Annotated in this window: 107 protein-coding genes, 1 other RNA gene, 1 pseudogene and 1 riboswitch (2 of these 110 cut by a window edge); of the genes and pseudogenes, 52 read left to right on the top strand and 57 right to left on the bottom strand. The window is 60.9% G+C overall.

Translation table 11 applies throughout. From position 1 onward, the window contains the following. The 6 genes from moaE to MHH62_RS10905 all read right to left on the bottom strand — a co-directional run. On the bottom strand, positions 1-225 hold the start of the coding sequence (gene moaE / locus MHH62_RS10880) for a molybdopterin synthase catalytic subunit MoaE (protein WP_014717017.1). Its footprint begins 225 nt before the window's first position; 225 of the gene's 450 nt are visible here — the first part of the coding sequence; the start codon lies at positions 223-225; its stop codon lies off the left edge, out of view. 2 nt (positions 226-227) lie between these two features. Then, the gene (gene moaD / locus MHH62_RS10885; RefSeq protein ID WP_014717016.1) at positions 228-470 is read right to left on the bottom strand and encodes a molybdopterin converting factor subunit 1; all 243 of its coding nucleotides are present in this window, start codon (positions 468-470) and stop codon (positions 228-230) included. Next, positions 467-940, bottom strand: coding sequence for a cyclic pyranopterin monophosphate synthase MoaC (moaC, locus tag MHH62_RS10890; RefSeq protein ID WP_014717015.1), 474 nt, complete (start codon positions 938-940; stop codon positions 467-469). Before moaC ends, moaD begins: the two co-directional genes overlap by 4 nt. 109 nt (positions 941-1,049) lie before the next feature. Continuing rightward, positions 1,050-4,778 carry an autotransporter domain-containing protein gene (locus MHH62_RS10895; RefSeq protein WP_339232940.1) on the bottom strand — a complete coding sequence of 1,243 codons (3,729 nt, stop codon included), beginning with the start codon at positions 4,776-4,778 and terminating at the stop codon, positions 1,050-1,052. A 295-nt stretch (positions 4,779-5,073) separates the two neighbouring features. Then, complete coding sequence (locus MHH62_RS10900) at positions 5,074-6,468, bottom strand: PhoH family protein (RefSeq protein WP_003188745.1); 1,395 nt, start codon at positions 6,466-6,468, stop codon at positions 5,074-5,076. Positions 6,469-6,808: 340 nt separating this feature from the next. Continuing rightward, a complete protein-coding gene (locus tag MHH62_RS10905; RefSeq protein WP_014717012.1) occupies positions 6,809-7,933 on the bottom strand; it encodes a polysaccharide deacetylase family protein in 1,125 nt (374 codons plus the stop codon). A 120-nt stretch (positions 7,934-8,053) separates the two neighbouring features. Here MHH62_RS10905 and yaaA point away from each other — a divergent pair, with 120 nt between their 5' ends. The 15 genes from yaaA to MHH62_RS10980 all read left to right on the top strand — a co-directional run bounded on the left by yaaA (position 8,054) and on the right by MHH62_RS10980 (position 27,750). Continuing rightward, the gene (yaaA, locus tag MHH62_RS10910; protein ID WP_019817626.1) at positions 8,054-8,833 is read left to right on the top strand and encodes a peroxide stress protein YaaA; all 780 of its coding nucleotides are present in this window, start codon (positions 8,054-8,056) and stop codon (positions 8,831-8,833) included. Positions 8,834-9,711: 878 nt separating this feature from the next. Next, positions 9,712-11,028, top strand: a complete 1,317-nt coding sequence (locus MHH62_RS10915; protein WP_014717010.1) for a nucleotide sugar dehydrogenase — start codon at positions 9,712-9,714, stop codon at positions 11,026-11,028. 83 nt (positions 11,029-11,111) lie between these two features. Then, positions 11,112-12,593: a mannuronan synthase gene (gene alg8, locus MHH62_RS10920; protein WP_003188740.1), complete on the top strand. Its 1,482-nt coding sequence runs from the start codon at positions 11,112-11,114 to the stop codon at positions 12,591-12,593. A 37-nt stretch (positions 12,594-12,630) separates the two neighbouring features. Then, a complete protein-coding gene (locus MHH62_RS10925; protein WP_014717008.1) occupies positions 12,631-13,797 on the top strand; it encodes an alginate biosynthesis protein Alg44 in 1,167 nt (388 codons plus the stop codon). 83 nt (positions 13,798-13,880) lie between these two features. Continuing rightward, entirely contained in the window at positions 13,881-15,335 is a 1,455-nt protein-coding gene (gene algK / locus MHH62_RS10930) for an alginate biosynthesis TPR repeat lipoprotein AlgK (protein ID WP_339233033.1), read from the top strand. Further along, the gene (locus MHH62_RS10935; RefSeq protein ID WP_038448984.1) at positions 15,332-16,822 is read left to right on the top strand and encodes an alginate export family protein; all 1,491 of its coding nucleotides are present in this window, start codon (positions 15,332-15,334) and stop codon (positions 16,820-16,822) included. Before algK ends, MHH62_RS10935 begins: the two co-directional genes overlap by 4 nt. Next, positions 16,822-18,390 (top strand): mannuronan 5-epimerase AlgG, encoded by a 1,569-nt coding sequence (gene algG, locus MHH62_RS10940; RefSeq protein ID WP_014717005.1) that lies wholly within the window; start codon positions 16,822-16,824, stop codon positions 18,388-18,390. The genes MHH62_RS10935 and algG overlap by 1 nt, the downstream gene beginning before the upstream one ends. Positions 18,391-18,401: 11 nt before the next feature. Then, positions 18,402-19,850, top strand: a complete 1,449-nt coding sequence (locus MHH62_RS10945) for an alginate O-acetyltransferase (RefSeq protein WP_014717004.1) — start codon at positions 18,402-18,404, stop codon at positions 19,848-19,850. A gap of 8 nt (positions 19,851-19,858) precedes the next feature. Further along, complete coding sequence (locus MHH62_RS10950; protein WP_014717003.1) at positions 19,859-20,968, top strand: mannuronate-specific alginate lyase; 1,110 nt, start codon at positions 19,859-19,861, stop codon at positions 20,966-20,968. 188 nt (positions 20,969-21,156) lie between these two features. After that, complete coding sequence (locus tag MHH62_RS10955; RefSeq protein WP_014717002.1) at positions 21,157-22,689, top strand: MBOAT family protein; 1,533 nt, start codon at positions 21,157-21,159, stop codon at positions 22,687-22,689. Positions 22,690-22,700: 11 nt separating this feature from the next. Then, the gene (locus MHH62_RS10960) at positions 22,701-23,873 is read left to right on the top strand and encodes an alginate O-acetyltransferase (protein WP_014717001.1); all 1,173 of its coding nucleotides are present in this window, start codon (positions 22,701-22,703) and stop codon (positions 23,871-23,873) included. Positions 23,874-23,889: 16 nt separating this feature from the next. Further along, positions 23,890-24,546: an alginate O-acetyltransferase AlgF gene (locus tag MHH62_RS10965; protein WP_014717000.1), complete on the top strand. Its 657-nt coding sequence runs from the start codon at positions 23,890-23,892 to the stop codon at positions 24,544-24,546. A gap of 186 nt (positions 24,547-24,732) precedes the next feature. Next, positions 24,733-26,184: a mannose-1-phosphate guanylyltransferase/mannose-6-phosphate isomerase gene (locus MHH62_RS10970; RefSeq protein WP_339232946.1), complete on the top strand. Its 1,452-nt coding sequence runs from the start codon at positions 24,733-24,735 to the stop codon at positions 26,182-26,184. 274 nt (positions 26,185-26,458) lie between these two features. Then, entirely contained in the window at positions 26,459-26,923 is a 465-nt protein-coding gene (locus MHH62_RS10975) for a hypothetical protein (RefSeq protein WP_014716998.1), read from the top strand. A gap of 14 nt (positions 26,924-26,937) precedes the next feature. After that, the gene (locus tag MHH62_RS10980) at positions 26,938-27,750 is read left to right on the top strand and encodes an SDR family oxidoreductase (protein WP_020301243.1); all 813 of its coding nucleotides are present in this window, start codon (positions 26,938-26,940) and stop codon (positions 27,748-27,750) included. Here the strand turns inward: MHH62_RS10980 and MHH62_RS10985 are convergent. After that, positions 27,747-28,604, bottom strand: a complete 858-nt coding sequence (locus MHH62_RS10985) for a LysR family transcriptional regulator (protein WP_339232949.1) — start codon at positions 28,602-28,604, stop codon at positions 27,747-27,749. The two genes, MHH62_RS10980 and MHH62_RS10985, sit on opposite strands and share 4 nt — an antisense overlap. Positions 28,605-28,715: 111 nt before the next feature. Between MHH62_RS10985 and MHH62_RS10990 the strand changes: the two genes are divergently transcribed. Together MHH62_RS10990 and MHH62_RS10995 are read left to right on the top strand one after the other, a co-directional pair. Then, a complete protein-coding gene (locus MHH62_RS10990) occupies positions 28,716-29,903 on the top strand; it encodes an MFS transporter (protein ID WP_020301245.1) in 1,188 nt (395 codons plus the stop codon). Further along, positions 29,896-30,297, top strand: a complete 402-nt coding sequence (locus MHH62_RS10995) for a nuclear transport factor 2 family protein (RefSeq protein ID WP_014716994.1) — start codon at positions 29,896-29,898, stop codon at positions 30,295-30,297. Before MHH62_RS10990 ends, MHH62_RS10995 begins: the two co-directional genes overlap by 8 nt. 38 nt (positions 30,298-30,335) lie before the next feature. Here MHH62_RS10995 and MHH62_RS11000 read toward each other — a convergent pair whose 3' ends face one another. The 4 genes from MHH62_RS11000 to MHH62_RS11015 are packed head-to-tail and all read right to left on the bottom strand — an operon-like array spanning position 30,336 to position 35,096. After that, the gene (locus MHH62_RS11000; protein WP_020301246.1) at positions 30,336-31,196 is read right to left on the bottom strand and encodes an HlyD family secretion protein; all 861 of its coding nucleotides are present in this window, start codon (positions 31,194-31,196) and stop codon (positions 30,336-30,338) included. Between the two features lie 10 nt (positions 31,197-31,206). Continuing rightward, a complete protein-coding gene (locus MHH62_RS11005) occupies positions 31,207-31,407 on the bottom strand; it encodes a DUF1656 domain-containing protein (RefSeq protein ID WP_003188711.1) in 201 nt (66 codons plus the stop codon). Continuing rightward, positions 31,397-33,574 (bottom strand): FUSC family protein, encoded by a 2,178-nt coding sequence (locus tag MHH62_RS11010; RefSeq protein WP_339232951.1) that lies wholly within the window; start codon positions 33,572-33,574, stop codon positions 31,397-31,399. Before MHH62_RS11010 ends, MHH62_RS11005 begins: the two co-directional genes overlap by 11 nt. 10 nt (positions 33,575-33,584) lie before the next feature. Continuing rightward, positions 33,585-35,096, bottom strand: a complete 1,512-nt coding sequence (locus tag MHH62_RS11015) for an efflux transporter outer membrane subunit (RefSeq protein WP_014716991.1) — start codon at positions 35,094-35,096, stop codon at positions 33,585-33,587. 181 nt (positions 35,097-35,277) lie between these two features. Here MHH62_RS11015 and MHH62_RS11020 point away from each other — a divergent pair, with 181 nt between their 5' ends. From MHH62_RS11020 to MHH62_RS11040, 5 genes are all read left to right on the top strand, one after another. Then, the gene (locus MHH62_RS11020) at positions 35,278-36,246 is read left to right on the top strand and encodes a LysR family transcriptional regulator (RefSeq protein ID WP_014716990.1); all 969 of its coding nucleotides are present in this window, start codon (positions 35,278-35,280) and stop codon (positions 36,244-36,246) included. A gap of 84 nt (positions 36,247-36,330) precedes the next feature. Beyond that, positions 36,331-37,305 carry a D-glycerate dehydrogenase gene (locus MHH62_RS11025; RefSeq protein ID WP_014716989.1) on the top strand — a complete coding sequence of 325 codons (975 nt, stop codon included), beginning with the start codon at positions 36,331-36,333 and terminating at the stop codon, positions 37,303-37,305. Between the two features lie 135 nt (positions 37,306-37,440). Beyond that, positions 37,441-38,343: a chemotaxis protein gene (locus MHH62_RS11030; RefSeq protein WP_014716988.1), complete on the top strand. Its 903-nt coding sequence runs from the start codon at positions 37,441-37,443 to the stop codon at positions 38,341-38,343. 3 nt (positions 38,344-38,346) lie between these two features. After that, positions 38,347-38,829, top strand: coding sequence for a GNAT family N-acetyltransferase (locus MHH62_RS11035; RefSeq protein WP_339232953.1), 483 nt, complete (start codon positions 38,347-38,349; stop codon positions 38,827-38,829). A 108-nt stretch (positions 38,830-38,937) separates the two neighbouring features. Beyond that, complete coding sequence (locus MHH62_RS11040) at positions 38,938-39,681, top strand: YkgJ family cysteine cluster protein (RefSeq protein ID WP_014716986.1); 744 nt, start codon at positions 38,938-38,940, stop codon at positions 39,679-39,681. A gap of 71 nt (positions 39,682-39,752) precedes the next feature. On the opposite strand, the gene MHH62_RS11045 is transcribed toward MHH62_RS11040, so the two are convergent. Both MHH62_RS11045 and MHH62_RS11050 read right to left on the bottom strand, forming a co-directional pair. After that, a complete protein-coding gene (locus MHH62_RS11045) occupies positions 39,753-40,535 on the bottom strand; it encodes a transporter substrate-binding domain-containing protein (RefSeq protein WP_072434195.1) in 783 nt (260 codons plus the stop codon). A 162-nt stretch (positions 40,536-40,697) separates the two neighbouring features. Next, positions 40,698-40,931, bottom strand: a complete 234-nt coding sequence (locus tag MHH62_RS11050; protein ID WP_014716984.1) for a hypothetical protein — start codon at positions 40,929-40,931, stop codon at positions 40,698-40,700. Positions 40,932-41,144: 213 nt separating this feature from the next. Between MHH62_RS11050 and MHH62_RS11055 the strand changes: the two genes are divergently transcribed. From MHH62_RS11055 to MHH62_RS11080, 6 genes and pseudogenes are all read left to right on the top strand, one after another. Beyond that, the gene (locus tag MHH62_RS11055) at positions 41,145-42,311 is read left to right on the top strand and encodes an efflux RND transporter periplasmic adaptor subunit (protein ID WP_032872214.1); all 1,167 of its coding nucleotides are present in this window, start codon (positions 41,145-41,147) and stop codon (positions 42,309-42,311) included. Continuing rightward, entirely contained in the window at positions 42,308-45,403 is a 3,096-nt protein-coding gene (locus MHH62_RS11060; protein WP_032903357.1) for a multidrug efflux RND transporter permease subunit, read from the top strand. Before MHH62_RS11055 ends, MHH62_RS11060 begins: the two co-directional genes overlap by 4 nt. Positions 45,404-45,410: 7 nt before the next feature. Continuing rightward, positions 45,411-46,102: pseudogene (locus MHH62_RS11065) on the top strand (heavy metal response regulator transcription factor). Then, the gene (locus MHH62_RS11070) at positions 46,092-47,456 is read left to right on the top strand and encodes a heavy metal sensor histidine kinase (protein ID WP_019816941.1); all 1,365 of its coding nucleotides are present in this window, start codon (positions 46,092-46,094) and stop codon (positions 47,454-47,456) included. Before MHH62_RS11065 ends, MHH62_RS11070 begins: the two are co-directional and overlap by 11 nt. Positions 47,457-47,836: 380 nt before the next feature. After that, positions 47,837-49,159 carry an OprD family porin gene (locus tag MHH62_RS11075; protein WP_336827003.1) on the top strand — a complete coding sequence of 441 codons (1,323 nt, stop codon included), beginning with the start codon at positions 47,837-47,839 and terminating at the stop codon, positions 49,157-49,159. 103 nt (positions 49,160-49,262) lie between these two features. Next, positions 49,263-50,759, top strand: coding sequence for a diguanylate cyclase (locus tag MHH62_RS11080; protein WP_014716978.1), 1,497 nt, complete (start codon positions 49,263-49,265; stop codon positions 50,757-50,759). A 173-nt stretch (positions 50,760-50,932) separates the two neighbouring features. Here MHH62_RS11080 and lpxC read toward each other — a convergent pair whose 3' ends face one another. The 18 genes from lpxC to rsmI form a co-directional block, all read right to left on the bottom strand. After that, positions 50,933-51,844 (bottom strand): UDP-3-O-acyl-N-acetylglucosamine deacetylase, encoded by a 912-nt coding sequence (gene lpxC / locus MHH62_RS11085; RefSeq protein ID WP_003171886.1) that lies wholly within the window; start codon positions 51,842-51,844, stop codon positions 50,933-50,935. A 112-nt stretch (positions 51,845-51,956) separates the two neighbouring features. Further along, positions 51,957-53,153 carry a cell division protein FtsZ gene (ftsZ, locus tag MHH62_RS11090; RefSeq protein WP_014716977.1) on the bottom strand — a complete coding sequence of 399 codons (1,197 nt, stop codon included), beginning with the start codon at positions 53,151-53,153 and terminating at the stop codon, positions 51,957-51,959. Between the two features lie 75 nt (positions 53,154-53,228). Next, a complete protein-coding gene (gene ftsA, locus MHH62_RS11095) occupies positions 53,229-54,491 on the bottom strand; it encodes a cell division protein FtsA (protein WP_014716976.1) in 1,263 nt (420 codons plus the stop codon). A gap of 15 nt (positions 54,492-54,506) precedes the next feature. Then, positions 54,507-55,376: a cell division protein FtsQ/DivIB gene (locus tag MHH62_RS11100; RefSeq protein WP_032893516.1), complete on the bottom strand. Its 870-nt coding sequence runs from the start codon at positions 55,374-55,376 to the stop codon at positions 54,507-54,509. A 4-nt stretch (positions 55,377-55,380) separates the two neighbouring features. Next, complete coding sequence (locus MHH62_RS11105) at positions 55,381-56,337, bottom strand: D-alanine--D-alanine ligase (protein ID WP_014716974.1); 957 nt, start codon at positions 56,335-56,337, stop codon at positions 55,381-55,383. After that, the gene (gene murC, locus MHH62_RS11110) at positions 56,334-57,782 is read right to left on the bottom strand and encodes a UDP-N-acetylmuramate--L-alanine ligase (protein ID WP_003188677.1); all 1,449 of its coding nucleotides are present in this window, start codon (positions 57,780-57,782) and stop codon (positions 56,334-56,336) included. The genes MHH62_RS11105 and murC overlap by 4 nt, the downstream gene beginning before the upstream one ends. Continuing rightward, complete coding sequence (gene murG, locus MHH62_RS11115) at positions 57,775-58,845, bottom strand: undecaprenyldiphospho-muramoylpentapeptide beta-N-acetylglucosaminyltransferase (protein WP_019816945.1); 1,071 nt, start codon at positions 58,843-58,845, stop codon at positions 57,775-57,777. The genes murC and murG overlap by 8 nt, the downstream gene beginning before the upstream one ends. Then, positions 58,835-60,046, bottom strand: a complete 1,212-nt coding sequence (ftsW, locus tag MHH62_RS11120; RefSeq protein WP_161793210.1) for a putative lipid II flippase FtsW — start codon at positions 60,044-60,046, stop codon at positions 58,835-58,837. The genes murG and ftsW overlap by 11 nt, the downstream gene beginning before the upstream one ends. Positions 60,047-60,054: 8 nt before the next feature. Next, a complete protein-coding gene (gene murD / locus MHH62_RS11125) occupies positions 60,055-61,401 on the bottom strand; it encodes a UDP-N-acetylmuramoyl-L-alanine--D-glutamate ligase (RefSeq protein ID WP_019816946.1) in 1,347 nt (448 codons plus the stop codon). 6 nt (positions 61,402-61,407) lie between these two features. After that, positions 61,408-62,490, bottom strand: coding sequence for a phospho-N-acetylmuramoyl-pentapeptide-transferase (gene mraY, locus MHH62_RS11130; protein ID WP_003188670.1), 1,083 nt, complete (start codon positions 62,488-62,490; stop codon positions 61,408-61,410). Continuing rightward, positions 62,490-63,860 carry a UDP-N-acetylmuramoyl-tripeptide--D-alanyl-D-alanine ligase gene (gene murF / locus MHH62_RS11135; protein ID WP_032903362.1) on the bottom strand — a complete coding sequence of 457 codons (1,371 nt, stop codon included), beginning with the start codon at positions 63,858-63,860 and terminating at the stop codon, positions 62,490-62,492. The genes mraY and murF overlap by 1 nt, the downstream gene beginning before the upstream one ends. Further along, complete coding sequence (locus MHH62_RS11140; RefSeq protein WP_339232958.1) at positions 63,853-65,316, bottom strand: UDP-N-acetylmuramoyl-L-alanyl-D-glutamate--2,6-diaminopimelate ligase; 1,464 nt, start codon at positions 65,314-65,316, stop codon at positions 63,853-63,855. Before MHH62_RS11140 ends, murF begins: the two co-directional genes overlap by 8 nt. Further along, positions 65,316-67,058 (bottom strand): penicillin-binding protein 2, encoded by a 1,743-nt coding sequence (locus MHH62_RS11145; RefSeq protein ID WP_019816949.1) that lies wholly within the window; start codon positions 67,056-67,058, stop codon positions 65,316-65,318. Before MHH62_RS11145 ends, MHH62_RS11140 begins: the two co-directional genes overlap by 1 nt. Beyond that, positions 67,058-67,351, bottom strand: a complete 294-nt coding sequence (gene ftsL, locus MHH62_RS11150; protein WP_003188663.1) for a cell division protein FtsL — start codon at positions 67,349-67,351, stop codon at positions 67,058-67,060. The genes MHH62_RS11145 and ftsL overlap by 1 nt, the downstream gene beginning before the upstream one ends. Then, a complete protein-coding gene (rsmH, locus tag MHH62_RS11155) occupies positions 67,348-68,289 on the bottom strand; it encodes a 16S rRNA (cytosine(1402)-N(4))-methyltransferase RsmH (RefSeq protein ID WP_087149552.1) in 942 nt (313 codons plus the stop codon). The genes ftsL and rsmH overlap by 4 nt, the downstream gene beginning before the upstream one ends. Before the next feature lie 2 nt (positions 68,290-68,291). After that, positions 68,292-68,747 (bottom strand): division/cell wall cluster transcriptional repressor MraZ, encoded by a 456-nt coding sequence (gene mraZ / locus MHH62_RS11160; protein WP_003171868.1) that lies wholly within the window; start codon positions 68,745-68,747, stop codon positions 68,292-68,294. Positions 68,748-69,102: 355 nt separating this feature from the next. After that, an RNA gene (gene rnpB / locus MHH62_RS11165) (RNase P RNA component class A) lies at positions 69,103-69,456 on the bottom strand. Positions 69,457-69,552: 96 nt separating this feature from the next. After that, positions 69,553-70,458, bottom strand: a complete 906-nt coding sequence (gene rsmI / locus MHH62_RS11170; protein ID WP_020301255.1) for a 16S rRNA (cytidine(1402)-2'-O)-methyltransferase — start codon at positions 70,456-70,458, stop codon at positions 69,553-69,555. Between the two features lie 176 nt (positions 70,459-70,634). On the opposite strand from rsmI, the gene MHH62_RS11175 reads away from it, so the two are divergent. The 4 genes from MHH62_RS11175 to MHH62_RS11190 all read left to right on the top strand — a co-directional run bounded on the left by MHH62_RS11175 (position 70,635) and on the right by MHH62_RS11190 (position 74,082). Then, positions 70,635-72,446 (top strand): penicillin-binding protein activator, encoded by a 1,812-nt coding sequence (locus MHH62_RS11175; RefSeq protein WP_014716968.1) that lies wholly within the window; start codon positions 70,635-70,637, stop codon positions 72,444-72,446. After that, positions 72,446-72,817: a YraN family protein gene (locus tag MHH62_RS11180; RefSeq protein ID WP_014716967.1), complete on the top strand. Its 372-nt coding sequence runs from the start codon at positions 72,446-72,448 to the stop codon at positions 72,815-72,817. The genes MHH62_RS11175 and MHH62_RS11180 overlap by 1 nt, the downstream gene beginning before the upstream one ends. Positions 72,818-72,910: 93 nt before the next feature. Beyond that, positions 72,911-73,504 carry a phosphoheptose isomerase gene (locus tag MHH62_RS11185; RefSeq protein WP_007904374.1) on the top strand — a complete coding sequence of 198 codons (594 nt, stop codon included), beginning with the start codon at positions 72,911-72,913 and terminating at the stop codon, positions 73,502-73,504. Beyond that, positions 73,501-74,082: a BON domain-containing protein gene (locus MHH62_RS11190; protein ID WP_003188655.1), complete on the top strand. Its 582-nt coding sequence runs from the start codon at positions 73,501-73,503 to the stop codon at positions 74,080-74,082. The genes MHH62_RS11185 and MHH62_RS11190 overlap by 4 nt, the downstream gene beginning before the upstream one ends. 222 nt (positions 74,083-74,304) lie before the next feature. Here MHH62_RS11190 and MHH62_RS11195 read toward each other — a convergent pair whose 3' ends face one another. Both MHH62_RS11195 and MHH62_RS11200 read right to left on the bottom strand, forming a co-directional pair. Then, complete coding sequence (locus MHH62_RS11195) at positions 74,305-75,075, bottom strand: OmpA family lipoprotein (RefSeq protein ID WP_019816951.1); 771 nt, start codon at positions 75,073-75,075, stop codon at positions 74,305-74,307. Positions 75,076-75,253: 178 nt separating this feature from the next. Further along, the gene (locus MHH62_RS11200; protein ID WP_014716965.1) at positions 75,254-75,898 is read right to left on the bottom strand and encodes an MBL fold metallo-hydrolase; all 645 of its coding nucleotides are present in this window, start codon (positions 75,896-75,898) and stop codon (positions 75,254-75,256) included. Positions 75,899-76,053: 155 nt separating this feature from the next. Between MHH62_RS11200 and MHH62_RS11205 the strand changes: the two genes are divergently transcribed. The 4 genes from MHH62_RS11205 to MHH62_RS11220 are packed head-to-tail and all read left to right on the top strand — an operon-like array spanning position 76,054 to position 79,487. Next, positions 76,054-76,644: a paraquat-inducible protein A gene (locus MHH62_RS11205; RefSeq protein ID WP_014716964.1), complete on the top strand. Its 591-nt coding sequence runs from the start codon at positions 76,054-76,056 to the stop codon at positions 76,642-76,644. Then, on the top strand, positions 76,641-77,285 hold the full coding sequence (locus MHH62_RS11210; RefSeq protein WP_014716963.1) for a paraquat-inducible protein A: 645 nt from the start codon (positions 76,641-76,643) through the stop codon (positions 77,283-77,285). The genes MHH62_RS11205 and MHH62_RS11210 overlap by 4 nt, the downstream gene beginning before the upstream one ends. After that, positions 77,266-78,915 carry an MlaD family protein gene (locus tag MHH62_RS11215; RefSeq protein ID WP_339232962.1) on the top strand — a complete coding sequence of 550 codons (1,650 nt, stop codon included), beginning with the start codon at positions 77,266-77,268 and terminating at the stop codon, positions 78,913-78,915. Before MHH62_RS11210 ends, MHH62_RS11215 begins: the two co-directional genes overlap by 20 nt. Positions 78,916-78,929: 14 nt before the next feature. Then, positions 78,930-79,487 carry a PqiC family protein gene (locus MHH62_RS11220; RefSeq protein WP_339232964.1) on the top strand — a complete coding sequence of 186 codons (558 nt, stop codon included), beginning with the start codon at positions 78,930-78,932 and terminating at the stop codon, positions 79,485-79,487. 9 nt (positions 79,488-79,496) lie between these two features. On the opposite strand, the gene MHH62_RS11225 is transcribed toward MHH62_RS11220, so the two are convergent. After that, entirely contained in the window at positions 79,497-82,226 is a 2,730-nt protein-coding gene (locus MHH62_RS11225) for a LuxR C-terminal-related transcriptional regulator (RefSeq protein ID WP_339232966.1), read from the bottom strand. 89 nt (positions 82,227-82,315) lie between these two features. Between MHH62_RS11225 and MHH62_RS11230 the strand changes: the two genes are divergently transcribed. After that, positions 82,316-82,480: a hypothetical protein gene (locus tag MHH62_RS11230; protein WP_153649474.1), complete on the top strand. Its 165-nt coding sequence runs from the start codon at positions 82,316-82,318 to the stop codon at positions 82,478-82,480. 76 nt (positions 82,481-82,556) lie between these two features. Here the strand turns inward: MHH62_RS11230 and MHH62_RS11235 are convergent, their stop codons facing one another. From MHH62_RS11235 to MHH62_RS11250, 4 genes are all read right to left on the bottom strand, one after another. Next, positions 82,557-83,921, bottom strand: a complete 1,365-nt coding sequence (locus MHH62_RS11235) for a DUF1329 domain-containing protein (protein ID WP_014716959.1) — start codon at positions 83,919-83,921, stop codon at positions 82,557-82,559. A 42-nt stretch (positions 83,922-83,963) separates the two neighbouring features. Beyond that, positions 83,964-85,823, bottom strand: coding sequence for a DUF1302 domain-containing protein (locus MHH62_RS11240; protein WP_003188640.1), 1,860 nt, complete (start codon positions 85,821-85,823; stop codon positions 83,964-83,966). A gap of 332 nt (positions 85,824-86,155) precedes the next feature. Next, positions 86,156-87,838 (bottom strand): fatty acid--CoA ligase, encoded by a 1,683-nt coding sequence (locus MHH62_RS11245; RefSeq protein WP_014716958.1) that lies wholly within the window; start codon positions 87,836-87,838, stop codon positions 86,156-86,158. Positions 87,839-88,011: 173 nt separating this feature from the next. Then, entirely contained in the window at positions 88,012-88,644 is a 633-nt protein-coding gene (locus tag MHH62_RS11250; protein WP_058409869.1) for a LysE family transporter, read from the bottom strand. An 84-nt stretch (positions 88,645-88,728) separates the two neighbouring features. On the opposite strand from MHH62_RS11250, the gene MHH62_RS11255 reads away from it, so the two are divergent. From MHH62_RS11255 to MHH62_RS11265, 3 genes are all read left to right on the top strand, one after another. After that, a complete protein-coding gene (locus tag MHH62_RS11255; protein WP_058409900.1) occupies positions 88,729-89,694 on the top strand; it encodes a 2-hydroxyacid dehydrogenase in 966 nt (321 codons plus the stop codon). A gap of 30 nt (positions 89,695-89,724) precedes the next feature. Further along, a complete protein-coding gene (locus MHH62_RS11260; RefSeq protein ID WP_014716955.1) occupies positions 89,725-90,723 on the top strand; it encodes a class I SAM-dependent methyltransferase in 999 nt (332 codons plus the stop codon). Between the two features lie 51 nt (positions 90,724-90,774). Next, positions 90,775-90,894, top strand: a riboswitch (yybP-ykoY riboswitch). An 88-nt stretch (positions 90,895-90,982) separates the two neighbouring features. Continuing rightward, complete coding sequence (locus MHH62_RS11265) at positions 90,983-91,567, top strand: TMEM165/GDT1 family protein (protein WP_014716954.1); 585 nt, start codon at positions 90,983-90,985, stop codon at positions 91,565-91,567. Between the two features lie 231 nt (positions 91,568-91,798). Here the strand turns inward: MHH62_RS11265 and MHH62_RS11270 are convergent, their stop codons facing one another. The 4 genes from MHH62_RS11270 to MHH62_RS11285 form a co-directional block, all read right to left on the bottom strand. Further along, positions 91,799-92,617 carry a M48 family metallopeptidase gene (locus MHH62_RS11270; protein ID WP_014716953.1) on the bottom strand — a complete coding sequence of 273 codons (819 nt, stop codon included), beginning with the start codon at positions 92,615-92,617 and terminating at the stop codon, positions 91,799-91,801. A 120-nt stretch (positions 92,618-92,737) separates the two neighbouring features. After that, positions 92,738-93,358: an SOS response-associated peptidase gene (locus MHH62_RS11275; RefSeq protein ID WP_014716952.1), complete on the bottom strand. Its 621-nt coding sequence runs from the start codon at positions 93,356-93,358 to the stop codon at positions 92,738-92,740. Between the two features lie 37 nt (positions 93,359-93,395). Continuing rightward, a complete protein-coding gene (locus MHH62_RS11280) occupies positions 93,396-93,656 on the bottom strand; it encodes a DUF2007 domain-containing protein (protein ID WP_014716951.1) in 261 nt (86 codons plus the stop codon). Positions 93,657-93,688: 32 nt separating this feature from the next. Beyond that, positions 93,689-93,871: a CPXCG motif-containing cysteine-rich protein gene (locus MHH62_RS11285; RefSeq protein WP_014716950.1), complete on the bottom strand. Its 183-nt coding sequence runs from the start codon at positions 93,869-93,871 to the stop codon at positions 93,689-93,691. A gap of 132 nt (positions 93,872-94,003) precedes the next feature. Here MHH62_RS11285 and MHH62_RS11290 point away from each other — a divergent pair, with 132 nt between their 5' ends. Continuing rightward, positions 94,004-95,167: a 1-acyl-sn-glycerol-3-phosphate acyltransferase gene (locus MHH62_RS11290; protein ID WP_014716949.1), complete on the top strand. Its 1,164-nt coding sequence runs from the start codon at positions 94,004-94,006 to the stop codon at positions 95,165-95,167. A gap of 180 nt (positions 95,168-95,347) precedes the next feature. On the opposite strand, the gene MHH62_RS11295 is transcribed toward MHH62_RS11290, so the two are convergent. Beyond that, a complete protein-coding gene (locus tag MHH62_RS11295) occupies positions 95,348-95,605 on the bottom strand; it encodes a hypothetical protein (protein ID WP_014716948.1) in 258 nt (85 codons plus the stop codon). A gap of 182 nt (positions 95,606-95,787) precedes the next feature. On the opposite strand from MHH62_RS11295, the gene MHH62_RS11300 reads away from it, so the two are divergent. Further along, positions 95,788-95,997, top strand: a complete 210-nt coding sequence (locus MHH62_RS11300; protein WP_014716947.1) for a hypothetical protein — start codon at positions 95,788-95,790, stop codon at positions 95,995-95,997. Between the two features lie 60 nt (positions 95,998-96,057). Here the strand turns inward: MHH62_RS11300 and MHH62_RS11305 are convergent, their stop codons facing one another. Then, positions 96,058-96,642 carry a YajG family lipoprotein gene (locus MHH62_RS11305; RefSeq protein WP_014716946.1) on the bottom strand — a complete coding sequence of 195 codons (585 nt, stop codon included), beginning with the start codon at positions 96,640-96,642 and terminating at the stop codon, positions 96,058-96,060. 182 nt (positions 96,643-96,824) lie between these two features. Between MHH62_RS11305 and MHH62_RS11310 the strand changes: the two genes are divergently transcribed. Together MHH62_RS11310 and mqo are read left to right on the top strand one after the other, a co-directional pair. Continuing rightward, positions 96,825-97,058, top strand: coding sequence for a hypothetical protein (locus MHH62_RS11310; RefSeq protein ID WP_014716945.1), 234 nt, complete (start codon positions 96,825-96,827; stop codon positions 97,056-97,058). A 728-nt stretch (positions 97,059-97,786) separates the two neighbouring features. Further along, complete coding sequence (gene mqo, locus MHH62_RS11315; protein ID WP_014716944.1) at positions 97,787-99,295, top strand: malate dehydrogenase (quinone); 1,509 nt, start codon at positions 97,787-97,789, stop codon at positions 99,293-99,295. Positions 99,296-99,404: 109 nt separating this feature from the next. On the opposite strand, the gene MHH62_RS11320 is transcribed toward mqo, so the two are convergent. The 3 genes from MHH62_RS11320 to MHH62_RS11330 all read right to left on the bottom strand — a co-directional run bounded on the left by MHH62_RS11320 (position 99,405) and on the right by MHH62_RS11330 (position 100,820). Beyond that, a complete protein-coding gene (locus MHH62_RS11320) occupies positions 99,405-99,692 on the bottom strand; it encodes a PA4642 family protein (protein WP_003188614.1) in 288 nt (95 codons plus the stop codon). 99 nt (positions 99,693-99,791) lie between these two features. Next, positions 99,792-100,259 (bottom strand): WbuC family cupin fold metalloprotein, encoded by a 468-nt coding sequence (locus MHH62_RS11325; protein ID WP_020301262.1) that lies wholly within the window; start codon positions 100,257-100,259, stop codon positions 99,792-99,794. A gap of 3 nt (positions 100,260-100,262) precedes the next feature. Then, positions 100,263-100,820 (bottom strand): hypoxanthine-guanine phosphoribosyltransferase, encoded by a 558-nt coding sequence (locus tag MHH62_RS11330; protein WP_003188610.1) that lies wholly within the window; start codon positions 100,818-100,820, stop codon positions 100,263-100,265. Positions 100,821-100,984: 164 nt separating this feature from the next. On the opposite strand from MHH62_RS11330, the gene upp reads away from it, so the two are divergent. Beyond that, positions 100,985-101,623, top strand: a complete 639-nt coding sequence (gene upp, locus MHH62_RS11335; protein ID WP_003188608.1) for a uracil phosphoribosyltransferase — start codon at positions 100,985-100,987, stop codon at positions 101,621-101,623. A gap of 2 nt (positions 101,624-101,625) precedes the next feature. Then, the gene (locus MHH62_RS11340) at positions 101,626-102,900 is read left to right on the top strand and encodes a uracil-xanthine permease family protein (RefSeq protein ID WP_032903371.1); all 1,275 of its coding nucleotides are present in this window, start codon (positions 101,626-101,628) and stop codon (positions 102,898-102,900) included. Positions 102,901-103,027: 127 nt separating this feature from the next. Here the strand turns inward: MHH62_RS11340 and hisC are convergent, their stop codons facing one another. The 10 genes from hisC to MHH62_RS11390 all read right to left on the bottom strand — a co-directional run bounded on the left by hisC (position 103,028) and on the right by MHH62_RS11390 (position 111,053). After that, complete coding sequence (hisC, locus tag MHH62_RS11345; protein ID WP_014716942.1) at positions 103,028-104,080, bottom strand: histidinol-phosphate transaminase; 1,053 nt, start codon at positions 104,078-104,080, stop codon at positions 103,028-103,030. Between the two features lie 3 nt (positions 104,081-104,083). Next, a complete protein-coding gene (hisD, locus tag MHH62_RS11350) occupies positions 104,084-105,400 on the bottom strand; it encodes a histidinol dehydrogenase (protein WP_020301263.1) in 1,317 nt (438 codons plus the stop codon). A gap of 128 nt (positions 105,401-105,528) precedes the next feature. After that, positions 105,529-106,164, bottom strand: a complete 636-nt coding sequence (gene hisG / locus MHH62_RS11355) for an ATP phosphoribosyltransferase (RefSeq protein ID WP_003188599.1) — start codon at positions 106,162-106,164, stop codon at positions 105,529-105,531. Positions 106,165-106,375: 211 nt separating this feature from the next. Beyond that, on the bottom strand, positions 106,376-107,641 hold the full coding sequence (gene murA, locus MHH62_RS11360; protein WP_339232969.1) for a UDP-N-acetylglucosamine 1-carboxyvinyltransferase: 1,266 nt from the start codon (positions 107,639-107,641) through the stop codon (positions 106,376-106,378). A gap of 23 nt (positions 107,642-107,664) precedes the next feature. Beyond that, positions 107,665-107,904 carry a BolA family protein gene (locus MHH62_RS11365; protein ID WP_003188597.1) on the bottom strand — a complete coding sequence of 80 codons (240 nt, stop codon included), beginning with the start codon at positions 107,902-107,904 and terminating at the stop codon, positions 107,665-107,667. Positions 107,905-108,018: 114 nt separating this feature from the next. Beyond that, positions 108,019-108,324 (bottom strand): STAS domain-containing protein, encoded by a 306-nt coding sequence (locus MHH62_RS11370; protein WP_003188596.1) that lies wholly within the window; start codon positions 108,322-108,324, stop codon positions 108,019-108,021. Continuing rightward, positions 108,321-108,968 (bottom strand): ABC transporter substrate-binding protein, encoded by a 648-nt coding sequence (locus MHH62_RS11375; protein ID WP_014716940.1) that lies wholly within the window; start codon positions 108,966-108,968, stop codon positions 108,321-108,323. Before MHH62_RS11375 ends, MHH62_RS11370 begins: the two co-directional genes overlap by 4 nt. 11 nt (positions 108,969-108,979) lie before the next feature. Beyond that, positions 108,980-109,447, bottom strand: coding sequence for an outer membrane lipid asymmetry maintenance protein MlaD (gene mlaD, locus MHH62_RS11380; RefSeq protein WP_003188593.1), 468 nt, complete (start codon positions 109,445-109,447; stop codon positions 108,980-108,982). Continuing rightward, positions 109,447-110,244 (bottom strand): lipid asymmetry maintenance ABC transporter permease subunit MlaE, encoded by a 798-nt coding sequence (gene mlaE / locus MHH62_RS11385; RefSeq protein WP_003188592.1) that lies wholly within the window; start codon positions 110,242-110,244, stop codon positions 109,447-109,449. Before mlaE ends, mlaD begins: the two co-directional genes overlap by 1 nt. Continuing rightward, positions 110,244-111,053, bottom strand: coding sequence for an ATP-binding cassette domain-containing protein (locus tag MHH62_RS11390; protein WP_003188590.1), 810 nt, complete (start codon positions 111,051-111,053; stop codon positions 110,244-110,246). The genes mlaE and MHH62_RS11390 overlap by 1 nt, the downstream gene beginning before the upstream one ends. Before the next feature lie 310 nt (positions 111,054-111,363). On the opposite strand from MHH62_RS11390, the gene MHH62_RS11395 reads away from it, so the two are divergent. The 6 genes from MHH62_RS11395 to MHH62_RS11420 all read left to right on the top strand — a co-directional run. Next, positions 111,364-112,338 carry a KpsF/GutQ family sugar-phosphate isomerase gene (locus tag MHH62_RS11395; RefSeq protein ID WP_014716939.1) on the top strand — a complete coding sequence of 325 codons (975 nt, stop codon included), beginning with the start codon at positions 111,364-111,366 and terminating at the stop codon, positions 112,336-112,338. Next, on the top strand, positions 112,339-112,863 hold the full coding sequence (locus MHH62_RS11400) for an HAD family hydrolase (protein ID WP_014716938.1): 525 nt from the start codon (positions 112,339-112,341) through the stop codon (positions 112,861-112,863). Positions 112,864-112,871: 8 nt separating this feature from the next. Further along, positions 112,872-113,444 carry an LPS export ABC transporter periplasmic protein LptC gene (gene lptC, locus MHH62_RS11405; protein WP_014716937.1) on the top strand — a complete coding sequence of 191 codons (573 nt, stop codon included), beginning with the start codon at positions 112,872-112,874 and terminating at the stop codon, positions 113,442-113,444. Further along, positions 113,431-113,964, top strand: a complete 534-nt coding sequence (gene lptA, locus MHH62_RS11410) for a lipopolysaccharide transport periplasmic protein LptA (RefSeq protein ID WP_020301264.1) — start codon at positions 113,431-113,433, stop codon at positions 113,962-113,964. Before lptC ends, lptA begins: the two co-directional genes overlap by 14 nt. Then, complete coding sequence (lptB, locus tag MHH62_RS11415; protein WP_003188582.1) at positions 113,964-114,689, top strand: LPS export ABC transporter ATP-binding protein; 726 nt, start codon at positions 113,964-113,966, stop codon at positions 114,687-114,689. Before lptA ends, lptB begins: the two co-directional genes overlap by 1 nt. Before the next feature lie 184 nt (positions 114,690-114,873). Then, positions 114,874-115,036: the start of an RNA polymerase factor sigma-54 gene (locus MHH62_RS11420; protein ID WP_014716935.1), read on the top strand. It continues 1,331 nt past the right edge of the window; only the first 163 of its 1,494 coding nucleotides appear in the window; it begins with the start codon at positions 114,874-114,876; the stop codon falls past the right edge of the window.

Below are 115,036 nucleotides of genomic sequence, written 5' to 3' on the forward strand. Positions count from 1 at the left end.
GAGCAACGGCCAGCGCTGTTCGGCTTCCACGGCGATCTTGGCCAGGGCTTTTTCGGTCATGCCGGGGTAGTGTTCAAGAAACATCCCCGACACCTCGCGCCCGTCATTGAAGTCGCGTACATAGCCGACAAAGCTCACCACCGCGCCCACGCCCACGTTGGCCGCGTGCATGGCGTTGACTTCGGCACCTGGATCAAAGGCTTCGACCTGCACACGAATGGCCATGATCAGCCTCCGGTCACGGGTGGGAAGAAGGCGACTTCATCGCCGGCTTGCACCGGCTCGTCCAGGCTGCACAACTCCTCGTTGCGCGCACACATCAGGCTCGCTTCGTTGAGCACGGCGAATTCCGGATCAGCAGCCAGCGCGAGGCGCACGGCGTCAACAGTGGCAAACTCACCTTCCATCTCCAGCGAATCGAAGCCCACCGCTTCGGCGTAGCGCGCAAAAAACAGTACGTTGATACTCATTGCTCATCCGCCTTGAAATGCCCGCTCTTACCGCCCAGCTTTTCCAGCAGGCGAATACTCTCAATGGTCATGCCGCGATCCACCGCCTTGCACATGTCGTAAATCGTCAGTGCGGCGACGCTGGCGGCGGTCAGGGCTTCCATCTCAACGCCGGTCTGGCCGGAGAGTTTGCAGCGCGCCACGATACGAACCGCGTCTGTGCCGTCGGCACTCAGCTCCACCTTGACGCCGGTGAGCATCAACGGGTGGCACAGAGGGATCAAGTCACTGGTTTTTTTCGCTGCCTGGATCCCGGCAATGCGGGCCACGGCAAACACGTCGCCTTTGGGGTGGGCGCCGTCGACAATCATTTGCAGGGTGGCGGGCAGCATGCGCACCCGCGCTTGCGCCACGGCCTCACGGAACGTCACGGCTTTGTCGGTGACGTCGACCATGTGGGCGCGACCTTGGGAATCGAGATGAGTCAGCACAGCAATACTCCTGATCAGGAGCAGCGATTGTAAACCTGTGGGTCAAAATTTGCGCAGGGCTGTTTATCCCATCCTGTAGGAGCGAGCTTGCTCGCTCCTACATTCAAGGTTAGAACCGGAAAGTAAACCCGGCATTGATGCCGTTATTGTTCCCTCGGTTGGAGAGCAAGCCGCTGTAGTTCAACGACACCAAGGTGTCCTGGGTCAGGGCCATTTCCGCACTGGCTTTGATCACCGCGCCATCCCTCGCCACAGGCACGCTGTTGACGGCGAAGGCCGTGTCACTACCGGCAAACCTCAGAGAAGCTTCACGATCGATGTCACCAAACTGGTGCTCCCACCCCAGCTCACCGCGCAGGGTCACCGCCGAGGTGGACGTGAGTGGCAACTGAGTATGGCCACGCACGCCCAGGGTGGAGAGCGTCGCGTCCTGGCTTTGCTGGCTGGCATGCAAGGCTGCAGCACCGCCTTTTTCCTTGAACGAGTCGCTTTGATAGTTCAGATACGTGAGGTTGGCGAAGGGTTCAAGCACGCGCCATTGGGTGTAGCCGATCTCGGCAAACACTTGGTCGGTGCGCGCGTTGTAGTCGGCTTTGGCATGGTCCGACTGATTGGCATAGGCCACCCGACGCGAAGTGTCCAGACGGTGCCAGGTGCTGGCACCGCCCAGGCGCAGGGCAATCGCCTCGAAGCGTTTGCCGCCGTAGACCGACAGGTGATAGTTGTCGCTGTCGGCCGACGCCGACTGGCCGTTAAGGTGGCTTTGGGTGTAACCGGTCGCCGCCCCCAGACGCCAGCCGTCGTTCACCTCGGTGTCCAGGCCCAGCAGTACGCCGCTGGTGGACGAGGAGTAGCCGCTGGCGTTGTTGTCACCACTGACGTTGTTGCGTCCACCGAGTAGCTGTACCCAACCGCCGTTGTCACGGCTGTCGATCTGCGCGCTGGAGTCCAGTGCCTGCGCCTGTTGCAGGCGAGCGTTGACCGCTTCACGCAGGTAGCGGCTGTCAGCCATTTGCGCTGCGGCCACGTCCGAATGCAATTGCCCTGAAAGTTGCTTGAAGCCCTGCCGCGCCTGGGCGGCGGAATCCGACGCCAACAGGCTTTCGTAGACCGGGCTGCCAGCGCCCAATGTCTCGGCCACCGTCGCCACCGCTCGCTCATTGCGGGTTTGCGCGACACTGGCGAAGGTGGTCTGGTTGCGGGCTATCGCCAGGGTCAATTGGTTCGGTTGATAGTTGAGCGCAGTGCCTATGAACAGGTAGTTGGGGGCAAACGCTGCAAACTGCCCTTGGATACCTTGGCTGGCACTGAGGATATTGAACTGCTGGCCCAGCAAGCTGCGCGCCTCGGTGGCGGTCAACAGGTTGGGGCTGTTCTCCAGGGACACGTTCACCACACCGCCATTGAGGGTCGCCACCCCGCTGCTCTGCAACTGGTCGCTGCGGCCATCGGCCCCGACTTCGACGGCATACACCGAACCCGGGTTGAACGTGACATCGCCGGTGCGCAGTGTGCCAATCGAATGCCCCGGGGCCACTCGCCCACCGTTGTTGACGGTCAAGGCGCCCACCGTGCCGTTGCCGGCCAGGGTGCCGCCCAGTGTGGTCATCACGCCGTTATCGGCATTGCGCGTGCCTACGGCGCTGCTATCTACCGTCACGGCAGAGGTCAATGCGCCGTCCACCGACAATTTGCCTCCGCGCACCCAAGTACTGCCCGAATAGCTGTTCTGGCCTGCCAGCACCAACTCGCCATCCCCGGACTTGACCAGGCTACCGACATAGGTGCTGCCGGTGAGCACGTCCTGGCCGCGGGTGAGTGTTGCCTGCTCCCGGGCATGACCAATGTCGTATTCAAACTGATCGTCGGCCGAGGCATTGGCGGGCAGGCCGTCGAGCCAGCCTTTTTGCTGCTTGGTGGCGGCCCAGGTCGCCTGTTCGGCAGCGTCTTCTACGCGACGGGCGCGAATGGCCTCATCGGAAATCGGGTTGGCCCAGATATCGCGGGTACCGCTGGGCAACGCCACTGCTACCGCACCGAGGAACTGCCCCGGCCCTTGCATAGCTTTTTGCAGGTTGGGCAAGCCCCAGCCACTGACCACACCTGGTACTTGCGGGGCACCCGGCGCGGCATCATGCACCGGTTGCAGGTTGTCATAGGTGCGGCCTCCGGTCAGCTCGCCAACCGGCGTGTCCGGGCCATCCGGCGCCTGCAGGCTGGAGGTGGTCAGCAACACGTCCCGCGCCTGGCTGGGCGTCATATAGGGGAAGCGCTGCATCACCAACGCCAGGGCTCCGGAAACGCTCGGCGCGGCGGCCGAGGTGCCGTTGGCATTCGGGATAATTTCGCCCTCGGGGCCGGCGGACGGGATGCCCGACACGCCCATCACGCACCACCACTTGGAGGTACCGCAACGGTTGTAGACCTGGGCGCTGGTCTCGTCGTAGCCGGTGATGGAGAGGAACTTAGCTTCGATATCCGGCTTGAAAAACGGCAGGTTCGCATTGGTGTCCGGGTTGGCACCGTGGCTGTCGTTGCCCGCAGAGATGATCTGGATGAACGTGTTTTGCCGGGCCGCATCGGCCATGGCGTCCATCCAGGTTTTCTGCCCGGCGTGGGCCTTGTCCCAGAACGGGCGATAGGCGGCGGTCATGTCGCGCAGGTTCTGCGCGGCGCTGTCGCCGACGTTGCCGAAGTGGTTCTCCACGTCATTACGCGAGCTCTGCCCCCAGCTCTGGTTGACGATCGCCACGTTCTTCGCCGCCAGGGCGTTGTAGCTGGCCATGAATGCGTTGTAGTCGAGGTCGTTGGAGCCTTGGTAGCGGTCGTTGTCGCTGCCGCCGGTGTTAGCGACAAACAGATTGGCGTCGAAGGCAATGCCGTGCATACCGGTGCCGTCGCGGTTGGCGGCCAGCACCCCGGACATTTCTGTGCCATGCCCGTCGTTGAACGCGGGGTCGTATTCCCCTGGGATGCTGAAATGTTCGCCCTGCTTGAACTCGCCGCTGGGCACTTCAAGGCGGTAGCGCGGGTGGGTGGCGTAGTACTCGCCCGTGGAGGTCACCGCCTGCACCCGGTCCTGGCCCTGAGCGTTCTTGCCCTGGAACTCGGAGTGTTCGGTGAGGATGCCCGAGTCCAGCACGCCAACATTGACCCCCTTGCCAGTGATGCCCAGGGCATAGGCGTAATACGCGTTGGTGCGGTCCAGGCCGGAGTTGACCTGGGCTTCCGGGGTCTTCCAGGTTTGCGCGTTGGCGCTCCAGTCACGGGTTGCCCCAGCCCAGGACTGGCCTGCGTTCAACTGCCCGCTGAGGTTGCTGCTAACGCCCGGCTCGACGTAAGTGTAAGGCTTGGCGGCCGGCAGGTTGGCGATAATGGCTTTGGAAAAGTCGAGGATATTGGTGGTGTAACGGCCGCTGTTGCTGAACAGCCGGCTGCGGTAGTAATCCAGGCGCGAGGCATAGTCCAGTGGCCGCCGGGTGTCGCCGAGCATGGCGCCGATGGTCAGGTTTTCGGGTTGTAGCTCGTAGTTTTGCTTGAGGGCCGAATCGAACTTGCCGGACTGGGCGGCGAAATCCTTGGCCGCGAGATCGACGATATCCGCGTAGGCAAACCTGAGGTTTTTGTACACGGCAGTCTCAGGGCCGAATGAGGCGACGGCGGTCCTGAACGCCGACTCCAATACCTGCGGGGTGTAAGGGTTATCGTCTGCCCTGGCCATGGAACCGTGGCCCAGCCATAACGCCAGGCCGAGTGCTATGGGTGTGAGGGGGATGGTCTTGAAACGGGGGGTACGATTGCGTTGCGACACAGTGAAGCCATTACCTGCTACGTCCATTTTCCTTTCCCTTTGGATATGTGCGTCATCAATGAGTGGTGTTTCGGGCTTTTGTAATAGGCAGGGTCACGGTGAAAACCCTGGACAGGTTTTCCAAGCGTTCGTCGAATCAAGGAGGTGGCGTTCCGACGGGGTCAAGCAGTGTTCTTATTGTTTTCACCGCAGAAAAAATGTAACAAAATAATTACAGAAACCACAAGCACCCAGGACGCGTTAACGCAGGCAAATGTCGCACATAACAAAAACCCCGGATTTCGTGAAAAATCCAGGGCTTTTCGCAGCGGGTTCAGCGTAGTTACAGATGGGACTCGGCGTATTCAGCCAGGATCGAACGCGGTACCCCTTGCAGCGCAATGTGCACGCCGTTCGGGAAGTCCTTGAAGCGTTCCGTCAGGTAAGTCAGCCCGGAGCTGGTCGCGGACAGGTAAGGGGTGTCGATCTGCGCCAGGTTGCCCAGGCACACCACTTTGGAACCGGCGCCGGCACGGGTGATGATGGTTTTCATCTGGTGCGGTGTGAGGTTCTGGCATTCATCGATCAGAATCAGGCTCTGCTGGAAGCTGCGACCTCGGATGTAGTTGAGGGATTTGAACTGCAACGGCACTTTGCTGAGGATGTAGTCGACGCTGCCATGGGTGTTTTCGTCATCCATGTGCAAGGCTTCGAGGTTGTCGGTAATCGCCCCCAGCCACGGCTCCATTTTTTCCGCCTCGGTACCGGGCAGAAAGCCGATTTCCTGGTCCAGGCCCTGCACGCTGCGGGTGGCGATGATGCGGCGATAGCGTTTGGTGACCATGGTCTGTTCGATGGCGGCGGCCAGGGCCAGGATGGTTTTGCCCGAACCTGCGGCGCCGGTGAGGTTGACCAGGTGAATGTCCGGATCGAGCAGCGCATACAGCGCCAGGCTCTGGTAGATATCACGCGGTTTCAGGCCCCAGGCTTCCTGGTGCAACAGGGGTTCCTGATGCAGGTCGAGGATCAGCAACTTGTCGACCTGGATCTCTTTGATCCAGCCCACGAAGCCCTGTTCATCGACGATAAACTCATTGATATGCACGGCCGGCAGGTTGTCGATCAGCTGTACCTGATGCCAGGTGCGGCCGTGGTCCTGACGGGTTTCGACCTTGCTCACACGGTCCCAGAACGAACCGGTCATCATGTGATAACCACGGGACAACATCGACACATCGTCGACCAGTTGGTCGGTACTGTAGTCCTCGGCAGCGATCCCACACGCTCGTGCCTTGAGGCGCATATTGATGTCTTTGGTCACCAGCACCACGCGCAGGTCCTTGTCGCGGGCGTGCAGGTCGATCAATTGGTTGATGATTTTGTTGTCGTTCAGGTTTTCCGGCAGCAGGCTGTTGGGCTCGCTGCGCTTGCTCATCAGAATCGACAGCAAGCCCTTGGGCCCGCCCTTGCCACGCTGGATCGGCACGCCGACCTCGACGTCCTCGGGCGAGGCTTCACCCAGGGTCTTGTCGATCAGGCGGATGGCCTGGCGGCATTCGGCGGCAACGCTGTGGTGGCCGCTTTTGAGTTTGTCGAGCTCCTCAAGCACGATCATCGGGATGGCGACGTGGTGTTCTTCGAAGTTCAGCAGTGCGTTTGGATCGTGGATCAATACGTTGGTATCAAGCACATAAAGGATTGGCTGGTCGGAAGAAGGGTTACGTCCATGATCATCCATACTCGGTCACCTTTGTGGGAGCCATTCGACGCAATACCTGGGCGGTGCTGCGCCTCGATTCGACCACCGATTGCACCTTGAACAAGGTCAAGTGCAGTGCCCACAGGAGGAGTCTTGGAAGACGCCACCTGTGCTGCAGGTTTCGGCGATCTGACTTCGTAATACCGCAAAACCCATGACAGGAAAAAGCACTTTGACGTTTTTTTGAAGTTTATTTTTCAGGATGACGAATAGCACTAGCCGAGTGCCATGTACCCCGTTAAAGTCGGAAGTCCGCCTGCATCGAAATGTCGCAGCAAATCGCCCCGAAAACACCCCATCCCCAGCAAAGCCGGGCACTTCATCGAAATGCCTCGCGACACTCCTGCCAACCCAAGCCACTCTGCGTCGTTGCCTGCAATACCATCGGCAATGCCACCCGCGCCTTGTCCTGGGTGTCGTGAAACACGATCACGCCTTTGCGCCATAGCAGCATCAACGTCAGCACCCGTTGCGCCGACTCATCGGCCTTGAGCTTGCCCGGCTCGTCCTGGGAATCGATGTCCCATAACGCCACCTGCAAACCCTGTTGCTGGAAGAAGCCCTGGCTGTCCGCACGGCGCTGCCCATAGGGCGGACGGAACAGCGGCACATAGTTTTCCGGCAGCAGATTCTGCACCAGCGCTGCGCTGCGGGTGATGGAGCTTTGCCAGTCAACCCAATGGCTATGGGAACGGTATTGCCACCCCTGGATACCCACGCACTGCCCCTGATACAGCGCCTGCACATCCGAGACAGAACTGCGCTCCACACGGCTTTGCAAACTGCTGCCAAGGGCGAAGAACGCGGCGTTCATCTTTTGCTTGCGCAGGTAGTCGGTCAGCCAATCGGTATTACCGCCCATCAACGCCGGGCCACCGTCGAAGGTCAGCAGGAACATGCGATCGTTGAGCTCGTCGCCATTGCGCTCATGATCGCCAAAGCGCGCCACTTCACTGCTGATCTGCGGAAACAGCGCAGCCTTGCGCAGCAGCTCATCCAGATAGCGCTCATGAAAGTGCCGACTGGGGGCAGCCCAGCCTATATAGAAAGAGTTGTCACTGACCTCGAACTTGCCGGCCTGCTCGCGCAGATCGTCCATGTTTTCCACCAGGTAGCAGAACGAGGCATCTGCTTCGCAGCTCTGCTGGGCGAATGTGTAGTTCTCCAACAGCCGTTGCCAGAGCTGGCGACGCAGGTCATCGATGGCGGCCAGGTTGATGATCTTCAGCCCCAGCCGTTGCTTGAGCGCCGCGTCGTCCAGGGCTTCGCTGGCGAGCAGGCCATGGGCGAACATCAGGATCTCCGCCCGCGAAGCCACATCGAACAGCGCCGGGCTGGCGAGTTTTTCCGGCCAGGTACCACGGTCCAGGCTGGCGACATCCACCGGCGCGGCCTGGGCATTCAGGCACAGCAGGCAAGCGGACAATAAAAGCGCTAATCGCACACGGGGTCTCCCTCTACAGAGTTACCGCCCATCATAGCGGATCGCATCTATCGCCATCATAGGTGGAGTCAAAACGCCCCAACCCCTAGAATCTCGCCCACGATTCCAGGAGCCAACTTCATGCTGATGGTGATTTCCCCCGCCAAAACCCTCGACTTCGAGTCCAAGCCGGTCACTGCGCGCTTCACCCAGCCGCAGTACCTGGACCACTCCCAGGAACTGATCGAGCAACTGCGCGAACTGAGCCCGGCGCAAATCAGTGAGTTGATGCACGTCTCCGACAAGATCGGTGGCCTCAACGCCGCGCGCTTCGGCAGCTGGACGCCGGCCTTCACTCCGGCCAACGCCAAGCAGGCGCTGCTGGCGTTCAAGGGCGATGTGTATACCGGCCTGAATGCCGAGACTTTCAGCGAGGCCGATTTCAGCTATGCCCAGGACCATCTGCGTATGCTCTCGGGCCTGTACGGCCTGCTGCGTCCGCTGGACCTGATGATGCCGTATCGCCTGGAGATGGGCACCAAGCTGGCCAACGCCCGCGGCAAGGACCTTTACGCGTTCTGGGGCACACGCATCAGCGAATGGTTGAATGAGGCCCTGGCCGAACAAGGCGACGATGTGCTGCTTAACCTGGCCTCCAATGAGTACTTCTCGGCAGTCAAGCGCACGGCCTTGAACGCGCGGATCATCAACACCGAGTTCAAGGACCTGAAGAACGGCCAGTACAAGATCATCAGCTTCTACGCGAAGAAGGCCCGAGGCATGATGAGCCGTTTTGTGATTGAAGAACGCATCAACGACCCGGCCAAGCTCAAGCAGTTCGATGTGCAGGGTTATCGCTTCAATGCGGAGCAATCCAAGCCGGATAACCTGGTGTTTTTGCGCGATCACGCACCGGAATAAGGCCTGTACAGCCCCCAACATCAACTGTGGGAGCTGGCTTGCCTGCGATAGCGGAGGGTCAGCCGACTCACATGTCGCTGATACACCGCTATCGCAGGCAAGCCAGCTCCCACATTTTTTGCCTGCATTCCACCCCATCAATCGTCATTTATTTGGCGCCAGAAAAACATCCAGACACAACCCTAACGATTTCTTCACTCGACACCCGTCGGTTTTTTTCGTAGTGGCACCACTTTTTTTAAACGGTAGTGGCACAAAACTATCCCCTCGCACCAACTCCCCATAACTACTGGCCTAAATAGCAAGTGCTATCAATATAGTACCAGTGCCATCTTTTCTAATATTTCAAAAAATTTCGGGAAAGGGGATGAGTGGCCCGGAACTTCGTCCTGAAGCACCGCTCATACCACCGGTAACGAAATTCTCTGCTTACGTAAGAGATGACTTACATAGCGACCAACGGAAGTAGCCAAGTTGTCATAAAGCACTTTGGCTCTATGGTCATAACATCAACTGATCGAGTTAAGGGTGGCGATAAGTACGCATTGCTATCCCCTGCAGGCCAAGGCAGCGCTGACCTAAATGAGCCCGTGCAAACACACAAGGCATTGATAAAAAAGGCATTTTGCCTGCATCAAAACCTTGCCGCACCGGCGCCGGAGCCTTCCTCCAAGGAAGCACGGCTGCATTTCAGGGCAAGCCCCAATAATAAGGCCTCGTTGCGCACAACTTGAGTGCAATAGTTAGTCACTCGTTATTCAACATGCCTGCACGCGGTAAGTCGGCGTCTATTCGCCTAACTTTCGCGGCATCAGTGACGCTTGCAAACATGAACTCCGGCCATTTAATGGCATGAATTAAACAAAGAGGTAATTGCGATGCGCATCAGCATATTTGGTTTGGGTTACGTTGGCGCAGTGTGTGCCGGTTGCCTGTCTGCCCGTGGCCACGAAGTGGTCGGCGTAGACATTTCCAAGGAAAAGATCGACCTGATCAATGCCGGTAAGTCGCCGATTGTTGAACCGGGTCTGGGCGAGCTGTTGAGCCAGGGTATCCAGACGGGCCGACTGCGTGGCACTACCAACTTCGCCGAGGCGATTCGCGATACCGACCTGTCGATGATTTGCGTCGGCACGCCAAGCAAGAAGAACGGTGACCTGGAACTGAACTACATCGAGTCGGTATGCCGCGAGATCGGTTTTGTGCTGCGTGACAAGACCACCCGCCACACCATCGTGGTGCGCAGCACCGTACTGCCGGGCACTGTCGCCAACGTGGTAATCCCGATCCTGGAAGATTGCTCCGGCAAGAAAGCCGGCGTCGACTTCGGCGTTGCGGTCAACCCCGAATTCCTGCGTGAATCCACTGCCATCGCCGACTACGACCTGCCACCGATGACCGTTATCGGCGAGTTCGATAAAGCCTCCGGCGATGTGCTGCAATCGCTGTACGAAGAACTCGACGCGCCGATCATCCGCAAGGACATCGCCGTTGCCGAAATGATCAAGTACACCTGCAACGTATGGCACGCCACCAAAGTCACCTTCGCCAACGAGATCGGCAACATCGCCAAGGCCGTCGGCGTTGACGGTCGTGAAGTGATGGAAGTGGTCTGCCAGGACAAGACCCTCAACCTGTCCCAGTACTACATGCGCCCAGGTTTCGCTTTCGGCGGTTCGTGCCTGCCCAAAGACGTGCGTGCCCTCACCTACCGCGCCGGCTCGCTGGACGTGGAAGCACCGCTGCTCAACTCGCTGATGCGCAGCAACGAGTCCCAGGTACAGAACGCCTTCGACATCGTCTCCAGCCACGACAAACGCAAAGTTGCGCTGCTGGGTCTGAGCTTCAAGGCCGGCACCGATGACCTGCGTGAAAGCCCGCTGGTAGAGCTGGCAGAAATGCTGATCGGCAAGGGCTACGATCTGAGCATCTACGACAGCAACGTCGAATACGCCCGCGTGCACGGCGCGAACAAGGACTACATCGAAGGCAAGATCCCGCACGTGTCGTCCCTGCTCAACTCGGATTTCGATGATGTGATCAACAACTCCGACGTGATCATCCTCGGTAACCGTGACGAGAAGTTCCGTGCCCTGGCGCATAACGCTCCGGAAGGCAAGCAAGTGGTCGACCTGGTGGGCTTCATGTCCAAGGCCACCAGCGTGAGCGGCCGTACCGAAGGTATTTGCTGGTAACAGCAACGGCAAGTTTCAGGCTGCCAGTGGCTTTATCCCCAGCGCTTGCAGCCTGAAGCCTCCTCACCTTGCGGATGACGCTTATGTCCAAGTTAAAACATGTATTTCTGCAATCGGCCGGCTGGCTGTTCTTTCTCAGCCTGCTGATGGGTCTCGCCCTGCTGTTGCCGGCGAGTACCTTCGATTCGCAATCGAAGAATTTTATTTTCCTGATTGGCGCTGTGGGTATCTGGCGCTACTCGATGGGTGCGACGCATTTCTTTCGCGGCATGCTGTTCCTGTACGTGGTGTACCCGCACCTGCGCCGCAAAGTGCGCAAGCTGGGCAAGGCCGCCGACCCGTCCCATGTGTTCCTGATGGTCACCAGTTTTCGTATCGATGCGCTGACCACCGCACAGGTCTACAGCTCGGTGATTCGTGAAGCCATCGACTGCGGCTTTCCCACCACCGTGGTGTGCTCGCTGGTGGAAATGTCCGATGAGCTGCTGGTCAAGAGCCTCTGGGAAAAGCTCAACCCGCCGGCTCACGTCAAGCTCGACTTCGTGCGCATCGCCGGTACCGGCAAACGCGACGGCCTGGCGTTTGGTTTCCGCGCCATCTCCCGCCACCTGCCGGACGATCGCGCCGTGGTGGCCGTGATCGATGGCGACACCGTGCTCGCCGAAGGCGTCGTGCGCAAGACCGTGCCGTGGTTCCAGCTGTTCGGCAATGTCGGTGGCCTGACCACCAACGAATTCTGCGAAGTGCGCGGCGGCTACATCATGAGCGAGTGGCACAAGCTGCGCTTTGCCCAACGCCACATCAACATGTGCTCCATGGCCCTGTCCAAGCGCGTGCTGACCATGACCGGGCGCATGTCGGTATTCCGCGCCAGCGTAGTGACTGACCCGGGCTTTATCGCCGACGTGGAAAGCGACTCGCTGCAACACTGGCGCCTGGGCCGCTTCAAGTTCCTCACCGGCGATGACAAGTCCAGCTGGTTCAGCCTGATGCGCCTGGGCTACGACACCTTCTACGTGCCGGACGCCGCCATCAACACCGTGGAACACCCGCCGGAAAAGAGCTTTATCAAGGCCAGCCGCAAACTGATGTTCCGCTGGTACGGCAACAACTTGCGCCAGAACTCCCGTGCCCTCGGCCTGGGCGTGCGTCGCCTGGGCCTGTTCACCAGCGTGGTGCTGTTCGACCAGCGCGTGTCGATGTGGACCTCCCTGCTCGGCCTGACCGTAGCGATGATTGCCACTTTCAAGTACGGCGGCGCCTTCATCCTCGCCTACCTGCTGTGGATCGGCATCACCCGCCTGATCCTCACCCTGCTGCTGTCGTGCTCCGGCCACAAGATCGGCCCGGCCTACCCGCTGATTCTCTATTACAACCAGATCATGGGCGCGTTGGTGAAGATCTACGTGTTCTTCCGCCTTGATCAACAGTCCTGGACCCGCCAGGACACCAAACTGACCCGCGATTTGGCCAGCTTTCAACGTTGGTTCAACACCTGGTCGTCTCGGACCATGACCTTCTCCGCCGGCAGCATCTTCGTTGCCGTGTTGCTGATGATGGTCTGACCCTGCCAAGCCTGAATTAACTAGGAAATCGAATACTATGAACAGCCAAGTAAACGCCAACGTTGTCCACGAATCCGAAGCCCAGCGCCAACACGCCCGGGTGAAAATCCCGGCCAAGCTGCGCTTCTTCAACAGTGACCGCACGCCGACCGAAGCAAAGGTTATCGACCTGTCCGCCGGCGGCCTGGCCTTCACCGCCACCCAGCCGCTCACCATCGGCCAAGTGCACAAGGGCCGCCTGCAGTTCGTGATCGACAACCTCGGCCTGGCCATGGACGTGGAGCTGCAGATCCGCTCCTACGACCGCCAGACCGGCCGCACCGGCTGCCAGTTCCAGAACCTCGATGCCCAGGATATTTCTACCCTGCGTCACCTGATCACTTCGCACCTGTCCGGCGACATCGTGACCATGGGCGACGTACTCGCGACCCTGCAACGCGACAACTTCACCAAGGCACGCAAGGTCAAGGACGGCGGCAGCGGCATGACTGCGTTCGGTCGCCTGCGCGCCGTGACATTCAGCCTGGCGATCTTTTTGGTCGGCCTGGCGGCCTTCGGCTTTGTGGTCAAGTCGCTCTACGGCATGTACTTCGTCAGCCACGCCCAGGCCGGCCTCGTCAGCGTACCGGGCATGAACGTGACCATGCCCCGTGACGGCACCGTGCAGAGCCTGCTCAAAGGTGATTCGGTTGCGGCCAAGGGCGCGCCACTGGCGACGTTCAGCACCAGTATGCTCGACGTACTCAAGGGCCACCTGGACGAAGACCAACTGCAACCGGCCAAGGTTGAAGAGCTGTTCGGCAAGCAAATGACCGGCACCCTGACTTCGCCGTGCGACTGCGTGGTCGCCCAGCAACTGGTCGCCGACGGCCAGTACGCCAGCAAGGGCGATGTGATCTTCCAACTGGTGCCACGCGGCAGCCAGGCCAATGTGGAAGCGCGCTTCAGCTATCGCCAGTTCGGTGATGTGCGCCCAGGTACCCCGGTGAGCTTCCAGGTCGCCGACGAAGAACAGGTTCGCACCGGCACCATCGTCAGCAGCACCAGCCTGAACAGCGCCGACCTGTCCTCTGACATCCGTGTGCAGATCAAGCCCGACGCACCGCTGGACAGCACCTACGCCGGCCGCCCGGTGGAAGTCACCAGCGACCGTGGCCCATCGCTGAACTGGCTGATCGACAAAGCCATGGCTCACGGTCTGTAAGCGAGGACATGCCTGTGAACTCTATTCCAACAACACCGCTGACCTCTGTGGGAGCCGGGCTTGCCCGCGATGCAGGCGACTCGGTGCATCAGTTGCACCGCAGCGATGCCATCGCAGGCAAGCCAGCTCCCACACAGAGCAGATTTCACCTGGCCTCTGCGTACTGCGCGCTGGCACTGGCACTGGCCGTAAGCCTGGCCGGTTGCGCCGGCCTGCCCGACCAGCGCCTGGCCAATGAAGCGCTGAAACGCGGCGACACCGTCACCGCCCAGCAGAATTACCAGCAACTGGCGGAACTGGGCTACAGCGAGGCCCAGGTGGGCCTGGCCGATATCCAGGTCGGCACCCGCGACCCAGCGCAAATCAAGCAGGCCGAAGCCACCTACCGTGCGGCCGCAGACACCTCGCCCCGCGCCCAGGCACGCCTGGGTCGCCTGTTGGCGGCCAAGCCGGGCGCCACTGAGGCCGAGCACCATGAAGCCGAAAGCCTACTGAAAAAAGCCTTTGCCAATGGCGAAGGCAACACCTTGATCCCGCTGGCGATGCTGTACCTGCAATACCCCCACAGCTTCCCCAATGTGAATGCCCAACAGCAGATCAGCCAATGGCAGGCGGCGGGTTACCCGGAGGCCGGCCTGGCCCAGGTGCTGCTGTATCGCACCCAGGGTACCTACGACCAGCATCTGGATGATGTGGAGCGCATCTGCAAAGCCGCGCTGAACACCACCGATATCTGCTACGTCGAACTGGCCACGGTCTATCAGAAAAAACAGCAGCCGGAACAACAGGCCGAACTGCTCAAGCAAATGGAAGCAGGCGTAAGCCGTGGCACCGTCACCGCCCAGCGCGTCGACAGCGTCGCCCGCGTACTCGGCGATGCCACCCTCGGTACCCCGGACGAGAAAACCGCCCAGGCGTTGCTGGAAAAAATCGCCCCCGGCTACCCGGCGTCCTGGGTCAGCCTGGCGCAACTGCTCTACGACTTCCCCGAACTGGGCGATGTCGAGCAGATGATGAAGTACTTGGACAACGGCCGCGCCGCCGACCAGCCACGCGCCGAATTGCTGCTGGGCAAGCTCTACTACGAAGGTAAGTGGGTGCCCGCCGATGCCAAGGCCGCCGAGGCGCATTTCGAAAAAGCCGTGGGCCGTGAAGTGGCCGCAGATTACTACCTCGGCCAGATCTACCGCCGTGGCTACCTGGGCAAGGTATACCCGCAAAAAGCCTTGGACCACCTGCTGACCGCAGCGCGCAACGGCCAGAACAGCGCCGACTTCGCCATTGCCCAACTGTTTTCCCAAGGCAAGGGCACCAAGCCCGACCCATTGAACGCCTATGTCTTCAGCCAGTTGGCCAAGGCCCAGGACACGCCAGAAGCCAATGACCTGGCCACCCAGCTCGAAGCGCCGCTGACGCCTGCGCAACGCGCCGAAGGCCAACGCCTGGTGCAACAGGAACTGGCCGCCCGCGGCACCCTGGCCCAAAGCACGCTGCAACTGCACGCCCTGCAAGAAGAAGACGGCGAGGAATCCCTATGAAGCTCAACCCATTCGTCAAGGCCGGTATCGGCCTGTCCTTCGCCCTGCTGTGGTCGTGCCCGACCCTGGCCGCGCTCACCGAAGCGAAGAACTTCGGCCTGGAAGTCAAAGCCACCGCGCAGTCTGAAGACGACCGCGACCTGGGCACCCAGAAAGGCGGCGACGTCAACGGCATCGGCCTCGACCTGCGCCCCTGGATCTACGGCGAAAGCGGCGCGTGGAGCGCCTACGCCATGGGCCAGGCAGTGGTGTCCAGCGACATCATCGAGACCGACACCCTGCAACAGTCGGCCGATGACACCACCGAGCAGCAGTCGAGCAACGACGACCGCAAGGCCAAGAAAAACTACCTGGCCCTGCGTGAGTTCTGGGTCGGCTACAGCGGCTTCACGCCCTACCCCGGCGAGATCCTCAAGTTCGGCCGCCAGCGCCTGCGCAATGACGACGGCCAGTGGCGCGACACCAACATCGAAGCGTTGAACTGGACCTTCGACACCACCTTGCTCAAGGCCAATGTCGGCGCCGCCGAACGCTTCAGCGAATACCGCACCGACCTTAAGGAATTGTCGCCGGTCGACAAGGACCGCCAGCACTTCTACGCCGACGCCGCCTACCAGTGGACACCGGGCCAGTGGATCGGCCTGCGCGGCCACCACACCCACGACGACGGCAAGCTCGACTACGCCGAACCGGGTGTGGCCAGCGACCCGCTGGACAAGCGCGAAAACGGCGACCTCACCTGGCTGGGCATCGAAGCCAATAGCGACGCCTACAACTGGCGCAACACCAACACCGTCAACTACTGGGCGAGCATCACCGGCATGAAAGGCGACCGCGACAAGGTCAACGCCTTGAACGCCGACGGCAGCCGCCCCACCTCCGCCAAACGCAGCGATGACGCCAGCGGCTGGGCCACCGATATCGGCGTGCGCCTGCGCCTGGATCCGCAGTGGCAAGTGGGTGCCGCGTACTCGCGCGCCAGTGCCGAATACGAACAGAACGGCCTGCAAAGCAACCGTTCGAACTGGACCGGCACCCAGTCCCGTGTGCATCGCTTCGGCGAAGCGTTTCGCGGCGAAATGAACAACATGCAGTCCATGAGCCTGTTCGGTTCCTGGCAACTGCGCGAGGACTACGACGCCAGCCTGGTGTACCACAAGTTCTGGCGCGTGGACGGCAACAAGCCGGTGGGCAGCAACGGCATCGACGCGGTGCAGAACAACACCGATGACGTCACCGGCGCGATCCTCTCCAGCACCTCCCTGCCGTTGGAAGACGGCAAGAAAGACCTCGGCCAAGAAATGGACCTGGTGGTCACCAAGTACTTCAAGAAAGGCTTGCTGCCAGCGGCGCTGAGCCAGTCGATCGACGAGCCTTCAGCCCTGGTGCGTTTGCGTGCCGGCGTGTTCAAGCCCGGCGATGCCTATGGCAGCCAGGTCGACTCCTACATGCACCGCGCGTTTGTCGACGTGGTCTGGAAATTCTGATGGGAGCCTGCGCCATGAATGCTCAAAGCCTACTCGTCGCGGCAATGCTGATGGCCAGCGCCACAGCGTTTGCCGATACGGCGGCCAAGGCGCCGATCATCGCCAAGGAACTGCAACAGGCCAAAACCTACACCATCTCCAGCCCGCCTACCGCGCCGCTGGAAATGGCCAAGCCGGCGCTGCCCGACCTGTCGGGCTACACCGCGCAGGCGATGGAAAAGAAAATCGTCAAGACCAAGGCGGGCAAAATCAGCATCCGCCGCATGATGCAAGAAGACGCGCTCAAGGACTTTATCGGCGGCGATAACAAGATGGCCGAATGGGTGGTGCGCCAGCATGGCATTCCCCAGGCGATCTTCGTCGATGACGGCTACATGAACCTCAAGGACCTGCTGGGCAAAGTGCCCAAGCAGTACTTCAGCGAAACGTCGCCGGGTGTGTTCCTGGCCAAGTTGCCGATCGTGGTGGGCCGTAAAGGCATCCTCGATATCGACAAGAACACCCAGGAACTGCGCCTGTCCCAACAAGCCGGCGCGTTTTTGATCAACGACGGCCAGCTGTTCGTGCGTGACACCAAGGTCACCGGCTGGGATGAAAAAACCAACGGTCCGGCGCTGTTCAAGTCGGCCAAGGAATTCCGCCCGTTCCTGCTGGCCTGGGGCGGCACCGAGACCTACATCTCAAAAACCAAGATGGCCAGCTTCGGCTACGCCAACAGTAAGTCGTACGGGGTGAGTATTTCCCAGTACACGCCGAACATGGCCAAGGTGCTCAAGCGCCCCGAGCCGACCGGTTGGATCATCGACTCCGAGTTCTCGGACATGTGGTACGGCTTCTACTGCTACGAGACCACGGGCTTTGTGATCAAGGGCAATACCTACAAAGACAACATCGTCTACGGCATTGACCCCCATGACCGTTCTCACGGCCTGATCATCGCGGACAACACCGTGTACGGCACCAAGAAGAAGCACGGCATCATCATTTCCCGGGAAGTGAACGACAGCTTTATCTTCAACAACCGCAGCTATGACAACAAGCTTTCGGGCCTGGTGATCGACCGTAACAGCGTGAACAACCTGATCGCCGACAACGAGATCTACCGCAACCACACCGACGGCATCACCCTCTATGAGAGCGGCGACAACCTGCTGTGGGGCAACAAGGTGATCAGCAACCGTCGCCACGGGATCCGCGTGCGTAACAGCGTGAACATCAAGCTCTACGAAAACACCTCGATGGCCAACGGGCTGACCGGCGTGTACGGCCACATCAAGGACTTGACCGACACCGACCGCGACATCGCCCTCGACCCGTTCGACGCCAAGGTCTCGCTGATCGTGGTCGGCGGTGAACTGGCGGGTAACGGCAGCGGGCCGCTGTCCATCGACTCGCCGTTGAGTATCGAGCTGTATCGCGTGTCGATGCTGGCGCCGACCAAATCCAGCGGCATCAGCTTCTCCGGCATCCTGGGCGACCGCCAGGAAGAAATTCTCGACCTGCTGGTTCGCCAGCAGAAAGCCGTGCTGATCGACCCCGTCGAACGCCAGACCGAATTGCAGGACTGAGGATGACCCTTATGCACCCACACATGATCAAACTGCTGAGCCTCTCGGGTCTGACCCTCGGCCTGCTGGCGGCCAGCCAGGGCGTACGCGCCGATGAAGTCAAAGCTCCTACCTTCACCGCTGAACCCTGCTGCAGCCTATGCCCCGCCGCCCATGACGCGAAGAACTACACCACGCGCTACCAGCAGAACTTCACCACCCTGGTGCAAGCCCAGGGCGACTGGCTGTTCCGTACCCAGGAAGACCTGCGCACCGAGTTCGACACCACCCCGGCCGGCTACAAGCGCATGCAGCAGTTGCACGATGCGTTCAAGAGCAAGGGCGTGGAACTGGTGGTGGTCTACCAGCCGACCCGTGGCCTGGTGAACCGCAACAAGCTCAACCCGGCGGAGAAAGCCTCGTTCGACTTCGACAAAGCCCTAGGCAACTACAAAACCATGCTCGGCCGCTTCGCCAAGATGGGCTACGTGGTACCAGACCTGTCGCCGCTGACCAACGAACAACTGCCGGATGAATTGCCAGCCCACGATTTCTACTTCCGTGGCGACCAGCATTGGACTCCGTACGGCGCCCAGCGCACCGCGAAAATCGTCGCGGCCAAGGTCAAGCAGATGCCGGAATATGCCGAGATTCCCAAGCGTGAGTTCGAGACCAAGCGCTCGGGCCGCATGGGCAAGACCGGCACCCTGCACAACATGGCCGGGCAACTGTGTGGCACCAGCTATGCGATCCAGTACATGGACCAGTTCACCACCGAGCCCAAGGGCGAAGCCGGTGACGGCGACCTGTTCGGCGATTCGGGCAACCCGCAGATCACGCTGGTGGGCACCAGCCACAGTGGCAAGAACTACAACTTCGCCGGTTTCCTGGAAGAGGAAATCGGGGCCGACATCCTCAACGTCGCCTTCCCCGGCGGTGGCCTGGAAGGTTCGATGCTGCAGTACCTGGGCAGCGACGAATTCCAGAAGACCCCGCCGAAGATCCTGATCTGGGAATTCTCGCCGCTGTACCGTCTCGACCAGGAAACCATCTACCGCCAGATGATGGCGCTGCTGGACAACGGTTGCGAAGGCAAGACCGCGCAGATGTCGGCCAGCACCACGCTCAAACCGGGCAAAAACGAACTGATGGTCAACAGCGCGAACAAAGACCTGCGCAACGCCAACCATCAGGTCGATATCCGCTTCGCCGATCCGTCGGTGAAAACCTTGCAAGCCACCCTCTGGTACATGAACGGGCGCCACGAGGACATCAAGATCGAGAAACCCGAAACATCCGATACAGACGGGCGTTTCGCCTTTGAACTGCGCACCGATGAAGACTGGGCCTCGCAGAACTTGCTGGCCGTGGAAGTGCAGGGCCCCGAAGCGGGCGCTGCGGCGCAGAAGGTTGAAGCGAAAATTTGCACACGCAACGTATTCCCAAGCGGTGGTCAGCAGACCGCCCAACTCGGGAAGTGAGGTTACTTATGCAAAAGTTATTGCTCCCTGGCCTGCTGGGCCTGGCCATGTTCGCAGGTTCCGTCAATGCAGCGGCGCCACTGCGTCCACCCCAGGGCTATTTCGCACCGATCGAAGCGTTCAAGACCGGCGACTTCAAGAATGATTGCGACAGCATGCCAACGCCCTACACCGGGCCGTTGCAGTTTCGCAGTAAGTACGAAGGTTCCGACAAGGCCCGTTCGACCCTGAATGTGCAGTCGGAAAAAGCCTTTCGCGACAGCACCGCCGACATCACCAAGCTGGAAAAAGACACCAGCAAACGGGTGATGCAGTTCATGCGCGACGGCCGTCCACAGCAGCTCGAATGCACCCTGAACTGGCTGGTGTCATGGGCCAAGGCCGATGCGTTGATGTCCAAGGACTTCAATCACACCGGCAAGTCCATGCGCAAATGGGCGCTGGGCAGCATGGCCTCGGCCTATGTGCGCCTGAAGTTCTCCGAGTCGCAGCCACTGGCCAAGCACCCGCAGGAAGCCCAGCAGATCGAAGCCTGGTTCAACAAGCTGGCCGACCAGGTGGTGAGCGACTGGGACAACCTGCCCCTGGAAAAAACTAACAACCACTCGTACTGGGCCGCCTGGTCGGTGATGGCAACGTCCATCGCTACCAACCGCCGCGACCTGTTTGACTGGGCGGTGAAGGAATACAAGGTCGGCGTGAACCAGGTCGATGACCAGGGTTTCCTGCCGAACGAATTGAAGCGCCAGCAACGCGCCCTGTCGTACCACAACTACGCGCTGCCGCCGCTGTCGATGATCGCCAGTTTTGCGCTGGTCAACGGCGTGGACCTGCGCCAGGAAAACAACAGCGCGCTCAAGCGCCTGGGCGACAAGGTGCTGGCCGGGGTGAAAGACCCGGACATCTTCGAGCAGAAGAACGGCAAAGAGCAGGACATGAAGGACCTCAAGGAAGACATGAAATTTGCCTGGCTTGAGCCCTTCTGCACCCTCTACACCTGCGCCCCGGATGTGATCGAACGCAAGCATGGCATGCAACCGTTCAAGACCTTCCGCCTGGGCGGTGACCTGACCAAGGTCTACGACCCGGCGCATGAAAAAGGCAACAAAGGCAGCTAGTCGCTGATCGTTCCCACGCTCTGCGTGGGAATGCAGCACGGGACGCTGTGCGTCCCAAAGCGTGGCGCAGAGCGCCACAAGAGGCATTCCCACGCAGAGCGTGGGAACGATCACAGCCTCCCCCGACATCGTGGGGGGTTTGGGGGGGCTCTGGCCCTTGACTATTGGTTAAACATGGAGAGATCGGGATGGTTTTCTCGTCCAATGTGTTCCTGTTTCTGTTCTTGCCGATCTTTCTCGGCTTGTACTACTTGAGCGGGCAACGCTATCGCAATCTGCTGCTGCTGATTGCCAGCTACGTGTTCTACGCCTGGTGGCGAGTGGACTTCCTGGCGCTGTTCGCCGCAGTGACCCTGTGGAATTACTGGATCGGCCTCAAGGTCGGTGCCGCCGGTGTACGCACCAAGCCAGCGCAGCGCTGGCTGTTGCTCGGGGTGGCGGTCGACCTGTGCATCCTCGGCTACTTCAAGTACGCCAACTTCGGCGTCGACAGCATCAATGTAATGATGAAGTCGGCAGGCCTGGAGCCGTTCATCCTCACTCACGTGCTGTTGCCGATCGGGATCTCGTTCTACATCTTCGAGTCCATCAGCTACATCATCGACGTGTACCGTGGCGACACCCCGGCGACCCGCAACCTCATCGACTTTGCGGCGTTCGTGGCGATTTTCCCGCACCTGATCGCCGGTCCCGTGCTGCGCTTTCGCGACCTGGCCGATCAGTTCAACAACCGCACCCACACCCTGGATAAATTCTCCGAGGGCTGCACGCGGTTCATGCAGGGTTTCATCAAGAAGGTCTTTATTGCTGACACCCTGGCGGTGGTGGCCGACCATTGCTTCGCCCTGCAAAACCCCACTACAGGCGATGCCTGGCTCGGCGCGCTGGCCTATACCGCGCAGCTGTACTTCGACTTCTCCGGCTACAGCGACATGGCCATTGGCTTGGGCTTGATGATGGGTTTTCGCTTCATGGAAAACTTCAAGCAGCCCTACATCAGCCAGTCGATCACCGAGTTCTGGCGGCGCTGGCACATCAGCCTGTCCACCTGGCTGCGTGACTACTTGTACATCACCCTGGGCGGCAACCGCAAAGGCACCCTGACCACTTACCGCAACCTGTTCCTGACCATGCTGCTCGGTGGCCTGTGGCACGGCGCGAACATCACCTACATCGTATGGGGCGCCTGGCACGGCATGTGGCTGGCGATTGAAAAAGCCATCGGGCTGAACACCGCACCGCGCAGTTTCAATGTGCTGCGCTGGGCCTTTACCTTCCTGCTGGTGGTAATGGGCTGGGTGATCTTCCGCGCCGAAAACCTGCACGTTGCCGGGCGTATGTACGGTGCGATGTTCAGCTTTGGCGAGTGGTCACTGTCGGAACTCAACCGCGCCAACCTTACCGGCCTGCAAGTGGCAACCCTGGTGGTGGCCTATGCAACGCTGGCGTTCTTCGGCCTGCGCGACTTCTACACCAACCGCCCTGCCGACAAGGCCAAGCCAGCCGACCCGAGCCTGATCAAGGCCGTACCGGGCGACAACCCTGGCAGCATCCACGAGCCCGGTTTCAGCGTGGGCCGTGACGCTGCCGTGCAACCGGCCTACTGGACCGCTGACTGGCCACGCTACGCCATGCGCGCTGCGGTGCTTCTGCTGTTCGTGGCGTCGATCCTGAAACTGTCGGCGCAGAGTTTCTCGCCGTTCCTTTACTTCCAATTCTGAGGGAGCCGACCATGACCCGTTCATTACGCGTCCTCTACATAAGCCTGTTCCTGGTGCTGTTGCTGGCACTTGGCGCCTGGTCGCTGCGCAGCTTCTTTGGCTTCAGCACCAACGCCGATGCCACCGTGCTCAACGGTCGCTGGACCAAAGCCGTCGAGACCCACTACGACGACGAGTTCCCGATCAAGCGCCTGGGCACCAACCTGTGGGCGGCGCTGGACTACAAGCTGTTCAATGAAGGCCGCCCTGGCGTGGTGCTGGGCCGCGATCACTGGCTGTACAGCGACGAGGAATTCAACCCCGCCGTCAACGAAGACCAGAACCTGCAAGGCAACTACGCGCTGGTCGAAGGCGTGCGCCAGAAGCTCAAGGCCCAGGGTATCCAACTGGTGATGGCGATCGTGCCGGCCAAGGTACGCCTGTATCCGGAGCATTTGGGTGAAGTCAAACCGGCCAGCGTGCACGCCAACCTGTACCAGGACTTCCATGCCCGAGTGGCGGCGGACAACATTCCAGCTCCAGATCTGCTCGGCCCGCTGCAACAGGCCAAGCTCGCCGGCAAGCAAGTGTTCCTGCGCACCGATACTCACTGGACACCGGACGGTGCCGAAGTCGCCGCCAAGCAATTGGCCAAGGCGATTGCCGACAAAACCCCACTGAGCGGCGAGCCGCAGCGTTTTGTCACCGAGGCTGAGAAAACCGAGCCACATAAAGGTGACTTGCGTTTGTTCCTGCCCCTGGACCCGCTGTTCGAAAACCTGATGCCACCTAAAGAGCCGCTGGAAAAACGCGTCACCCACCTGGCCGAAGAGAAAGGTGATGACGCGCTGTTCAGCGACAGCGAAACGCCGGTGGCCCTGGTGGGCACCAGCTACAGCGCCAACCCCAACTGGAACTTCGTGGGTGCGCTCAAACAAGCCTTGCACAGCGACGTGGTCAGCTACGCCGAAGATGGCCACGGCCCGATCCTGCCGATGCTCAGCTACCTCAAAAGTGACGACTTCAAGAACAGCCCGCCTCAGGTGCTGATCTGGGAGTTTCCTGAACGTTATCTGCCTATCAACAACGAAATCGGTGATGCCGACCCAGCCTGGGTTGCGCAGCTTAAACAAGCCGGTTCGCGCCAACAGAACATGGCAATCAACACACCTAAATCCGAGACGCCCGACCGGGCGCAAAACTGAAAGAGAGGTAACTCACATGACTTTCACTACTACTCCTCGTCGTCTCGCTAAAACCCTGGCTATCGCAGCAGGCCTGAGCGTCGTATCCCTGTCGGCCTTCGCTGCCGGTGACGCCGCCCTATACGGCCCGACTGCACCAAAAGGCTCCAGCTTTGTGCGTATCTACAACGCCAGCAACCAGGAAGTCAGCGCCACCGTCGGCAGCACCAACCTCAGCGACGTTGCGCCACTGGCCAGCAGCGACTTCAGCTTCATGCCGGGCGGTGACTACAGCGCCAAGGTCGGCAGCCAGACCCTGCCGGTCAAGCTGGCCGCCGACCACTACTACACCCTGGTCAACAGCGGCAGCGGCCAGCCGCAGTTGATCGAAGAGCCACCGTTCAAGAACAAGCAGAAATCCCTGGTGCGCGTGCAGAACCTCAGCGACAAGGCCCTGACCTTGAAGACCGCCGACGGCAAGACCGATGTGGTCAAGTCGGTGGCTGCCAAGGGCCGTGGCGAGCGTGAGATCAACCCGGTGAAGGTAAGCCTGGCGTTGTATGACGGTGACAAGAAAGTCGGCGATGTGAAGCCGGTTGCGTTGGAACGCGGTGAAGCGGCGGTGTTGTACGTCACCGGCTCAGGTTCGAGCCTGTCGCCAGTGTGGGTGAAACGCCCAGTGTCGACCCGCTGATTATTTCCCTGAGTTGACACGCCCCCTTGTGGGAGCTGGCTTGCCTGCGATGGCGGTCTTGTAGGCGCCATCGCAGGCAAGCCAGCTCCCACACTGACCGGGGCTCAACTCAGGACCGAGACAAAAACAAGAGTGAAACGACAAACCTTCGTAGCTCTGACCCATATCGATTCAAGGAGAAACACCATGATCCCAGTAATCCTTTCCGGTGGTAGCGGCTCACGTCTTTGGCCGCTTTCGCGTAAACAATTCCCCAAGCAGTTCCTGGCACTGACCGGCGAGCACACCTTGTTCCAGCAAACCCTGGAGCGCCTGGTGTTCGAAGGCATGGACGCCCCCATCGTGGTCTGCAACAAAGATCACCGTTTCATCGTCAACGAGCAACTGAGCGCACGCAAGCTCGACTGCCAGCGCATCCTGATGGAACCCTTCGGCCGCAACACTGCGCCGGCCGTGGCCCTGACCGCGATGATGCTGGTCAACGAAGGCCGTGACGATTTGATGCTGGTACTGCCCGCCGACCACGTGATCGACGACCAGAAAGCCCTGCAACGCGCACTGGCCCTGGCCACCGTGGCCGCCGAGCGGGGCGAGATGGTACTGTTCGGCGTGCCGGCCACCCGCCCGGAGACCGGCTACGGCTACATCAAGTCCACCAACGATTCGCTGCTGCCTGAAGGCGTGAGCCGCGTGCAACAGTTCGTGGAAAAACCCGATGAAAAACGTGCGGTCGAGTTCGTCAAAAGCGGTGGCTACTTCTGGAACAGCGGCATGTTCCTGTTCCGTGCCAGCCGCTTCCTCGAAGAGCTGAAAAAGCATGACCCGGACATCTACGACACCTGCGTGGTGACCCTGGAGCGCAGCGAGCAGACCGCCGATACCGTGACCTTCGACGACGCCACCTTCGCCTGCTGCCCGGACAATTCCATCGACTACGCCGTGATGGAAAAAACCCAACGCGCCTGCGTCGTGCCCTTGGCCGCTGGCTGGAGCGATGTGGGTTGCTGGGCCTCGCTGTGGGCGGTCAACGATAAAGACGCCAACGGCAACGTGAGCAAAGGCGACGTGGTGATCCAGGACAGCCGCAACTGCATGGTGCATGGCAACGGCAAACTCGTGTCGGTGATCGGCCTGGACAACATCGTGGTGGTGGAAACCAAAGACGCGATGATGATTGCCCACAAGGACAAGGTCCAGGGCGTCAAGCAGATGGTCAACACCCTCAACGAGCAAGGCCGCAGCGAGACCCAGAACCACTGCGAAGTCTATCGTCCGTGGGGTTCCTACGACTCGGTGGACATGGGCGGGCGTTTCCAGGTCAAGCACATCTCGGTCAAGCCGGGCGCGTGCCTGTCGCTGCAGATGCACCACCACCGCGCCGAACACTGGATCGTGGTCAGCGGCACCGCCGAAGTCACCTGTGACGACAACGTGTTCCTGCTCTGCGAAAACCAGTCCACCTACATCCCGATCGCCTCGGTGCACCGCCTGCGCAACCCGGGCAAGATCCCGTTGGAGATCATCGAAGTGCAATCGGGCAGCTATCTGGGGGAAGACGATATCGAGCGCTTCGAAGATATCTACGGGCGCTCGACACCGGTTGAACGTGGCGTGTCGGTGAAAACTATCGCGCAGTAAAACAGTCGTACAAGAAGCCCTCGCCCAGCCCATTGCGTCCCCTATCCGCAGTGGGTTGGGTGGGGGCTTTTTATTTGGGGTTTGTGGTGACTGTACAGGCCTCATCGCAGGCAAGCCAGCTCCCACAGTTGACCGCGCACCCACTTTGGAATGCGGTCGAATGTGGGAGCTGGCTTGCCTGCGATGGCGTCTGCCCGGCCAACACAATGCTCAAGGTAACCAATCCCACCTAAGCTTAAGTTAGGATGCTGGTTCCCTATTCGAGGTGGTCTCCATGTTCTTCGGCGTTCTCCTGATCATCACCTGGCTGATCCTGCTGCTGCGCTACCCGGCCAAGGCGCTGCCGGTATCGTTGGCCGCTGCCGTTGGCCTGGGTTTCGTCGCCGTCTGGGTGGTATGGCTGGACAACCGCGAAGCCGCGCAATTGGCTCGCCTTGAGCTGCGCATTACTTACGCCCCACAGGAATGCCCGGCCGACCGTCCTTTAAAACTGACCCTGAACAACGGCAACGACGTGCCACTGACCGAACTGCGCTGGCGCGTCGCCGCCTATGCACCGGGCGATACGGTCAACCTGGCCGACAATGTCTACGCCGCCCCACGCTATCGCGGCCCCGGCGAGTTGCAGGCGGGCGCCACCTGGGATGACTGCCTGCCCACCCCGCCGCTGCGTCCCGGCTATCGCCCACAAACCCTGGAATTTCGCGCCGAGCACCTGCAAGGCAGTTTCTCGGACTGACAAAGGAATGATGCATGCCCAACGTACTGATCACCGGTTGTTCCAGCGGCATCGGCCGCGCCCTTGCCGATGCGTTCAAAGCCGCAGGCTTCGAGGTATGGGCCAGCGCCCGCCAACCCGATGATGTCGCCGCGCTTACCGCCGCAGGCTTTAATGCCCTACAACTGGACGTCAACGACAGCGCCGCCCTGCAACGCTTGTCCGAGCAGTGGGGCGAGTTGGATGTGCTGATCAACAACGCTGGCTACGGCGCCATGGGCCCATTGCTCGACGGCGGTACCGAGGCGATGCAACGCCAATTCGAAACCAATGTGTTTTCCATCGTCGGCGTGACCCAGGCCTTGTTTCCCGCCCTGCGCCGCAACAAGGGCCTGGTGGTGAATATCGGCAGCGTTTCCGGCGTATTGGTGACGCCGTTTGCCGGCGCCTACTGCGCGTCCAAAGCCGCTGTGCATGCGTTAAGCGACGCCCTGCGCATGGAGCTGGCACCGTTTGGCGTGCAGGTGATGGAAGTGCAGCCTGGTGCGATCAATACAAGCTTTGCAAAGAATGCCGGCGCCCAAGCCGAATTGCTGATCCACGAACAGTCGCCATGGTGGCCATTGCGCGAGGGCATTCGGGCACGTAGCCAAGCGTCCCAGGACAAGCCAACCCCGGCCAGTGAATTTGCTGCAGACGTGCTCAAGGCGGTGCAGCACGTGCGACCGCCACGCCTGTTGCGTTCGGGCAACGGCAGCCGCGCGTTGCCGTTGATGGCGGCGCTATTGCCCAAGGGGTTGTTGGAGATGGTGTTGAAGAAGCGCTTTGGTTTGAGTGGCAGCCTCTAGCCCTTCATAAAATCAATAAACGCCCGCACCTTCAGCGGCAGGTGCCGGGTATCCGGGTACATCGCGTAGACCCCTTGGGGGGCGAAGCGATGATCCGCCAGCACACGCACCAGCCGTCCGGCCTCCAAGTCTTCCTGCACCAGCCATTGCGGCAGAATCGCCACACCGTGGCCGCGCACAGCAAATGCCTGGAGCACTGCCGCACTATCAGCCACCAACGCAGCAGGCCCGGCACGGTATTGATGTTGAATGCCCGCCGGGTCGGTGACGCTCAGTTCGGTCAAGCGGCCATGGCCCAACCGGGGGATCTGCTCCAGCTCTTCCAGGGTCTGAAGCCCGGCAAACTGCGGTGCCGCAACAGCAAACACATCGAACGCCGACAACTGCACCGCCCGATGATTGGAGTCCAGCAGGCGCCCCAGGCGAATCGCCACGTCAAAACGCTCGGAGATCAGGTCGGCATGGGTGGAGGATGTGGATAAGTGGATATTCAGGTCCGGGTGCAGGCGTCGAAAGGCTTCTACCGCCGGAGCAACGACGGCCAGGGCATATTCGACAGTGGTAGTGATGCGCAGCGTGCCCTTGAGCTGAGCATGCTCACTGCGGGCTTCTTCTACCGCCAGGCGGGCCTCTTCGAGCATGCGCGTGCAGCGCAGGTAAAAGCGTTCGCCGGCATCGGTGAGCGCCAGTTGGCGGGTGTTGCGGGTCAGCAGGGTGACGCCGAGTTCCGCCTCCAGGCGCTTGAGGTTGAAGCTGACCACGGCGCGAGTCTGGCCCAGCAGGTCCGCGGCAGCAGTGAGCGAGCCGGCCTCGACCACAGCCTTGAAAGTGTCAAAACGGTCCAGGCTGACCATGATGGACGCCCTCCTTTGTCAAAATATTTTTGACAAACTAGCAGGCAAACCGGCGTATCCCAAACCCTGCTTGCGGCCTACCCTGCCGGCTTCACTTGCAGGAACGCGTTCATGACCTACCGCTCGAAAGTCGCCTGGATCTTTTTATTGGGTTTTGCCCTGGACCTGGTGAACATGTTTGTTGCCACCGTCGCCTACCCGGATATCGCCCGCGAGCTGCACGCCTCGGTCACACAGTTGGCGTGGATCAGTAATGCCTACATGCTCGGGCTGACAGTGATCATCCCCTTGAGTGTGTGGTTGGCGGCGCTCATGGGCGAGCGCACCCTGATCGCTTCCAGCCTGCTGCTGTTCGCCGGCGCCTCGGTGATGGTGGGCCAGGCCGGCTCCATTGAGGCGTTGATAGGCTGGCGCGCAGTGCAAGGGCTCGGTGGCGGTTTGCTGATTCCCGTGGGCCAGGCCATGGCTTACCGGCACTTCCCCGCCGCCGAGCGCAGCCAGCTGACGGCGCGGGTGATGTCGGTGGCGTTGCTGGTGCCGGCACTATCGCCAGCATTGGGTGGGGTGATTGTCGACACTGTGGCATGGCGCTGGATCTTCTACGCCAACTTGCCACTGGCCTTGGTGACCCTGCTGCTGGCCTTGTTGTGGATAAAACCCGACGCGCCCACCCGCGTGCGCCCACCTCTGGACCTGAGCAGCATTTTCAAACAGGTTGCCAGTCCGATGCTGCGCGTGGCGATGCTCGTCTACCTGTGCATACCCGGGGTGTTTATCGGCACCAGTCTGATCGCCATCCTTTATGTGCGCAGCTTGGGCTATGACGCCACCCAAACCGGCGCGCTGATGTTGCCCTGGGCGCTGGCCTCGGCAGTGGCAATCTACCTGAGCAAAAAACTCTTCAATCGCTGCGGCCCCAAACCCTTGTTGCTGGCGGGCATGGCGCTGCAATGCGCTGGCATCCTGTTGCTCAACGAGCCCGCGCTGATTATTGCGGCCTACGTCTTGATGGGCCTGGGCGGCAGCCTGTGCAGCAGCACTGCGCAAACTCTGGCCTTTCTGGATATTCCCGCCGAGCGCATGGGCCACGCCAGTGCGTTGTGGAACATGAACCGTCAAGTAAGCTTCTGCGTGGGCGCCGCCGTGCTCAGTGCAATACTGTCGGCCTTGGATTCCTTCGCCATAACCTTCACGATGGCGGCAGCTCTGACCCTGTTGCCGCTTTTCGCAGTGTTGCGCCTGGATGCTTCCAGAGTACGCACGCTGCTTCACCCTTGCAGCGAGCCCAAGCATGATTGACTACAGCGATTTTTTCGAAGAAGTGATCCAGACCCACGTCGAGATCGAGCAATGGTTTGCCGGGGTTGCGCCTCAGGGCACGCTGGAAAATCTGCTCGCGCGCTTCTCACCCGAGTTCAGCATGATCGCCCCCGCCACCGGTACGCGGGTCAACAGGGCCGGGGTCAATGCGTTGTTTACGCGCCTGGGCGGGATGCGTCCGGGGTTGAAAATCACCTTGAGTGAAATGACCGGCATCGACCGCCATGCGCGCGGCGCCACGGTGACGTATCGCGAGCATCAGATTGACGACAGCGGCACCCAGACCGACCGCCGCGCCACGGTGGTGTTCGAGAAACAGGCCAGTGGCGCGCTGCTGTGGCGACACCTGCATGAAACCTTTATCAAAGCCTGACGCGGTCAACTGTGGGAGCGGGTAAGCCCCCCAACAGTTTAGTTTTGTGTTGGGTTGACGATCACGGTGCAGGTAATCCCTGCCGCCAACAACACGCCCTCCGGCACTTCATCAATGTGAATCCGCACCGGCACACGCTGGGCCAAGCGCACCCAGTTGAAGGTCGGGTTCACATCGGCGATCAGTTCACGGCTCTCGGGGTTGTCGCGGTCGTAGATGCCACGGGAGATGCTTTCCACGTGCCCCTTGAGTGTCTCGCCACTCATCAATTGCATATCGGCTTTGTCACCCACCTTCACATGGGGCAGTTTGGTTTCTTCAAAGAAGCCATACACCCAGAACGAATTCATATCCACCACAGCCATCTTCGCTTCGCCGATACGCGCATAGTCGCCACGGTGCACGTTGAGGTTGGTGACGTAGCCGTCCACCGCCGCCAGCACACGGGTACGTTTCAAGTTGAGTTCAGCGGCCTCCAGTTGCGCCAGGGCGTGCTGGTAATCGGCCAGGGCCGAGTCGGCGATGTTGCTGGCGTCGTCGCGGTTTTCCCTGGAGATCACTAGCGCGTCCAGGTCGGCGCGGCGGTGCGCGTTGACCTTGCGCATTTCCCAAGTGGCCTTGCGGGAGGCCACCAGCGATTGCGCTTGCTTGACGGCAATGCGGTAGTGCTCGGGGTCGATCTGCATCAGCAGGTCGCCTTTTTTCACCAACTGGTTATCGCGTACCGGCACGTCCACCACTTCGCCGGTAACGTCAGCCGCCACATTGATAATGTCGGCGCGCACGCGACCATCGCGGGTCCACGGCGTTTGCATGTAGTGCACCCACAACGTGCGGCCAATCCAGATCGCCAACGCCAGCACCAGCAAGGTGGCGAGCAGGCTGAAAAACTTTTTCATCGGGGCATTCTCAACGGTAGACGCTCAGCGCCAGGGCGCCGAACAGGCAAGCGAACAGGCTCAGGCGCAGCAGCGCCGGGTGCCAGAAGAAACGGTACAGGTCGAACCCGGCCAGGAAGCGGTCAACCGCCCAGGCCAGCCCCGCTGCGATCAAGAACATCAGGGTCATGGTCGGCATATAGATGCCGTGGAATGCAATTTCACGAGGCATTCGGGGCTCCTTTGAGGGCGGCCAGAGGCGATTGCGGGTCGAGCAACGAGGTGCGAATAAAGTGCAGGTAGCTCTTCACCCGGCGCAGGGCCGAGGTGTCGAAGTGCGGGGCGAAGGGTTCGTCGGTGGCCTGCACGCGGCTGATCGCATGGTCGACGGCAATCAACCCGCGCTCCAGGTTGCTGGCGCTGGGTTGCAGGAACAGCCGCACCAGCGAGCGTCCCATCACGCGGATCGCCTGGCGCCACGGCTGCGACTCGGCATACGCCGGGTGCACCGGCAAAATCGCCTGCTCCTTGCGCAGTTCGATGATCGCGTGGCCGACCTCCAGCACCACGAACATCCAGCGCAGCAAATCGCGTTGCACCTGCGGCTGGCCGGCCGCGAGGCCATACGCTTGGTGCAGCAGGTCGCGGGTGCGGCTTTCAAAGCTCGACGCCAGGCCCTTGAGCTTGCCGCTGATGGCATACACCACCTGCTCACGCAGGTCTTGCTCCAGGCGGCGCCACAACCAGCGGCTGTTGGGCGGCAAAATGATCGCCCCCGCCGCCGCGCATACCAGCATGCCGATGACCATGGCGATGTAGTCGTTGATAAAGGTGTAGGGGTTATAGACCGTGAGGTTGTCGGGCACCGAGCCGGTGCTGAAGAAGATCAACAGGCCCACACCCACACCGGCGTATTGCGGGCGGGAGGAGAGGAAGGCACCGAAGATGATCACCGGCGCCAGCATCACGCACAGCAGCGGGAAACCGTCGATCCAGGGGAACACGAAGAACATTTCGACAAAGCCGACCAAGGCGCCGATCAAGGTGCCGCAGGCCATCTGGAACGCCATGCGCTTGGGGTTGGGCGTGGCAGCAGACAGGCCCACCGTGGCCGCCGCGATCAGGGTCATGGTGGCGCCGCTGGGCCAGGCCGTGGCCACCCAGTAACTGCCCAGCACAACCAGGATAAACGAGGCGCGCACACCGGCAGCGGCACAGGCCAACCAGTTGGTCTTTGGCGTGTAGGCTTCGTGCCAATCCTCCCGCGCATGGCGATGCTCGGCCAGGGATGCGTGGGTTTGCGCGTAGTTGTGCAGGTCGTCGACGAAGCGGTACAGCAGCTCGTAGGCAGTGTGGAAATCCAACTGCTCGGCGTCCGTCGGGTTGTCTTCCTGGAAGCTCGCCCGCAGGCTGCGCACCTTGGCGGGCAGGCCGTCCTTGTAGGCGCTCAGTTGGTTGACCAGGCGCGCGGCATCCAAGCTGGTGAGGGCGCGGCCAGAGAAGCCGTCGAGCACTTCGGCCAGGTCTTGCAGGCCGGGCTTGATCGCTGCCACTACATGGTCGGCCTCATCGGCGCGCAAGCGTTCAAGCAATTGGTGCAAGGCGTTGAAGCGCGTGGTGATGCTCATGAATTCGCTGTTAAGGCGACTGAGCCGCCCGTTACGCCGACGCATGTGCGGGTCTTCGAACACGGTGACGCTGCGCAGGCCTTCCAACCCCACGGCTTCGGCAATAAAGCGCACGTTGCTGGCCTCGAAACCTTCGCGTTGGCTGCGCCCGCGCAGGCCATCGGTCACAAACAGCGCGAACACACCGAAGCGCTGGTACAGCGCGTTGCGCATGGCGCCGCTGGAGGTCTGCGGCAGGATGGCGGCGCTGACCAGTGTCGAGCACAGTATCCCCAGGGAGATTTCCAGCACCCGCCACACCGCCGCCATGAAGGCGCCGTCCGGGTGGGCCAGGGCCGGCAGGCCGACCATCGCCGCGGTGTAGCCGGCGAGCACGAACCCATAGGCGCGAAAGTTGCGGTTGCGCGTGGCGCCAGCGGTGCAAATGCCGACCCAGATCGCCAGCGCACCCAGGAACAGTTCGGTGTTCTGCGCAAACAAAGCGATCAACAGCACCATCACCGCCGAGCCTGCCAAGGTCCCGAGGAAGCGATAGAAACTCTTGGCGAACACCTGGCCGCTCTGGGGCTGCATCACGATAAATACGGTGATCATCGCCGTGCGCGGTTGCGGCAGTTCCAGGCGCATCGCCAGCCACAGCGTCAGGAACGCAGCGACCAGCACTTTGAAGATATACACCCAGGTCACGCCATCACTGCGTGCCCAGTCGAAAAAACCACGGCGCCACTCAAGGGAATGCAGCCAGCGCAGCGGTGCAGGCAAGGGAGTCATCAAGGCCTACTCAGTGATCAAACACGGCGAGCGCCGCCGGAGTCTTGCTTGGGAGTGTCTTGGCAGCCGTGGGCACATCGTCGCCAGCACCGAGGCCGCCGCCCAAGGCGGTCACCAGCTCGGCATGGGCGCTGAGGCGTGCCGCCTGCACCTGTTGTGCGATCTGCTGCTGGCGAAACAACAAGGTTTGGGCGTTGAGCACGTTGAGGTAATCAGTGAGGCCACGCTGATAGGCGATCATGGCGATGTCGTAGGTTTTCTGCGCCGAGGCCACCGACTGCGCGGCAAAAACCGATTGCTTGTCCATGGATTCGCGGCGGATCAACTGGTCGCTGATGCCCTTGAGCGCATTGACCAGGGTCTGGTTGTACTGGGCCACCGCGATGTCGTAGCCGGCACTGGCTTCACCCAATTGCGCACGTAGACGGCCGCCGTCGAAGATCGGCAAGGTGATCGCCGGGCCGACGTTGTAGTTGAATTTCTTGCCGGCCAGAAACGCCAGCATACCGCCGCCGGTGGCCATGTAGCCGAGGCTGCCGACCAGGTCGACGTTGGGGTAGAAGCCTGCATGAGCCACATCGATACCCCGTGCCTGGGCCGCTACCTGCCAGCGACTGGCGACCACGTCCGGGCGTTGACCGAGCAATTGCGCCGGCAGGCTGGAGGGCAATTTCAACGGCGCGGCGAGGGCCAGGGTCGGGCGCTGCAACTGCGCGCCCTCCCCCGGGCCTTTGCCGGCCAACGCCGCCAGTTGGTTACGGCTCAGGGCGATTTCCTCGTCCAGGGCATCCAGTTGGCGATGGGTTTCCGGCAGCGGGGTTTCTGCTTGGCTGACGTCAAAGTGAGTACCGATCCCGGCGGCCAGGCGTTTGTTGGCCAGGTCCAGGATCTGCTGTTGCTGGGCCAGGGTGGCGGCCGCGATGTCATGGTTGGCGTACTGCAACGACAGCTGGATATAGGCGCGCACCACGTTGTTTTGCAGTTCGAGCTGGGCCAGGCGCGCTTCGGCGGCGCTCATGTGCGCCAGGTCGACCGCACGTTCGGTCGTGTTGCTTTCCCGGCCCCACAGGTCGAGGGCGTAGCTCAGGCCCAGGGACGAATTGTTGTCCCAGGTGTTGGCGCCGCTCAATTGGCCGGGGCCGTAGAACTGATCCTTCGGCCAGTTGTGACGCTTGAGGGTGGTGTCGCTGTTGACCTGCAGCGACTCGGCCGACTCGGCCACGCCGGCCAGCGCTCGGGCTTGCCGCACACGGGCGGCGGCCACGGCCAGGCTGGGGCTGTTGCGGGTGGCGAGTTCGACCCAACGGTTGAGCTGCGGGTCGCCGTAGGCCTGCCACCATTGGGCGGTGGGCCAGTGGGCGTCGCGGTCGGCGCTCTGGATCGCGGCGTCGGTGGCCAGGGTATTGGCGTTGATCGCCTGGCCTTGCGGGGCGATTCCTCCGGTTCCGATGCAACCGCTGATGACTGACGTTAAAGCCCAAACACTGAGAGTCTTCAGCTCTCTGCTGATGCGACGCGGCACGGCAAGCGAATTCCTGAGAGGGTGTTGCGGGAGAGGTGGCGCAATTCTAGGCGGCGCCAGGGAGGACGATAAGCTGGTATTCCTGTGAATCTTTGTTACCGTTCAGGCGATAATCCGTTGGTAGGGATCACTGAAAGCGTAACTTTCTGTCACAATTTGCTATCTCCCTTGAGAACACTCCATGGACACTTTGCAAAACATGCGCGCCTTCAGTTGTGTGGCCGAAGCCGGCAGCTTCACCGCCGCCGCCGTGCAACTGGACACCACCACGGCCAACGTCTCGCGCGCGGTCTCCAACCTTGAGGCCCACCTGCAAACCCGCTTGCTCAACCGCACCACCCGACGCATCGCGCTGACCGAAGCCGGCAAACGCTATTTGCTGCGCTGCGAGCAGATCCTCGCCTACGTCGAAGAGGCCGAGGCCGAGGCCAGCGACGCTCACGCGCGCCCGGCCGGGCAGTTGAAAGTGCACACCATGACCGGCATCGGCCAGCATTTCGTCATTGACGCCATTGCCCGCTACCGCCGCACCCATCCCGACGTGACCTTCGACCTGACCCTGGCCAACCGCGTGCCGGATTTGCTCGATGAGGGCTATGACGTGTCCATCGTGCTGGCCAGCGAGCTGCCGGACTCAGGTTTCGTGTCCCAGCGCCTGGGCATCACCTACAGCATCGCCTGCGCCTCGCCGGACTACGTCAAGGCCAAGGGCTGCGCACAGCGGCCCCAGGACTTGCTCAACCATGCGTGCCTGCGCCTGGTCAGCCCAGTGGTCCAGTTGGACAAATGGACCTTCAACGGCCCTGAAGGCCAGGAAAGCGTGGCGATCAACAGCTCGCCGTTCCTGGTGAACTCGGCCGACGCGATGAAAACCGCGATCACCAGCGGCATGGGCGTCGGCCTGCTGCCGGTGTATGCCGCCATCGAAGGGCTGCGCAATGGCACGCTGGTGCGGGTGATGCCGACCTACCGTTCCCAGGAGCTGAACCTGTACGCCATCTACCCCTCGCGCCAATACCTGGATGCAAAGATCAAAACCTGGGTGGAATACCTGCGCGGTTCGTTGCCGGAAATTCTGGCGGCGCACCAGGCGGAGTTGGTGGCGTATGAGTTGAGCGGTGGTGTGGGTAGCGTGCGGATGGCGAACTGATTTTGGCATGCTGCTTCCCCGCCCCCTATAAATTCATTGTGGGAGCAGGCAAGCCAGCTCCCACATGTTGAGTGGAGTTCTGCAATGAAAAAGACTGTCCTGGCCTTCAGCCGTATCACCCCGCCCATGATCGAACGCCTGCAACAGGATTTCGAGGTGATCGTGCCCAACCCCAAGCTGGGTGACATCAACGCACAGTTCAACGAAGCCCTGCCCCATGCCCATGGCTTGATCGGCGTGGGCCGCAAGCTGGGCCGCGAGCAGCTTGAAAGCGCAAGCAAGCTGGAGGTGGTGTCCAGCGTGTCGGTGGGCTACGACAACTACGACGTGCCGTACCTCACCGAGCGCGGGATCCTGCTCACCAACACCCCCGATGTGCTCACCGAGAGCACTGCCGACCTGGCCTTTGCGTTGCTGATGAGCAGCGCCCGCCGCGTGGCCGAATTGGACGCCTGGACCAAGGCCGGCCAATGGAAAGCCAGCGTGGGCGCGCCTTTGTTTGGTTGCGATGTGCACGGCAAGACCCTGGGCATTGTCGGCATGGGCAATATCGGCGCGGCCGTGGCCCGGCGTGGGCGCCTGGGCTTCAACATGCCGATCATTTACAGCGGCAATAGCCGCAAGACCGCGCTGGAGCAGGAACTGGGCGCGCAGTTTCGCAGCCTGGAGCAGTTGCTGGCCGAGGCGGATTTCGTCTGCCTGGTGGTGCCGTTGAGCGACAAGACCCATCACCTGATCAGCACTCGGGAGCTGGGGTTGATGAAGCCCAGCGCGATTCTGATCAATATTTCCCGTGGGCCGGTGGTGGATGAGCCAGCGCTGGTCGAAGCCCTGCAAACCCAACGCATTCGTGGCGCCGGGCTGGATGTGTATGAAAAGGAACCGCTGGCTGAATCGCCGTTGTTCCAGCTGAGCAATGCGGTGACCCTGCCGCATATTGGTTCGGCCACCGGTGAAACCCGCGAAGCCATGGCCAACCGCGCCGTGGACAACCTGCGCAGCGCCCTGCTGGGCCAACGCCCGCAGGATCTGGTGAACCCACAGGCCTGGAAGGGCTGATACTGGACTTAATGGGGGAGCTGGCTTGCCAGCGCCCACATAAACAGTGCCCGACACAAAAATCCGGTTAAAGCCCAGGCCAGCCAAGTCGATAACTCTCTATAGATCGTCATCCCTGATCCACAGAAGGTTTTTATGTCCACCACCAAAGCCCGCGCAGACTCACTCTCGCTTCTGCTCTTTACCTTGCGCAGCGGCAAGCTGATGGCCATCAACCTGTTGAAAGTCAGTGAGATCATCCCCTGCCCGCCGTTGACCAAGCTGCCGGAGTCCCACCCGCACGTCAAAGGCATCGCCACCTTGCGCGGCGCTTCGTTGTCGGTGATCGACTTGAGCCGCGCCCTGGGTGAAATGCCTTTGCAAGACCCGGACGGCGGCTGCCTGATCGTCACCGATGTCAGCCGTTCCAAGCAGGGCCTGCATGTTCAGGCGGTGAGCAAGATCGTGCATTGCCTGACCACCGATATCCGCCCGCCGCCCTACGGCTCCGGCGGCAATCGGGCGTTTATCACCGGTGTGACCCAGGTGGAAGGTGGCCTGGTGCAGGTGCTGGATATCGAGAAAGTCATCCACGGCATCGCCCCGGCACCGATTGAAGCGGCGCCGACCGACCTGACCATGGAAGAAGCCGAAGTGCTGGGCAACGCCCGCATCCTGGTGGTGGACGACAGCCAGGTGGCTTTGCAGCAATCGGTACACACCCTGCGCAACCTCGGCCTGACCTGCCACACCGCCCGCAGCGCCAAGGAAGCCATCGACGTGTTGCTGGAACTGCAAGGCACGGTTGAACAGATCAACGTGGTGGTGTCGGACATCGAGATGTCTGAGATGGACGGCTACGCCCTCACCCGCACCCTGCGCGAAACCCCGGATTTCAAGGACCTCTATGTGCTGTTGCACACCTCCCTGGACAGTGCGATGAACAGCGAAAAAGCGCGCCTGGCCGGCGCCGACTCGGTGCTCACCAAGTTCTCATCCCCAGAGCTGACCAAATGCCTGGTGGTCGCCGCGCAAACCGTGGCGCAAAAGGGGCTGTAAGCCTTGGCCGAGTATTACCAGTTGCTGCGTCGCGACCTCACCGGCAGCCTGCCCGCCCCGCAGTGGCCAGCGAATACCCGGCTGGATCATTATCGCGATGAGCTAGCTCCGGCGATCCATGCCGTGCTGCGCATGACCCAGGACCAGGGCGGCGGCCGTGTCGGCCACCTGGAGGAGTGGCGCCAGCAGTTCGTCACCGATGCCGACTACGACCCGACGCTGTGCCTGGTGGCCAGTAACCACGACGGTGTTCTCGCAGTGGCCCAATGCTGGACCAGCGCCTTTATCAAGAACCTGGCCGTACACCCCTGTGCCCAAGGCCAAGGGCTGGGCCGCGCCTTGCTGCTGCACAGCTTCCAGGTGTTCAAGCAGCGCAGCGAACCCTATGTCGACCTCAAGGTGCTGGAGAGCAACCTGCGCGCCCGGCAACTGTACGAAAGTGCGGGCATGCGATTTGTGCTGCGCGACATCGTATCCAAGGGCTGATCCTCACTGGCGCATAACTTGCTTCCAGAGCCCCTGAGCGGTAGATAGAGGTAAAAACCCGTCACCCCTCAAGCGTGCCCACTGACCTTGCCTGGTGACAGATCCGCCATGAACACACACTTTTCCTGCGTCGGTTGCGGTAAATGCTGCAGCGACCATCACGTGCCCCTGACCCTCGAAGAAGCCCGCAGCTGGGCGGCGGACGGTGGCAACGTCATCGTTCTGGTCGAGGGCTTTCTTGGCAATGGCCTGGGCCTGCCCCTGCAACAACGAGAACACGCCGAGCGCCGCTCAGTGGTCGTGCCCAGCGGCAATACCGAGGCGTTTGTGGCAATTACCTTTGCCGCCTACAACGCCGGACGCTGCCGGAATCTTGACGAAGACAACCGCTGCCGCATCTACGAACGGCGCCCGCTGGTGTGCCGCATCTACCCGATGGAGATCAACCCGCATATCCCGCTGAACCCGAGCGCCAAAGACTGCCCGCCCGAATCCTGGGAGCAAGGCCCCGCGCTGATCGTCGGTGGCGAGTTGATGGACGCACAACTGGCCGAACTGATTCGCCGCTCACGCCAGGCCGACCGTGATGACGTGCAGACCAAAGAAGCGGTGTGCGCGTTGCTCGGCATCCGCACGACCGCGCTCAAGGGCGACGGGTTTACCGCGTACTTGCCGGATATGCAGGCGTTTGCCCAGGCTATTGAACAGGCGGTTGAACAGCCGGCGGTGACCCATGAATGGGTGTTTCATGTATCCGGGATGGACGTCGCCGAACAGGTGCTGGATGCCGGAGCGCAAATTGCCACTGAGGTGCCAGCCAATTATGCGTTTATCTCGTTGAGGGCGGCTTAAGCCGCTGCGGCCTCATGACGGTATGGGTATCTAATTCAACTTCGGGTGCAAAGCTGCACACCCATTAGCGCTCATGGACGGGCGGGCAATACACCGAGGCGATAGGGCTGGAGGATGCGTTGGTATTCGCCATTCTGCATCAGTTGCTCAAGCGCATGATTAAGCTCATTACGCAACGCGGTATCGGTTTTTCGCACCGCGATCGCCACGCTATTACCCAGCAGGCCAGACGACACAGGCGGGCCCATGAAGTCGAAGTCCAGGCCATCGGCCGTGTCGAGCAGGGCTTCACGGATCTCCACGACGCCTTGCAGGGTCGCATCGATATCGCCCGAAACCAGGCTCTGCACCAGTTGGTCGTTCAGCCAGAAACTCCTGATGATCACTCCCGCCGGCGCCCACTGCGACAGGGCGTAGGCTTCACGATTACTGCGCACCAATACCCCGACCCGCTTGCCCTTGAGCAAGCGCCGATCAGGGCGCAGGCCTGAGGTTTTACGCGCCACCAGCCGCGTGGTGATCGGGTAGAGGTCATCGGTGAAACTCACCCGTTTGCGCCGACGGCAGGTGGGCGCCATGCCCATGATCGCGTCGAACTGCCTGGCTTCAAGGGCCGGGAAGTTTTCCATCACGACCTGGTCAACCCAGGTACAGCGCACGTTGAGCTGCTCGCAGAGGGCATTGCCCAGTTCGATATTCAGCCCCACCAATTGCCCTTGGGAATTGCGGCTTTGAAAAGGTGGGAAATGCGCGGCAACGGCGAAACGGATTTCACGCCGCGGTTGCACGTCGGCGGCAACGACACTTGTCGAGAGCAAGAGGGCGAGCACCGCACAGAGGTGTATCAGGGCCACGGGAATGTCCTTTTCCGGAAAGCTGACTCACCACGCCCCGATGAGCGTCATCGGGACGAAGCAAACGCTGTGCAAGCTTTCAAGAATCGGTCGCGGACCTACAAGCAGAAATTTCTACGGGCAATGTAGGTAACAGCCTATAACGCACCTACGGTTTTAATCTCAGCGTTTACCCATGGACCGGCGAGTGCCCGGAGGCGCCATGCCCGGCGTCTTGGTATGGCCGTTCTTGGCGCCGCCTTTGTACCAGGGCTGGCTGGCATTCTTGGCGCCAGCCAGCTCGCCCGGTTTGAAGGGGAACTTAAACGCCGGGATCTCGGTTTTTTCAACGCCGTCGGCGGTGGCCGAATCGACGAGGTCAGCCGCGTCGACAGGGGGTTGGGTTGGGGAAGTCATAGGGGCTCCGGCGCAGCTATAGGTGTAAAAGCGCGAGTATACGGGGGCAAAGCAGCAAGCGGTAAGCTTCAAGCCACAAGTAAAAAGCGCTAGCTGTCGCGGCTGTCAGTTTCGCGTCACCGTGCTGACCGTATTACCGGGCTATAAAGCAGCTACCCAACCTTCAACTGGCAGCTTGCGGCTTAAAGCGTGCAACTGCGTCCGGCGCCTCCCATGCAGATAAAACGAAACACGGCCCTGATGGTGGGCGTCCTCTTGATACTAGCGGTGGCCGCCTGGGCCGTAACACGGCCTGCCAAGCCCCGGCTGGCTGCGCCCACAGCGATCCCGGTACGGGTGGTGAGCGTCGCGCAACAGGACGTTCCCAGGTTCATCAGCGGCATCGGCTCAGTGCTGTCGTTGCACAGTGTGGTGATTCGCCCGCAGATCGACGGCATCCTCACCCAGTTGCTGGTCAAGGAGGGCCAATCGGTGAAGGCCGGCGACTTGCTGGCGACCATCGATGACCGTTCGATCCGCGCCAGCCTCGACCAGGCCAGGGCGCAATTGGGCGAAAGCCAGGCGCAGTTGCAAGTGGCGTTGGTCAATCTCAAGCGCTACAAAGCGCTGAGCATCGACGACGGCGTGTCCAAACAGACCTATGACCAGCAACAGGCGCTGGTCAACCAGCTCAAGGCCACCGCGCAGGGCAACCAGGCGGCCATTGATGCGGCTCAAGTACAACTTTCCTATACCCAGATTCGCTCCCCGGTCAGCGGCCGCGTGGGCATCCGTAACGTGGACGAAGGCAACTTCCTGCGCATGAGCGACACCCAGGGGCTGTTTACCGTCACCCAGCTCGACCCGATTGCCGTTGAGTTCTCCCTGCCACAACAGATGCTGCCGACCTTGCAGGGCCTGATTGCCGCCCCCACCCGGGCCACCGTCGACGCCTACCTGGGCGCCGACACCGACAACCAGACCGGCGACCTGCTCGGCGAAGGCCACCTGAGCCTGATCGACAACCAGATCAGTTCCACCACCGGCACCCTGCGGGCCAAGGCCGAGTTCAGCAACCCGGCGCATAAGCTATGGCCGGGGCAACTGGTGACCATCAAGGTCCAGACGGCCCTCGACAAGAACGCCCTGGTGGTACCGCCGACCGTGGTGCAGCGCGGGCTGGACTCACATTTCGTGTACCGCGTAAGCGCTGACAAAGTCGAGGTGGTGCCGGTGCAAGTCGCCTACCAGAACAGCGACATCAATATCATCAAAGGCGTGCAGGCCGGCGATGTGCTGGTCAGCGATGGGCAATCGCGGCTCAAGGCCGGTGCGCAGGTGGAGGTGCTCAAGGAGCCGCCGCAAGTGATCCACACCGCCAACGCCCAGGTGCAACCATGAGTGCAAGCCGGTCGCCCTCGGCCTGGTGCGTTGACCACCCGGTCGCCACCCTGTTGCTGACCTTCGCCCTGGTGTTGCTGGGGATTATTGCCTTCCCGAACCTGGCCGTCGCGCCACTGCCGGAAGCGGAATTCCCGACCATCCAGGTCACAGCGCAACTGCCCGGCGCCAGCCCGGACACCATGGCCTCATCGGTGGCCACGCCTCTTGAGGTGCAGTTCAGTGCCATCCCCGGCATGACCCAGATGACCTCCAGCAGCGCCTTGGGCTCCAGCCTCTTGACCCTGCAGTTCACCCTGGAAAAAAGCATCGACACCGCCGCCCAGGAAGTCCAGGCCGCGATCAACACCGCGTCCGGCAAGTTGCCCAGCGACATGCCGAGCTTGCCCACCTGGAGGAAGGTCAACCCGGCGGACAGCCCGGTGTTGATCCTCAGCGTCAGTTCCAGCAGCATGCCCAGCACCGAGCTGAGCGACTACGTGGAAACCCTGCTGGCGCGCCAGATCAGCCAGATCGACGGCGTCGGCCAGATCAACATCACCGGCCAGCAACGCCCGGCGATCCGCGTGCAGGCGTCGCCCGACAAGCTCGCGGCCATCGGCCTGACGCTCGCCGACATACGCCTGGCCATCCAGCAGTCGAGCCTGAACCTGGCCAAGGGCGCGATCTATGGCGAAAACAGCGTGTCCACCCTGTCGACCAACGACCAGCTGTTTCACCCGGAGGAATACGGCCAACTGATCGTTTCCTACAAGAACGGTGCGCCGGTTCAACTGCGCGATATCGCCAAGGTCATCAATGGTTCGGAAAACGCCTACGTGCAAGCCTGGTCCGGCGATACGCCAGGGGTGAACCTGGTGATTTCACGCCAGCCTGGCGCCAACATCGTCGACACCGTCGACCGCATCCAGGCCGAGTTGCCGCGCCTGCAAGGCATGTTGCCAGCCTCGGTGCAGGTCAGCGTGTTGACCGATCGCACCAAGACTATCCGCGCCTCACTGCATGAAGTGGAAATGACCCTGCTGATCGCCATCCTGCTGGTGGTGGCGGTGATGGCATTGTTCCTGCGTCAACTGTCGGCGACGCTGATTGTGTCTGCGGTATTGGGTGTGTCGCTGGTAGCCAGTTTCGCCCTGATGTATGTGATGGGGTTCAGCCTGAACAACCTGACCCTGGTGGCCATCGTGATCGCCGTGGGCTTTGTGGTGGACGATGCGATTGTGGTGGTGGAGAACATTCATCGGCACTTGGAAGCCGGCTTGGGCAAACGTGAAGCGGCGATCAAGGGCTCGGGTGAAATTGGCTTTACCGTAGTGTCCATCAGCTTCTCGCTGGTGGCGGCGTTTATTCCGCTGCTGTTCATGGGCGGCGTGGTCGGTCGGTTGTTCAAGGAGTTTGCGTTGACGGCCACCGCGACCATTCTGATTTCAGTGGTGGTTTCGCTGACATTGGCCCCGACGCTGGCCGCCTTGTTCATGCGTGCCCCTACCCACCCTGCCCACGCCAAACCCAGCTTCAGCGAACGCCTGCTGGCCGGCTATGCGCGCAACCTGCGCCGGGCCTTGGCGCACCAACGCAGCATGGCCGCGATCTTCGTGGTAACCCTGGCCCTGGCGGTGGTCGGCTATGTGTTCATTCCCAAGGGATTCTTCCCGGTGCAGGACACCGGTTTCGTGCTCGGCACCAGCGAAGCGGCGGCCGATGTGTCGTACAAGGACATGGTCGCCAAGCACAAGGCCCTGGCCGAGATCGTCAAGGCCGACCCGGCGGTGCAGGCGTTTTCCCATTCGGTGGGCGTTACCGGCAGCAACCAGACCATCGCCAACGGCCGCTTCTGGATCGCCTTGAAAGACCGCAGTGAGCGCGATGTGTCCGCCAGCCAGTTTATCGACCGCATCCGCCCACAACTGGCGAAGGTGCCTGGCATCGTGCTGTACCTGCGCGCCGGCCAGGACATCAACTTGAGCTCCGGCCCCAGCCGCGCCCAGTACCAATACGTGCTCAAGAGCAACGACGGCCCGACGCTGAACACCTGGACCCAGCGTCTCACCGAAAAACTGCGCGCCAACCCGGCGTTTCGCGACCTGTCCAACGACCTGCAACTGGGCGGCAGCATCACCCATATCAGCATCGACCGCCAGGCCGCCGCACGTTTCGGGCTGACCGCCACCGATGTCGACCAGGCGTTGTACGACGCCTTCGGCCAGCGCCAGATCAACGAGTTCCAGACCGAGATCAACCAGTACCAAGTGATACTTGAACTGGACAGCCAACAGCGCGGCAAGGCCGAAAGCCTCGACTATTTTTACCTGCGCTCGCCATTGACCAACGAGATGGTGCCGTTGTCGGCCTTGGCCAAAGTCGACCCGCCCACGGTCGGGCCGTTGTCCATCAGCCATGACGGCATGTTCCCTGCTGCCAACCTGTCGTTCAACCTGGCGCCCGGCGTAGCCCTGGGCGATGCAGTGATCATGCTCGACCAGGCCAAAAACGAAATCGGGATGCCGAGCACAATCATCGGCAACTTCCAGGGTGCGGCCCAGGCGTTCCAGAGCTCGCTGGCCAGCCAACCCTGGCTGATCCTCGCGGCGCTGGTGGCGGTCTACATTATTCTGGGTGTGCTGTACGAGAGTTTTGTGCACCCGCTGACGATCATTTCCACCCTGCCCTCGGCGGGCCTCGGTGCGCTGGTCATGCTGTGGCTGCTGGGCCAGGACTTTTCGATCATGGCCTTGATCGGCTTGGTGCTGCTGATCGGCATCGTGAAGAAAAACGGTATCTTGATGATCGACTTCGCCCTGGAGGCGCAGCGGGTACGCGGGCTGCCACCCGAAGATGCGATTTATGAAGCCTGCGTCACGCGGTTCCGGCCGATCATCATGACCACCCTTGCCGCGTTGCTCGGTGCGGTGCCGTTGATGCTCGGCGCAGGCCCTGGGGCGGAATTGCGCCAGCCGCTGGGCATCGCGGTGGTCGGTGGCTTGTTGGTGAGCCAGGCGCTGACGCTGTTCACCACGCCGGTCATATACTTGTACCTTGAACGTTTTTTCCACAGGCCCAAACCAGCGCTGACGCTGGCGACCACACACTGAGACGGTCATGCGCGTCCTGATTATTGAAGATGAAGAAAAAACCGCGGACTACCTGCACCGCGGCCTGACCGAGCAAGGCTACACCGTCGATGTGGCCCAGGAAGGTATCGAGGGCCTGCACCTGCGCTGGAAAACGATTACGCCGTGATCGTGCTCGACGTGATGCTGCCCGGCCTGGATGGCTTCGGTGTGTTGCGTGCCTTACGCGCCCGCAAGCAGACGCCGGTGATCATGCTCACCGCTCGCGAGCGCGTTGAAGACCGCATCCGCGGCCTGCGCGAAGGCGCCGACGATTACCTGGGCAAGCCGTTTTCGTTCCTGGAACTGGTGGCCCGCCTGCAAGCCCTGACCCGCCGCAGCGGCGGCCATGAACCGGTGCAGGTCACCGTTGCCGACCTGTGGATCGACCTGATCAGCCGCAAGGCCAGCCGCAACGGTGTACGCCTGGACCTGACCGCCAAGGAGTTCTCGCTGCTCAGCGTATTGGCGCGACGCCAGGGCGAGATCCTGTCCAAGACCGCGATTGCCGAGATGGTCTGGGACATCAATTTCGACAGCGATGCCAACGTGGTGGAAGTGGCGATCAAGCGTCTGCGCGCCAAGCTCGACGGGCCGTTCGAACACAAGCTGCTGCACACCATTCGTGGCATGGGCTATGTGCTGGAAAACCGCATGCAGGAAAACCACAGTGGTCGCTAATTCCATCGCCCTGCGCCTGAGTGGCATGTTCACCCTGGTGGCGCTGCTGATCTTTCTGTTAATCGGCGGCGCGCTGTACCAGCAGGTCGACCGTGGCCTGGGGCTGTTGCCAGGTGCCGAGTTGGATGCGCGCTACAGCGTGCTGGAATCGTCGATCAATCGCTTCGGCACGCCGGAACATTGGGCCAAGATCAGGTCCAAGCTCAAGCTGTTGGGGGAAGAAGACAAGCGCATCCGTTTCTGGGTGGTCAGCAGCGACCCGAGCTACGAATACGGTGAGCCGGACGCGCAGATTCGCGCCTTTGCCGAAGGCGCCACAGGTAAGCGCGACCTGCGCCTGCCGGGTCACGATTATCCCTTCAAGGTGCTGGTCAGCCAATTTGCAGCCAAGGACCAGCGCCCGGCGTTGCGCTTTATGATTGCCATCGACACGGAGAACTTCCGCGCCACCCAGCATCACTTGCTGGTGGCGTTGATCAGCCTCGCGCTGGTGGGTGTAATACTGGCGGCACTGCTGGGGTTCTGGGTCGCGCGTATCGGCCTCAAGCCCTTGGGCAAACTCTCGGATGAAGCGCAAAAGCTTGCGCCGCCGAAACTCTCCGGGCGCCTGCAATTGTCACCCTTGCCGCCCGAGCTGAGCCAATTCGTCAATTCATTCAACGCCACCCTCGACCGGGTTGAGCAGGCGTATTCGCGCTTGGAATCGTTCAACGCCGACGTTGCCCATGAACTGCGCTCGCCGCTCACCAACCTGATCGGCCAGACCCAAGTCGCGCTGACACGCGGGCGTTCGGCCGAACACTATTTTGAGGTGCTGCAATCGAACCTGGAGGAGCTGGAACGGCTGCGCTCGATCATCAACGACATGCTGTTCCTTGCCAGCGCCGATCAGGGCAGCAAAGCCACCAAGCTGATCGAATGCTCCCTGGCCGATGAAGTGGCCACCACCCTCGACTATCTGGATTTTATCCTCGAAGACGCCCAGGTTCAGGTGCGCGTGGACGGCGATGCCCTGGTGCAGATCGAAAAAGCCCACCTGCGGCGTGCGCTGATCAACCTGCTGAGCAATGCCGTGCAACACACCGCACCCGGACAGATTATCGACGTGCATATCCAGGTGCAGGAGAAGCAGGTGGCAATCGGCGTGACCAACCCCGGCGACGCGATTGCCAGCGAACACTTGCCACGCCTGTTCGAACGCTTCTATCGGGTGGATGCCTCGCGCAGCAACAGCGGGGCCAATCACGGATTGGGGCTGGCGATCGTCAAGGCGATTGCGTTGATGCATGGCGGGGATGTGTTTGTGCGCAGTGAAGGCGGTGGCAATACGTTTGGTATCACCCTGCCGATCTAAACAACTCGGTCAAAATGTGGGAGCTGGCTTGCCTGCGATAGCATCACCACGGTAGGCCTGGCATACCGAGGTGTCTGCATCGCAGGCAAGCCAGCTCCCACAGAAGATCCCATGGCCCTCACTGTTGCGATTTGGGCAATAGTTATTATCTTGTTACACTCTGTATCGCACCGCTCCCCTGCGTTACTTTGACGCATCGATGAGCGCGACGGCAAAGACAGCTGACCACTCACCCGAATTTCCCTCGACTTATTTCCAGGGCTCTACACTGGGAATCTGTCTTAAAGCCGCTGACTTCAGCGGCTTTTTTTTGCCGTGAAAAAAGGCCGGGCACACCCCACGACACTGGCCGTTCATGATTGACCAAAGGAGCTCCACCGGTGAAGAACTCGCTGACGTTCACCCCGTTATTCCTCGCAATCGCAGCAACGATCATCCCGCTTGCCCACGCGGCAGACGCCCCGCCCGTCGAAGGCTTCGTCGAGGGTTCACACCTCACGATCAACACCCGCAACTACTACATGAACCGCGACCGGCGCGATATTCATACCGATGACAGCAAGGAGTGGGGTCAGGGTTTTATCGGCACCTTCGAATCCGGCTACACCCAGGGCCCCATCGGCTTGGGCCTGGACGTCAATGCCATGCTCGGCCTCAAGCTCGACGGCGGTGGCGGTACGGATGGTTCCAGCATCCTTCCGTATGGCAGCGGCAACGGCAAAGCGCCGGGTTCGTTCTCGACGGCTGGCGGCACCTTGAAGCTGCGCGCCTTCGACACCGAACTGAAAGCCGGCGACCTGTTCCTCAACAACCCGGTGATCGCCGGCGGCATGACACGCATGTTGCCGCAGACTTTCCGTGGCGTGAGCCTGACCAACCACAGCTTTGACGGCTGGATGTTCGAAGGTGGCCAGGCCAGTTTCACCAAACTCTATAACCAGAGCGGCCATCGGCGTATTGGTACCAGCTACGGCACGCTGCCCGCCAACACCGACAGCCAGCACCTGGACTGGGCTGGCGTGTCGTTCAGCGGGATCGAGGGGCTGACCAGCAACCTGTACGCGTCCGAGCTCAAGGACGTCTGGCACCAGTATTACTACGACCTGGAATACACCTACGCCCTGAACGACCTGGTCAGCCTGACGCCCGGCCTGCACTACTACCATACCCAGGACACCGGTCAATCGCTGCTGGGGGATATCGACAACAACACCTACAGCCTGCATTTCACCGTGGGCGTGGGTAACCACAGCGTCACAGCGACTTATCAGCGGGTCAATGGCAACACGCCGTTCGATTACATCACCCAGGGCGACAGCGTGTACCTGGACAACTCCCAGCAGTACTCGGATTTCAACGGGCCCAATGAGCGCTCCTGGAAGCTCAAGTACGCCTACGACTTTGCCGGCCTCGGCGTGCCCGGCCTGACGTCCGCCGTGTCCTACATCAGCGGCAAGACCGACCTGACCAAGGTCGACCCCAACAGTCGCGGCTACAGCAACTGGTACAGCGCCGATGGCAAGGATGCCAAGCACTGGGAGCGCGATATCGACCTGAAATATGTGGTGCAGGGCGGCAAGGCCAAGGACTTGGCCGTGCGCCTGCAATGGGCGACCAATCGCGGCAGCAATGGCTACTCGGCGGTGGACCGGGATGTGGATGAATACCGTGTGATCGTGGACTACCCGATCAACGTGTTCTGAGTACAGGTAGGAGCGAGCTTGCTCGCTCCTACAGGTTGGCTTTGCGCCATATTTAAAGAGTTGCTACTACGCTAAGGGCATTCTCAATGCAGAAGTGTGCCCGATGAGTTCAAGCCCTACCCGCCCCAACCGCCGCCCGGAGCGCCTGCTGATCCTGGGCAGCACGCTCACGGTGTTGCTGATCGTGGGGGTCGTCACTGCGCTGCTGATTCGTGAACATGCCAACACCCTGCAGACGGCCAAGCGCACCGCCAACACCATCACCCAATTGATCGACGCTGACGTGCTGCGCAATGTCGAACTTTACGACATGGCCCTCAAAGGCTTGATCAGCGCCACCGAGCGCACCGACCTGCAAGACGTTTCAGAGAGCATCCGTCATTTGGTGCTGTTCGATCGTTCCGCAGCGGCGCCCTACAAGGGCGATATCCTGCTGTTGGACCCGGCTGGCGAGGTGATTGCCGATTCCTCCCTGCTCACGCCCAAACTGGGTAACTTTGCCGACCGGGACTACTTTCGGGCGCACCGCACCAACCCCGACCTGGGCCTGTATATCAGCCGTCCGTTCATGGCGCGCTGCCAGTGTGCCGACCCCTGGCGCATCGCGTTCAGCCGTCGCGTTTCGTCACCGGATGGGCGCTTCCTGGGAGTGGCGGTCGCGTCCATGCGCCTGTCGTACTTTCATCAGTTGTTCAGCAGCTTGAACATCGGCAGCAACAGCACCATCAACCTGCTCAACCACCAAGGCATCCTGCTGGCGCAAGAGCCTCTGCTGGAAGCAGATATCGTCGACAAGGACCTGAGCCAGCGCCCGAATGTGGCGCGCATGCTGCGCGAACGGGACGGCAGCTTCCAAAGTATCTCCAGTGTCGATCGCCAGGCACGGCTCTACAGTTTTTCGAATGTGGGCAACTTGCCGCTGATCGTGGCAGTGGCCTTGTCCAGCAATGAAATGTTCGCCCCCTGGCGACGCGCGGCGTGGCTGGTCAGCATCGCGACCGGAGTGTTGTGCGTGGGCCTGTTGTGGCTGACCTGGGCACTGTGCATGGAGCTGCGCCGTCGCCATCGCGCCGAACAGGTGCTGTCAGAACTGGCAGCCACCGACGCCCTTACCGGCCTGGCCAACCGCCGCACGCTGGACGAACGCTTGCGGCTGGAATGGGACCGGGCACAACGCTCCATCGAGTCGTTGAGTGTGCTGATGATCGATGTGGACCACTTCAAGGCCTTCAACGACCGCCACGGCCACCAGGGCGGCGATGAGGCGTTGCGCGCAGTCGCGCAGGTAATCGCCAGCCATATCCGCCGCCCTGCCGATCTGGCGGCGCGTTATGGCGGTGAAGAGTTCGCGGTGGTGTTACCCAATACCGACGCCAAGGGGGCGTGGGTGATCGCCGAGCATATCCGCAAGGGTGTCCAGCACTTGCCGCGCAAGGCCGGGGATGAGCAACCAATCACGGTGAGCATCGGCATGAGTACTTGGCAAAAGCACAGCCGTATTTCCCTTGAAGACCTGCTGCTCAAGGCTGACCAGGCGTTGTATCAGGCCAAGCACAGCGGCCGTAACCGGATAGTGGATGTTTCAAAGACCTCAAACTGATGAGGTCAGGTGTGGGAGCTGGCTTGCCTGCGATGGCGGTGGGGCAGCTATCTATAAGCTAACTGGCCGACCGCTATCGCAGGCAAGCCAGCTCCCACATTTGGATATTCGTCAGGCATAAAAAAAGGCCACCCGAAGGCAGCCTTTCAAAACTAAAGAAAGAGAGTTGTTACTTACACCGCCGCAACGGGACGCATGTAAGAGATCGGTGCGGTGCTGGCATCTTCGAAGGTCACGACTTCCCAAGCGTCTGTCTGCTCAATCAACTTGCGCAGCAGCTGGTTGTTAAGGGCGTGGCCCGACTTGAAGCCTTTGAACTCGCCTATCAGGCTATTGCCCAGCAGGTAGAGGTCACCGATTGCATCGAGGATCTTGTGCTTCACGAATTCGTCTTCGTAGCGAAGGCCGTCTTCGTTCAGTACACCATCCGCGTCGACCACAATGGCGTTTTCCACGCTGCCGCCGAGTGCGAGGTTGTGCTTGCGCAGGTACTCGATGTCACTCATGAAACCAAAGGTACGGGCGCGGCTGACTTCTTTTACAAACGAAGTGCTGGAAAAATCCACGCTTGCACTTTGGGTGCGGTCACGGAATACCGGGTGATCGAAATCGATCTCAAAGCTCACTTTAAAGCCTTCGAACGGGACGAAGGTGGCGCGCTTGTCGCCGTCTTCTACTGTCACTTCCCGCAGAATGCGAATGAACTTCTTGGCTGCGTCCTGTTCTTCCAGGCCGGCAGATTGAATCAAGAATACGAAGGGTCCAGCGCTGCCATCCATGATCGGGACTTCGGACGCGGAGAGCTCGACGTAGGCGTTATCGATGCCCAGGCCAGCCATGGCCGAGAGCAAGTGCTCCACCGTGTCCACTTTGACGTCACCGTTGACCAGAGTGGTCGACATCGTGGTTTCGCCAACGTTTTCCGCGCGAGCAGGAATCTGCACCACAGGGTCCAGGTCGGCACGAACAAACACGATGCCGGTGTCGACAGGTGCGGGCTTGAGGGTCAGGTATACCTTCTCCCCGGAGTGCAGACCTACACCTGTGGCACGGATAATATTCTTCAGGGTGCGTTGTTTAATCATGGCTTGGACCGCTTCAGCGCAAATTGCGAACTGGTATCAACAAAGGCTGGCGATAATAACAGACCAGACCTTTGCTGAACACCAATCACCTTCATAGCCCTGATACATTCCATTAATCGGCCTGACGACGCAGGAATGCCGGGATGTCCAGGTAGTCCAGGTCATCTTGCGGATTCGGGCTACGGGACGCCGCAGCACCGGCCTGAGCCTGGTTGCGCATCACGGTCGGACGGTCCAGGTCACGGTAGTTCACCGACGGCAGTTCCTGGCGAGCAGGGGCTGGGGCAGCAGTTGCCTGGCTGGCCTGGCTAGTGTGCAGGGTGTTGTCGATGACCTTTACAGGCTTCTCGATTTTCGCACCCAGGCCGGTCGCAACCACGGTTACATGCAGTTCGTCGCGCATGTCCGGATCGATAACGGTACCCACCTTGACCATGGCGTGCTCGGACGCGAAGGCTTCGATGATGCTACCCACGTCGGAGTACTCACCCAGGGACAGGTCGGGACCGGCGGTGATGTTCACCAGGATGCCGCGTGCGCCTTGCAGGTTCACGTCTTCGAGCAACGGGTTGCGGATGGCCGCTTCGGTGGCCTCGCGTGCACGGTTCGGACCGCTGGCGCAGCCAGTGCCCATCATCGCCATGCCCATTTCGCTCATGACCGTACGAACGTCGGCAAAGTCGACGTTGATCATGCCCGGACGCTTGATGATGTCGGAGATACCGCGAACGGCACCGGCCAGTACATCGTCAGCCTTGGCGAACGCAGACAGCAGGCTTGCGTCCTTGCCCAGGATGGTCAGCAGTTTCTCGTTGGGGATGGTGATCAACGAGTCGACGCTTTCAGACAGCAGACGGATACCTTCGTCGGCGATCTGCATGCGCTTGCGGCCTTCGAACGGGAACGGACGCGTCACGACAGCAACGGTCAGAATCCCCATTTCCTTGGCCACTTCGGCAATGATCGGTGCAGCACCGGTACCGGTACCGCCGCCCATGCCGGTGGTGATGAACACCATGTTGGTGCCTTGCAGCACTTCGGCAATACGCTCGCGGTCTTCCAGGGCGGCTTGACGGCCGACTTCCGGATTGGCGCCAGCGCCGAGGCCTTTGGTCACCGCGGTGCCCAATTGCAGGATGGTCCGCGCGCCGATGCTTTTGAGCGCCTGGGCATCAGTGTTGGCGCAGATGAACTCAACGCCTTCAATGTTGCTCTTGACCATGTGGTTGACAGCGTTGCCGCCGCCACCGCCGACACCGATTACTTTGATAACCGGGCTAGCGGGGATGTTGTCTACGAGTTCGAACATGTTCCCTCTCCTTTCATTTTCTCTAGTTTTTTCGCCTACTGCTTGTTGCGGGTGTTGCGGTGTCGCGGTAAATCTTTAGAAATTGCCTTGTACCCAGCTTTTGATCCGGTCCAGCAGCGGCGCTTTCTCATCGTCATCGCTGCGGTAGCTGTCACGGATGCTCGGGCCCGACAGGGAAATGCCGTCGGTCTGCTTTTGCAGCCCGTACAACAGCAAGCCCACACCGGTGGAATAAATCGGGTTGCGCACCACGTCGCCCAGGCCCTTCACGCCATGGGGCACGCCCAGGCGCACCGGCATGTGGAAGATCTCTTCGGCCAACTCGACCGCGCCTTCCATCTTCGAGGTACCACCGGTCAGCACGATGCCGGCCGGGATCAAATCTTCGTAGCCGCTGCGGCGCAGTTCAGCCTGAATCAGGGTGAACAGCTCGTCGTAGCGTGGCTCGACCACTTCGGCCAGGGCCTGGCGCGACAGCTCGCGGGGTGGACGATCACCCACGCTTGGCACCTTGATGGTCTCACCGGCACCGGCCAGCTTGGCCAGGGCGCAGGCGTAGCGGATCTTGATTTCTTCGGCGTACTGGGTCGGTGTGCGCAACGCCATGGCGATGTCGTTGGTGACCTGGTCGCCGGCAATCGGGATCACGGCGGTGTGACGAATCGCACCCTCGGTGAAGATCGCGATGTCGGTGGTGCCGCCGCCGATGTCCACCAGGCACACGCCCAGCTCTTTTTCGTCGTCGGTCAGGACCGAGTAGGCCGAGGCCAACTGCTCGAGAATGATGTCGTCGATTTCCAGGCCGCAGCGGCGCACGCATTTTTCAATGTTCTGTGCGGCGTTGACGGCGCAGGTCACCACGTGGACCTTGGCCTCCAGGCGAACGCCCGACATGCCCAGGGGCTCGCGCACGCCTTCCTGGTTGTCGATCACGTAGTCCTGCGGCAGGGTGTGCAGCACGCGCTGGTCCGCCGGGATCGCCACGGCCTGGGCGGCGTCGAGGACGCGCTCAAGGTCGGCCGAGCTGACTTCACGGTCGCGGATCGCCACGATGCCGTGGGAGTTCAGGCTACGGATGTGGTTGCCCGCCACGCCGACGAACGCCGAGTGAATCCGGCAACCGGCCATCAGCTGCGCTTCTTCGATAGCGCGCTGGATCGACTGCACGGTGGACTCGATGTTCACCACCACGCCCTTCTTCAGGCCCCGGGACGGATGCGTGCCAATACCGACGATTTCGATCGCGCCGTCTTCCCCGACCTCGCCCACCAGCGCCACCACCTTGGAGGTGCCGATATCGAGACCGACGATCATTTTGCCGCTTTGCACGTTTGCCATGGGTCCTGCCTCTTCTTAATTCTTCGCGACAGCGGGTTGTGCTGCCGTGGGCGCAGCCGGTGTACGCCAGCCGACGGCCAGGCCGTTGGCGTAACGCAGGTCGACGCTCGCAATGTTCGTAATCTGTTCTTTCAAGGTTTTTTCATAGATGGCAATAAAGCGGCGCATCTTTTCCACCAAGCGGTCGCGTCCCAGCAACAACTCGATGCCCGGGCCGGAACTGCCTGCCCCGGTCGTCAAAAACCAGCTGCCCCGCTCACGCAATTCCAGGCGTGCAATGGAGAAGCCCAGTGGCCGCAGCATCTGGCTCAAGGCCTGGTACTGCTGCATCACTTGCTGCTGCGCCCGCTGCGGCCCGAACAGCTGCGGCAGGTGTTCATAGTTGGCCAGCTCACGCGGAGTGAACGCCTGGCCCTGGTTGTTCAACAGCGCTTCATCGCCCCAACGGGCCACGGGCAGTTGTTCTTCCAGGCGGATCGTGACCTGGTCCGGCCATACACGGCGAACTTCGGCGTGGGCGATCCACGGCATCTGTTCCAGCTCCGAGCGCATGCCAGCCAGGTCGATGGTAAAGAAGCTCGCCGCCAGGTATGGGCCGATGCGCTGCTGTACCGCTTGCTGGCTGATGTAGCTCAAGTCGCCCTGCACGCTGATCTTGGTGATCGGCCGGTCGGCATACGGCAACAGACGCTGCGCGCCTTCGTACGTGCCAAAGCCCAGCACCACCAGCAGCACCGGCCAGAACAGCGCCTTGATAAAACCAAAGTTGGCTTTTGGCAGGCGCGAAGACATCGGCTCTTTAGCCACCATTCGGCTTGCACCCCGTGGCACCGGCTTGCGGCTCGGTGCTTGTGGGGGCTGATGACGAAGCGATGCGCCGTTCATGTGTTTAGCCTCTTGGCTCAATGCTGTCGGCCAGGATCGCCAGCACTAACTGCTGGAAATCCAGACCGGCGGCACGGGCTGCCATGGGAACCAGGCTGTGGTCGGTCATGCCCGGTGCGGTGTTGACTTCAAGGAACCAGAAATTCCCTTGGTCATCCTGCATCACGTCTGCCCGCGCCCAACCGGCGATACCCAGCGCCTCACAGGCTTTCGCCGTGAGGTCCATCAATTCTTGTTCCTTGGTTGCTTCGAGGCCGCATGGGATCCGGTACTGAGTATCGGAAGCCAGGTACTTGGCGTCGTAGTCATAAAAGGTGTGGGGCGTGCCCAAAGCGATGGGCGGCAATACCTGGCCACGCAGGGTGGCGATGGTGTACTCGGGACCGGAAATCCACTGTTCCACCAACACTTGCGAATCGTAGGTACTTGCCGCTTTCCATGCGTCGATCAATTCGGCGGCCGAGTTCACTTTGGCCATGCCGATACTGGAGCCTTCATGGGCTGGTTTGACGATCAAAGGCAGGCCCAGTTCCTTGGCCGCAGAAATACAATCGTCTTCACTGCACAGTACGGCGTGACGTGGGGTCGGAATACCCAGGCTGTGCCACACCTGCTTGGTGCGCAACTTGTCCATCGCCAAGGCCGATGCGAGGATGCCGCTGCCGGTGTAAGGGATGCCGGCGCATTCGAGCAGGCCCTGCATGCTGCCGTCCTCACCGCCGCGGCCGTGAAGAATGAGAAAGGCGCGGTCGATTTTTTCAGCCTGCAGACGGGCAAGGAAGTCATCGCCCACATCGATACCGAAGGCATTCACGCCAGCACTTTGCAGCGCCTCAAGCACCGCATTGCCGGACTTGAGCGACACTTCGCGCTCGGCGCTCTTGCCGCCGAACAACACGGCCACGCGACCGAAGTCGGCAGGCGCAAGGGTGGAAAACAGAGAGCCGTAATCAGTGGTCATTTCGACTTCCCCTTGGCGGCGGCTGCAAACAGCGGGCTCGCCAGCAACTTGGGCGCAAGGCCACCGATATCACCGGCGCCCTGGCACAGCAGGATGTCGCCGGCGCGCAGCAGCGGCTTGACGATAGGCGCCAGGTCCACGCCACGCTCGATGTAGATCGGGTCCAACTGGCCGCGCTGGCGGATGCTGTTGCACAACTTGCGGCTGTCAGCGCCCGGGATCGGTTCTTCACCGGCCGGGTAGACTTCCATCAGCAGCAGCACGTTGGCATCGGCCAGTACATTGACGAAATCGTCGTACAGGTCGCGGGTGCGGCTGTAGCGGTGCGGCTGGTACACCATCACCAGCCGGCGCTCCGGCCAACCACCGCGCACGGCCTTGATAACGGCCGCAACTTCGGTCGGGTGGTGCCCGTAGTCGTCCACCAGCATCACGTCACCACCTTCAACCGGCAGTTGGCCGTAGACCTGGAAGCGACGGCCCACACCGGCAAAGCGCGACAGGCCCTCGACGATGGCTTCATCGCTGACGCCTTCATCGGTGGCAATGCAGATGGTCGCCAAAGAGTTCAGCACGTTGTGGTTGCCCGGCATGTTCACCGACACGTCCAGCGGCTCGCGATCGGGGCGCAGCACGGTGAAGAAGGTTTGCATGCCTTCCTGGCGCACATTGATTGCGCGCACGTCGGCGTCTTCGCTGAAGCCGTAGGTCACGGTAGGGCGTTTGACCTGGGGCAGGATTTCACGCACTACCGGGTCGTCCAGGCACACCACGGCCAGACCGTAGAACGGCAAGTTGTGCAGGAAGTCGACGAAGGTTTTCTTCAATTTGTTGAAGTCACCGTCGTAGGTCGCCATGTGGTCTTCGTCGATGTTGGTGACGACGGCGACCAGAGGTTGCAAGTGCAGGAAGCTCGCGTCACTTTCATCGGCTTCGGCGATCAGGTAGCGACTGGTGCCCAGCTGGGCATTGGTGCCAGCTGCATTCAGGCGGCCACCGATGACGAAGGTCGGGTCCAGGCCACCGGCGGCGAACACCGAGGCGATCAGGCTGGTGGTGGTGGTCTTGCCATGGGTACCGGCCACGGCGATGCCGTGGCGATAGCGCATCAGCTCGGCGAGCATTTCGGCACGCGGCACCACAGGGATACGGCGCTCAAGGGCGGTGGCCACTTCCGGGTTGGAGGTGTTCACGGCGCTGGACACCACCAGCACGTCAGCCTCGGCGGCGTTCTCGGCACGGTGGCCGATGAAGATCTGTGCGCCAAAGGACTTCAGGCGCTCGGTGACCGGCGACTCTTTCAAGTCCGAGCCGGACACCTGGTAGCCCAGGTTCAGCAACACTTCGGCAATCCCGCACATGCCCACGCCACCGATACCGACGAAGTGAATACGACGGATACGGCGCATCTCGGGTTGCGGCATGGCTTTCTGATTCTCAACCATGGGCCACCTCCAGGCAGATATCGACCACGGTGCGGGTTGCGTCAGGTTTGGCCAGGCGGCTTGCGGTGCTCGCCATGCTGTTGAGTCGTTCCGGTTGCATCAAAACCTCGGTCAGGCGTGCGGCCAAATCGGCGGCGCCAGTCGTTCTTTGCGGCAGCAGGAAGGCAGCGCCCTCCCCGGCCAAATATTCGGCGTTGCGGGTCTGGTGATCGTCGATGGCGTGGGGCAAAGGCACCAGCAAGGACGGCAGACCGGCGGCCGCCAGTTCACTGACGGTCAGCGCACCAGCGCGGCAGACCACCAGGTCGGCCCAGCCATAGGCTTGGGCCATGTCTTTGATGAAGGGCTGTACATTGGCCTCTACACCGGCCTCGCGATAACGCGCGGCGGTGACTTCATCGTGGTTCTTGCCGGCCTGGTGGAAGATCTCCGGGCGCACATCCTCAGGAAGTTGCGCAACGGCTTCAGGCAGCAATTTATTCAGCGGCTCGGCGCCCAGGCTTCCGCCCAGGATCAGCAGGTGAGCCTTGCGCCCCGCCAGCGCGTCACGCGCAATGGCCATGAACAGTTCGGTACGCACCGGGTTACCGGTGGTGCGAAGCTTGTCGGAGGCGGCGAAGGTTTTCGGGAAGGCTTCACACACCCGCGCAGCCAACGGCACTAGCAGACGGTTGGCAGTACCGGCGACGGCGTTCTGTTCGTGAACGATCACCGGCACACCCGCGAGTTTCGCCGCAACACCACCAGGGCCGGTCACATAACCGCCAAAGCCGAGCACACACACCGGCTTCAACTCGCGAATGATCCTGCGCGCCTGCATGACCGCCTTGAGCAACACGAACGGTGCCTTGAGCAATGACAACTTGCTCTTGCCACGCAGGCCGGTGACGTTGATCAAATGCAGCGGCAAGCCGGCATTGGGCACCAATTCGTTTTCAATGCCACGGGGCGTACCCAGCCAGTGCACGGTGTAGCCACGGTTCTGGAATTCACGGGCGCAAGCCAGGGCCGGGAACACATGGCCCCCGGTGCCGCCCGCCATGATCAGCACGTTAGCGCCCATGGGTCGGCTCCTCGGCGAAGTCGCTCTCGCTGAACTCCATCTCTTCGCTGCCCAGGTGGGTGCGACTCTCCCACTCGATACGCAGCAACAAGCCGAGACAGGCGCAGCAAATCACCAACGAACTGCCGCCGTAACTGAGGAACGGCAAGGTCAGGCCCTTGGTCGGGAGCAGGCCGACGTTCACGCCGATGTTGATCAGGAACTGGCCGATCCACAGGAAAGCCAACCCATAGGCCACGTAGGCGGCGAAGAACTGCTTGGCCTTCTCGGCCCACAAGCCGATGTACATGGCGCGCACGCAGACGAATACAAACAGTGCCACGGTGCACAGCGAACCCACCACACCCAACTCTTCGGCCAATACCGAGAACACGAAGTCGGTGTGGGCTTCCGGCAGGTAGAACTGCTTCTGCACACTGTTGCCCAAGCCCACACCCAGCCACTCGCCGCGACCGAAGGCGATCAGCGCCTGGGTCAACTGGTAGCCGGAGCCGAACTGGTCGGACCAGGGGTCGGTAAAGGTGATCAAACGCGCCATCCGGTAGGGTTGCGCCTGCACCAGGATGGTCACCGCCGCGACGGCCAGCACCACCATCAAGGTGAAGCGGAACAGCCCGACCCCACCCAGGAACAGCATCGCGGCGGCGGCGCCCATCATCACCACCGTGGCCCCGAAGTCGGGCTCCATCAGCAGCAGGCCAGCCATGGGCAGCAGCACGATGAACGGCTTGAAGAAGCCCATCCAGCTTTCGCGTACTTCTTTCTGACGGCGCACCAGATAACCGGCGAGGTAGATCACCACGAACACTTTGGCAATTTCCGACGGCTGCACGTTGAACGCGCCGAAGCCGATCCAGCGCATCGAACCGTTCACCTCGCGGCCGATGCCGGGCACGATCACCATGACCAGCAAGCCGAACGCACCGATCAGCATCAGCCAACCCAGACGCTGCCAGGTGGCAATCGGAATCATCATGGTGACGATGCAGGCGCCCAGGCCGATCACCAGGTACACCAGGTGGCGGATCATCATGTACAGCGTGTTGCCCGACTGCACGGCGGCCACTTCGGAGGACGCCGAAGTGATCATCACCAGGCCCAGGCCGAGCAGCGCCAGGCAACCGGCGAGCATCGGGAAATCGAGGTCGATGCCGCGCCCGGTAATGATCGGCGACGGGTATGGCTTGATGATGTTTCTCAGGTTGAGGCTCATGCCAAAGCCTCCACGGCGCGGGCGAACAGTTGGCCGCGCTCTTCATAGTTCTTGAACATGTCGAAGCTGGCGCACGCGGGCGACAGCAACACCGCATCGCCAGGCTGGGCCAGGGCTTTGCACTGGGCAATGGCGTCGTCCAGGGAAGCTGCGCGTACTTGCGGTACAGCGTCACCGAGGGCGGCGGCGATCAGGTCCGAATCGCGGCCCATCAGCACCACGGCGCGGCAATGGGCGGCCACTGGAGCTTTGAGGTCCTTGAAGTCGGCACCCTTGCCATCACCACCGGCGATCAGCACCAGCTTGCCGTCGATATCGGCCCCCAGGCCTTCGATGGCCGCCAGGGCTGCACCGACATTGGTGGCTTTGGAGTCGTTGTAATAGCTGACGTCATTGAGGTCGCGCACCCACTGGCAGCGATGCTCAAGCCCGGCAAAGGTGCGCAGGCTCGCGAGCATGGCGTCGAACGGCAGGCCAACCGCGTGACCGAGCGCCAAGGCCGCCAGGGCATTGGACTGGTTGTGTGCGCCACGGATTTTCAGTTCGCGTACCGGCATCAGGTTCTGGAATTCGAACGCCAGGTACTTCTCGCCGTTCTCTTCACGAATGCCGAAGCCTTTGAAGTCCGGTTTGCCCAGGCCGAAGGTCCAGCAGGGCATGCCCTCGCCTATCAGCGGACGGCTCAGGGCATCCTGACGGTTGACGACAAATTGCTTGGCGCCACGGAAGATCCGGTGCTTGGCCAAGTGATAAGCCGGCAGGCCGCTGTAGCGGTCCATATGGTCTTCGCTGACGTTCAATACCGTCGCCACTTCAGCGCCCAGGTCGTGGGTGGTTTCCAGCTGGAAGCTCGACAACTCCATCACGTACAACTCGACGTCGTCGCTGAGCAAATCCAGTGCCGGCACGCCAAGATTGCCGCCGACGGCCACACGCTTGCCCGCCGCAGCCGCCATCTCGCCGACCAGAGTGGTGACGGTGCTTTTGGCGTTGGAACCGCTGATGGCCACGATCGGCGCCTTCGCGTTGCGTGCGAACAGGTCGATATCGCCAGACAGCTTCACGCCACGGGCCGCAGCCGCTTGCAGGGCCGGTGTCGCCAGGGCCAGGCCCGGGCTCACGTAGAGCTCGTCGGCACGGCACAGAAACTCGACATCCAGCTCGCCACAACGCACTTCCACGTGCGGGTAGTCACGGCGCAGCGTGACCAGCTCCGGTGGATTTTCCCGCGTATCGGCCACGGCAAACGACGTGCCCCGGTTCGCCAGGAAGCGAACCAGGGACATGCCGCTCTTGCCGAGGCCGACAACGATGCGGAAGTGGTCTGAAGCGATCAGGGACACTCGTTTCTACCTCAGTTTCAGGGTGGCAAGGCCGACCAGTACCAGAATCACGGTGATGATCCAGAAGCGGACAATCACGCGTGGCTCAGGCCAGCCCTTGAGTTCAAAATGGTGGTGAATCGGCGCCATGCGGAACACGCGGCGCCCGGTCAACTTGAAGGACGCCACCTGGATGACCACCGACAGGGTTTCCATCACGAACACGCCGCCCATGATGAACAGCACGATTTCCTGGCGAACGATCACCGCGATGGTGCCCAAGGCCGCGCCCAGCGCCAGTGCGCCGACGTCGCCCATGAAGACTTGTGCTGGGTAGGTGTTGAACCACAGGAACCCCAGGCCGGCACCGATCAGCGCACCGCAGAACACGATCAGCTCACCGGCGCCCGGTACATAAGGGATCAGCAGGTATTCAGCGAATTTCACGTTACCGGAGAGGTAGCAGAAGATGCCGAGCGCGCCGCCCACCATCACCGTCGGCATGATCGCCAGGCCGTCGAGGCCATCGGTCAGGTTCACCGCGTTGCTGGAGCCGACGATCACGAAGTAGGTCAGCACCACAAAGCCCACACCCAGAGGAATGCTCACATCCTTGAGCATCGGGATGATCAAGGTGGTTTCCACGGCACTTGGCGCGGTGGTGTACAGGAAGATCGCGGCGGCCAGGCCGAACACCGACTGCCAGAAATACTTCCAGCGGCTTGGCAGCCCCTTGGAGTTTTTCTCGATCACTTTGCGGTAGTCATCCACCCAGCCGATGGCGCCGAACAGCAGGGTCACCAGCAGCACCACCCACACGTAGCGGTTATGCAGGTCGGCCCACAGCAAGGTGCTGACGCCAATGGACGACAGGATCAGCGCGCCGCCCATGGTCGGAGTGCCAGACTTGGACAGGTGCGACTGCGGGCCGTCGTTACGAACCGATTGACCAATTTGCAGGTTCTGCAGGGTGCGGATCATCCACGGCCCCAGGAACAGTGACAAAGACAGCGCGGTCAGCACACCCAGGATCCCGCGCAGGGTCAGGTACTGGAAGACCGCGAAGCCTTTGTGGAACTGTTGCAGATACTCAGCCAGCAGCAGCAGCATTAATGTTTCTCCGTACTTGAGCCACACAAGGCTGCGACGACGTTTTCCATCACCGCGCTGCGCGATCCCTTGATCAAAATAGTTGTGTGTTTGTCATGTTCAGCCGCCGTCAACGCCTGGATCAGCTCGGCCTGGCTGGCGAAATGCCGCGCGCCGGGGCCGAAAGCGTTGACCGCATGGGCCATGTTCGTGCCAACGGCGTAGAGCGCGTCCACTTTGCCGGCGGCATAGGCGCCGACTTCACGGTGGCCTTGTTCAGCCCAATCGCCCAGTTCGCCGATATCGCCCAGCACCAGCACCTTGCGCCCATCAAAGCCTGTGAGCAGGTCCACAGCGGCATTGATGGAGGACGGGTTGGCGTTGTAAGTGTCATCAATCACGCGCATGCCGTTGCCAGCCAGTTGCGCCACAGTGCGGCCCTTGACCGGCTGCACCGCGCCCAGGCCCGTGGCAATGCCGAACAGCGACACACCCAGGGCATGGGCGGCAGCGGCGGCGGCCAAGGCGTTGGCGACGTTATGGTTGCCCAGCAGGTTCAACTGCACGTGCTCATCACCTTGCGGAGTGTGCAAGGTGAAGGACGGGCAGCCACGGGCATCGACATTGATGTTGGAGGCGTGAAAATCGGCTGCGGCATTCAGCACTGCAAACGTCAGGACCTTGCGACCGGCAGCGCGTACACGCCAGGTCTCGAACGCCTTGTCATCCAGGTTCAGTACCGCAGTGCCCGAGGCGTCGAGGCCCTCAAGGATTTCGCCCTTGGCTTCGACGATTTTTTCCGGGCCGCCGAACTCACCGACATGGGCGGTACCGGCGTTGTTGATGATCGCCACGTGAGGCCGGGTCAGCGCCACGGTATAGGCGATTTCGCCGATGCGCGAAGCCCCCAGTTCAATCACTGCCGCCGTGTGTTCCGGGGCCAGTTCGAGCAGGGTCAGCGGTGCGCCGAAATCATTGTTCAGGTTGCCACGGGTCGCGAGTACCGGCCCGCGCGTACGCAAGACGCCAGCAAGCAGTTCCTTGACCGTGGTCTTGCCGCTGGAACCGGTAATGGCCGCCACCGGCTTATCAAAAGCAGCACGGTTAAGCGCACCCAGTTGGCCCAGGGCCAGGCGGGTGTCGGCTACCAGCAATTGCGGCAGGGCAGAATCGGCCACTTCACGCTGTACCAGGGCACCGACGGCACCTTTGGCGGCAACGTCGTTGAGGTAGTCGTGACCATCGAAACGCGGGCCGGCCAGGGCGACAAACAGCTGCCCCGGCTGGATGTTACGACTGTCGATACTGACGCCGGTGAATGTGCAGTCGCTCGACAGCACACGGGCCGACAGGGCCTGGGCCAGTTCGCTGAACGTCATCGCTTTAAGCATGGGCGACCTCCCAGGCGGTCAAGGCGTGATCCGCCTCGACCAGATCGGAGAAGGCATGGCGCTCACCGTTGATTTCCTGATAGTCCTCGTGGCCTTTACCCGCGAGCACCACGACGTCGTCCGCGCCGGCACTGGCGATCAGTTGGGCAATGGCGGCGCCGCGACCAGCCACAAACGTGACCTTGGAGGCGTCTTTGAAACCGACACGGATGTCGTCGAAAATCTGGCTCGGGTCTTCGCTGCGCGGGTTGTCGTCGGTGACAAGTACGCCGTCGGCCAAACGCTCGACGATCTCGGCCATCAATGGGCGCTTGCCGCGATCGCGATCACCGCCGCAACCGAACAGGCACAGCAGTTTGCCTTTGGCATGTGGGCGCAGGGCTTCGAGGACTTTTTCCAGGGCATCCGGTGTGTGGGCGTAATCGACCACCACCAGCGGTTGCGTGCCGCCACCCAGGCGCTGCATGCGACCGGCCGGGCCTTCCAGCTTCGGCAGTACCCGCAGGATTTCATCCAGGGCGTAGTCCAGGCCCAGTAATGCACCGATAGCGGCGAGCACGTTGCTCAGGTTGAACCGCCCGAGCAAGGTGCTGCGCAAGTGGTGCTCGCCCTGCGGCGTCACCAATGTGGCGCGCACGCCTTCATCATTGAATTGGGCTTCGCGGCAATACAGGTAGGCACTGGCATCTTGCAGGCTATAGCTGATCAGGCGCGCGTCGCTGTCTTCGCCCGCCAGTTGCCGGCCAAACGCGTCGTCGAGGTTGACCACCCGGCACTTCAGGTCATTCCAGGCAAACAGCTTGGCCTTGGCGGCAGCATACGCCTCCATAGTGCCGTGGTAGTCGAGGTGATCGCGGGACAGGTTGGTCATCACCGCCACGTCAAAGGCCAGAGCAGTGACACGCCCTTGGTCCAGGCCATGGGAAGACACTTCCATGGCAACCGCCTTGGCGCCGGCCTTTTTCAGGTCGGCCAGGGTCGCTTGCACGGCAATCGGGTTTGGCGTGGTGTGCAGGCCGCTTTGCAGCGAGCCATAGAAGCCGGTGCCCAGGGTGCCGACGATGCCGCAGTGCTGACCCAGCAGGTCCAAAGCCTGGGCGACCAATTGGGTCACGCTGGTCTTGCCGTTGGTGCCCGTCACGCCCACCAGGTTGAGCTGGCGGCTCGGGTCACCATAGAAACGCCCGGCGATGTCAGAAAGCTGCGCAGCCAGGCCCCTGACCGGAATCAACGGCACATCGGTGATCGGCAGCACGGTGGCGCCTTCCACTTCATAGGCGACCGCAGCCGCACCGCGTTGCAGGGCATCGGCGATATGCGCACGGCCATCGAGCTTGCCGCCAGGTACCGCCAGGAACAGGTCGCCGGCGCGTACATTACGACTGTCCAGGGTCAGCTCACGAATCAGCAGATCGTGGCCGGCATGGGCAAAAATCTTGTTCAGGCTAAGAGACATCAGCCGCGCCCTCCATTGGCTTTGACAGCGGCAGCCGGTGGACCAGCGTTGGCTTGTTGCGTCGGCGGCAGGTTGTCCGGCGTGATATTCATCAAGCGCAGGGTGCCGGACATCACTTTGCTGAACACCGGCGCCGAAACCAGGCCACCGAAGTAGCCGGCTTTACTAGGCTCGTCGATGACCACGACGATGGCGTAGCGCGGGTCGCTCATCGGGCCGAAGCCCGCGAACAGCGAACGGTAGGAGTTTTCGGCATAGCCCTTGGTGCCCACCGAGGTCTTACGCGCCGTACCGGACTTGCCAGCAACGTGGTACGCCGGCACCTGGGCGCGGAATACGCCGCGCGGTGCCTCGATCACTTGTTGCAGCATGCCTTGCATGGTCTTGGCGACGTTTTCCGGGATCACTTGGGTGGCTTTTGGCGCTTCGTCGACGTGGATCAGGCTCAGCGGAACCATACGGCCATTATTGGCCAATACAGAGAACGCGTGGGCCAACTGGATGGCGGTCACCGACAGGCCGTAGCCGTAGGACAGCGTGGCAGTCTCGGCTTTTCTCCACTCGCGGTAGTTCGGCAGGTTACCGACCCGCTCGCCCGGGAAGTCGAGGCCGGTGGGTTGGCCCAGGCCGATCTTTTGCGCCAAGTGATAAATAGTCTCGCCGCCGATATCGAAGGCCACCTTACTCATGCCGACGTTACTGGAGTTGATCAGGATGCCGGTCAGGTCCAGCACTGGCCCCTCGGTGCGGGACACGTCACGAATGGTGTACTTGCCCAACTGCAAGGTGCCTGGGTAAACCTCGACCTTGTCGCTGGGTTTCCAGCGGCCGGTTTCCAGGGCAGCGCTCATGGAGATCGCTTTCATGGTCGAGCCCGGCTCGAACACGTCGATCATCGCGCGGTTACGCATCATCGCCGGCTGAAGGTTGCGACGGTTGTTCGGGTTGTAGGTCGGCTGGTTGACCATGGCGAGGATCTCGCCGGTCTTCACGTCCATGATCACCAGGCTGCCGGCCTTGGCGCCGTTCTCGATGATCGCGTTACGCAGTTCGCGGTTGGCCAGGTATTGCAGGCGCAAATCGATCGACAACGCCAGAGGCTTGCCGGCCTTGGCGTTTTTGGTGACCTGGACATCCTTGATCAGTCTGCCGCGCCGATCCTTGATGACCTGCCGCTTGCCGGGAACGCCGGCCAGCCATTCGTCGTAGGCCAGTTCGACACCTTCGCGACCATGGTCATCGATATCGGTAAAGCCGACCATATGCGCGGTGGTTTCACCGGCCGGGTAGAAACGACGAAACTCCTCGATGCCGTAGACACCGGGGATTTTAAGGTCGAGCACTTGCTGGCCTTGCTCAGGGGTAAGCCCGCGCACCAGGTAGATGAATTCTTTGTTGGCCTGGGCTTCCAGGCGCTCGGTCAGGGCCTTGCGGTCTTGCCCCAGGGCAGCGGCCAGTTCAGGCCACTTGTCCTTGGCAACTTGAAGTTCCTTGGCGTTGGCCCACAGGGTGGTCACCGGGGTACTGACGGCCAGAGGCTCGCCGTTACGGTCGGTGATCAGGCCACGGTGCGCAGGAATCGGAATATGCCGCAGGCTGCGGGCGTCACCCTGGCCGATCAGGAAGTCGCGGTCGACGACCTGCAGGTCGAAGATGCGCCAGACAATCGCCCCCACCATCAATGCCAGCAAGCCGAGCATCAGGCGAAAGCGCCACGGGTAGAGTGCCCCTTCGAGTTTCATCATGGCGCCACCATGCGAACTTCAGCCGCGCCAGGGATGTGCATCTTCAATTGCTCAGTGGCCAGCACTTCGATACGGCTGTGAGCCGTCCAGGTGCTTTGCTCAAGGATCAGCCGGCCCCACTCTGCCTGGGCTTTGTCACGCACGCTCAACTCCCCGTACAGGGTATTGAGCAACTGGCGGTTCCAGTGGGCGCTGTAGGACACCGCAATCGCGGATACCAGCACGCCGACAAACAGCAGCAACATAAAGAAGCTGCCGCCCGGGAGGGGCTTGGCGAAAAGCTTGCTCACCGCAATTTCTCCGCAACACGCATGACGGCGCTACGGGAACGTGGGTTGGCCTTGAGTTCGGCTTCGGAAGCGAACTGCGCTTTGCCATGGATTTTGATTTTCGGCACAAAGGCTTCGAAACGCACCGGCAGGTTGCGCGGCAGGTTATCGGATTCGCCCTTGACCAGGCGACGCATGAACAGTTTGACGATGCGGTCTTCCAGGGAGTGGAAGCTGATCACCACCAGGCGACCGCCCACTTCCAAAGCATCCAGAGCGGCTTCGAGGCCGGCCTCCAGATCGCCCAATTCGTTGTTGACGTGGATACGCAGGCCCTGGAACGCGCGGGTAGCCGGGTTCTTGCCCTTTTCCCAGGCAGGGTTGGCCACTTTCAGCACTTCGGCCAGGTCAGCGGTGCGTTCGAACGGCTGGATTTCGCGGCGCTCGACCACGGCACGCGCCATTCGACCGGCGAAGCGCTCCTCACCGTATTCCTTGAACACACGGGCGATTTCTTCCACCGGCGCGGTGGCGATGAATTGTGCGGCACTGACCCCACGGGTAGGGTCCATGCGCATGTCGAGGGGGCCGTCGTTCATGAAGCTGAAGCCGCGCTCCGGGTCATCGAGCTGTGGCGAAGACACGCCCAGGTCGAGCAGAACCCCGGCCACCTTGCCCGCCATGCCGCGCTCGGCAACTTCGGCCCCCAGCTCGGCAAAGCTGCGCTGCACAACGACAAAGCGGCCGTCTTCGGCCGCTAGCGCTTGCCCGGTGGCAATCGCTTGAGGGTCTTTGTCGAACCCAAGGAGTTTGCCGTCGGACCCGAGCTGGCTGAGTATCAACCGGCTATGCCCGCCCCTGCCGAATGTGCCATCGACATAGCAGCCATCGGCACGTACGGCGAGAGCCTCGACGGCTTCGTCAAGCAGTACGGTGATGTGGTTAAAGCCGCTATCAATAGTCACAGGATCAAATCACGCAGTTCATCAGGCATGGCGCCCGGTTGTTGAATAGCAGCCAGGTCCGCTGCAGACACAGCATCCCAGGCATCTTCGTCCCACAATTGGAACTTGTTCAGTTGGCCTACCAGCATTGCGCGCTTGTCGAGCTTGGCGTACTCGCGCAGTCGCGGCGGCACCAGGAAACGACCACTGCCATCGAGTTCAAGGTCGACGGCATTACCGATCAGCAAACGCTGGAGTCGGCGGTTTTCTTCACGCAATGAAGGCAGCGCGCGCAACTTGGTTTCAATCAACTCCCACTCATCGAGGGGGTAAACACACAAACAGGGATCAACGGCGTCAATCGTGATGATTAACTGCCCCGAACTTCGCGAAATGAGCTCGTCACGATACCGGCTCGGCATAGCGAGACGGCCTTTTGCATCGAGACTGATAGCGTTAGCTCCGCGAAACACAGATGCGTTTCTCCAAATTTTAGCGTTTTACGTTCAAAAAACCCACTTTGTGCCACTTTCCGCCACTTGCGCACACTATAGGAATGCGCCTACCACACCGTCAAGGCGCGTATTCAAGGAAAAGCCTTACAGAACGGAGATTTAGGAGGGTAAAAGGAGGAGAAACGAGAGTTTTGCGATGTTTTTGACTCAACAACAGCAAATAGCTCAAAGAGCTAGAGCGCAAAGTTAAAGTAATTTATTAAGAGTAAGATTTTTTTGGTATTACGAAGATGCATCTGCCAATGATTTGGCAGGGAGGGATTCCTGCGTTACTACCGGGTTTGCGCACGAGATTCGAACGCAAGGAAAAAAGGTGGAGAGTCGATCTGTAAGCCGGGTTCTGTCTTGAACAGTCATTCGTCTACGATGGCCATCACTGGACATCTTTAGCAACCTACCCGGTCCCAGCGCGGGCCACGCCTTGGGACCCTATTTGGTCTTGCTCCAAGTGGGGTTTACCTAGCCACGAACTGTTGCCAGTCGTGCGGTGCGCTCTTACCGCACCTTTTCACCCTTACCGGCACCGAAGTGCTTAGGCGGTTATTTTCTGTGGCACTTTCCGTAGGCTCACGCCTCCCAGGCATTACCTGGCACTTCGCCCTATGGAGCCCGGACTTTCCTCCCCCCCCTAATTTTCATAGAGGGCAGCGACTGTCCAATCGACTCTCCGCCGCGAAGGTTAACGGCACGGCGGCTTGAGGACAAGTATTAAAAGTGCAGCATTGCCATCACGTTCAGACGAAATACAGATTTGGTCCCGGAACTATTCGGCCTTCTGTTTATCGAGCGCGACCTGATACAACACATTCTTGCGCACACCGGTAATTTCGGCAGCCAGGGCGGCGGCGCGCTTGAGCGGCATTTCCTTGAGCAACAAATCGAGGACGCGCATGGCCTCGCTGCCCACCGCGTCTTCATTCTCCGGCGCGGTCCAGCCTGCTACCAGCACCACGCATTCGCCACGTTGTTGATTGCTGTCGCCCTCGACAAACGCTCGCAGTTCCTCCAGCGGCAACCCCTTGAGGGTTTCGAAGGTCTTGGTCAACTCCCGGGCCAACAAGGCCAGGCGCTCGCCGCCGAACACCAGCTCCATGTCTTGCAGGCATTCAAGAATGCGATGCGGGGCCTCATAAAAGATTAAGGTGCGCGGCTCTTCTTTAAGTGCCTGCAGACGCGCCCGACGCCCTACGGCCTTGGCGGGCAGGAAGCCTTCGAAGATAAAGCGGTCCGAGGGCAACCCGGCGGCCGATAATGCAGCAATCAGCGCGCAGGCTCCTGGAACAGGCACTACATTGATACCAGCGGCGCGCGCCTGGCGGACCAGATGGTAACCAGGATCGGAAATCAGAGGCGTGCCCGCGTCGGAAATCAGCGCCACGTCATCACCCGCCAAAAGACGCGTGATAAAGCGGCTACCCTCTTCACGTTCGTTGTGTTCGTGGCAGGCCGCTAATGGCGTGCTGATACCAAAATGCTGCATCAACCGTTGGGAGTGCCGCGTGTCTTCTGCCGCGATCAATTTCACCTCGCGCAACACCTTCAGCGCCCGGGCACTGATGTCGTCCAGGTTGCCAATGGGCGTCGCCACCACAAAAAGCGAGCCAGCAGTGGAATTCAAAGGACCTGGAGCAGTCAAAGCGCACACCTCGATGGTTGGCAAAAGCCACATTGTAGCGCGTAGACGCCTTGAAAATATGCCATCACGGCCGATGCCGTTTCAGCCACCGTCAGCTATTGGCAACATTTGCACGACCTAAATCCACGGTTTAACGCCATGAACATCGCGCCTGGGCCAGTGCTTGGGTACACTTCCACGCTAATTTGATCGGTATCAGGAACACTTACATGATCGCTTGCCTGCGGCTGCTCTCCGCCCTCTGCCTCGCTGCCTTGCTGGCCGCTTGCGCCAGTTCGCCCTCCTCCAGTCTTGGCGAACTGCCACGCACGCCCGATGCCAGTATCGAGCAACTGCTCGAACAGGCGACGAACGCCAAGACGCCAGAAAAAGCCGCGTTGCTGCGCCTGAGCGCGGCGGACCTGGCCTACCAGCAGAACAATCCCGGCCGCTCCTCGCAGATCCTTGCGCAAGTGCCCCTGGATGCCCTGAAGCCAGCCGCGCAAGTATTTGCCAGCACCCTGGCCGCAGAACTGGCCATGGGGCGCAACCAGCCCAAGGCGGCCTTGGCAGCGCTGAACCACCCTAGCCTGCAAAACCTGAAGGAACTGCCGACCGACCAGCAGATCCGCACCGGTACCGTACATGCACGCGCCTATGAAGCCGACGGCCAGACCCTCGCCGCCGCTCGCGAGCGGGTGGCCATGGCGCCCCTGCTGACGGCTGAAGCTGCCAGCAGCAACCACGAGGCTATCTGGGTATTGATTGCCGCGCTGCCAGCCGAACAGCTGCAAGCTACCGGCAACCCGACGCTCGATGGCTGGATCACTCTGGCCCAGGCGGTCAAGGGCGCCGGTACGCTGGAGCAACAACAAGCCGCCATCGACACCTGGCGCGCTCAGAACCCAGGGCACCCGGCGGCAGTGCAACTGCCAGCACCGCTGACCAAGCTCAAGGAACTGGCCAGCCAGCCCCTGAACAAGATTGCCCTGCTGCTGCCGCAGGAAGGTCCGCTGGCTGCTGTAGGCAAAGCGCTGCGCGAAGGCTTCATGGCGGCGCACTACCAGGCTGAGCAAGCCGGGCAGAAGCCGCCGGTCATTGAGTTCTATGACAGCTCGCGCCTGGCCTCCCTCGACGAGTTCTATGCCAAGGCCCAGGCCGCCGGTGTGCAACTGGTGGTCGGCCCGCTGGAAAAACCGCTGGTCAAGCAACTCAGCGCGCGCCCGCAGTTACCGATCACCACCCTGGCCCTGAACTACAGCGAGACCGATCAGGGCCCGGCGCAGTTGTTCCAATTCGGCCTGGCCGCTGAAGACGAAGCCCGCGAAGTGTCGCGCCGTGCCCGTGCCGATGGCCTGCATCGCGCCGCCGCCATGGTGCCCCGTGGCGAATGGGGTGAGCGTGTCTACAAGGCGTTCCGCCAGGACTGGGAAGCCAATGGCGGCACCGTCATGGGCGTTGAATATGTCGACCAACCTGTGGCCCTGGCCCAGCAGATCGCCGATCTGTTCCAACTGCGCAAGAGCGAAGGCCGCGCCAAGAGCCTGCAAAGCACAGTCGGTACCGACGTCGCCGCCCAGCCTTCGCGTCGCCAGGACATCGAGTTCATCTTCCTGGCCGTCACGCCGCAACTGGCCCAGCAGATCAAGCCGACCCTGAACTTCCAGTACGCCGGGGATGTGCCGGTATACGCAACCTCCCACGTGTACAGCGCCAGCGGTGATCGTAACCAGTACCTGGACATGACCAACGTGATGTTCTGCGAAACCCCTTGGCTGCTTAATACCACCGACCCACTGCGCAACCAGGTCGCCGCGCAATGGCCGCAAGCCAATGGCAGCCTGGGCCGCCTCTACGCGATGGGCGTCGATGCCTACCGCCTGGCGCCACGCCTGGGCCAGCTCAAGGCACTGCCGGACACCCGTGTCGACGGCCTCTCGGGCAACCTGGGTATCAGCGCCAACCAGCGCGTTGATCGCCAGATGCCGTGGGCGAAGTTCGTCGGCGGCGACATTCAGCGCCTGCCCGATACCCCACGCTGATGCCCGAGCGGTCCAGCGCACACAGCGGCAAGGATGCCGAACTGCATGCACTCAACTACCTGCAACAACAGGGTCTGCGCCTTCTGGCGCAGAACTGGTTATGTAAACGCGGCGAGCTTGATCTGGTCATGCTTGACGGCGATACAGTAGTATTCGTCGAAGTCCGCTACAGAAAACACGCACAATGGGGTGGCGCGCTCGCCAGTATCGACGGGCGCAAGCGTCAAAAGCTGATACTCGCTGCGCAGTTTTTTCTGCAAAAAGAGCATCGCTGGGCTGACTGCCCCTGCCGTTTCGATGTGGTTGCCATGGAAAGCACCCCGTCAGGCACAGCTGATCTGACCTGGCTCAAAAATGCCTTTGACAGCTGATTCGCCGGGCACCTTCACCACTCATTTTTGCTCTTTGCTTTGCGGGCTGCACATTACCTGTGCCAAACAGCCGCGCTACTTAAGGTCACACAGATGGACATGCAATCCCGAATTCGCCAGCTTTTCCAGGCCAGCATCGACACCAAGCAACAGGCGATGGACGTACTTGCACCGCACATCGAGCAAGCCAGCCAGGTGATGGTCAATGCCTTGCTCAACGAAGGCAAAATGCTTTCGTGCGGCAATGGCGGTTCGGCTGGCGATGCCCAGCATTTTTCCTCCGAGCTGCTCAACCGTTTCGAACGTGAGCGCCCGAGCCTGCCGGCTATTGCCTTGACCACCGACTCATCGACGATCACTTCGATTGCCAACGACTACAGCTACAACGAAATCTTCTCCAAGCAGATCCGCGCCCTCGGCCAGCCGGGCGATGTATTGCTGGCGATTTCCACCAGCGGCAACTCGGCCAATATTATTCAAGCGATCCAGGCCGCACATGATCGCGAAATGATTGTCGTAGCCTTGACCGGTCGCGACGGCGGCGGCATGGCTTCGCTGCTGCTGCCGGAGGACGTGGAGATTCGCGTCCCGGCCAATGTCACTGCACGCATCCAAGAAGTTCATCTGCTGGCGATCCACTGCCTGTGCGATCTGATCGACAGCCAACTGTTCGGGAGTGAAGAATGACCGTTAATCGCCTCAGTCTTTTGGCCATCACGCTGTGCGTCGCCATCAGCGGCTGCAGCTCGGCTATCACCGCTACACGGGACACCCCTATCCAGGACGACCGTGGCACACGTACCTTCGGCAGCACCATCGATGATTCGCTGATCGAAACCAAGGTCAAGGTCAACGTCGCCAAGGCGGCTACCGACTTGGGCAACGGGGCCTCGCGCATCGTGGTGACCAGCTTCAACGGTGTGGTCCTGCTGGCAGGCCAAACCCCGCGCGCCGACCTCAAGGCCCAGGCCGAGCAAGCCGCCGCCGGCGTGCAACGCGTCAAGAAGGTCCACAACGAACTGCAGGTCATGGACCCGATCACTCTGCTGGCCATCAGCAACGATGCGCTGCTGACCACCAAGATCAAGGCCCAGATGCTGACCGACAGTGCAGTGCCAGGCTCGCGGATCAAGATCGTCACCGATAACGGCATCGTCTACATGATGGGCCTGCTGACCCAGGCAGAAGCCACCCGCGCCGCCAATCTGGTGCAGGGCGTGTCGGGCGTACAGAAGATCGTGAAGGTGTTCGAATACATCGACTGATGTAGATCGAAGGTGCCTGATCGTTCCCACGCTCTGCGTGGGAACGCACCCCGTGACGCTCCGCGTCACCGCACACGCTTCAGCTTTTGCGCCAAGAGTAGGACGCGGAGCGTCCGAAGGAGCGGGCATTCCCACGCAGAGCGTGGGAACGATCAAAACACGCAGCCACTAAAAAGGGCGCCGTGCATTGACTGCACGGCGCCCTTTTTAGTGCCCAGGGGTTTACTGGTATTGCTGGTACGGGTTGCCCTGGAACTGGTTGTTCTGCTGTGGCGCCTGCTGCTGGCCAGGCTGGCCGTATTGCTGGCCAGGGATCGGGCCGAGGTTGACCTCGACACGACGGTTCTGGGCACGGCCATTCACGTCGGCGTTGCTGGCAATCGGGTTATCCGGGCCGGCCCCGCGTGCGCTCAGGTTGGCACCGTTGACACCTTGGGAGGTCAGGTAGTTGGCCACGCTCTGCGCACGGCGCTGGGACAGGTCCATGTTCAGTTGACGGCTACCGGTGCTGTCGGTGTAGCCAACGATCTGGATGGTGTTCTGGTTGAACTGCTTGAGGGAGTTGGCCAGGTTGTTCAGCGGCTGATAGAAGCTGCTGGAGATCGCGTCCGAGTTGGTGGCGAAGGTAATGTTACCCGGCATGATCAGCTTGATCTGGTCGCCCTGGCGCTGCACCTCAACCCCGGTATTGGCCATGCTTTCGCGCAGTTTTTTCTCCTGCTGGTCGGCGTAGTAGCCGTAGCCCGCCGCACCGGCACCCGCAACGACTGCGCCAATCAGCGCGCCCTTGCCACGGTTGTTATGGTCGATGGCTGCACCGGCCAATGCGCCAGCCAGCGCACCGAGGCCGCCGTACTTGGCGGTTTTGCTCATGCCGCTTTCGGAACCATTGCTGGCCTGTCCCTGGCTGCCGTCATAAGGGTTAGGTGAAGCGCAGCCAGACAACAGGGCTACGGCGGTAGCGACAACAAGCAGACGACGCGGAGTGAACATGAAGGAAGCTCCTACTTTTGCATTCTGTGATGCAGAGGACATTGGCAATGGACCTGTGCCGAGTTTGGAACGCGACAAACGGCAAAAATTCCGTGCTGGGGTGCGTAAAGCATAGCTGTCTTTGGCTCGGGCCTGTGCCTGTGTGTCTGTACCGGCTTGTATCAGAGCCGACAACCCATCACGCACGCACGAAAGGATTCTCCCGCATCTCATCGCCCAGCAACGTATCCGGCCCATGCCCAGTGACCACCGTCGCGCCTTCGTCCAGCGTATACAGGCGCTGCTTGATCGACCGCACAATCGTCGCCTGGTCGCCGCCCCATAAATCCGTACGCCCTACCCCGCGACGAAACAAGGTATCGCCGGCGATCAACAGCTTGGCGTCGGCAAACCAGAAACTCATCGAGCCCGGTGTATGCCCTGGGGTGTGCAAGGCCACGCCGCAGCCGCAGGCCAGTTCTTCGTCATGCTCCAGCCAGCGATCCGGAGACGGCACCGGGACGTAGGGCACGCGAAACATTTGGCATTGCATTTCCAGGTTGTCCCACAGAAATTGATCATCCTTATGCAGGTGCAACGTAGCACCGGTCTTTTCCTTCAATTGGCCGGAAGCCAGGAAATGATCAAGGTGAGCATGGGTGTGGATAATGCTCACCACCTTCAGGCCCAGCGCATCAAGGCGCGCCAGAATCAACTCGTGATTGCCGCCGGGGTCGACGACGATGGCTTTTTTTGTGACCGGGTCACCAATGATGGTGCAGTTGCACTGCAACGGGCCGACGGGAAAGGTTTCGCGAATCAACGGTTGTTTTTCAATAGTCATGGGTGTCCTGCAAGCTCTCTGGCGCGTTCCAAGTGCAGTATGGTGTAGCTTGCCCCTGCTCTGGAAGGAGTCGATTGCGCGGTCTATCCGCTGCTAAGCTACACACGCGCCATTGAAATCCCCCGCTGCAGTCAGTCGCATTTGGAGCAACACCCATGGCGAATCAACAGATCATCTGCGAGCACTGCGACTGCGTGTACGAGAAAGTCACGCTCGCCAAACATCAAAAAGCCCTATGCGTACGTTGCTCGGGCGTACTGCAGCGCTATAACGGCTTGTCGGTGCAGCAACGCCTCGCCCTGACGGTGACTGCCGCAGTGCTGTGGACCTTCGCCAACTTTTATCCGGTGATGAGCATCAGCCTGCAGGGCTTGAAAAACAGCGCCACCCTCTGGGACTCAGTGGTTGCACTGAGCCTGGGGCCGATCACGTTCATTGCCTTGGTAGCGGCGATTTCCATCATTATCGCGCCGGTGTTTCAGCTGCTATTGCTGATCTGGGTGCTGAGTTTCGCCTTGGCCGGCAGGCGCTCGCCGGCGTTCAAGCTGTGCATGCGCTGGCTCGAAGCACTCCGGCCCTGGAGCATGCTGGAGGTGTGCCTATTGGGCGCGATGGTCGCGGTGTTCAAGCTGGCCGGCATGCTGGATGTGATCCCAGGCACCGGCCTGTTCGCCTTGGCCGCCCTGAGCCTGTTGCTGATCCGCATTGCCGGGCGCGATGTGCGCGACCTGTGGGACACCGTATGAATTCACCGCCCACCGCCCGCGAGCTGAACCTGTGCCTGTGCCACACCTGCGGCCAGCCCTGCGACATGCGCCTTGAGCCCACCGAGTGCGACCGCTGTGGCGCCGCGCTGCATCGGCGCAAGGTGCAGTCCCTGACCCGAACCTGGGCCTACATGCTCACCGCCCTCGCCTTTTATGTCCCGGCCAATTTATTGCCAGTGATGAACACCACCATGCTCGGCTCGGGCGCAGACAGCACCATCATGAGCGGCGTGCTGGAGTTCTGGCAACATGGCGCCTGGGACATTGCGCTGATCATTTTCATCGCCAGCATTGCCGTGCCGGGCATCAAGTTCCTGTCGCTGGGGCTGCTGCTGGTCACTGTGCAGCGCAATAGCCAGTGGGCGCGCAAGGAGCGTTCGAAGCTGTTTCGGTTTATCGAACTGATCGGCTATTGGTCGATGCTCGATGTCATCGTGGTCGCCCTGGTGGCCGCACTGGTGAAGTTTCAAGCCCTGGGCACGATAGAACCGCGCCTGGGCATTCTGTTTTTTGGCCTGGTGGTCGTGTTTACGATGCTCGCGGCCATGAGCTTTGATCCCCGGCTAATCTGGGAAAACCCACATAACGAGGAGACCTCGGATGAGCTCATCCAAGGCTGACACCCCTGCGGGGCAACCCGTGATCAAGACGCGTCGTTTCAGTGTCTCGCTGGTCTGGATCGTGCCGATTGTCGCCGTACTGGTGGGGATCTCGCTGGTGATTCACAGCGTCATGCAACAAGGGCCGACCATCGTCCTCAACTTCAAGACCGGCAGCGGGCTGGTTGCCAACAAAACCGAGGTCAAATACCGCAACGTGGTGATCGGCCAAGTAACCGCCGTAGCTCTGAGTGATGACCAGAAAAGCGTCAATGCCACCGTCGAGCTGGTCAAACAGGCCGAAAGCTTCACCCGCGAAGATTCGAAATTCTGGGTGGTGCGCCCGCGCATTGGCGCAGGCGGCGTGTCGGGCATCGACACGTTGTTGTCCGGCGACTATATCGGCGCGGACATCGGTCAATCCGAGACCCGCGCCAAGCACTTCACCGGCTTGGAAAACCCGCCGCCCATCACCTACGGCGAGCCGGGCAAGCGCTTCACCCTGCACACCCAGGCCCTGGGTTCCCTGGACATCGGCTCCCCCGTCTATTACCGCAAGATCCCGGTGGGCCAGGTGGTGGCCTATGAGCTGGACAACGAGGGCAAGGGCGTGAATGTCGAAATCTTCGTGCATGCGCCCAATGATGTGTACATCACCGAGAACACGCGGTTCTGGAATGCCAGCGGCGTCGACTTGAGCGTCGGCGCCAACGGTTTCGCGCTGAAAACCGAATCCTTGTCGTCCATGTTGATGGGGGGGATTGCCTTCCAGGCGCCGCCCTACAACCCCAATGACAAACCGGCCGAAGAAAGTCGCAGCTTTGAATTGTTCGAAGACCAGCAAAGCGCCCTCGCCCCGCCCAACGGCAAGGGGCAATACATGGTCCTGCGCTTCGATCAGGCCCTGCGCGGGCTGAAAGTCGACGCACCGGTGGAGTTCCTCGGCGTCGAGTTCGGCAAGGTTGTATCGATCAACCTGGATTTCGATGCAAAGAAACGCACCTTCCCGGTCAATGTCGGCATCGTGATCTACCCGCAACTGCTCGGCGAGGCTCACACCAAGCTGCTCAAGGCCATGAACAATAACCCTGACGATGAGGCAGCCGGCGTACGCCTGATCGGGACCTTCATCGAAAACGGCCTGCGCGCCCAGGCTCGCAGCGGTAACTTGCTGACCGGCCAGCTCTACATCGCCCTGGACTTCTACCCCAAGGCGGAAAAAGTCGCGTTCGACCCGAACCAGCGCCCCGTGGGCATCCCCACCATCCCGGGCAACCTGGAACAGCTGCAAGAGAAGTTCGAAGGCATCGTCAACAAGATCAGCCAACTGCCTGTCGAGCGTATTGCCGGCAACCTCGACGCCAGCCTGGTCGAACTGCGCAAGGGCCTGGCGCAATTCAACGCCAAGACGCTGCCGGGTGTGCAAACGACCTTGGCCGACGTGAGCAAGACCCTGCAATCGGCCAGTTCAACCCTGGCCGAAGACTCGCCGCAGCGTGAACAACTGACCCAGACCCTCGACGAGTTGGGGCGCATGTCGCGTTCCCTGCGCGAGCTTTCGGATTATCTGGGCCGGCATCCGGAGTCGCTGATTCGCGGCCGCCCCGATAACGCCGCACCGACGGACCTGCAAGGGCCACCCCGCAAATGACCATTGGAGCCGCCATGACATTGCCGTTGAAGATCACGTTACTGAGCGCCCTGCTGCTGCTCGGTGCCTGTCGCAGTGAACCCATCGCTTTTCATACCCTGACCCCGGCGCACTTGAGCCCGAGTACGCGAGCAGAGGCCGGCGGTGTGCGCATTGAGAGCATCAGCGTGCCGCCTCAGGTCGACCGCGCGCAGATAGTGATCCGCCAGGGCGACAGCGGCCTGGCGATTCTTGAAACCCAGTGGTGGGCCGCCACCCTCGCCGATGAACTGAGGAGCGCCTTGGTCGATCAATTGGCCAACAGCAATGCCCGGCAAGCCGTGGCTTTACGCGTAGACGTGCAGCGGTTTGACTCGGTACCGGGGCAGTACGCATTGCTCGATGTGCGCTGGCGCCTGAGGCAAGTCAATGGCGATCGCCCGGCCTTGACCTGCCGCACCACCTTGCAATCACCTGCCGGGCCGAGCATCGACGAGTTGGTGGTGGCGCATCAGACCAACCTCAAGCGTTTCGCGGCGCTGATCAATCAGACCGTCGACACCTCACTCAAAGGCTGCCCGACCACGCCATAAACCCAGGGCTCAGGCCAACAAGCCCATGGCCTTGGCCCGCGCTACTGCCTGGGTACGACGCTCCACGCCGAGCTTGCTGTTGATGTGGCTGGCGTGGGTCTTCACCGTGTGCAGAGAGATGAACAACTGGTTGCTGATTTCCTGGTTTGAACAGCCTTGGGCAATCAGTTGCAGCACCGCCAGCTCTCGGGTGCTGAGGGTTTCCCGTTGAGGTGCGGCTTCAACTGCGCTGACTTGGGGCAGCAACGCCAGCAAGCTCTGATTGAGCAGCCCATGGGAATCCTTGCCCAACTGCTCGCGCATCCACTGCGGGTAACCCTCCAACAACCGTTGAAACGGCTGCAACGCACCACCCGAACCGGCTTCCAGGGCACGGGCGAACACCGGCCTGGCCTTGGCTTCCTGGCCATTATCCAGAAGTAACTGCACCTGCTGGACCAGCGCCATCAGGGCAATCATCTGGCGCCCACTGTCATGAGCCTGCTGGGCCAGCGCTTCCAGGCGTTGCAGCGCGCTGTCGGGCTGATGGCGCGTGGCATCGAGCGCGGCTTGTTGCAGCTCGATATGTTGCGGCAAGTGCGGATGAAACTCGGGGGCGGCCGCAGCGTGCTCGCCGTTGTAGGTCTGCCCCAGGCGGGCCAGCCAGGCGTCGGCCAGGTCAGTGCGCCCCTGGGCCAGCCACAACTCGCATTTGATCAGGGTGATCATCGCCAGGTAATAGATCGGCGGCACATCCCAGATGTGCATCAAGCGCTCGGCCTCGGCCAGTTCGGCAAAAGCATGGGCAAACTCCCCACGCCGCCCTTCGAAGCTGGCGATGACGCAGTGCCCGATCAGCACGCTGATATCGCGGCAGGCACGGGCCTCGGCCAGGCCGGCGCGCAAACGCGCCAGGCCGGCTTCGGGCTGGTAACGCACCAGCAGCAGGTACCCCTCGTACAGCGACAGGCGTGCGCGCACGGCATACAGGCGCTGGGGCGCCAGCCCATGCAGGCGCTCAAGGCCCTGGCGGGCTTCATCCAGGGAACGCAGGATCTCCCCCCGCGCCTGCAGCACCCGCGCCCGGTCGTAATGGGCCAAGGCTTCAAACAAGGGGTTACCGACGCGCTGCGCCAGCTCCAACGATTCGCGGTTCAGACCACGAGCGCGCCACAGGTCGGCATCGACGATCGCCAGGTTGGACAGGGTCGAGAGGCACATCAGGCGCTGGCCGTAACGCTTTGGCGGCAAGCTTTCCAACGCTTCGTTGCAATAGCGCTGGGTCAGCTCACGGTCTCCGCGCCCACGGGCAATAATCCCGCTCAGCGCCAACCATTGGGCCAACATGGATTTTTGCGCGGTGGCCGATGGCGCCGGCAGGAAGCGGCTGAGGTAGCTGGACAGCTCCTGCGCTGCATCCAATTGGCATGCGAGCCCCAGCGCCCAGCTGTACAGCACGATCAAACGCGGCGTGCTGATCAGCAGGCTGTCGGGCAAGTCCATCTTCCAGCGCAGCAGCATGCCGATGTTCTGCTCTGCCAGCAGTTGCTCTTCGGACAGGTTCTGCACCAGATTCGCCGCCACATCCAGATGCCCGGCCCGCAGCGCCTGCTCCACCGCCTCGTCGATCAAGCCCTGGGTGTTAAACCAGCGACAGGCGCGCAAGTGCAGGCTGGCCGGCGGCAAGGTGGCGCTTTTCTCGCGGCGGGTACGCAGCAGGTCGGAGAACAAATGGTGATAACGGTACCAGTGCCCTTGCTCATCCAACGGCACCAGGAACACTTGATGAGCCTGCAAATAGCGCAGGATTTCTGCGCTGTCATGGGCCTCGCGGACGGCGTCGCATAATTCGCTGCAAAAACGCTCCTGAGGTGCGGTGTCATACAGGAACGCTTGCACTTCTGCGGGCAGGCAGTCGATGACTTCTTCGAGCAGGTAATCGCGAATCAGCCCTTCGCCACCGTGCAGGCTTTGCGGCAAGGCGCCCTCACTGCCGGCTTCGGAGGCCGCCAACAACCAGAAGCGCAGGCCGGCGACCCAGCCCTCGCTACGACGGATCAGGTTTTCCAACGCCTCACCGCGCAATGCATTGCCGTGTCCATCCAGCACCGCCAGGGATTCGTCATGGGTCAGGCGCAGGTCTTGCTCATGCAGTTCCAACAGGTGTCGCGACAGACGCAGGCGTGCCAGGTGCCAGTCCGGACGCTGCCGGCTGGTGACCAGCACCACCAGGCCATCAGGCAAATGATTGAGAAAAAACTGCAGGCAGCGATCCAGCACCGGGCCCTGGGCCAAGTGATAGTCATCCAGCACCAGCAATAACGGCGAACGTGCAGACAGGTGCACGGCCAGTTCGTCGAGCAGGCCATCGAGCCATTCTTCGAAGGCAAAGGGTTGGTGACGCTGGCGCATTTTCAGCAACCCCAGGGATTGGGCGCCGAGTTGCGGAAAATACTGTTGCAAGCCGTCGAGCAGCCGCTCCAGGAAACGGCCGGGGTCACTGTCACGAGGGCTCAGGCCCAACCACAGGCTTTGCCACTGGGCTGGCAAGCCCTGGCAGAACTCCACCGCCAACGAACTCTTGCCGAACCCCGCGGGCGCGCTGACCAGCAACAGTCGCCCATCAAGGCCCGCATTCAGCCGTTCGCACAGGCGCGGGCGCAGCACGTAGCCGTCAGGCAGCGGGGGCCGGTAGAAGCGGCCTTCCAGCGGCGGCATCACCACACTGGCAGGCCCATGGGTTCGGGACAGATCAGTCATCGCCGGGCTCTTGTAGAAGGCTGTTGTCGGCATTGCAGATGTCCGCAGACTAGCGGTAAAAGCGGCGGGATTGTAGATCTTTGCAACAAATGGCTGAAAAAGAACTGCGACAAGAAATATCCCTTCCAGCCGCCAAGCAAGAAGCAGGAGCGAGCTTGCTCGCGAAGCACAAAAAAAAACGCGCCCATCCAGGAATGATCGTTCCCACGCTCTGCGTGGGAATGCAGACTTCGACGCTGCGCGTCGACTTTTGAGGCGTGACGCAGAGCGTCACAGGAAGCACTCCCACGCAGAGCGTGGGAGCGATCATTCAGAGCGCATCAGCAGAGGTTAGCGAACACCGTCCTGGCGCAGGGCCGCTGGGGTGAAGTCGCTGGTGCTGGCGGTGAAGCCGAAGTCATAGGCCTGCTTCTCTTCGTTCTTCATGCCCAGGGCCAGGTAGCGGCCGGACTGCAGGTCGTAGAGGGTTTCCAGGGCGTACCACGGCACTTGCTTGTCGTAGTAGTTCTCACCATGGGCCTCGGCGACGCGCCACAGTTGGCCACGACCGTCGTAGTGGTCGATCACCGCTGCCTGCCAGGTGTCTTCGTCGATGTAGAAGTCACGCTTGGCGTAGATGTGGCGCTGGCCTTCCTTCAAGGTGGCGACCACGTGCCAGACACGGCGCAGCTCGTAGCGAGCCAGGTCCTGGTTGATGTGGCCAGCCTTGATGATATCGGCGTACTTGAGCTTGGGATCGTCGATCTTGTAGCTGTTGGAGGCAATGTAGATTTCTTTCTTGCCTTCCAGCTTCCAGTCGTAGCGGTCCGGCGCACCGTTGTACATGTCGAGGTTGTCGGAGGTGCGCAGGCCATCGGCGGCAGTACCCGGCCCGTCATAGGACACTTGCGGCGCCCGACGCACACGGCGCTGCCCGGCGTTGTAGACCCAGGCCGAACGCGGTTCTTTGACCTGGTCCAGGGTTTCGTGCACCAGCAGCACACCACCGGCCAGGCGCGCTGGCGCAGTCACTTGCTGCTTGAAGTAGAACAGCACGTTGCCTGGGTTTTTCGGATCGAAGTCCTTCATCTTGTCGCGGAACACGAACTGGTCGCGGAAGTACACCAGGCTGTAGGAACCGTTGGTTTGCGGGGTGGCCTGGGTAACCAGGCGGGTCACGCTGCCGCCGCGGTAACGGGTGATGTGGTTCCAGATCACTTCAACGCCGCTCTTGGGAATCGGGAACGGGACGGCGGTTTCAAAGTTTTCCAGACCGTTGCCGCCGGACACCAGGTTGGTGGTGGTGGCGTTTTTCTTGATCGAGGCAAACACCTCGGCCGGCACGGTGGCGCCGCGATGGGTCGGGTACACCGGCATCTTGAAGCTGTCCGGGTAACGCTTGAACATCGCGTATTGCCCGGGGGCCAGCTTGTCTTTGTACTGCTCGACGTTCTGCGCGGTGATGGTGAACTGCGGTTGCTCGCTGGCATACGGGTTGGCGAGGAAACCACGGGCGTCGACCGCACCGGCATTGGTCGGCAATGGCGACCATTTTGGAATGGTGCCGGCCGCGTTACCGGCCATCTCGGCGCCCATCGGGGTCAGGGTCGTGCCGAGCTTGGCGGCTTCATCTGCCGAGACTGCCGCCATGACGTTACTCGCCAGGATCGACAGCCCAAGCACACCCACGTGCAACAGACTTTTTGTTATTTTCATGCTCTGGTCTTCCTGAATACATGCCACTTGAAAAGAGTGTGCTTAGAAGTTGGCGCCGAAGCTCAAGGCGACAAAGTCGCGGTCATCCACAGTGCTGAACTTGCCACCAAAGAAGTTGGTGTACGCCAGGCTCGCGGTATAGGTGTTCTGGTATTCGGCATCCAGGCCCAGGCTGACCGCCTTGCGACCTTCTTCAAAGTTGCCGCCAGGGCCTGGCGAGTAACCTTTGACGTCATGGGACCAGGCCACGTTGGGTTTGAGGTTCACGCCCGCGAACACGTCCGGGTATTCCCAGATGGCACGGGCGCGGTAGCCCCAGGACGTTGCGGTGGTGTAGCCGTCGTTGTTGCAGTTGGTGTTCAGGCCAGCAGCGTTGGGCAAGCCGGCGCCGTTGGCGGTGGAGTTGTTGAGGGCGTTGCAGAACCCACCTGGCAGCGTGCCTGGGCCGAACACCGGGTCGCGGCCGTAACGAGCCTGGGATTTGCTTTCCAGGCCACCCACGTGGGTCACGCCGATTTCACCGACGGTGGTGAGGCGGCTGGCGCCCATCACCTGATCGAAGAAGTGCGTGAAGGTGGTCTGGAACTGGGTGACCTCCTTGCGGTTGTAGCCGTGCAGGTCCTGGCCCGGCGTGCCCTTGAGCACGGACGCATTGCCAAAGCCGGGGATCGGCGTGACACCGGCGAACAGAATGTCAGTGGTGCTCAACTGCACCGGTGCATTCGGACGGTAGCTCAACTCACCGCTCCAGGCGGTGCCGGTAGGCAAGGTGGTGGAGAAACTCAGGCCGTAGAGGCGAATATCTTCCGGGTACTCGACGAAGTAGTTCGAGCTGCCCGCCACGATCAACGGTCGCAAGGCCCCCAGTGGCCCCAGCGGACGCGTGTAGGCCGCCGATGGCGCGCCCTGCGCGCTGAAGATCGGCGCACGGCTGTGGTAGTTCATGAAGTAGGCGCCGAATTCGGTATCCAGCGGTTCGAAGTTGTAGCGCATGGCCACGCCAAACTGGCCGCTGTCGCGGGCATCACGGTCCGGCCCACGGCGCACCAGCACGCCTTCGCTGTTCACGTCCACCCCCAAGGCACCCAGGGTCGGCAGGGCGGCGGCAGGAATGGTCGAACGCTTGTTCAGTACCCGTAGGTTATTGCTGCAACCATCGGAGATCACGTCCGGCTGCGAGAAGAACGTGCCGCAGTTATCGGTCACGGTCTGGTCCCACTCCAGCTGGTAAAACGCCTCGGCCGACAGGTTGTCGGTGAGCGACTGGGACACGTAGAACATGTTCACCGGGATCAAGCCTTCCTTGATCTCGGCCCCCGGACGGCGAAACGCCGACACGTCGATCGGGTTGATGGAGTTGATGCCGCCGCCGATGAAGGTACTTTCGCCCCAGCTCACCACCTGCTTACCAAAACGCACGGAACCCGGCGCATCGGCAATCGAGTAGTTGTGGTAGACGAACGCATCGAGAATCTGCCCGCCCGAAGACTTGGCGCCTTCCTTGCGGTTGTTGTCGCTGATGTCCTTGAACGGACGGCTTTCGTCCTTGAGTTCAAAGTCGTACCAGTACTTGCCCCGCACAAACACACCGGTGTCGCCGTACTTCAGTTCCAGGTCGTGGATGCCCTTGAAGATCTTCGAGAACGTTTCGCCGCGCTTGAAGTTCAAGTGCCCGTCATCGGAGGTCTGGGACAGGCCCTTGCCGCCGTTGTTGGCACCGATCAGGTCACGATTGGGTTTGGCCGTGGACCAGCTCGCCCCCACGGAAAGCGACGAGTCAAAGCTCCCTTCGATTTCACCAATGTTGAAACTGACGCCGAATGCCGGCCCGGCGAGCGTAGAAGCGAGGCTGACGGCCAGGGGCAGTCTTGCCCGGCGCCAGAACTGGTTTACTGAGGTCATCGACGCTACTCCATGTGCATATTTTATTGTTATGGCAGTGAGCCCTTTCTTCAGATGTAACGGCCGGGATACAACGATTCCAATGCCGCATCGCCACCGAGCCTCCATGGCTCGAAGCGCAACATCCGCGAAAAACTCTGAAAGGGACTATAGCCAGAGGGGGGTAGTGCTTGATCCCTCTAAAGTGTGATTTGCATCACCAACCTGTCTGCCACAACCCTTTCGCCACGCCGACGAAGGTCGACGCGGGAAGGATGGCTGAAATTCGGCAAATCACAAGTAAAGGCTTGATATAGAGCATTGCCGCGCCCGCACGGGCGCGGCGCGAAGGTTTAGAGCGTGGACAGGAACGTGCTGTTGTTGGCCTGCCATTCGATGATGTCGACACGGATACGTTTCTTGTCGAGTTTGCCGACACTGGTCTTGGGAATTTCAGTAACAACGGCGATCTGGCTCGGGATCGCCCACTTGCTCAAATGGCCCAGCTCGACAAAAGGCTTGAGGTGTTCCTTGAGCTCTCGCGCATCGATCACATGCCCTTCACGCACCACCAACAAGGCGAAGGGCCGCTCGCCCCATTGCGGGTCGGCAATGCCCACCACCGCCACTTCCCGTACCGCCGGGTGGCGGCTGACCAGATCTTCGAGTGCCAGGGAAGAGATCCATTCGCCGCCGGTCTTGATCACATCCTTGATGCGGTCGCGGATATCAATCACACCGAAGGCATCCAGCGTGGCCACATCACCGGTGTGCAGCCAGCCACCGGCCCATAGCTCGGCGCCCTTGTGCGGCTCGTTGTAGTACCCCTCGGTCAGCCACGGCGCGCGCAGCACCAGTTCGCCCTGGGTTTCGCCATCGGCGGGTAGGAAACGACCGTCGGTGTCCATGATTGCCGCCTCGACCAACGGGCCCGGCACACCGGCCTTGATGCGGTAGGTGGTGCGCTCATCTTCGCTGCCGGCCATCAGCTCATCATTGAGGTGAGCGCAGGACACCAGCGGCCCGGTCTCGGACATGCCATACGCAGCGGTCAGCTGAATGCCACGAGCCTTGGCAGCTTCATACAGCGAACGGTTGAGGGCGCTGCCGCCGATGACGATTTTCCAGCCGCCGAAATCCACGTTCTGCGCAGCCTTGGCGTTGAGCACCATTTGCAGAATGGTCGGCACACAGTGGGAGAACGTCACCTTCTCCTTGCGCCACAGTTCCACCAGGTATTCGGGGTCGTAGCGGCCGGGGTACACCTGCTTGAGCCCGAGCATGGTCGCCACATACGGCAAGCCCCAGGCGTGTACGTGGAACATCGGCGTGATCGGCATATACACATCGTTGGTGCCCAGCAGGCGCACACTGTCGACGCTGCCCATGATGGTCGCCACGCCAATGGTGTGCAGCACCAGTTGCCGGTGGGTGAAGTACACGCCCTTGGGGTTACCGGTGGTGCCGGTGGTGTAGAAGGTGGTGGCGACCGAGTTTTCGTCGAAATCCTCGAAGTCATAGATGGGGCTGGCCGCGGCCAGCAGGGTTTCATACTCACCCACCAGGTTGGGTAGCTCGGCGGTGAGGGTGTCACCATCGGTAATCAACAAGGTCTTGTCGACGGTGGTGAGCTGCCCGGCAATGGCCTGGTAGAGCCCCACGAACTCACTGTTGACCAGCACAAAGCGGTCTTCGGCGTGGTTCATGGTGTACAGAATCTGTTCTGGCGACAGGCGCACGTTGATGGTGTGAATCACCGCGCCGATCATCGGGATGGCGAACATGCACTCCAGGTAACGGTGGCTGTCCCAGTCCATCACCGCCACAGTATCACCAGCCTTGACCCCGGCTTCGGTCAGCACATTGGCCAGGCGCGCAACGCGCTCGATCAGCGTCGGGTAGCTGTAGCGCAGCTTGTCGCGGTAGATAATTTCCCGGGTCTTCTCGTAGCGAGTCCCGGACATCAACAGGCGCTTGATCAACAGCGGGTACTGGTACGCACCTTCGGCGGGCGGGATAACACGGGTCTGCAACATAAGAATCCCTTTAATGACTGCACGGTCTTGGCTTGAAGACCTGCACTGTAGAGCGCTTATGTTTCAGCCAAATCAGCCAAAGGAATGATTTGCAGGGACCAGCAAATGCTAGCGTTACGCCATTACCGAGGACCTAATGAGACCCAATGTGGGAGCGGGCTTGAGAAAAGTGATTATTTCATGCTGGTAAAGGCCAGCTTCACCCCGATGGCAATCAACACCGCGCCCATGGTCCGATCAAACCAATGACCCATCTTTGCAAACCCGGCGCGCACGCGCTGCTGGCTGAACAACATGGCCACCAGGCAAAACCACAGGGCCGTGGCCACCGCCAGGTACACACCGTAACCAGCCTGTACCGCCAGCGGTGTGTGGGGGTTGATCACCACGGTGAACAGCGACAGGAAGAACAGCGTGGCCTTGGGGTTCAAGCCATTGGTCACAAAGCCTGCGGTAAACGCGCCGCGTGGAGTGCGCTCGCCCGCTTCACGGTGCAGATCGCCCTCGGCCGCAGGCTTGGCCGGCTGAGCGCGCAGGGCCTTGAAGCCGATGTACAGCAGGTACGCGGCTGCGGCCCACTTCAACGCATTGAACAGCACAATAGACTGGGACACGATCAAGCCGATACCCAGCAACGAGTAACCCACATGCAGGAAAATCGCCGAACCGACGCCCAAGGCCGTCCAGGTTCCGGCACGGCGGCCGTGGGTCACGCTTTCACGCACCACCACGGCGAAATCCGGGCCGGGGCTCGCCACTGCCAACAAGTGAATCAAGGCTACGGTCAAAAACTCGGCGACGTACATGCTCACTCCATTAAGTAACTGATTATTTCATCTGATAGGCTCGGCAGATTACGCCTTCGAACCTCGTCGCAAAAGGTACAGTTGATCATGAACAATCGCCGCGCCGTCTTCCTCGACCACCCTTCCCTGGACTTGGGCGACCTCGACCTCAGCGGTTTGCATGACTGCTTCAGCCAGCTTCAGTTGTTTGAACAGACCACGCCAGAAAATGTGCTGGAGCGCTTGCAGGGCGCCCAAGTCGCCATCAGCAATAAAATCCCGCTCACGGCGCAAACCCTGGCCGCCTGCCCCGAGCTCAAACTGATCCTGGTATCGGCCACTGGCACCAACAATATCGACCTTGAAGCGGCCCGCGCCCACGGCATCACCGTGAGCAACTGCCAGGGCTATGGCACGCCGTCGGTGGCGCAACATACGATCATGCTGTTGCTCAACCTCGCCACGCGCTTGAAGGATTACCAACAGGATGTGGCCGCTGGCAAATGGCAGCAGGCCAAACAGTTTTGCCTGCTGGACCATCCGATCGTCGAACTGGAAGGCAAAACCCTCGGCCTGCTCGGCCACGGTGAATTGGGCAGTGCCGTGGCACGCCTGGCTGAAGCGTTCGGCATGCGCGTGGTGCTCGGCGCGATACCTGGGCGCCCTGCCCGCGCCGACCGTGTGCCGCTGGACGAATTGCTGACCCAGGTCGATGCGCTGACCCTGCATTGCCCACTCAATGAACACACCCGCGACTTTATCGGCGCCCGTGAACTGGCGCTGCTCAAGCCCGGCGCGTTTATCGTCAACACCGCACGCGGTGGCTTGATCAATGAACAGGCCCTGGCCGACGCGCTGCGCAGTGGTCATCTTGGCGGCGCCGCGACTGACGTGTTGAGTGTCGAGCCGCCAGTCACTGGTAATCCGCTGCTGGCGGGAAACATTCCACGCTTGATCGTCACGCCCCACAACGCCTGGGGCAGTCGCGAAGCGCGGCAGCGCATCGTCGGCCAGCTCACGGAAAACGCCCAGGGCTTTTTCAACGGCGCCCCGCTGCGCGTCGTCAGTTGATAAACTGCGCCCCTTTTCAAGGAGCAGACTATGGATCCGCGCAGTGAAGTACTGCTTCGCCAGGCCGAACTTTTTCAAGGCAACCTGCTGCTCGTAGGTTTGCCTGCCGACGATTTGCTTGGGCGCCTGCCCAATGCCCACGGCTGGTGCTGGCATGCCGGTGACCAGGCGGCGCTCGATGCGCGCTTCGCCGAACGCAGCCAGTTTGGCGTGACGGTGCCCGAGCGCGCCTTTGATGCGGCGGTGATTTTCCTGCCCAAGTCCAAAGACCTCACCGACTACCTGCTCAACGCCGTGGCCGCGCGCCTGCCTGGCGCTGAGCTGTTTCTGGTGGGCGAGAAAAAGGGGGGTATCGAAAGCGCCGCCAAACAGATGGTTCCGTTCGGCAAACCGCGCAAGCTCGATAGTGCACGGCATTGCCAGCTGTGGCAGGTCACCGTCGCCAACGCGCCGCACGCCGTGGAGCTTGAGAGCCTGGCACAGGTCTTCGACGTACCGCTGGCCGAAGGCCCGCTGAAGGTGGTGAGCTTGCCAGGGGTGTTCAGCCATGGTCGCCTGGACCGCGGCACCGAGTTGTTGCTGGAGCACTTGGACAAGCTGCCCAGCGGCAACCTGCTCGATTTCGGTTGCGGCGCCGGGGTGTTGGGGGCTGCGGTCAAACGCCGCTACCCGCATAACACCGTGACGATGCTGGATGTGGATGCCTTCGCCGCCGCCAGCAGTCGCCTGACGCTGGCAGCGAACGGCCTGGAAGCTGATGTGTTGACCGGTGACGGCATCGACGCCGCGCCCATGGGTTTGAACGCGATTTTGAGCAATCCGCCGTTCCATGTCGGCGTGCACACCGATTATTTCGCCACGGAGAACCTGCTGCGAAAAGCGGCGAAACACCTGGCAAAAGGTGGCGAACTTCGCCTGGTCGCCAATAGTTTCCTGAAGTACCAGCCACTGATCGAAGAGCATTTGGGCATCTGCGCAATCAAGGCCGAAGGCAATGGTTTTCGCATTTACCGCGCCAAGCGTCCCTGACGGAGGTTTGAAAAAGAACGCTTGCCGAATGGGTTTTGCCTAGGCAGAATCCGCAGCGTCCTAGGGGAGTAGTCTCCCACGAGCGCCATGCTCGTCCGGCATACGTCAACATACTTGGTCAGCAGACCATGGCGTATGCGACCCAGGAGTCCGCACAGACGGACCGGGGTTTGACAAGACCTATGACACGCACACCTTACCCGGGGCGGGAAGGCTGTACGTGTCATAGCCGTGTCGACCCGCCCCTGGAAACTACCTGATGCTGGATTCACTACTCGTTCCTACCGCAATCGTTGCCTTGGCCGAAATCGGCGACAAGACGCAACTGCTCGCACTCATCCTTGCTGCGCGCTTTCGCAAGCCCTGGCCGATCATCGCCGGTATCGTCGCCGCGACCCTGGCCAACCATGCGGCGGCCGGTGCCGTGGGCGCCTGGTTCGGGAGTTTCTTCTCGGATGCGGTGCTGCACTGGATCCTCGCCGCGAGCTTCTGCGCCACGGCGCTGTGGACCCTGGTGCCGGACAAACTCGATGATGACGAAGCCAGTACCACCCGTAAGTTCGGGCCCTTCCTGACCACCTTGATTGCATTCTTCCTCGCCGAAATCGGTGACAAGACCCAGATCGCCACGGTGATGCTGGCGGCGCAATACCCGGAACTTTGGCTGGTGATTATCGGTACCACCCTGGGCATGTTGATTGCCAACGTTCCGGTGGTGCTGGCGGGGAATTTTGCCGCGGAGAAGCTGCCGCTGACCTTGATTCGTCGCTTGGCGGCTACGGCGTTCTTCGTGCTGGCGATTATTGCGGTGTACAAGGCCATGCAGAGCAGCGGCTGGCTGTAAACCGATCAGGGCGGGAGGAGCGGGCTTGCCCGCGATAGCGGCGTATCAGTCACTGAATCTGTTGCTGAACGGGCGTTATCGCAGGCAAGCCAGCTCCCACAGTGGTCCAGAATCAGCGCCTGGCATAGGACCCTGTGGGAGCGGGCTTGCCCGCGAAGGCGAGGTATCAGTCACTGAATGAGTCACTGCAACACCGCATTCGCGAGCGAACTCGCTGCCACAGGGCGTCGATCAGGACTTCTTGGCCTGCTGGTAGAGCGGCATTACCTTCGGAATCGCCGCCTGCAAGGACGCGATGCGGCTGTCGGAAGCCGGGTGCGTGCTCATGAATTCCGGCGGTGCGCCTTCCGAAGCCTTGGCCATCTTGTTCCACAAGGTGATGGCCGCGTTCGGGTTGTAACCAGCGCGGGCGGCCAGTTCCAGGCCGATCAGGTCGGCTTCGTTTTCATTGCTGCGGCTGTTGGGCAAGGTCATGCCGTAGTTGGCCACGGTATCGGCCAGTGCCAGGCTGTCCTGGCCGAGACCGAATATTGCCCCGGCGCCCTGCTTGGCCATCTGGATACCGTAAGCCTTGGACATGGCTTCTCGGCCGTGCTCACGCAAGGCGTGGGCGATTTCATGGCCCATCACGGCGGCCAGTTCGTCATCGGTGAGCTTGAGGTTGTCGATCAAGCCGCTGTACACCAGGATCTTGCCGCCAGGCCCGCAGTTGGCGTTCATCTCATCGCTTTTGATCAGGTTCACATCCCAGTTCCACTGGGCCGCATCCGCGCGGAAAGTCGGAGCCTGGGCGATCAGGCGCTTGGCAATGGCCTGCACGCGCTTGGCGTTGGCGCTGGTCTTGTCCAACACCCCTTTGCTGCTGGCTTCACCCAGGGTCTGCTGATAAGACTGGGCATACATCTGGTCGACTTCCTGGCTCGACAGCATGCTGAACATGTACTGCTTGCGTTCCACCCCAACGGCGCCGCCGCTGGTGGTATTGACCGACTGACAACCCGCCAGCAGCATCGCTGCAACCAAACCGCTTACCACCAATGACTTCTTCATGAACACGCTCCCTGAAAACATGGCGCGTATCGTAGGCGGTCATTGGTATCTGCGCCAGATACACCAGACGTTTAACCGCTGAATTTCAGATACATCCGAACGCGACCGGACTGGCAAAGCTCACGCCGGGGTCAGGCACTCGGGCCCATTGAGCTTCGGATCGTTGACCATATTGGCCAGCACCCGCTCGCGCAGCACGGCAGGCTCAGCCGCCAGCAGGCTCTGCAATACATGCAGCGGTGTCTCGGGGTCGAGCCAGGCGGCCTGCGCTGCCGCGTCCAGGATCAATGGCCGGCGCTGACTTTGCGCCGCTTGGGTAACCACCGCCGTACTCAGCCATACCTGCTCCTGCACCGGATACGCTTCCCACACTGCGGCAAAGAACAACGTGGAGCCCTCCCCCGGCGTGAGCCAATACGGGCGCTTGCGCTGGGTGCCGCGCCATTCGTAGAAACCGTTGGCCGGCAGCAGGCAGCGGCGCTGGCGGAACGCTTCACGGAACATCGGTTGTTCGGCCAGGGTTTCGGCGCGGGCATGGGCTGGAGTACGCGACAGGTCTGTCAGCCAAGGCGGCGTAAGGCCCCAACGGGCACGCGCCAGGGTGAGCTGGCCTTCGCTCAGGCGCTGGATCAGTACCGAATCATTGGGGGAAATGTTCCACTGGGCCTGCTGATCCGCGGGGAAGCCGGGCAAGGCAGCAAAGGCAGGGTTCCAGCGAAACAGGGCATAACGTCCACACATGGGGCAACACGACTCTTGGGGTAAACCGACCGACAGCCTAACAGACCAATACGTCGGGGAAGCTGTCGGGTTCGTCGCCGGGCAACGGTTGCGCGCCGATATAGGCAGTGATCAGCTCGCGGGCAACAGCCGCCTGATCGTTATCGACCTCCAGCCCCAGCAAGCCGAAGATCGGCAACTCGCCCGTGCCGCCGAGCAGGTGGCGCCCCACCAGATGCGCCTCGATGCCTTCACTGGCAAGCATCTGCTGCAGCAACTCGCCCTCCATCAGGTTTTCCGGTTCGTAGACTCGCTGCATGGGCGTACCTTTTTATTCGTTCCCGCTGCGCATTATTCATTTTCGCTGCGGGTTTCAAGCATCCACTCTTCACCATGAACTTGCAGGTCGAATGTGATCGGCCGGCAACACACTTGGCAGTCTTCTATATAGGTCTGGTCACCACCGGACAAATCCACCGTTGTCTCGACCTCTTCGCCACAATAAGGACAATCGTACAGCGCAGTTTCGAGCATCGCAGTCTCCCAGGTGACTTGTGCGTATAATCGCCGGTCTATTTACAGGGCTATTCTTGGCCGGCCCCTTATTCGGACCGCACCCTGACATTTCCTTTTACTTACCCTAGCCGTTTCTAACAAGAGAGCATGATGGGCGAATTCGATACCATCCGACCTTACAACGACAGCGAAGTCCCGGCAGTGCTGGCGCGCCTGTTCAGTGACAAGGCCTTTCTGGACATCCTGACCCACTTCCGCTTCCCGCGCTTTGCAGGCGCCCTGGGCTGGCTGCTCAAGCCAATGATCGCGCGCAAACTGCGCCGTGAGTTCGCTGGCGTCACCACCGTGGCCACGCTGCAGGACAAGGTCGAGTACTACGTTGACCACACCATTGACCGGGCGACCGACGGCGTGACCTATACCGGCGTCGAGCAACTGAAATCCGGCACCGCCTACCTGTTCCTGGCCAACCACCGCGACATCGTGATGGATCCGGCCTTCGTCAACTACGCCGTGTACCACGCCGGCCTGCCGACGCCGCGCATCGCCATCGGCGACAACCTGCTGCAAAAGCCGTTTGTCAGCGACCTGATGCGCTTGAACAAGAGCTTCATCGTGCACCGTTCGATCACCGGGCGAAAGGAGAAGATGGCGGCTTACAACCTGCTGTCGGCCTACATCAATCATTCGATCCGCAACGACTGCCAGTCGATCTGGATTGCCCAGGCTGAAGGCCGGGCCAAGGATGGCGATGACCGTACCGAATCGGCGATCCTCAAGATGTTCCACGTCAGCCGCAAGGACGAGCCATTTGCCGAGGTCATACAGTCGTTGAACCTGACGCCGGTGTCCATCAGCTACGAGTACGACCCTTGCGATGCCGCCAAAGCCCGCGAGTTGTATATCCGCGCCACCACCGGTACCTACAGCAAGGCACCGGGCGAGGATGATGTGAGCATTGCCCTGGGCATTACCGGCTATAAAGGCCGGGTGCACGTGAACTTTGCGCCGCCGATCACCGAGCGTTTCGAAGACACCAAGCTGCTGGCCGTGGAAATGGACCGGCAGATCCTGGGCGGCTATCGGTTGTTCCCGGTGCACTACCTGGCATATGCGCAGTGGAGTGACGCCGACCCGCAATTGCAGGTGCCCAAGGCGGCGGACGTATTCCCGGCCGATGAGCTGGCCAAGGCCAAGGCGGAATGGGAGCGGCGCTTGAACGAGTGCCCGGCGGAGCACCGGCCTTATCTGGTGGTGCAGTATGCGACGCCGGTACGCAACCAATACCGAGTCAAGGCTGGGATCCCTCTATAAACACCCAACCCAAATATGTGAGCCCACAGGGGATATGGGGCAGGCGCTGATTCTGTGGGCAGTACATGGCCAGTGTGGGAGCTGGCTTGCCTGCGATAGCGGTGGGTCAGTTAAAGATTCAGCGGCTGATACACCGCCTTCGCGGGCAAGCCCGCTCCCACATTTGGTTTTGCAGTGGAATTAGAAGTGGGTGCTGAGCCAGGAGATGGCCAGGGCCAGGCCAAGGCAAGCAAAACCGACGCGGTACGCCAGGCGATGCGCCCGTTCGGTGCGTGTATCCAGAAACAGCATCGGCTGGTCGATAGCGCGCTCTTCGCTGCGCAGGGCCAGGTCGGCCATCGCACGCTGTGCATGCAGGCGGGTGATGAACAGCACCCAGGCGCCCGAGCAGGCAACCAACAGGGCAACAATATTAATGAGCAGTGCGGGCAGCGCCATCGCAAACCTCGGTGAACCAGTGTTCGGGTATCAGTCCAGATACACTCCTGAACGATCGTCGCCTCCTGCGCCTTTAATGCTCCTTCCCCATGGACGGCTAATGTATCCAGTAATTTACGCCGTCACCTGAACGTCACCTTAACAAGCCACTCTGTTGCCCTTCGACGCTTGAGGAGCTTGTCATGCTGCATGCGCAAAACCAGGATCGGCTGTATCTGATCGCCCAGAGCGATGAACAGGAGGCGCTGATCGGCAGCCTCGCGTTCAACGTTCAGGACCGCCATTGGCTGGTGTATTGCGCCCTCGGCGGGCACCAGCATGCCGATCTGCCGGAGCTGGATGTGCTCACCGGCGTGAGCATGCTGGACTTTTATGTCGATACGGCGGCATGACAAAACCACAGGCATAAAAAAACCGGGCTCAGCGATGAGCCCGGTTTTTTTGTGAGCGGCTTATTGCGCGCTGAGCAGTTGGCCGATGCTTGGGTCCTTGAACAGGCGGGTCAGGGCATCGCTGAGCACGTCGCTGACCAGCTTGGTGTTGGTTTCCTGGTTGGGCGACATGCCGAAACGCTGGTTGAGCGAGGCGGCGTAGCGGCCACTGTAACGGCGGGTGCCGGCACTGACGTCAGACTTGAAGGTGGCGCCGATGGAAGCCTCGGTCACATACAGGCCGTCTTTGGGCGACTGGTATTTAAGCTCGGCCAGGGTCACGGTCAGTTGTGGTACGCCTGGCGAGTTGGTCGGCGTAAAGCCCAACAAACGCACAGCAGCTTCAGCCTGGGCCTGCAACTTGGGCAGCACATCCTGGCCGGTCACCGAAATCAGTGCGGTCTCCGGGTACAGGCCGCCACGCGAGCCCAGGGTCGGCGACGGACGACCGTCGACCACGCGCACCGACACCGGCTGGCCATGGCCTACCGCAGCCAACGGCGCAGTGACTTTAGGTTGCGGGCTGAGTTGTTGCGGGCTGTTGGCGCAGCCGACAAGGGTCAAACTGGTCACAGTGATCAAACCGAACAACAGGCGTTGCAACATCGCATTTCTCCAGGACTAGGTGCAGACAGGTCGCCAGTATAACGGTGCACGCGCGCCACTCACCAGCGATCCTGAACGACGACTGAAGCCCCGGTGCAAATTACAAATTCGCATAAATTCGTCACCCCAGTGTCATGCCACACTGGCAACCTTCAAGCATGTAACACACCAGGTACACAGCCATGCGCCTTCTCAAGACCCTGTTCATGTCACACACCCGCCATCGTCACTTTGCCTTGCTCGATGCCAAAGGCCATTGCCAGGCATTCAAGCAGTGCAGCCTGCCGCCCGTCGGTGAAGGCTGGGTGGAAGTGACCGAGACTCACCTGGGCTGGATGCACCGCCCACTGCCGGCCAGCGCCCGGGTCAGCCCGCAGGTTTTTCGCGCACAACATCGGCAAGCGTTGGCCTCCTGACCGGGACCCGAATAAAAGTCATAAAACACGCCCATTTCCTTGGCATTCTTCGCTACAATCTCCCCCCGATTATAAGGACGTCTCCTGATCGGGCCCCGCAGCATCGTTAATGCCCAGGCATTAGCCCCCAAAATCGCCCACAGAGAGCCGCCCACACAGATCGAGTGAAGCTGGCGTGCTTGCTGTTTCCTTTGCAAACCACCCCGTCTTTCATCGAATCTGCCAGAGCTGCCATTGCGCTCGGCCACTTGAGTTGTTTGCCCGTTTTGCCGCGTGTCGGCAGAGGTTTACGGGCCAGGTGCCAGGCTGGGGCAGCCCTTTTTTGAGGTTCACGTCTTCAAAAGAGCGTGAAAAAACGGGTTTTCACAACTTCACAAGAGTGTGGCGAGCAAATGAATAGTTTGGCGTTTGTACAAGCACCATCAGCGTCTGGGTCAGCCCAATTACACAGGATCGAGCCTTCCTCAAAAACCGGAGCTTGAGCCTGTCCGCTACGGATTGGTTGCACGAATCGCACGCTTTGACCATAAGTCGAATTGCCACAGGCGCCCATGAATGCGTTCATAGGCAGATTAGCCCGGCAGGAAGCGTGTGCTGAAGTTGCAAAGAATTGCGAAACGGACATGGCGATCCTGGCCATGGGTAACCTGGGGCAACACGTGAATCGCCCCGTCACTCCTGGCAGCCATGCCGTCAATTTGGTGCTGCAGATTTTGGAGACGCGTTAAATGGCGCATAACGAAGCAGTCGACGTAGTACTGGTAGGGGCCGGCATCATGAGTGCCACCCTGGCCGTACTGCTCAAAGAGCTCGACCCCAGCCTCACGCTGGAAGTCGTTGAGCTGATGGACTCGGGTGCCGCGGAGAGTTCCAACCCGTGGAACAACGCCGGCACCGGCCATGCCGGGCTGTGTGAGCTGAACTACACGCCACAGGCCGCCGATGGTTCCATCGACATCAAGAAAGCCGTGCACATCAACACCCAGTTCGAGGTGTCGAAGCAGTTCTGGGCTTACCTGACCAAGAAAGGCACCTTTGGCTCGTCCAAGTCGTTCATCAGCCCGGTGCCGCACCTGAGCTTCGTGCAGGGCGACAAAGGCGTGTCCTTCCTCAAGAAGCGCTTTGAGACCCTCAGCCAGCACCACGCGTTTTCGGACATGCACTACACCGAAGACCGCAGCGAAATGGCCGAGTGGATGCCGTTGATGATGCCGGGCCGCCCGCTCGACGAAAAAATCGCCGCCACCCGCGTGATGAACGGCACCGACGTCAACTTTGGCGCCCTGACCAATCAGCTGCTCAGCCACCTGACCAGTTCGCCAGACGCCCAGGTCAAGTACTGCAAGCGCGTAACCGGCCTCAAGCGCAACGGCGCAGGCTGGACCGTGAGCATCAAGGACGTCAACAGCGGTAACAGCCGCGACGTCGATGCCAAGTTCGTGTTCCTCGGCGCTGGCGGTGCGGCGCTGCCGTTGCTGCAGGCCTCGGGCATCGAAGAGAGCAAAGGCTTCGGCGGCTTCCCGGTGAGCGGCCAGTGGCTGCGTTGCGACAACCCGGAAGTGGTCAAGCAGCACCAGGCCAAGGTCTACAGCCAGGCTGCCGTGGGCTCGCCGCCGATGTCCGTGCCGCACCTGGACACCCGCGTGGTGGATGGCAAGAAATCCCTGCTGTTCGGGCCATACGCTGGTTTCACCACCAAGTTCCTCAAGCACGGCTCGTTCCTTGACCTGCCGATGTCGATTCGCGCCGGCAACATCGGCCCGATGCTGGCCGTGGCCCGCGACAACATGGACCTGACCAAGTACCTGGTCAGCGAAGTGCGCCAGTCCATGGAACAGCGCCTGGAATCCCTGCGTCGCTTCTACCCGGAGGCGAAAGCCGAAGACTGGCGCCTGGAAGTGGCCGGCCAGCGCGTGCAGATCATCAAGAAAGACCCGAAGAAAGGCGGCGTGCTGCAGTTCGGCACCGAACTGGTCGCGGCCAAGGACGGTTCGCTTGCGGCACTGCTGGGCGCGTCTCCTGGTGCTTCGGTCACGGTCTCGATCATGCTGGAGCTGATCGAGCGCTGCTTCCCGGAGAAAGCCGCCGGTGAGTGGGCTACCAAGCTGCATGAGATCTTCCCGGCACGCGAGAAAGTGCTGGAGACGGACGCCGAGCTGTATCGCAAGCTCAACACGCAGAACAACATCAGCCTGGAGCTGGTGGAGCAAAGCAACGAGGCTGAAAGCTACGCGTGAGGTCGTGACGCAGAGCGTCACAGAATGCATTCCCACGCAGAGCGTGGGAACGAGCGCGAAACGCCCCGGCCTCTCATGAGGCCGGGGCGTTTTTTTGTGGCTCGGATAATCAGCCGCGGGCGTTGTCGATCAGCTCGATGTATTCGGCGGCGTTGCGCTGGTCTTTGATCAGGTCGACGAAGGTCTGGCCATGCTCGTCCTTGCCGTCCAGGTCCAGGCCTGCTTCTTTGAAAAAGCCCAGGAAACGCTCGAAGTCGTCGATACGCAGGCCGCGATAGGCCTTGATCAGTTTGTGCAGGGACGGCGACGTCGCATCAACCGGCTCGAAGTCCAGGAACAACTTGATCTGGTCGTCACCGATTTCGTCGCCAATCACCTGTTTCTTATCTTTACGCATTACCGACTCCAGCCTGCAGACATTTACACGGGGCTTGAAGTCTACCTGCGCGACGCCGGCTTCGAAAGCGGTGAGAAAGCAATGTGGGACGGGGCTTGCTCAGTCGAACTGGGCAAGCATCCAGCGATGATACTCAGCCATACCTGCCTCGCCTTCACGGGGAGCCCAGTCGGCCAGCTCACCCTCACCCACAGCGCGGTAAGGGCCAGCCTTGCACTCAAACATCACGCTGTCCGGCTCAAGCACTACCAGGCCATGGAACACGCCGGGCGACAGGTCGACGCCCTGGCATTCCCCGCCCGCTTCCAACACACGCGTGCTCAACACTTCCCCCGTCTCGCTGAAAATCAGGATTCCCAGACGCCCTTTGAGCACCAGCAACGTCTCCGCCTTATCGGCACTCAGGTGACGGTGAGGCTGTACATAGGTGCTGGGCTGCAAACCGACGGCCATGCGATGACAAGGCTCTTGCATCTCATGGAAGTTAACGTTTTGACGACCACGGGGATTGGCGGCCGCTTTCTCGGCCAACTCGGCAAACAGCGTCTGATCAAGAAAGCGGGCCATCGATTACATTCCTTTAACGGCGTAGATGCCATTGGCATTACGCCAGTAGCCCTTGTAGTCCATGCCATACCCGAAGATATAACGGTCGACGCACGGCAACCCGACAAAGTCGGCTTTCAGCTCTGGGCGCGCCTTGCGGTCGTGGTCTTTGTCGATCAGCACGGCGGTGTGCACTTTGCGTGCGCCGGCATGTTTGCAGAAATCGATGATAGCGCCCAGGGTGTGACCTTCATCGAGAATGTCATCGATGATCAACACATCGCGGTCGATGAACGACACTTCCGGCTTGGCCTTCCAGAACAAGTCGCCGCCGCTGGTCTCATTGCGATAGCGGGTGGCGTGCAGGTAAGAGGCTTCCAGCGGGAACTGCAGGTGAGTCAGCAATTTACCGGCGAAGATCAGGCCACCGTTCATCACGCAGAAGACCACCGGGTTGGTGTCGGCCATTTCGCGGGTGATGTGCGCGCCAACCTTGGCGATCGCTGCTTCGACTTGCGCTTCGGTGTACAGGCAGTCAGCCTCGTGCATGATTTGACGGATATGCTCGAGATCAGCAGACATGGCGCTCTCCAAGGGGGTGCTGTGGCAAGAAAAGCGGGCGAAGGTACGCTTCTCGTGCGCTCCAATCAAGCCTTTATGGACTAACGTACTTGATGTCTATAGGACAACACCCTCGGATAGATTAATCTAGGCCGGTTTTTTTGCCCGCCGCCGGAGCCTTTCCTATGCCCACTCGCGAGATCCGCCACCCGCTGATCCGACACAAACTCGGCCTTATGCGCCGTGCCGACATTAGCACGAAGAACTTCCGTGAGCTTGCTCAGGAAGTCGGAGCGTTGCTCACTTACGAAGCCACCAAGGATTTGCCCCTGGAAACCTACGAGATCCCCGGTTGGGCTGGTCCCGTACAAGTGGAGAAAATCGCCGGTAAGAAAATTACCGTCGTCCCTATCCTGCGTGCCGGTATCGGTATGCTCGAAGGTGTACTCAGCCTGATCCCGGGCGCCAAGGTCAGCGCCGTGGGCGTAGCCCGCAATGAAGAAACACTGCAGGCCCACACCTACCTGGAAAAACTCGTCCCGGAAATCAACGAACGCCTGGCCATGATCATCGACCCGATGCTCGCCACCGGCAGTTCCATGGTCGCCACCATCGACTTGCTGAAAAAAGCCGGTTGCCGGGACATCCGCGCCATGGTGCTGGTGGCCGCGCCAGAAGGCATCGCCGCCGTCGAGAAGGCCCATCCGGATGTACAGATCTACACCGCATCCATCGATGAGCGCCTGAATGAACACGGCTACATTATCCCGGGCCTGGGCGATGCCGGTGACAAGATCTTCGGCACCAAGCAGAAGGACGCGTGAGCATGCAGGATGAATTCAACGACCCGCTTTGGCGCCAGATCCTGTCTGGCGCACAAATGCTCTTCGTAGCATTTGGCGCGTTGGTGTTGATGCCGCTGATCACAGGTCTTGATCCAAACGTCGCGCTGTTTACCGCAGGCCTGGGCACGTTGTTGTTCCAGGTGGTGACAGGGCGGCAGGTGCCGGTATTTTTGGCATCGAGCTTCGCGTTCATCACCCCGATCATTCTCGCCAAGGGCCAGTTCGGCCTGGCGGCGACCATGGGCGGCGTGATGGCGGCGGGTTTCGTCTATACGTTCCTGGGACTGGCCGTGAAGGTCAAGGGCACCGGTTTTATCGACCGGCTGCTGCCGCCCGTGGTGATTGGCCCAGTGATTATCTCGATCGGCCTGGCCATGGCGCCGATTGCCGCCAACATGGCCATGGGCAAGTCTGGCGACGGTGCAGAGCTGATCCACTATCAGACGGCGATGCTGATCTCGATGCCAGCGCTGCTTACCACTTTGATCGTGGCGGTGTTCGGCAAGGGCATTTTCCGCCTGGTGCCGATCATTTCCGGCGTGCTGGTGGGTTTTGCCATGTCGTTCTACTTTGGTGTGGTCGACACGGCGAAAATCGCCGCCGCCCCCTGGTTCGCCCTGCCCCACTTCACCGCGCCGGAGTTCAACTGGCAGGCGATCCTGTTTATCGTCCCGGTAGCACTGGCCCCGGCGATCGAGCATATCGGGGGTGTGATTGCGGTAAGCAGCGTGACCGGCCGCGATTACCTGAAAAAGCCTGGCCTGCATCGCACGCTGCTGGGTGACGGTATCGCCACCACGGCTGCCGGCATGTTTGGCGGCCCGCCGAACACCACCTACGCCGAAGTGACCGGCGCCGTGATGCTGACCAAGAACTACAACCCGAAAATCATGACCTGGGCGGCAGTGTTTGCCATCAGCCTGGCGTTCATCGGCAAGTTCGGCGCGCTGCTGCAGAGCATCCCGGTGCCGGTGATGGGCGGGATTCTGTGCCTGCTGTTCGGCTCGATTGCCGCGGTGGGGATGAACACGCTGATTCGCCACAAGATCGACCTGGGCGAGGCGCGCAACCTGGTGATTGTGTCGGTAACGTTGGTGTTCGGGATTGGCGGTGTGCTGGTGGGTACCGGCACCGGCCCGGATGATTTCGGCCTCAAGGGCATCGCCCTGTGTGCGGTGGTGGCAATTGGTTTGAACTTGCTGCTACCGGGCAATGATGGCTGGAAGAACAAGAAGCCGGATGAGCCGCTGCTGTAACTGACTAAACGCAAATCAGTGTGGGAGCTGGCTTGCCTGCGATAGCGGTGTATCAAACGACAGATAGGTCGACTGTTACACCGTCATCGCAGGCAAGCCAGCTCCCACATTTGATTTTCAGCGTCTGTTAGAGCTCACCGAGCCCGTCGATCAGCGCCTGGTTCTGCTCCGGCGTCCCGATGCTGATCCGCAGGAACTGGGCAATCCGCTCCTGCTTGAAGTGCCGCACGATCACCCCTTGCTCACGCAACTTGGCGGCCAGCCCTGCAGCGTCATGCCGCGGGTGACGGGCGAAGATGAAGTTCGCTGCCGATGGCAATACCTCGAATCCCTTAGCTTCCAATTGCGCGACGACCTGGTTGCGGCTGTCGATCACCCACTGGCAGGTTTTCTCAAAGTATTCACGGTCGTCAAACGCGGCCGCCGCGCCAACAATCGCCAACCGATCCAACGGGTAGGAGTTGAAGCTGTTCTTGACCCGCTCTAGCGCCTCGATCAGGTCTGGGTGGCCCACAGCCAGGCCCACACGCAAACCGGCCAGTGAGCGCGATTTGGACAGGGTCTGGGTCACCAGCAGGTTCGGGTAACGGTCGACCAGGCTGATGGCAGTTTCGCCGCCGAAGTCGATATAGGCTTCATCGACCACCACCACCGAATCCGGGCTGGCCTTGAGGATCTGCTCCACCGCGTCCAGCGCCAGTACGCAGCCGGTGGGCGCGTTAGGGTTGGGGAAGATGATCCCGCCGTTGGGCCTGGCATAGTCAGCGGCCCGAATCTGGAACTGTTCGTCCAGTGACACCGCGTCGAACGTAATGCCGTACAGGCCGCAGTACACCGGGTAGAAGCTGTAGCTGATATCCGGGAACAGCAGCGGCAGATCGTGCTGGAACAGGCCATGGAAGATGTGCGCCAAGACTTCGTCAGAACCGTTGCCGAGGAACACCTTGCCGGCATCGATCCCGTAATACCTGGCCACGGCCTGCTTGAGCAGGTCGCTGTTGGGGTCCGGGTACAGGCGCAAGTTGTCGTTCAACTCGGCCTGCATTGCCGCCAGCGCCTTGGGCGATGGGCCGTAGGGGTTTTCGTTGGTGTTGAGCTTGACCAGTTTGGTCAGCTTCGGTTGCTCACCGGGTACGTAAGGCACCAGGTCCTTGACGAAAGGGCTCCAGAATTTGCTCATGCCTTACGCTCCCTTGACGATGCGGTATTCAGCGCTGCGTGCGTGCGCGCTGAGGGATTCACCACGGGCCAGCACCGAGGCGGTCTTGCCCAGCTCGGAAGCGCCTTGTGGCGAGCAGAAGATAATCGACGAGCGCTTCTGGAAGTCGTACACCCCCAGCGGCGACGAGAAACGCGCAGTGCCGGAGGTGGGCAACACGTGATTGGGGCCGGCGCAATAGTCGCCCAGGGCTTCGCTGGTGTGACGGCCCATGAAGATCGCCCCAGCGTGACGGATCGATGGCAACCAGGCCTGTGGGTCCGCTACGGACAGCTCAAGGTGCTCCGGTGCGATGCGATTGGCCACTTCAATGGCCTGCTCCATGTCACGCACCCGAATCAGCGCACCACGGCCGTTGATCGACTTCTCGATGATCTCGGCACGCTCCATGGTCGGCAGCAGCTTATTGATGCTGGCGGCGACCTTGTCGAGGAACTCGGCATCGGGGCTGACCAGGATCGCCTGGGCGTCTTCATCGTGCTCCGCCTGGGAGAACAGGTCCATGGCGATCCAGTCCGGGTCGGTCTGGCCGTCACACACCACGAGGATTTCGGAAGGACCGGCGATCATGTCGATACCGACCTGGCCAAACACATGGCGTTTGGCGGTGGCGACGTAGATATTGCCGGGACCGACCACTTTATCGACCTTCGGCACGCTTTCGGTGCCATAGGCCAGCGCTGCAACGGCCTGGGCGCCACCAATGGTGAATACCCGGTCGACACCGGCGATGCAGGCGGCAGCCAGCACCAGCTCGTTGATCTCGCCACGGGGGGTCGGCACCACCATGACCACTTCGGTCACGCCGGCGACTTTGGCCGGGATCGCATTCATCAACACCGACGATGGATACGACGCCTTACCGCCCGGCACGTACAGGCCGGCGCGGTCCAGTGGCGTGACCTTCTGGCCCAGCACAGTGCCGTCGGCCTCGGTGTAGCTCCAGGAGTCCTGCTTCTGTTTTTCGTGATAGCTGCGTACCCGCGCCGCAGCGACTTCGAGGGCTTCGCGCTGCGGTGCGGTGATGCGCGTCAGCGCCAGCTCCAGGCGTTCACGCGGCAGGATCAGGTCAGCCATGGACTGCACGTCCAGGCCGTCGAACTGGCGGGTGAAATCCACCAGCGCAGCATCACCGCGCTCACGCACGGCCTTGATGATGTCGAGCACCCGCTGGTTGACCGAGTCGTCAGACACGCTTTCCCAGCTCAGCAGATGATCCAGATGATGGGCGAAATCCGGGTCGGCAGCGTTGAGTCGGGCAATTGCAGTGGACGTGGTCATAGCGAGGGCCTCAATAGAATTGGCAAAAACTCAGGCGCCCTAAACTAGCAGTCGTTTCCGCTTGGGCACCTGAGAATTCTGGCTATGAGGCGGATAGACGGGCGCAGCTCTTCAGCTACGCGGGTGAGTCAACCGCGGTGTCGAGACTCCACTGCCTTGCGCAGGGTGTCGATCAACGCCTGAATACGGGCGTGCTGCATCTTCATCGATGCTTTGTTGACGATCAGGCGGGAGCTGATGTCAGCGATAAAATCCTGGGGCTCCAAACCGTTGGCACGCAGGGTGTTGCCGGTGTCGACCACGTCGATGATCTTGTCGGCCAGCCCGATCAGCGGTGCCAGCTCCATGGAGCCGTAGAGCTTGATGATATCGACCTGACGGCCTTGTTCGGCGTAATAGCGCTTGGCAACGTTGACGAACTTGGTGGCGACCCGCAGGCGGCCCTTGGGCTCGACATCACCCACGCGGCCAGCGGTCATCAGCTTGCACAGGGCGATGCGCAGGTCCAGAGGCTCGTACAGGCCCTGGCCACCGTATTCCATCAGCACGTCCTTGCCGGCAACACCCAGGTCGGCGGCGCCATGTTCAACGTAGGTCGGCACGTCGGTAGCCCGCACGATCAGCAGGCGCACGTCGTCCTGGGTCGTGGGGATGATCAGCTTGCGGCTCTTGTCCGGATTCTCGGTCGGCACGATGCCCGCTTCAGCCAGAAGCGGCAACGTGTCGTCAAGGATGCGGCCCTTGGACAGTGCGATGGTCAACATGGGAAATGTCAGTCCTTCATCAGGCTATTGCTGTCCGGTCGCAAACGGCGCCAGACACAGATCGAGGCCATGACAGCCTCGATTTGAAACAAACCAGTCAACAACAAACTGTGGCGAGGGAGCTTGCTCCCGCTGGGACGCGAAGCGGCCCTCGAAGAGCGGGACTGCTACGCAGTCCAGCGGGAGCAAGCTCCCTCGCCACAAACAGGGACTAGCCCGGTACGCGGCGAATCTTCGCGCCGAGCATCTGCAGTTTCTCTTCGATGCACTCGTAACCACGGTCTATGTGGTAGATGCGGTCGATCAGGGTGTCACCTTCGGCGCACAGTGCCGAGATTACCAGGCTGGCCGAGGCACGCAGGTCGGTTGCCATTACTGGCGCGCCCTTGAGCTTGTTGATCCCGGTGACGATGGCGGTGTTGCCTTCGACCTGGATCTTGGCGCCCATGCGGTGCAGTTCATACACGTGCATGAAGCGGTTTTCGAAGATGGTCTCGATCACGGCACCGGTGCCTTCGGCAATCGCGTTCAAGGAGATGAACTGCGCTTGCATGTCGGTCGGGAACGCCGGGTACGGAGCGGTACGCACGTTGACGGCTTTTGGCCGCTTGCCGTGCATGTTCAGCTCGATCCAGTCTTCGCCGGTGGTGATCTCTGCGCCGGCTTCCTTGAGTTTTTCCAGGACGGCTTCCAGGATGGTCGGATCGGTGTCCTTGACCTTCACACGGCCACCGGTCACGGCAGCGGCAACCAGGTAGGTACCGGTCTCGATGCGGTCAGGCATGACTTTGTAGGTGGCGGTGTGCAGACGCTCTACACCATCAATAGTGATGGTGTCAGTGCCAGCGCCGGAAACTTTGGCGCCCATGGCGTTGAGGAAGTTGGCCAGGTCGACCACTTCCGGCTCGCGTGCGGCGTTCTGCAACACGCTGCGACCGTTGGCCAGGGCAGCGGCCATCATGATGTTCTCGGTACCGGTGACGCTGACGGTATCAAAGAAGAAGTTCGCGCCGCGCAGGCCGCCTTCCGGCGCCTTGGCCTTGATGTAGCCGCCTTCGACGTCTATGACTGCGCCCATGGCCTCAAGGCCACGGATGTGCAGGTCGACCGGACGCGACCCAATGGCGCAACCGCCAGGCAAGGCTACTTCGGCTTCGCCGAAACGGGCAACCATCGGGCCCAGCACCAGGATCGACGCACGCATGGTTTTCACCAGTTCGTACGGGGCAATCAGGGTCTTGATGGTACGTGGGTCAATTTCGACGGCCAGCTTCTCGTCGATCACCGGCTCAATGCCCATGCGACCGAACAGCTCGATCATGGTGGTGATGTCGTGCAGGTGCGGCAGGTTGGCCACAGTCACCGGGCCATCGCACAGCAGGGTCGCTGCCAGGATCGGCAAGGCGGAGTTTTTCGCACCGGAAATGCGAATCTCGCCATCAAGGCGGGCACCGCCGGTAATAATCAATTTATCCATAAGAATCTCGACGCCTTGGGGGCTCAGGTGCGCTCGGCCCAGGCCGCGCGGCTGAAAAATTTCATAGTGACCGCATGGATGCTGCCATCGGTGATCCATGGGTTCAAATGGGCATAGATCTGCTGCTGACGCTTGACCGGGCTCAATGCCGCCAGTTCATCGCTAATCACGTTCAGCTGGAAATTGCAGCCTTCGCCTTCGACTTCTACAGTCGTTTCAGGCAGCTTTCCTTCAAGGAAGCTCTTAACTTCTAGGGCCTGCATGCTCAACCTCTATCGGCGCCCAGTGCGCACGGGTCGCACATCATACAAAAAAGCCCCGCGCCTGCGAACCCCGCATAGCAGGACTCTGACGGGGGGCTTCTTTAACAATGTGTATTAAGGATGCGCCAGTAGCTCGGTCAAACCGGAAACTTCGGCAATTTCGCGCATGTCTTCCGGCAACGCACGGATACTGACCGGTTTTTTCGCCGCCTCGGCATCACGCATGAAGCACAGCAACAACGACAGGCCGACGCTGCTGGACTTGGTCACCGCCGAGCAATCAAGCACCAGCTCTGGCGCTTTGCTGGCCTTGATCAGCGCCTGGCCCTGCTTGCGCAGGTCAGGCCCGGTGCGGTAATCCAGCACGCCGCTGAGGAACAGCTCGCCGGCGTCGCCGATACGAACAGCCGACTCGGTCATTGCGCAGGCTTCCCGGCAGCTTTGTCGGTTTCTTCCTTGGCCTTGGCCACTTCACCGGCCCAACCGTTGATGGTCTTGTCCAGATCGTTGCCATTGCGCTGCATCGCGTCGGCGAACTGATCACGGAACAGCTTGCCGATGTTGATACCGTTGATGATCACGTTACGCAGCTTCCACTCACCGTTGATCTTCGTCAGGGTGTAGGACACAGGGTACACGGCGCCATTGCTGCCGGAGACTTTCATCCCGACTTCAGCACGGTCGCCCGACTCGTCCTTGGGCGCATCAACGATAATGCCCTGGTTGTTGTATTCCAGCAGAGCGTTGCCGTAGAACTGGAACAGACCCTTCTTGAAGTTTTCCTGGAACGTCTGCATCTGCGCAGGCGTAGCCTTGCGCGAATACTTGACCGTCATGATGCTTTTGGAGATGCCTTCAGCATCGACCACAGGGCCAACGATTGTGTTGAGCGCGTTGTAGAACTTGGAAGGGTCTTGCTTGTACTGTTCTTTATTAGCCTTGAGGTCAGCCAGCATTTTGCTGGTGGTGTCCTGCACCAAATCGTGGGCAGAACCTGCCGCGTTGGCCATCATCGGCAATGCTGCAAGCAGTACCAGCAGGCCACGTCGCAAGGTAGAGATCATGAACAGATTCCTCATTTGGCGTCTTTATTGACCGTATTGAGCAAAAATTTTCCGATCAGGTCTTCAAGCACCAGCGACGACTGTGTGTCGTGGATGGTCGAACCATCCTTGAGCAGGGCTGTTTCCCCGCCCACGCTGACCCCGATGTACTTCTCGCCCAGCAAACCCGCAGTGAGGATAGATGCCGTGGAGTCAGTTGGCAGATTATCTACCTTCTTGTCCAGTTGCATCGTCACCCGACCGGTAAAGCTGTCGCGATCCAGATCGATTGCCGTGACTTTGCCGATGGTGACACCGGCCATGGTCACTTTGGATCTGACCGTCAAACCGGCGATATTGTCGAAGTACGCGTAAAGTTTATAGGTATCGGCGGTAGGGCTGGCCGACAGGCCGCTGACTCGCAGGGCCAACAACAGTAAAGCCAGGATGCCAGCCAGCAAGAAAAGGCCGACACCGATTTCCACAGTGCGGTTTTGCATCAGAAATCTCCAAACATCAAGGCGGTCAAAATGAAGTCAAGGCCCAGTACCGCCAACGAGGCGTACACAACGGTCTTGGTGGTGGCACGGCTGATCCCCTCTGAAGTGGGCTCACAGTCATAGCCTTGGAATACGGCAATCCAGGTCACCACAAAGGCAAAGACGATGCTCTTTATAATGCCGTTGAGCACGTCACCGGTGAAGGTCACGCTGTTTTGCATGTTGGCCCAGTAGGAGCCGTCGTAGACCCCCAGCCAGTCAACCGCCACCCACGAACCACCCCAGATACCCACCACGCTGAAGATCATTGCCAGCAGTGGCAGGGAAATGAAGCCGGCCCACAGGCGCGGGGCAACGATGTACTTGAGCGGGTCCACGCCGATCATTTCCAGGCTGGACAGCTGCTCGGTGGACTTCATATTGCCGATTTCAGCGGTCAACGCCGAGCCCGCACGCCCAGCGAACAACAAGGCGGTGACCACCGGGCCAAGCTCACGCAACAGGGTCAGGGCCACCATCTGCCCTACCGCCTGCTCCGAGCCGTAGCTGGACAGGATATTGAAACCCTGCAGGGCCAGCACCATGCCGATGAACACGCCGGAGACCACGATGATCACCAGGGACATCACCCCCACCGAGTGCAGTTGCTTGACCAGCAGGCCAAAGCCGCCGCCGATGCCGCCGCGCCCCAGCAAGGCGTGAAACAGGAAAATGGTCGAACGCCCCAGCACTTCGACGATGTCGATGCCCGAACGACCGAAAAGGCGAACCTTCTCGATAAGAGATGTCTTGCGCATCAGCGCTTCCCCAGAAGATCTGAGCGGTAGTCCGCCGCCGGAAAGTGAAAAGGCACCGGGCCATCGGGGTTGCCGGTCATGAATTGGCGAATGCGCGGGTTATCGGCGTTCATCAACTCTTCAGGCGTACCCTGCCCCAGCACCTGGCCATCACCGACTACATACAGATAGTCGGCAATGCTCGCGGTTTCGGCCAGGTCGTGGGAGACCACGATACTGGTGATTCCCAGTGCATCGTTGAGCAGGCGGATCAGGCGCACCAACACGCCCATGGCGATCGGGTCCTGCCCCACGAATGGCTCGTCATACATGAGGATCTGTGGGTCGAGGGCAATGGCCCGCGCCAGGGCGACACGGCGCTTCATGCCACCGGACAACTCGTCCGGCATCAGGTCGATGGCGCCGCGAAGGCCTACGGCCTGCAGCTTCAGCAACACGATGTCACGAATCATTTCATCGGACAGCTGGGTGTGCACCCGCAGCGGGAAGGCCACGTTTTCGAACACATCGAGGTCGGTAAACAGCGCGCCGCTCTGGAATAGCACGCCCATATGCTTGCGCGCATCGAACAGATCGCTGCGTGACAGAGTCGGCAGGTTCTGGCCGTTGACCCACACTTCCCCGGCACTGGGGCGCAATTGCATGCCCATCAGGCGCAACAGGGTGGTCTTGCCGCAACCGGAAGGCCCCATGATGCCCGTGACCTTGCCGCGAGGAATGCGAATATCGACGTTATTGAAGATGCTGCGCGTCCCGCGCTTGAAGGTAAGACCCTTCAGCTCGACCGCGTAGGCGTTATCGGCACTCATCTAATCTCCTTGGGATGCAGCCTTTCACTCAGACACCATGTGTGCGACTTTGGTTTTCAACAGATGCGCAATAGTTGAGCACATGGGTTGGGCGGACCGAACTGGCGGCGAACTATATCACTGCTGGTACAGAGCGCCCAAGGCCGGAACAGCGCTGGTTCAGATTTGAGACAGGGAAAAAACGTTGCTTGCTATGTTGCCCACGGTGGTTTTCAGTTATCCCGCGCACAAAGCCTGACGAACTTGCGTGAGGGAATCGATCATTACCGCTATAATCGCCGACTTTTCGTCAGGCTATACGATTTCAGACATGAGCCAATCCAGCGACCTTATTCAATCCGCACAACGCACCATACGCCTTGAGCTTGAAGCCGTAGAGGGCTTGCTGGCGCATATCGACGCGGATTTCGTGCGCGCCTGCGAGATGATTCTGGCCAGCAAGGGCCGCGTTGTGGTGGTCGGCATGGGCAAGTCCGGCCACATTGGCAACAAGATCGCGGCGACCTTGGCGAGCACGGGGACCACTGCGTTTTTCGTGCACCCGGCCGAAGCCAGCCACGGCGACATGGGCATGATCACCAAGGATGACGTGATTTTGGCGCTGTCCAACTCCGGCACCACCAACGAAATCGTGACCCTGTTGCCGCTGATCAAGCGCCTGGGCATCCAGATGATCAGCCTCACAGGTAACCCTGAGTCAACGTTGGCCAAGGCTGCCGACGTCAACCTGAACGTGCACGTGACCCACGAAGCCTGCCCACTGAATCTGGCGCCCACCTCCTCCACCACCGCCGCGCTGGTAATGGGCGATGCCCTGGCGGTGGCATTGCTGGAGGCTCGCGGGTTTACGGCCGAGGACTTCGCATTTTCACATCCGGGTGGCGCACTGGGCCGTCGCCTGCTGCTGAAAGTGGAAAATGTCATGCATCGCGGCGCCGAGCTGCCGAGCGTTCCACGCGGCACTCTGCTTCGGGATGCGCTGATGGAAATGACCCGCAAGGGCTTGGGCATGACCGCCATCGTCGAAACCGATGGCCGGCTGGCCGGGATATTCACCGACGGCGACCTGCGTCGTACCCTTGACCGCACCATTGATATCCATACCGCGACCATCGACGCCGTGATGACCCCTCACGGCAAGACCGCCCGCGCCGAAATGCTCGCGGCTGAAGCGTTGAAAATCATGGAAGACCACCGGATAGGCGCACTGATCGTGGTCGACCACGATGATCGGCCGATCGGGGCCCTAAACCTAGGCGACTTGCTGCGCGCAGGAGTGATGTAAATGATCAGCGACCTGATGCAACGCGGTAAAAACATCAAACTGGCGATTTTCGACGTTGACGGCGTGCTGACGGATGGCCGCCTGTACTTCCTCGAAGACGGCAGCGAATTCAAGACCTTCAACACCCTCGATGGCCAAGGCATCAAAATGCTGATGGCAGCGGGCGTGCAAACCGCAATTATCAGCGGTCGAAAAACACCGGTTGTGGAACGCCGCGCACAAAACCTCGGTATTCCTCACCTGTATCAGGGCCGCGAGGATAAACTGGTGGTGCTGGACGAGCTTCTTGGCCAACTCAACCTAAGCTATGAACAGGTCGCCTATCTGGGCGACGACCTGCCAGACCTGCCGGTGATTCGCCGGGTGGGCCTGGGCATGGCCGTCGCGAATGCCGCGGCGTTTGTCCGCGAACACGCCCATGGCATCACCACCGCCCGTGGCGGCGAAGGTGCCGCCCGCGAGTTCTGCGAGTTGATCCTGCGTGCCCAGGGCAGCCTTGAAGCGGCCCACGCCGCCTACCTATAGAGCGTTATATGCTGAGCAAAAAGATTCGCAACTTCCTGTTATTCGGGGTCATCGCCGCGCTGCTCCTGGCGGTGGGCTACTGGAATATCAGCCCGGAGCGCTTCCTCGACAAGCCTGTTGCGCAGGTTGACGAAGGTCTTATCGACTATTACGCCACCAATGCCTACAGCATTCAGTACCTGCCTGACGGCAAGGTGCAGTATGAGATGACATCGGACAAGGTCGAGCACTTGAAGGCTTCCGAAGTCAGCCTGCTGACCAATCCGGACCTGAACCTGTATCGCGGCACCGAATTTCCCTGGCACGTCACCAGCAAGCGTGGCGAGGTCAACCCGGATGGCACCGAAGTTGAACTGATCGACTCGGTTCGCGTCGCACGTACAGACGCGCAGAACCGCGACACCATCATTACCAGCAGTCGCATGACCGTATTCCCACAGAAGCAATATGCGCAGACCGAGCAAGACGTTAGAATCGACGGCGCTGGCGGTGTATCGACTGGCAAGGGAATGAAAGCGTATTTGAAAGAAAGCAGGATACACCTGCTATCGAACGTAAGAGGACAGTATGAGGCTCGTTAAAACCCTCCCTATTTTGCTCGGTCTGGGCGCAGCACTGGGAAGCGTGAGCGCCTGGGCTCTGCCGAACGATAGCCAGCAACCGATCCATATTTCGGCTGACGATGCACAGCTCGATGACAAGAAAGGTGTTGCCACCTATACAGGCGGCGTGATCATCACCCAGGGCTCGATGAAGATCACCGGCAACACGGTGACTCTGACGCGCACCCAGACAGGCGACATTGACGTGGTGACGTCGGTGGGCAACCTGGCTTATTTCGAGCAGAAGCAGTCCGCTACCGACACCGGCCCGATGAAAGGCTACGGCAAGACTATCCAGTATCACGCCCAGCAGAATCGTATCGTGTTGATCGACCAGGCCAAGGTACTGAGCCCAGACGGCAACTCGACCGAAGGTGAAAAGATCACCTATGACACCGTCAAGCAGATCGCCAACGCCGGTCGCGCCAACGGCTCCAAGGTCACTGCACCGCGCCCGCGCATCGACATGGTTATCCAGCCGAAGAAGAAGGCCGAGTAATGGCAACCCTGAAAGCCCAGCATCTGGCCAAGGCCTATAAAAGCCGCCAGGTGGTACGCGACGTCAGCCTGTCGATCGACAGCGGCCAGATCGTCGGTTTGCTCGGCCCCAACGGTGCCGGCAAAACCACTTGCTTCTATATGATCGTCGGGCTGGTCCAGGCAGACCAGGGTCGTGTATTGATCGACGACCTGGATGTCAGCCATCAACCCATGCACGGTCGTGCACGGGCAGGTATTGGCTATCTTCCCCAGGAAGCGTCGATCTTCCGCAAACTGTCGGTAGCCGATAACATCATGGCGATTCTCGAGACCCGCAAGGAACTCGATCGCGATGGCCGCCGCCAGGAGCTGGAAAGCCTGCTGCAGGAATTCCACATCAACCATATTCGCGACAACCTCGGCATGAGCCTGTCCGGTGGTGAGCGCCGCCGCGTGGAAATCGCCCGCGCCCTGGCGACCGCGCCGAAATTCATCCTGCTGGATGAACCCTTTGCCGGTGTCGACCCGATTTCGGTGGGTGACATCAAGCAGATCATCCATCACCTCAAGGCCAAGGGCATTGGCGTGCTGATCACCGACCACAACGTGCGCGAAACCCTCGATATCTGCGAAACAGCGTATATCGTCAACGATGGTCAGCTGATTGCCGAAGGCGATGCCGAGACTATCCTGGCTAACGAGCTGGTGAAGGAAGTGTACCTGGGTCACGAGTTCCGCCTGTAAACACAGGGGTATCGCGCTTTTCCCTGGAGCGCGCGGGAGTCAATGGAAACCTCGGTTTTTTTATTGTTACCGCGCTCTAGGCAAAGGCCCCGAGATCAGGCATATAATTTGCTTATGTTTGGCGCTCCCGCGCCCTGTCGTGGATGGCGCATTGCGCCGGCGAATAAGGTGTTAAGCCCCTGCCATGAAACCATCGCTAGTCCTGAGAATGGGCCAGCAGCTGACGATGACACCGCAGCTGCAACAGGCCATCCGCCTGCTCCAATTGTCGACCCTGGACCTGCAACAGGAAATCCAGGAGGCCCTGGAGTCCAATCCGATGCTCGAACGCCAGGAAGAAGGCGACG

Origin of the sequence: Pseudomonas sp. FSL L8-0168 (assembly GCF_037976155.1) — a bacterium.
Lineage (GTDB): Bacteria > Pseudomonadota > Gammaproteobacteria > Pseudomonadales > Pseudomonadaceae > Aquipseudomonas > Aquipseudomonas paracarnis.

Bases quoted from the DNA above. Each gene is read 5' to 3' on its own strand.
- moaD (WP_014717016.1), bottom strand. From the start codon at position 470: ATGAGTATCAACGTACTGTTTTTTGCGCGCTACGCCGAAGCGGTGGGC.
- MHH62_RS10895 (WP_339232940.1), bottom strand. From the start codon at position 4,778: ATGGACGTAGCAGGTAATGGCTTCACTGTGTCGCAACGCAATCGTACC.
- MHH62_RS10900 (WP_003188745.1), bottom strand. From the start codon at position 6,468: ATGGATGATCATGGACGTAACCCTTCTTCCGACCAGCCAATCCTTTAT.
- yaaA (WP_019817626.1), top strand. From the start codon at position 8,054: ATGCTGATGGTGATTTCCCCCGCCAAAACCCTCGACTTCGAGTCCAAG.
- MHH62_RS10915 (WP_014717010.1), top strand. From the start codon at position 9,712: ATGCGCATCAGCATATTTGGTTTGGGTTACGTTGGCGCAGTGTGTGCC.
- alg8 (WP_003188740.1), top strand. From the start codon at position 11,112: ATGTCCAAGTTAAAACATGTATTTCTGCAATCGGCCGGCTGGCTGTTC.
- MHH62_RS10925 (WP_014717008.1), top strand. From the start codon at position 12,631: ATGAACAGCCAAGTAAACGCCAACGTTGTCCACGAATCCGAAGCCCAG.
- MHH62_RS10935 (WP_038448984.1), top strand. From the start codon at position 15,332: ATGAAGCTCAACCCATTCGTCAAGGCCGGTATCGGCCTGTCCTTCGCC.
- algG (WP_014717005.1), top strand. From the start codon at position 16,822: ATGGGAGCCTGCGCCATGAATGCTCAAAGCCTACTCGTCGCGGCAATG.
- MHH62_RS10945 (WP_014717004.1), top strand. From the start codon at position 18,402: ATGCACCCACACATGATCAAACTGCTGAGCCTCTCGGGTCTGACCCTC.
- MHH62_RS10950 (WP_014717003.1), top strand. From the start codon at position 19,859: ATGCAAAAGTTATTGCTCCCTGGCCTGCTGGGCCTGGCCATGTTCGCA.
- MHH62_RS10955 (WP_014717002.1), top strand. From the start codon at position 21,157: ATGGTTTTCTCGTCCAATGTGTTCCTGTTTCTGTTCTTGCCGATCTTT.
- MHH62_RS10960 (WP_014717001.1), top strand. From the start codon at position 22,701: ATGACCCGTTCATTACGCGTCCTCTACATAAGCCTGTTCCTGGTGCTG.
- MHH62_RS10965 (WP_014717000.1), top strand. From the start codon at position 23,890: ATGACTTTCACTACTACTCCTCGTCGTCTCGCTAAAACCCTGGCTATC.
- MHH62_RS10970 (WP_339232946.1), top strand. From the start codon at position 24,733: ATGATCCCAGTAATCCTTTCCGGTGGTAGCGGCTCACGTCTTTGGCCG.
- MHH62_RS10975 (WP_014716998.1), top strand. From the start codon at position 26,459: ATGTTCTTCGGCGTTCTCCTGATCATCACCTGGCTGATCCTGCTGCTG.
- MHH62_RS10980 (WP_020301243.1), top strand. From the start codon at position 26,938: ATGCCCAACGTACTGATCACCGGTTGTTCCAGCGGCATCGGCCGCGCC.
- MHH62_RS10985 (WP_339232949.1), bottom strand. From the start codon at position 28,604: ATGGTCAGCCTGGACCGTTTTGACACTTTCAAGGCTGTGGTCGAGGCC.
- MHH62_RS10990 (WP_020301245.1), top strand. From the start codon at position 28,716: ATGACCTACCGCTCGAAAGTCGCCTGGATCTTTTTATTGGGTTTTGCC.
- MHH62_RS10995 (WP_014716994.1), top strand. From the start codon at position 29,896: ATGATTGACTACAGCGATTTTTTCGAAGAAGTGATCCAGACCCACGTC.
- MHH62_RS11000 (WP_020301246.1), bottom strand. From the start codon at position 31,196: ATGAAAAAGTTTTTCAGCCTGCTCGCCACCTTGCTGGTGCTGGCGTTG.
- MHH62_RS11005 (WP_003188711.1), bottom strand. From the start codon at position 31,407: ATGCCTCGTGAAATTGCATTCCACGGCATCTATATGCCGACCATGACC.
- MHH62_RS11010 (WP_339232951.1), bottom strand. From the start codon at position 33,574: ATGACTCCCTTGCCTGCACCGCTGCGCTGGCTGCATTCCCTTGAGTGG.
- MHH62_RS11020 (WP_014716990.1), top strand. From the start codon at position 35,278: ATGGACACTTTGCAAAACATGCGCGCCTTCAGTTGTGTGGCCGAAGCC.
- MHH62_RS11025 (WP_014716989.1), top strand. From the start codon at position 36,331: ATGAAAAAGACTGTCCTGGCCTTCAGCCGTATCACCCCGCCCATGATC.
- MHH62_RS11030 (WP_014716988.1), top strand. From the start codon at position 37,441: ATGTCCACCACCAAAGCCCGCGCAGACTCACTCTCGCTTCTGCTCTTT.
- MHH62_RS11040 (WP_014716986.1), top strand. From the start codon at position 38,938: ATGAACACACACTTTTCCTGCGTCGGTTGCGGTAAATGCTGCAGCGAC.
- MHH62_RS11050 (WP_014716984.1), bottom strand. From the start codon at position 40,931: ATGACTTCCCCAACCCAACCCCCTGTCGACGCGGCTGACCTCGTCGAT.
- MHH62_RS11055 (WP_032872214.1), top strand. From the start codon at position 41,145: ATGCAGATAAAACGAAACACGGCCCTGATGGTGGGCGTCCTCTTGATA.
- MHH62_RS11060 (WP_032903357.1), top strand. From the start codon at position 42,308: ATGAGTGCAAGCCGGTCGCCCTCGGCCTGGTGCGTTGACCACCCGGTC.
- MHH62_RS11080 (WP_014716978.1), top strand. From the start codon at position 49,263: ATGAGTTCAAGCCCTACCCGCCCCAACCGCCGCCCGGAGCGCCTGCTG.
- lpxC (WP_003171886.1), bottom strand. From the start codon at position 51,844: ATGATTAAACAACGCACCCTGAAGAATATTATCCGTGCCACAGGTGTA.
- ftsZ (WP_014716977.1), bottom strand. From the start codon at position 53,153: ATGTTCGAACTCGTAGACAACATCCCCGCTAGCCCGGTTATCAAAGTA.
- ftsA (WP_014716976.1), bottom strand. From the start codon at position 54,491: ATGGCAAACGTGCAAAGCGGCAAAATGATCGTCGGTCTCGATATCGGC.
- MHH62_RS11100 (WP_032893516.1), bottom strand. From the start codon at position 55,376: ATGAACGGCGCATCGCTTCGTCATCAGCCCCCACAAGCACCGAGCCGC.
- MHH62_RS11105 (WP_014716974.1), bottom strand. From the start codon at position 56,337: ATGACCACTGATTACGGCTCTCTGTTTTCCACCCTTGCGCCTGCCGAC.
- murC (WP_003188677.1), bottom strand. From the start codon at position 57,782: ATGGTTGAGAATCAGAAAGCCATGCCGCAACCCGAGATGCGCCGTATC.
- murG (WP_019816945.1), bottom strand. From the start codon at position 58,845: ATGGGCGCTAACGTGCTGATCATGGCGGGCGGCACCGGGGGCCATGTG.
- mraY (WP_003188670.1), bottom strand. From the start codon at position 62,490: ATGCTGCTGCTGCTGGCTGAGTATCTGCAACAGTTCCACAAAGGCTTC.
- murF (WP_032903362.1), bottom strand. From the start codon at position 63,860: ATGCTTAAAGCGATGACGTTCAGCGAACTGGCCCAGGCCCTGTCGGCC.
- MHH62_RS11140 (WP_339232958.1), bottom strand. From the start codon at position 65,316: ATGTCTCTTAGCCTGAACAAGATTTTTGCCCATGCCGGCCACGATCTG.
- MHH62_RS11145 (WP_019816949.1), bottom strand. From the start codon at position 67,058: ATGAAACTCGAAGGGGCACTCTACCCGTGGCGCTTTCGCCTGATGCTC.
- rsmI (WP_020301255.1), bottom strand. From the start codon at position 70,458: ATGTGGCTTTTGCCAACCATCGAGGTGTGCGCTTTGACTGCTCCAGGT.
- MHH62_RS11175 (WP_014716968.1), top strand. From the start codon at position 70,635: ATGATCGCTTGCCTGCGGCTGCTCTCCGCCCTCTGCCTCGCTGCCTTG.
- MHH62_RS11180 (WP_014716967.1), top strand. From the start codon at position 72,446: ATGCCCGAGCGGTCCAGCGCACACAGCGGCAAGGATGCCGAACTGCAT.
- MHH62_RS11185 (WP_007904374.1), top strand. From the start codon at position 72,911: ATGGACATGCAATCCCGAATTCGCCAGCTTTTCCAGGCCAGCATCGAC.
- MHH62_RS11190 (WP_003188655.1), top strand. From the start codon at position 73,501: ATGACCGTTAATCGCCTCAGTCTTTTGGCCATCACGCTGTGCGTCGCC.
- MHH62_RS11195 (WP_019816951.1), bottom strand. From the start codon at position 75,075: ATGTTCACTCCGCGTCGTCTGCTTGTTGTCGCTACCGCCGTAGCCCTG.
- MHH62_RS11200 (WP_014716965.1), bottom strand. From the start codon at position 75,898: ATGACTATTGAAAAACAACCGTTGATTCGCGAAACCTTTCCCGTCGGC.
- MHH62_RS11205 (WP_014716964.1), top strand. From the start codon at position 76,054: ATGGCGAATCAACAGATCATCTGCGAGCACTGCGACTGCGTGTACGAG.
- MHH62_RS11210 (WP_014716963.1), top strand. From the start codon at position 76,641: ATGAATTCACCGCCCACCGCCCGCGAGCTGAACCTGTGCCTGTGCCAC.
- MHH62_RS11215 (WP_339232962.1), top strand. From the start codon at position 77,266: ATGAGCTCATCCAAGGCTGACACCCCTGCGGGGCAACCCGTGATCAAG.
- MHH62_RS11220 (WP_339232964.1), top strand. From the start codon at position 78,930: ATGACATTGCCGTTGAAGATCACGTTACTGAGCGCCCTGCTGCTGCTC.
- MHH62_RS11225 (WP_339232966.1), bottom strand. From the start codon at position 82,226: ATGACTGATCTGTCCCGAACCCATGGGCCTGCCAGTGTGGTGATGCCG.
- MHH62_RS11230 (WP_153649474.1), top strand. From the start codon at position 82,316: ATGGCTGAAAAAGAACTGCGACAAGAAATATCCCTTCCAGCCGCCAAG.
- MHH62_RS11235 (WP_014716959.1), bottom strand. From the start codon at position 83,921: ATGAAAATAACAAAAAGTCTGTTGCACGTGGGTGTGCTTGGGCTGTCG.
- MHH62_RS11240 (WP_003188640.1), bottom strand. From the start codon at position 85,823: ATGACCTCAGTAAACCAGTTCTGGCGCCGGGCAAGACTGCCCCTGGCC.
- MHH62_RS11245 (WP_014716958.1), bottom strand. From the start codon at position 87,838: ATGTTGCAGACCCGTGTTATCCCGCCCGCCGAAGGTGCGTACCAGTAC.
- MHH62_RS11250 (WP_058409869.1), bottom strand. From the start codon at position 88,644: ATGTACGTCGCCGAGTTTTTGACCGTAGCCTTGATTCACTTGTTGGCA.
- MHH62_RS11260 (WP_014716955.1), top strand. From the start codon at position 89,725: ATGGATCCGCGCAGTGAAGTACTGCTTCGCCAGGCCGAACTTTTTCAA.
- MHH62_RS11265 (WP_014716954.1), top strand. From the start codon at position 90,983: ATGCTGGATTCACTACTCGTTCCTACCGCAATCGTTGCCTTGGCCGAA.
- MHH62_RS11270 (WP_014716953.1), bottom strand. From the start codon at position 92,617: ATGAAGAAGTCATTGGTGGTAAGCGGTTTGGTTGCAGCGATGCTGCTG.
- MHH62_RS11275 (WP_014716952.1), bottom strand. From the start codon at position 93,358: ATGTGTGGACGTTATGCCCTGTTTCGCTGGAACCCTGCCTTTGCTGCC.
- MHH62_RS11280 (WP_014716951.1), bottom strand. From the start codon at position 93,656: ATGCAGCGAGTCTACGAACCGGAAAACCTGATGGAGGGCGAGTTGCTG.
- MHH62_RS11285 (WP_014716950.1), bottom strand. From the start codon at position 93,871: ATGCTCGAAACTGCGCTGTACGATTGTCCTTATTGTGGCGAAGAGGTC.
- MHH62_RS11290 (WP_014716949.1), top strand. From the start codon at position 94,004: ATGGGCGAATTCGATACCATCCGACCTTACAACGACAGCGAAGTCCCG.
- MHH62_RS11295 (WP_014716948.1), bottom strand. From the start codon at position 95,605: ATGGCGCTGCCCGCACTGCTCATTAATATTGTTGCCCTGTTGGTTGCC.
- MHH62_RS11300 (WP_014716947.1), top strand. From the start codon at position 95,788: ATGCTGCATGCGCAAAACCAGGATCGGCTGTATCTGATCGCCCAGAGC.
- MHH62_RS11305 (WP_014716946.1), bottom strand. From the start codon at position 96,642: ATGTTGCAACGCCTGTTGTTCGGTTTGATCACTGTGACCAGTTTGACC.
- MHH62_RS11310 (WP_014716945.1), top strand. From the start codon at position 96,825: ATGCGCCTTCTCAAGACCCTGTTCATGTCACACACCCGCCATCGTCAC.
- mqo (WP_014716944.1), top strand. From the start codon at position 97,787: ATGGCGCATAACGAAGCAGTCGACGTAGTACTGGTAGGGGCCGGCATC.
- MHH62_RS11320 (WP_003188614.1), bottom strand. From the start codon at position 99,692: ATGCGTAAAGATAAGAAACAGGTGATTGGCGACGAAATCGGTGACGAC.
- MHH62_RS11325 (WP_020301262.1), bottom strand. From the start codon at position 100,259: ATGGCCCGCTTTCTTGATCAGACGCTGTTTGCCGAGTTGGCCGAGAAA.
- MHH62_RS11330 (WP_003188610.1), bottom strand. From the start codon at position 100,820: ATGTCTGCTGATCTCGAGCATATCCGTCAAATCATGCACGAGGCTGAC.
- upp (WP_003188608.1), top strand. From the start codon at position 100,985: ATGCCCACTCGCGAGATCCGCCACCCGCTGATCCGACACAAACTCGGC.
- MHH62_RS11340 (WP_032903371.1), top strand. From the start codon at position 101,626: ATGCAGGATGAATTCAACGACCCGCTTTGGCGCCAGATCCTGTCTGGC.
- hisC (WP_014716942.1), bottom strand. From the start codon at position 104,080: ATGAGCAAATTCTGGAGCCCTTTCGTCAAGGACCTGGTGCCTTACGTA.
- hisD (WP_020301263.1), bottom strand. From the start codon at position 105,400: ATGACCACGTCCACTGCAATTGCCCGACTCAACGCTGCCGACCCGGAT.
- hisG (WP_003188599.1), bottom strand. From the start codon at position 106,164: ATGTTGACCATCGCACTGTCCAAGGGCCGCATCCTTGACGACACGTTG.
- murA (WP_339232969.1), bottom strand. From the start codon at position 107,641: ATGGATAAATTGATTATTACCGGCGGTGCCCGCCTTGATGGCGAGATT.
- MHH62_RS11365 (WP_003188597.1), bottom strand. From the start codon at position 107,904: ATGCAGGCCCTAGAAGTTAAGAGCTTCCTTGAAGGAAAGCTGCCTGAA.
- MHH62_RS11370 (WP_003188596.1), bottom strand. From the start codon at position 108,324: ATGACCGAGTCGGCTGTTCGTATCGGCGACGCCGGCGAGCTGTTCCTC.
- MHH62_RS11375 (WP_014716940.1), bottom strand. From the start codon at position 108,968: ATGATCTCTACCTTGCGACGTGGCCTGCTGGTACTGCTTGCAGCATTG.
- mlaD (WP_003188593.1), bottom strand. From the start codon at position 109,447: ATGCAAAACCGCACTGTGGAAATCGGTGTCGGCCTTTTCTTGCTGGCT.
- mlaE (WP_003188592.1), bottom strand. From the start codon at position 110,244: ATGCGCAAGACATCTCTTATCGAGAAGGTTCGCCTTTTCGGTCGTTCG.
- MHH62_RS11390 (WP_003188590.1), bottom strand. From the start codon at position 111,053: ATGAGTGCCGATAACGCCTACGCGGTCGAGCTGAAGGGTCTTACCTTC.
- MHH62_RS11395 (WP_014716939.1), top strand. From the start codon at position 111,364: ATGAGCCAATCCAGCGACCTTATTCAATCCGCACAACGCACCATACGC.
- MHH62_RS11400 (WP_014716938.1), top strand. From the start codon at position 112,339: ATGATCAGCGACCTGATGCAACGCGGTAAAAACATCAAACTGGCGATT.
- lptC (WP_014716937.1), top strand. From the start codon at position 112,872: ATGCTGAGCAAAAAGATTCGCAACTTCCTGTTATTCGGGGTCATCGCC.
- lptA (WP_020301264.1), top strand. From the start codon at position 113,431: ATGAGGCTCGTTAAAACCCTCCCTATTTTGCTCGGTCTGGGCGCAGCA.
- lptB (WP_003188582.1), top strand. From the start codon at position 113,964: ATGGCAACCCTGAAAGCCCAGCATCTGGCCAAGGCCTATAAAAGCCGC.